This is a genomic window from Phycicoccus sp. M110.8, assembly GCF_032464895.1.
Taxonomy (GTDB): Bacteria; Actinomycetota; Actinomycetes; order Actinomycetales; family Dermatophilaceae; genus Pedococcus.
In genome coordinates this window covers 336566-449200 of record NZ_JAWDIC010000004.1, presented here as the reverse complement: position 1 = coordinate 449200, position 112635 = coordinate 336566, and the positions used below count along the sequence as shown (strand labels likewise).

Sequence of the window (112635 nt, the reverse complement as noted above, 5' to 3'; positions counted from 1 at the left end):
CACACGCGGCGCGAGCCGACCCCCGCCGCGGCGAGCAGCTTCTGCAGCCGGATGCCGTCGGGGTCGTGGACGTCGACGTCCGGCCTGGCCGCCTCGCGTGGGATGCGCGTGGGCTGGCTGCGCTTGGTCGTGCCGGAGCTGCCGCGCTGGGGGCGGTCGGACCGCTTCGGAACCGGGCCTCCCCCGGTGCCCGCACCGGCGCCGCGGGTACGACCTCCGGAGGCTCCGGGACGGCTGCCGCCCGTGCCGGGACGGCCACCGCCGGAGCCGGATCCTCCTCGGGACGGGCGCTGGGGACGGCCGCCACCGGCGCCGCCGCGGTTCTTCGGCGGGGTCATGCGCGACCCTGCTCTGCGATCTCGTCGAGCACGTCGACCTCCGGGAGGTAGGGAGCCAGGGCCGGCAGCTCATCGATCGAGCCGAGGCCGAGGCGTTGCAGGAAATAGTCGGTGGTGCCGTAGAGGACGGCACCGGAGTCGCCCTCGGCGCCGAGCTCCTCGATGAGCCCGCGGTTGAGCAGGGTGCGCACGACGCCGTCGACGTTGACTCCGCGGACCGCGCTGACCCGCGACCGGGAGATCGGCTGGCGGTAGGCGATGACGGCCAGGGTCTCCAGCGACGCCTGGGTCAGCTTGGCCTGCTGCCCGTCGAGCAGGAACTTCTCGACGACCGCGGCGTAGTCGCTGCGGCTGTAGACACGCCAGCCGCCCGCGACGCTGCGCAGCGTGAACCCACGCTGCTGCTCGGCATACTCGCGCTCGAGGCCCTCGAGGTGCTCGCGGACGTCGTCGACGGGCAGCTCGAGCGCGGAGGCCAGGGCGACCTCGGTGACCGGCTCGTCGACGACCATGAGGACGGCCTCGAGCGCCGACCGGGCGCCACCCGGGAAGTCGTTGACGTCGAACGCGAACTGCTCCTCGGCCACGGGCGCCTCGGTCGCCGGCTCCACCTCGGTCGCCGGCTCCTCGACCACGGGGTCGGTCTCGGCCTGCTGCTCACTCATGGTCGGCGCTCTCCTGCGTCGTCTGGTCGGGCTGCTCTTCCGCGTCCGGCTGGTCGCCGCCGTCGGCATCGCCCTCGTCGAACTCGTCGCTCACGTCGATGTCCCCGTCGTCCGTGCCGGTCCAGCGCACCGTCAGCTCGCCCAGGGCCTCGGCCTGCTCGAAGGCGATCGCCGCCTCGCGGAACAGCTCGAGCAGGGCCAGGAACCGCGCCACGATGACCAGCGTGCTGTCGGCGTCCGCGACGAGCGCCCGGAACGAGCACACGCGCTCCGACCGCAGCCGGCTGCCGATGATGCCCGCCTGCTCGCGCACGCTGACCTGCGGGGCGTGCAGGTGGTCCAGGCCCACCGACGGCGCCACCTTCGGCGTCATCGCCTTGGCCGCGATCATCGCCAGCTGCTCGGGGGTGATGCCCATGACGAGCTCGGGCAGCAGCTTGGCGAACTGCGGCTCGAGCCCGGCCTGGCGCGCGGTCATCCGCCCGGCGGTGGCCATCCGCTCGGCGAAGGTGAAGGCGATGTCCTTGAACGCGCGGTACTGCAGCAGCCGCGCGAACAGCAGGTCCCGCGCCTCGATCAGCGCGAGGTCCTCCTCGTCCTGCGGCCCGGTCTGCGGCAGCAGCCGCGAGGCCTTGAGGTCGAGCAGCGTCGCCGCGATGAGCAGGAACTCCGAGGCCTGCGACAGGTCCCAGTCCCTGTCCGCCTCACGAGCCGCCTTGATGTGGGCGATGAACTCGTCGGTGACCTTGGCGAGCGCGATCTCGGTGATGTCGAGCTTGTGCTTGCTGATCAGGCCCAGCAGCAGGTCGAACGGACCCGAGAAGACGTCGAGGTGCACCTCGAACGGCGTGACGGCACCCCGCCGGGTGATGACGCCTCCCGGCGTGATCTGGTCCTGCTCAGGGGTGGGGGCCTGCTCCTCGGGCGCCGCCACGGGCTCCTCGGCTGCCGCCACCGGCTCCTGGGTCACGGCGGTCAGGCGGCACCGCCCCGAGCGATGAGCTCGCGGGCGAGCTGGCGGTAGGCCGCGGCCGCGCCGTGGGTGGAGGCGTAGGACGTGATCGGCTCGGCCGCCAGCGTGGCGTCGGGGAACTTCACGGTGCGGCTGATGACGGTGTGGAACACCTGGTCGCCGAAGTGGTCGACGACGCTGCGCACGACCTCCTTGGAGTGCAGGGTCCGCGAGTCGAACATCGTCGCGAGGATGCCGTCGACCTGCAGGCGGGGGTTGAGCCGGTCGGTGATCTTGTCGATCGTCTCCACGAGCAGGGCGACGCCGCGCATGGCGAAGAACTCGCACTCGAGCGGGATCACCACGCCGTGGGCGGCGGTCAGCGCGTTGACGGTCAGCAGGCCGAGCGAGGGCTGGCAGTCGATGAGGATGACGTCGTAGTCGTCCATCACCGGCCGCAGGACCCGGGCAAGGATCTGCTCGCGGGCGACCTCGCCGACGAGCTGGACCTCGGCCGCCGACAGGTCGATGTTCGCCGGGATGACGTCGAGGTTCTCGGTGGCCGTCTCCTGGATGACGTCCCGGACGTCGTGGCCGCGCTCGATGAGCAGGTTGTAGATCGTCACGTCGAGCTCGTTGGCGCGCACGCCCAGGCCCACGGACAGCGCGCCCTGGGGGTCGAAGTCGACGAGCAGCACGCGGCGGCCGACCTCGGCCAGCGCGGCGCCCAGGTTGATGGTGGTCGTCGTCTTGCCGACGCCACCCTTCTGGTTGCACATGGCGATGATGCGGGCGGGTCCGTGGCCGTCCAGCGGCGCGGGCTCCGGGAAGTCGGGCATCGGGCGGCCGGTGGGGCCCACCTGGCCGGCAGCGGCGGCCTCGATGCCGGGGAGCCGGCCGTCGGCCGACGGGGAGGTGTGGGGGGCCGCCTCGGGTGACGGCGACGGCTGGTGGTGCGTCGTGGTCGCCTCAGGGTCCACAGGCGTTTCACTCCCGGTGAGGTTGCGTTCGTCGGTCAGCCTCTCGCTGATCGCCCCGACCCTATCAGCGGGTATGCCGGCCCTTGCGGTCATCGGGGCCCCGCACCCCGGGCGCGTCGACGGTGGCTTCGGCGTCCGATGCGGTCACCGCGCCCGCGGGTGCGACTGGGCGTACACCTCCCGCAGCCGCTGGACCGTGACGAGCGTGTAGATCTGGGTCGTCGTCACCGAGGCGTGCCCGAGCAGCTCCTGCACGACGCGCACGTCCGCACCGCCGTCGAGCAGGTGGGTCGCGAACGAGTGGCGCAGCGTGTGCGGCGACAGGTGGCCGGACAGGTCGGCCCGCTCGGCGGCGGCCCGGATCGCCGCCCACGCCGACTGCCGCGAGAGCCGGTTGCCCCGCTGGTTGAGGAACACTGCGGCAGTGCCCCTCCCCTGCGTCGCCAGGGCCGGCCGGCCCCGGACGAGGTAGGCCGCCAGGGCTGTCGCGGCATACGAGCCGAGGGGGACGATCCGCTCCTTGCGCCCCTTGCCGAAGAGCCGGACCACGCCCTCGTCGGTGTCGATGTCGTCGACGTCGAGGCCGACCGCCTCGCTGATCCGCGCGCCCGCGCCGTACAGGACCTCGAGCAGGGCCCGGTCGCGCAGCGCCACCGGGGTGTCGCCCACGCCTGCGGCAGCGAGCAGCCGCTCGACCTCCTCCACCGTGATCGCCTTCGGCAGCCGGGCGGGAGGCGTCGGCGGGCTGACGGCGGCCGTCGGGTCCGTCGCGACGTCGCCCTCGAGCGCCAGGAACCGGTGGAACCCGCGCACCGCGACCAGCGTGCGGGCGGCCGACGACGCGGCCAGCGGCGGGTGGCCCTCGCTGCCCTCGCGCAGCGAGGCGAGGAAGTCGGTGACGTGGCCCTCGCGCACATCACCCGGCTCCGTGACCCCCTTGGCCTGCAGGTATGCCGTCCAGCGGGCCAGGTCACGCCGGTAGGACGACAGGGTGTGCGGGCTCGCACCGCGCTCGACGTCGAGGTGGTCCAGCCAGCCCCGGACGGCCCGTTCGAGCGCGCTGGGAGGTGGCACGGATGGGAGTGTAGGCGGCATGAAGCTCTACGCAGACCTGCCCGGCCGTCGCACGGCGCAGATCCTCGCCGACGTCGGCATGTTCGCCTGGGTGTGCGTGTGGGCCTGGGTGGGACGGTTCGTGCACGACTCGACGATGCAGCTCGCGGCACCCGGCCACCGGCTGGAGAGCGCCGGCAGCGGCTTCCGGGAGCAGATGACCAGTGCCGGCAACACGGTGCGGGACGTGCCGCTCGTCGGGGACCGGATCGCCGCACCCTTCCGGCAGGCCAGCGGCGCCGGGACCACGATCGAGCAGGCCGGCACCGACCTGGTCGACGCGGTCACCAAGCTGGCGAACATCCTGGGGTGGGTCACCGCGCTCGTCCCGATCCTGGTCGTGGGCCTCGCGTGGGCTCTGCTGCGGGGGCGCTTCGTGCGCCGCGCGAGCGCGGCCCAGCGGTTCCTCGACAGCGCGTCCGACCTGGACCTGTTCGCGTTGCGGGCGATGGCGCGACAGCCGATGCACAAGCTCGCCGCCATCTCGGGCGACCCGAGCGGCGCCTGGCGCCGGGGCGAGGCCACCACGATCCGGGCCCTGGCCCTGCTCGAGCTCGAGGACAGTGGCCTGCGCCCGCCCGCTGTGCTGGGCGCGCGTCCTGCTTCAGTGAGCGGGGAGCCGGCCTGACGCCTCGGTGAGGTCGCGCAGGCGACGCGCGAGGTCCGGGGTCAGCGCGCCCGGCTCCATCTGCCAGCGCCACCCACCCTCGATGCCGGGCGCGTTCATCCGCGCGTCCGACCCGAGCGACAGGACGTCCTGGGCTTGCATGACCGCCAACCCGCAGGGTGCCGCGAGCGCCAGCTCGATCAGCGCCCACGACGGCTCCTCGTCGATGCCGGCGCGCGTCCCCGCCCGGTGGCAGGCGTCCCGCGCCATCCTGCGCCGCTCCTCTGGCAGGGCGGCCCACCAGCCGCACACCGTGTCGTTGTCGTGGGTGCCGGTGTAGACCACCTGGTTGGTGCCGAGCCGCTCGGGGTCGTGGACGTTGTCGGCGTAGGCGGGCTCGAACGCGAACTGGAGCACCGCCATCCCGGGGTAGCCGAGCGCCCGGCGCAGGTCGACCACCGGCTGGTCGATGTCACCGAGGTCCTCGGCCAGGACGGGCAGCGTCCCGAGCTCGGCCGTGGCAGCGTCGAAGACCGCACGGCCCGGCCCCGGTTCCCAACGGCCGTCCAGCGCGGTCTCGGCCCCCGCTGGGACGGCCCAGTAGGCCGCGAACCCGCGGAAGTGGTCGACGCGCACGACGTCGAACAGCGCGAACGTGCGGCGGATCCGCTCGACCCACCACCGGTACCCGTCCTCGCGCAGGACGTCCCACTGGTACAGCGGGTTGCCCCACAGCTGGCCGGTCGCGGCATACGCGTCCGGCGGCACCCCGGCCACGGCATCGGTGCGGAAGAACTCGGGCCACGCGCGCTCGTCGGCGCCGTCCGGGGCCACGTAGATCGGCACGTCGCCCATGAGGCGGACGCCGCGCTCGGCGGCATACGCCCGCAGCGCCGACCACTCCCGGCCGAACCGGACCTGGTCGTCGAGGTCGCCGCCGTAGTCGGTCCACGAGCGCACCCAGTACGCCTGCTGCTCGGCGAACGCCCGCGCCTCGTCGGGGTCGACGGGCGCGTCGGGGTGCTCGAGCAGCGCCGGCGAGGCGGCGAACGCCGACGGGGACTTGTACGGCGAACCGTGGCGGTCGGGCACGGAGACGGGCAGCACCTGCCACAGCGTCTGGCCCGCGTCGGCGAGCCAGTCGACGAACCGGCGAGCCTCGTCGCCGAGGCGGCCGCCCGGCAGCGAGGTGACGTGGCACTGGACCCCGCTGGACCGCGGGTCGGTGACCGGGCTGGCCGTCATTCGGCTACTCCTGGGGTGCGTCCTCGGCGCCCCGGTCGCCGGTGCGCAGGACGCGCGGGTGCAGGTCCTCCGCAGGAGGGTTCCACGCCGCGGCGTCGGCGTCGACCTGGGCTCCCGAGCGGATGTCCTTCACCTGGTCGCCGCCGCCCTCGGCCGCGCCGGCGAACCAGACGAACGGGATCCCGCGGCGCTCGGCGTACCGGATCTGCTTGCCGAACTTCGCCGGTTTCGGGGCGACCTCGCACGCGATGCCACGCGCGCGCAGCGCGGTGGCCACCGACTGGGAGGCCCCGCGGGACTCCTCGTCGGTGACGGCGACGAGCACGGCGGCCGGGGTGGAGCGGGTGGCCGTGACGAGCCCCTGCGACAGCAGCAGGCCCAGCAGGCGCGAGACGCCGATCGAGATGCCGACGCCGGGGTAGGTGGTCCTCCCGTCCGAGGCGAGCGAGTCGTACCGGCCGCCGGAGCAGAACGAGCCCCACGACTCGTACCCCTCGAGCTGGGTCTCGTAGACGGTGCCGGTGTAGTAGTCGAGCCCGCGGGCGATCTTGAGCTCGGCCACGAGCGCACCCGGCGCGTTCTGCATGCCCGTGCTGATGACCGCGGCCAGCGCCTCGAGGCCCTCGTCGAGGGTGGGGTGCTCCACCCCGAGCTCGCGCACCCGCTCGACGAACGACAGGTCCTCGGTACGGATCGAGGCCAGCGCCAGGCACTGGTCGGCCTGCTCCGGCGTGCGCCCCGCCTCGACCAGCGCGTCCTTGACGCGGGCGGGGCCGATCTTGTCGAGCTTGTCGACGATGCGCAGGGTGCCTGCGACGTCATCGATCCCGATGCCGCGGTAGAAGCCCTCGGGGATCTTGCGGTTGTTGACCTGGATGACCATGCGCCCGATCGGCAGCTTGCGGAACACCTCCGCGACGACGAGCGGCATCTCCGCCTCGAAGTGCGGCGCCAGCTCCCCCACGTCGACGACGTCGATGTCGGCCTGGGTGAACTCGCGGTAGCGGCCCTCCTGCGGCCGTTCGCCGCGCCACACCTTCTGGATCTGGTGGCGGCGGAACGGGAACGCGAGGTGTCCGGCGTTCTCGAGCACGTAGCGCGCGAACGGGACGGTGAGGTCGAAGTGCAGCCCGAGCTCGGCGTCCGCGACCGCGGCGGGGTCCTCGGCGTTCGCCAGCCGGCGGATGCCGTAGATCTCCTTGTCGGTGTCGCCGCCCTTGCCGAGCAGCCGCTCGACCGGCTCCACCGCGCGGGTCTCGATCGAGGGGAACCCGTGCAGCTCGAAGGTCTCGCGGATGACGTCGAGGAAGTGCTGCTCGACGATGCGCTGGGCCGGGAGGTACTCGGGGAATCCGCTGATCGGGGAGATCTTCACGTCACAAGCCTTGCAGATACGGGTTGGTCGCCCGCTCGCGGTCCATCGTGGTCGCGGGTCCGTGGCCTGGCAGGACGAGGGTGGTGTCGGGCAGCGGCAGCACGACCTCGCGCAGGGAGCGCTGCATGGCGGTGTCGCTGCCCCCGGGCAGGTCCGTGCGCCCGATCGACCCGGCGAAGAGCACGTCACCGCTGAGGACTGTCGAGCGGACGTCCACCTGGTCGGCCACGCCGTCCGGCACCGTCGGCACACCGAAGAGGACGGAGCCCTCCGTGTGGCCCGGCGCGTGCACGACGTCGACCGTGAGCCCGGCGAGCTCCAGCGTCTGGCCGCCCGTCACCTCGACGACCCGCTCGGGCTCACGCCACGTGGCACGTGCACCGAACTGCTGCTCCACCATGGCCAGCAGGGGTGCGCTGATGTGCGCCAGCGGGTCCTCCAGGCGGTAGCGGTCGTCGGTGTGGACGTATGCCGCCGTGTCGCCGCCGCAGACCGGCGTCACCGAGTAGACGTGGTCGAGGTGGCCGTGGGTCAGCAGCACCGCGGCCGGGCGCAGGCGGTGCTCGCGCAGGACCTCGCGCAGCGTGTCCTCGATGCCGATGCCGGGGTCGACGACGAGGCACTCCTCGCCCGGGCCGGTGGCCAGGACGTAACAGTTGGCGTCGATGACCCTGCCGGGGAAGGCGAACGTGAGCACGGCCTGCAGCCTAGCCAGAGGGCGTCCTGCCTAGACTGACGCGCGTGACCAGAGAGCAGGAGCGGGCCCGCGCACGCCGACGGGCCGAGAAGTTGGACGCCAAGATCGCCGCCAGGGAACGCGAGGCCGCCCGCAACCGCCAGGTCGCATGGGTGGTGGCTGCCGTCCTCGTCGTCGTCGCAGCCTTCGTCCTGCTGGCCGGGAAGCTGTCCGGCGACCAGCCCTCGACGCCGGCGGCAGGCTCGACCGCCGCCACGTCGGCGCCGTCCGCCTCGGCCACCACCAACGCCTCCGTCCCCGGCTGCACGCCTCCCCCGAAGGCGCCCACGAGCGTGAAGAAGGAGACGCTGCCGGACAAGAAGACGGCGGCCGGCAAGACGTTCACGGCGCTCGTCACGACGAACTGCGGCGACATCACCTTCCAGCTCGAAGGCGCCAAGGCGCCCCAGACGGTGGCCTCGTTCGTCTCGCTCGCCAAGGACGGCTACTTCGCCGACTCCCCCTGCCACCGCGTGACGACCTCCGGCATCTACGTGCTGCAGTGCGGCGACCCGCTCGGGGGCACCGGCACCGGCCCCGGGTACACGTTCGGTCTCGAGAACACGCCCAAGGACGGCAAGTACCCCAAGGGCACGCTCGCCATGGCGCGCACGAACGACCCCAACTCGAATGCCGACCAGTTCTTCATCGTCTACAAGGACACCGACCTCAGCAGCGTCCCGGCCGGCTACTCCGTCTTCGGCACGGTCACGTCCGGAATGGATATTGTCGAGAAGATCGCCGCAGCAGGTGCGGCCGGTGGCACCGGTGACGGGGCCCCGAACGCACCCATCAGCATCCTCAAGGTTGCTGTGACCGAGAAGAAGGCCTGACGTGACCGAGCAGACGCCCAAGCCCACCCCGCCGAAGCCGGGCCCGCCCTCCCCCGCGGCCGTGCGCAAGGTCGCCCACGCACCGGCTCCGGCCCTGACCCCCGCGGCCCCGAGCGGCCCGCCGGCCGAGACCTTCGGTCGCGTCGCCGAGGACGGGACCGTCTTCGTGCGGACGGCCGAGGGCGAGCGTGAGGTCGGCGCCTACCCGGGTGCCACCCCCGACGAGGCGCTGCACTACTTCGCCCGCAAGTACGACGAGCTGTTCGCCTCGGCCGACCTGCTCCACCAGCGCGTCACCACGACCGACCTGTCGGCCAAGGACGGCGCCGACGGCCTGGCCAAGCTGCGCGAGCACTGCGCCGAGGCCAACGTGGTCGGCGACCTGGCGGCGCTGGACGCGAAGATCGCCGAGATCGAGCAGGCCGTCACGGCTCGCCGCGACACCGAGGCCGCCGAGCGGTCCGCCGCCCGCGCCGCCGCGGCGACCGAGCGCGAGGCGATCGTGTCCGAGGCCGAGAAGATCGCCGCCCAGCCCGAGAACAAGGTGCAGTGGAAGGCCAGCGGGGCCCGGATGCGCGAGCTCCTCGAGGAGTGGAAGAAGCACCAGCGCTCCGGCGCCCGCCTCGACCGCGAGACCGAGGGCGCCCTGTGGCAGCGGTTCTCCGCCGCCCGCAACAGCTTCGACAAGGCCCGCCGGGTCCACTTCGCCCAGCTGGAGGGCAGCCAGGCCGAGGCCAAGGCGGCCAAGGAGGCCCTCGTCGCCGAGGCCGAGGCCATGACCACCAGCACGGACTGGGGGTCGACGGCCGGCGCGTACAAGCGGCTCATGGACCGCTGGCGCCAGGCGGGGCGCGCCTCCCGCGCCGACGACGACGCCCTGTGGGAGCGGTTCAAGGCGGCGCAGGACGCGTTCTTCGCCGCCAAGGACGCGGTCGCCGCCCAGGAGGACGAGGAGTACCGCGCCAACCTGGCCGTCAAGGAGGAGCTCCTCAAGGAGGCCGAGGCGATCCTGCCCGTCACCGACCTCGACGCCGCCAAGGCCGCCCTGCGCGCCGTCCAGGACAAGTGGGACGCCGCGGGCCGGGTCCCGCGCGCCGACGTGGACCGGATGGAGAAGGGCATGCGCCGCGTCGAGCAGGCCGTGCGCGACGCCGACGACAAGCGCTGGAACCAGACCAACCCCGAGGTCGCCGCCCGGGCGCAGAGCATGGTCGACCAGCTCGAGGCCTCCGTCGCCTCGCTCCGGGCGGACCTGGAGAAGGCCCAGGCGTCCGGCAACGAGCGCAAGGTCAAGGACGCCCAGGCCAAGCTGGAGGCGCAGGAGCAGTGGCTGGCCCAGGCGCGCGGCAACCTCGACGAGTTCTCCGGCTGACCGGGGTCCTGTGTACGCGCCGGCGTTCAACCGGGTCGACGACGAGGACGCCGCGCGCCTGATGGTCGCCCGGGCCGGTGCGGGCGAGCTCGTGACGGTCGGGGCGGACGGCTACCCGGTGGCGACGCTGCTGCCGGTGCTCTGGCGTGGCGACCGCGTCCTGGCGCACCTGGCCCGGGCGAACCCGCACTGGCAGCAGATCGGGCCGGGCTCCCCCGGCCTGCTCGTCGTGGGAGGCCCGCAGGCCTACGTGTCGCCGAGCTGGTACGCGTCGAAGTCCGAGCACGGGCGCGTCGTCCCGACGTGGAACTACACGACGGTCCACCTCACCGGGCGGGTCCGCGTGCACGAAAACGTCGAGTGGCTGCGCGACCTCGTCACCGCGCTGACCGAGGAGCACGAGGGCGGCCGGGAGGACCCCTGGGCGGTCTCCGACGCGCCCGAGGCGTACGTCGCCGGGCAGCTGCGCGGGATCGTGGGCGTCGAGCTGGTGGTTGAGCGCGTCGAGGCCAAGGCCAAGCTCAGCCAGAACCGGTCCGAGGCGGACCGGGCCGGCGTGGTCGCGGGGCTGCGCTCCGAGGGCGACCCCGGGGCGACCCAGGTGGCCGACCTCATGGCCGACCTGGACGGCTGACGACGTGGTCGACACCGCGGCCGCAGCGCTGCTCGGGGCCGCGGGACTGCACGCCGGCTTCCAGCTGACCGTCACCACGCTCGTCTACCCGGCCCTGGCCCGGGTGGACGCCTCCCGCTGGGCGGAGGCCCACGACCGGCACAGCCGCGCGATCACCCCCCTCGTCGGCGTCGTCTACCTGCTGCTCCTGGCGGCCGGGGCCTGGGCCCTGGCGACCCTTCCCCTCACGACGGGGCTCGCCACCGCGGCCGTCGGTGCCGCGCTCTCCCTGGGCACGACGGCAGCCGTGGCCGCACCCCTACACGGCCGGCTGGGGCGGGAGGGTCCCGAGCCGGCCCTCGTGCGGCGGCTGCTGGTCGCCGACCGCGTCCGCTGCGCCGGCGCCGCGCTCTGCCTCGCCGGTGCAGCCCTCGCCTGCCTGCGCCCCTGACACAACGGCAGTTGCTGACGTGAAACAGCGGTTCTGGACCGCCGTTTCACGTCAGCAACTGACGTTTTGCGGGGTGCCGGGACGCAGTATGCCGCGCGGGCAGAACGTGCGAGTGCGAGGTCAGGCCTTGGCGGCCGTCGCCTTGGTGCCGGTGATCCGGTAGACGTCGAAGACGCCGTCGATCTTGCGGACGGCCTTCATGACGTGCTCGAGGTGGCTGGGGTCGCCCATCTCGAAGGTGAACTTGCTGATCGCCACCCGGTCCCGCGAGGTCTGCACCGACGCCGACAGGATGTTGACGTGCTGGTCGGACAGCACCCGCGTCACGTCCGACAGCAGCCGGTTGCGGTCGAGGGCCTCGACCTGGAGCTGGACGAGGAACACCGAGGCCGACGACGGCGCCCACTCGACCTCGATCATCCGGTCGGGCTGGGACAGCAGCGACTCGGCGTTGGTGCAGTCGGTGCGGTGCACCGAGACACCGTTGCCGCGGGTGATGAAGCCCATGATCGGGTCGCCCGGCACCGGCGTGCAGCAACGGGCCAGCTTGACCCACACGTCGGCCGTGCCGACGACCACGACGCCCGGGTCCCCGGTGCGGCGGCGCATGGACCGGGTCGGCGTGGTGGCCTCCGCGAGGTCCTCCGAGGCGCCCTCCTCGCCGCCGAGCGACGCGACGAGCCGGCCCACCACGTGCTGGGCGGACACGTGGCCCTCGCCCACCGCGGCATACAGGGCGTCGATGTCCTGGTAGCGCAGCTCGGACGCGAGCCCGGTCAGGGTCTCGACGGTGAGCAGGCGCTGGAGCGGCAGGCCCTCCTTGCGCATCGCCTTGGCGATCGCGTCCTTGCCGGTCTCGATGGCCTCCTCGCGCCGCTCCTTGGAGAACCACTGCTTGATCTTGTTGCGGGCGCGGGGGCTCTTGACGAACGTCAGCCAGTCGCGCGAGGGGCCCGCGCCGTCGGCCTTGGAGGTGAGCACCTCGACGACGTCGCCGTTCTCGAGGGTGGACTCCAGCGGCACGAGCCGGCCGTTGACCCGGCCGCCGATGCAGTGGTGACCGACCTCGGTGTGCACGGCGTACGCGAAGTCGACAGGGGTCGACCCCGCGGGCAGCGCCACGACCTCGCCCTTGGGCGTGAAGACGTAGACCTCGCGGGCGTTGATCTCGAACCGCAGCGAGTCGAGGAACTCCCCCGGGTCGGAGGTCTCCTTCTGCCAGTCGAGCAGCTGGCGCAGCCACGCCATGTCGCTGATCGGCCCGGTCTCGCCGTCCTTGGCGGCCGCGGCGGAGGCGGTCGCGTCCTCCTTGTACTTCCAGTGCGCGGCGACGCCGTACTCGGCGCGGCGGTGCATCGTGTGGGTGCGGATCTGGATCTCGACCGGCTTGCCCTCGGGACCGATGACCGTCGTGTGCAACGACTGGTACATGTTGAACTTCGGCATCGCGATGTAGTCCTTGAACCGCCCGGGCAGGGGGTTCCACCGCGCGTGCAGCGCGCCGAGCGCCGCGTAGCAGTCGCGCACCGAGTCCACGAGCACCCGCACCGCGACGAGGTCGTAGATGTCCTCGAAGTCGCGGCCGCGCACGATCATCTTCTGGTACACGGAGTAGTAGTGCTTGGGCCGGCCGGTGACCGTCGCCTTGATCTTGGCGGCCCTGAGGTCGGCGCTGACCTGCTCGCGCACCCCGGCCAGGAACTCCTCGCGGGCGGGGGCGCGCTCGGCGACCAGACGCACGATCTCGTCGTACACCTTCGGGTAGAGCGTCGCGAACGACAGGTCCTCGAGCTCCCACTTGATGGTGTTCATGCCGAGCCGGTGCGCCAGCGGCGCATAGATCTCGAGCGTCTCGCGCGCCTTGCGCTGCGCCGACTCGACCGAGACGTACCGCCACGTGCGGGCGTTGTGCAGCCGGTCGGCCAGCTTGATGACCAGGACGCGGATGTCCTTGGCCATCGCGACGACCATCTTGCGGACCGTCTCGGCCTGGGCCGCGTCGCCGTAGGTCACCTTGTCGAGCTTGGTGACGCCGTCGACCAGCATCGCGACCTCGTGGCCGAAGTCCTTCTCCAGCTGGTCGAGCCCGTATGCCGTGTCCTCGACCGTGTCGTGCAGCAGCGCCGCGGCCAGCGTGGCCGGCGTCATGCCGAGCTCGGCAAGGATGGTCGTGACCGCGAGCGGGTGCGTGATGTACGCGTCGCCGGACTTGCGCTTCTGGCCCCGGTGGGCCTCCTCGGCGACGACGTAGGCGCGCTGGATGACGGTCAGGTCGGCCTTGGGGTGGGTGGCCCGGACCGTCTGCAGCAGCGGCTCGAGGACGGGGTTCGCGGGGGCGCCGCGAGCCCCGAAGCGGGCCAGCCTGGCCCGGACCCGGCTCGCCGAGGACGCGCCCGTGGGCACGGGCCCGGTGACGACGTCCTCAGTCATGACAAGAGCCTACGTGATGCGGCCGTGCCGCCGACGCGGGTCCGGCCGTCTCAGTCCCCCGTGACGACGACCGTCGTGTGCACCTCGCGCCCGGCCAGGCGACCGCGACCTCCGAGGAAGGTCAGCTCGACGAGCGTCTCGAACGCCACCACGGTGGCCCCGACCTGCTCGACGAGCCGGCAGGCCGCCTCGGCCGTCCCGCCGGTGGCCAGCACGTCGTCGACGACCAGCACGCGCGCCCCGGGCTCGAAGCCGTCCTCGTGCACCTCGATGGTCGCGTTGCCGTACTCGAGCGCGTAGGACAGCGACACCGTGGCACCGGGCAGCTTGCCCGCCTTGCGGACCGGGACGAACCCGAGGCCGAGCTCGTGGGCCAGGGCGGCACCGAAGATGAAGCCCCGGGCCTCCACGCCCGCGACGACGTCGACGCGCCCGGCATACCGCTGCGCCATGTCGCGCACGATGTCACCGAACAGCGCACCGTCGGCGAGCACCGGCGTGACGTCCTTGAAGACCACGCCGGGCTCGGGGAAGTCGGGGATGTCGCGCAGGGTGCGGTCCACGCGCTCGGCGAGAGTCGTGGTGGTCTCGTCGGTCGTCATCGGCGGGTCCCCGTCCGGCTCAGCGCCGCGACTTGGGTGCACGCCGCGGCTGGTTGCGCGGGCCCGAGGTGGCGTACCGGTGCGTCTCACGGGCGACCGCGGGACGGGCCCCGGCCGGGACCCCCTCGCGCTCGGCTCCCTCCTCGCCGGCCTCGTCGGCCGGCTCCGGCGCCTCGTGGGCGTGCGGGGCGACGTCGTGGGAGGTCGGCGCACCGTGGCGCTGCTGGTAGCGCAGGGCGGCCTTCTCGAGCTGCTGCACCTCCGGCTCCTTGGCACGCAGCGTCACGAGCAGCGGCGTGGCGATGAAGATCGAGGAGTACGCGCCCACCGCCATGCCGATGAACAGCACGAGCGAGAGGTCGAGCAGCGTGCCCGGGCCGATGGTCGCGAAGCCCACGACCAGCACCGCCAAGGTCGGCAGGAGCGCGACCACGGTGGTGTTGATCGAGCGGACCACGGTCTGGTTCACGGCGAGGTTCGCGGCCTGGGCGTAGGTGACCCGCTTGCCGGCGAACGCCTCGTTGGTGTTCTCGCGCACCTTGTCGAAGACGACGACCGTGTCGTAGAGCGAGTAGCCGAGGACGGTCAGGAAGCCGATCATCGTCGCCGGGGACACCTCGAAGCCGGTGAGGGCGTAGATGCCGACGGTGATGATCATGTCGTGGACCAGGGCGACCAGGGCCGACAGGGCCATCTTCCAGGTGCGGAAGTACAGCGCCATGACCAGCATCGTCAGCACGAGGAAGACGACCAGGGCACGCAGGGCCTGCTGGCTCAGCGAGGCACCCCACGACGGGCCGATGAAGCTCGCGCTCACCTTGTCGGTGGGGACGTCGAACTCCTTGGCCAGGGCGTCGCGGACGTTCGCCGACTGGGCGTCGTTGAGCTGCTCGGTCTGCACGCGCACGGTGCTGTTGCCGAGCTTGGTGACGTTGGCGTCCTGCGCCGATCCGACCGAGCGGACGGCGTCCTTGGCGCGGGTCTCGTAGCTGGACGTGCCGGCGGGCGTGGTGGAGACGCGGAACTCCGAGCCCCCCGTGAACTCCAGGCCCAGGTTGAGCCGGAACACGAGCAGGCCCACGAGCGCGATCACCATGACGACGCCGGACGCGATGTACCAGCGGCGGCGGTTCTCGATGAACCGGACCGACCGCTTGCCGGTGTAGAGGTCGTTGCCGAGCTGGGCGAAGTTGATCATCGGGCGCTCCCCTGGGTCGCGGTGGCGGCGGGTACGGCGAACCGCCCCCGTCCCACGTAGCGCGGCGTCACCTTGGCCCCGAGGCGCTCAGGGCTGAGGCCGGACCACTTGTGGCCGCCGCCGAAGAACTTCGTCTCGGCCAGGATCCCCACCACGGGGTGGGTGAACAGGAAGACGACGAGGATGTCGAGCAGCGTGGTGAGGCCGAGGGTGAACGCGAAGCCGCGCACCCCCGAGGAGGCCAGGAAGTACAGCACCACGGCCGCGAGGAAGTTGACGCCGTCGGCCACCAGGATGGTCCGGCGGGCACGCCGCCAGCCGGTCTCGACCGCTGCGCGCAGCGGACGGCCCTCGCGGACCTCGTCGCGGACGCGCTCGAAGTAGACGATGAACGAGTCGGCCGTGACACCGATCGCCACCACCAGGCCCGTCACGCCGGCCATGTCGAGGCGGTAGTTGTGGGACCAGCCGAGGATCGTGATGAGCAGGTAGGTCAGGAGCCCCGCGATCGCGATGCTGGCGACGGTCACCAGTCCGAGGGCGCGGTACTGGAACAGCGAGTAGACCGCCACGAGGAGCAGGCCGATGAGTCCGGCCGCGAGGCCCATGGTGAGCTGCTCGGAGCCGAGCGTCGGGCTGATCTGCTCGCGCGTCTGCAGCGTGAACGAGATCGGCAGCGCGCCGAACTTGAGCTGGTTGGCGAGGGCGCGGGCGCTCTCGATGGTGAAGTTGCCGGTGATACTGGCCGAGCCGTTGAGGATCGCCTCGTTGAACGACGGGGCGACGATCGACCGGTTGTCCAGCACTGCGGCCATCCGGTTGCGCGGCGACTCGAGGCCGACCATGCGCTTGCTCGCCTCGCCGTACGCCTTGGCGCCGGCGGACTTGAACGACAGCTGGATCTCGACGGTGCTCGAGGGCTGGCCGTTGGACAGCGGGCGGTAGCCGGCCGCGGCCTTGTCGATCTGGTTGCCGTCGACGATGACCGGTCCGAGGATGAACTTCTCGACGCCGTCGTCGCTGCAGGTGACCAGCGGCTTCTTCGGGTCGTTGACGATGTTGTCGAGCACGCCGGGCTTGGAGCAGTCGAGCGCCTGGAACTGCTGCTGCAGCTCCGGCGTCACCCACGCCAGGTCGTTGGGGTTGGTCGGCGTGCCGCCGGTCGCGCCGGTGGTGGCGGTGCCGGTCGGGGTCGCGGCCCCGGTGGTGGCGGTCGCCGCGCCCGTGGTCGCGGACGGGGTGGGCGGCGGCGTCGTCGCCTGGAGGAACGAGCCGGGAAGCGCGCTCTTGGCCGTCGTCGTGGCCGCGCCGGAGGCCGTCGGCACCGGTGCGGTGGCCGTGCCGGTGGCGGTGCCGGTCGGCGAGCCCGTCGCCGTGCCGGTGCCGGTGGCGGTGCCCGTGGGGGCCGGCTGGTTCGTTCCCGGGCCGGAGACCAGCACGCCGCGGAACTGCATCTGCGAGGAGCGGCGGATCGCGTCCTCGTCCTGTCGCGAGGGCTCACCCGGCATCGACACGACGATGTCGTTGCCGCGCGTGGTCACCTCGGCGCCGGAGACACCGTTGGAGTCGATGCGCTGGACGATGATGCCGCGGGCCTGCTCGAGCTGCTGGCTCGACACCTTCTGGTTGCCGACCAGCTTGGGCTGCAGCACCATCTCGGTGCCGCCCTCGAGGTCCAGGCCCAGCTTGGGGGTCCAACTGCCGGTGCCCCAGGTGTTGGCGCTGAACAGCAGCGCGCCGAGGCCCACCGCGATCGCGGCCAGCCAGGCCAGGACCTTCAGCGGCTTGCGGGTGTACGGGTTGAGTGCCACGGGCTGGTTACCCCTAGTCGGTGGTGCTGGGCGCGTCGGTGGACGAGGTGCCCTCGGTGGACGGGGTGCCGTCCGTGGAGGGCGCGGTCGTCCTGGTGCCGATCGCACGCCGGTCGAAGCGGACGGTGACCCCCGGGCTGACCTCGAGGGTGACGACGGTGTCGTCGAGGGAGGTGATGCGGCCGAAGAGGCCGGACGTCGTGCACACCTCGTCGCCCACGGACAGCCCGGCCTGCAGGTTCTGCGTCTCCCGCTGGCGGCGCCGCTGGCTGAACACCATGAAGGCGATCAGCGCGACCGGCAGGAGGAAGATGAGCAGGCTGGACGCGGACGAGCCGCCGTTCGACATGGGAAAGGTCCTTCGGGCAGGGTGCTTGGACGCGCCGGGCTGGGCGACCGCCCGAGTGTAGGTGACACCGGGCATACCGACCAACGTGGCCCGCGGGGGTCGCGTTCCAATCGTGACCTACGCGAAGGCTGCCCACCAGGGGCACCCGAGGCACGCTCAGGCGCCGAAACGGCCCTCGCCGTCGAGCGGCAGCGGCACCTGGACGTCGGCGCCGGCCGGGGGCGTGAGGCCCAGGTGCGCCCAGGCCAGCGCGGTCGCGGCCCGGCCCCGGGGCGTACGCGTCACGAGCCCCTCGCGCACGAGGAACGGTTCGGCGACGGTCTCGACGGTGTCCGCCTCCTCCCCCACGGCCACGGCCAGGGTGGACAGGCCCACGGGTCCGCCGGCGAAGCGGCGGCACAGCGCGTCGAGCACGGCGCGGTCGAGCCGGTCGAGCCCGCGGTCGTCGACGTCGAAGAGGGCCAGTGCCGCGTGGGCGGCCTCCTCGTCGACCACGTCGCGGCCGTGCACCTGCGCCCAGTCCCGCACGCGCCGGAGCAGCCGGTTGGCGATGCGGGGTGTGCCGCGGGACCGCCGGGAGATCTCGAGGATGCCGGCCTCGTCGGCGCTCACGTCGAGCAGGCGCGCCGAGCGGTGCAGGATCGTCACGAGGTCGTCGGTCGCGTAGAAGTCGAGGTGGCCGGTGAACCCGAACCGGTCGCGCAGGGGCGCCGGCAGCAGGCCCGCCCGCGTCGTCGCGCCGACGACGGTGAAGGGCGGCAGCTCGAGCGGGATGGCGGTGGCTCCGGGGCCCTTGCCGACCACGACGTCCACCCGGAAGTCCTCCATCGCGAGATAGAGCATCTCCTCGGCGGAGCGGGACATGCGGTGGATCTCGTCGAGGAAGAGCACCTCGCCCTCGGACAGCGACGAGAGCACGGAGGCGAGGTCACCCGCGTGCTGGATCGCTGGACCGCTGGTGATGCGGATCGGACGCTCGAGCTCGGTGCCGATGAGCATCGCCAGGGTGGTCTTGCCGAGCCCGGGTGGCCCGGAGAGCAGGACGTGGTCGGGGGCGCTCCCCCGGCGTCGCGCCGCCTCGAGCACGAGGGAGAGCTGGTCGCGGACCCGGGTCTGGCCCGAGAACTCGCTGAGGCGCCGGGGACGCAGGGCGTTCTCGACGGTGCGCTCGTCGGCGTCGCTGCCCGGGTCGACGACGCGGGCGGTCGCGTCGACCGACCTGTCCTCGTACATCTCGGAGGAGAAGCCGTCGGCCACGGTGCTCACCGGCCCAGCTCGCGCAGGGCGGCACGGAGCATCGCCGAGACGTCGGGGTTCGCGCCGGCAGCGGCAGCACCGTCGGCGCCGTCCGCGACCCGGGCGACGGCGTCCTCGGCCTGCCTGGCGGTCCAGCCCAGCCCGGTCAGGGCCTCGGTCACCTGCTCGCGCCAGGGGGCCACCGCCCGGGCCACGGGCCCGCTGGTCGCGGCGGCGGTCGCCGTCGGCAGCCCGATCTTGTCGCGCAGCTCCAGGACCATCCGCTCGGCGCCCTTCTTGCCGATGCCGGGCACCTTGGTCAGGGCGGCGACGTCACCGCCACCGATGGCGGCCCGCAGCCGGTCGGGGGGCATGACGGAGAGCATGGCAAGCGCCAGTCGCGGGCCGACGCCGGACACGGTCTGGACCTGCTCGAAGACGTCGCGCTCGTCGTCGGTCGCGAAGCCGTAGAGCGTGAGGCTGTCCTCGCGCACGACCAGGGTGGTGGCCAGCGTGGCCTCCTGGCCCCGGTGGACGGACGCGGCGGTGGCGGGCGCGGTGTGCAGCAGCATGCCCACGCCGCCGACCTCGACGACGACGCGGTCGAGCCCGGCGTGCAGGACCGGCCCGCGGACGGAGGCGATCACGAGGACACCGCCTTGAGGCGGGCGCGCTCGGACGCCGCGGCGAGGGCGAGCCGGCGGTCACCGGCGCCGCGCCAGTGGTGGCAGATCGCCAGGGCGAGGGCGTCGGCGGCGTCGGCCGGCTTGGGGGCGACCTCGAGGGCGAGGATGCGGGTGACCATCGTGGTGACCTGTGCCTTGTCGGCGCGGCCCTGGCCGGTGACGGCGGCCTTGACCTCGCTGGGGGTGTGGGTGACGAGCGGCAGGCCTCGGCGTGCCGCCGCCAGGAGGACCAGGCCGGATGCCTGGGCGGTGGTCATGACGGTCGGGACGTGGTCGGCGGCGAAGACGCGCTCGAGCGCGATGGCGTCCGGCTCGAACCGGTCGAGCCAGGCGTCGAGCTGGTCCTGCAGGTAGACGAGCCGCTCCCCGGTGTCGCTGCCGCCGGGCGTGCGCACGACGCCCACGGCCACCATCGACAGGCGCCCGCCGCGGCTCCCGTCGACGACGCCGAGGCCGCACCGGGTGAGCCCCGGGTCGACACCGAGCACGCGCACGTCAGTCCCTTCCGTCCGAACAGGTGTTCGGTCGAACGCTACACACGACGGCGCCCGCTCCCCCGCAGTGACACGCGAGGGGCGGGCGCCGGTGTCCGCCTGGTCGGCCGCACGGGCCGGGGCGTCCTAGTCCTCGTCCTCGAGCTGGGCCAGGACGTCGTCCGGGATGTCGCCGTTGGCGAAGACGTCCTGCACGTCGTCGGAGTCCTCCAGGGCCTCGATGACGCGGATCATCCTGCGGGCGCCCTCGAGGTCGAGCGGCACCTGGAGGTTCGGGACCCACGAGGCCTCGGCCGAGTCGTACTCCACGCCGGCGTCCTGCAGGGCGGTCCGCACGGCGACGACGTCCGTCGCCTCGCTGACGATCTCCCAGGTGTCGCCGTTGTCGTTGACCTCGTCGGCCCCGGCGTCGAGGACGATCTCGAGGATGTCGTCCTCGCCCTGGCCCTCGGTCTTCGGGACGATGACGACGCCCTTGCGGTCGAAGACGTAGGCGACCGAGCCCGGGTCGGCGAGCTGGCCGCCGTTGCGGGTCAGCGCGGTGCGGACCTCGGCGGCCGCGCGGTTGCGGTTGTCGGTGAGGCACTCGATGAGGACGGCCACGCCACCGGGCGCGTAGCCCTCGTACGTGATGTTCTCCCAGTCGGCACCGCCGGCGGTCGCGCCGCTGCCGCGCTTGACGGCGTTGTCGATGTTGTTGTTCGGGACCGAGGACTTCTTCGCCTTCTGGATGGCGTCGTACAGCGTCGGGTTGCCCGCGGGGTCACCGCCGCCCTGGCGCGCCGCGACCTCGATGTTCTTGATGAGCTTGGCGAAGAGCTTGCCGCGCTTGGCGTCGATGGCAGCCTTCTTGTGCTTCGTGGTGGCCCATTTGCTGTGGCCGCTCATGCGTTGCCTCTCACGATCTCGACGAACAACTGGTGGAACCGGTGGTCACCGGTCACTTCCGGGTGGAAGGAGGTGGCCAGCAGGGCCCCCTGACGAACGGCGACGATCCTACCTGCGGCGGGACCCTCCTCGACGTGGGCCAGCACGTCCACCGCGTCGCCGACCTGCTCGACCCAGGGCGCCCGGATGAAGACCGCCCTCATGGGCGCGCCGCCGATGGCGTGGATGTGCAGGTCCTCCTCGAACGAGTCGACCTGGCGGCCGAACGCGTTGCGCCGCACCGTCATGTCGATGCCGCCGAGGGTCTGCTGGTCGGGGCGGGCGTCGGCGATGCGGTCGGCGAGCATGATCATCCCCGCGCACGAGCCGTATGCCGGCATACCCTCCGCGATCCGTGCGCGCAGCGGCTGGTGGAGGTCGAACGCGCGGACGAGCTTGTCCATGGTCGTGGACTCGCCGCCGGGCAGCACCAGCCCGTCCACCGCCTCGAGCTCGACCGTGCGCCGGACGGGGACGGCACGGGCGCCGGCGTCCTCGAGGGCGCGCAGGTGCTCGCGGACGTCGCCCTGGACGGCCAGGACACCGATCGTGGGCTGCGTGGTCACGGCGGGAATGCTACGACCGCCCTCCTAGGCTGGACCCCGTGCCCCTCCCCGACGTGCCGCAGCCCGGCGCCGTGCGCATCCGCGAGCGCACCCCCGACGACCTCCCCGCCCTCGCCCGCGCCCTCGCGGCGCAGCAGCCGCACACGGGGTACCCGCAGCGATGGCCGCTGCCCTGGCCGGTGGAGTCGTTCCTGCAGCGGCAGGGCGAGCTCGGCGCGTGGGTGGCCACGCTCGGTGACACCGACGTCCCCGTCGGCCACGTCTCGGTGACCGCGGTGGCCGGCGACGGCCCCGAGGTCGACGGCTGGGTCGCCGGGACCGGGCGGCCGGTCGAGGAGCTGGCCGCGGTGTCGGTCCTGTTCGTCGACCACGGGGTCTCCGGGCTGGGCGTGGGACGGGCGCTGCTGGAGGCGTCCGTCGCCTTCATCCGGCGCAGCGGCCGGGTGCCGGTGCTCGACGTGGTGCAGGAGACCGAGCGCGCGGTGCGGCTCTACCAGCGGGCGGGGTGGCAGGTGGTGGGCGAGGCGCGTCCGTCGTGGCTGCCCGACACCCACCGGCCCGTCCTGCTCATGGCGCTGCCCGACGCGGCCGGCTGACGCGGCCGCAGGACGCGTCGAGGGGCCACGACGGGCCGAGCGGACCGGAGTCCATCGGCCCGTCGTGACCCCTCGAGAGGTCAGCGGGCGGCCGGCGGCGCTGCCGCCGGCCCCGGTGTCACCAGCCGCGCTCGGCCAGGCGGTGCGGCTCGGGGATCTCGTCGACGTTGATGCCGACCATGGCCTCGCCCAGGCCGCGGGAGACCTTGGCGATCACGTCGGGGTCGTCGTAGAAGGTCGTCGCCTTGACGATCGCCTCGGCGCGCTGGGCCGGGTTGCCGGACTTGAAGATGCCCGAGCCCACGAACACGCCCTCGGCGCCGAGCTGCATCATCATCGCGGCGTCGGCCGGGGTCGCGATGCCGCCGGCGGTGAACAGCACGACGGGGAGCTTGCCCGCCTCGGCGACCTCCTTGACGAGGTCGTACGGCGCCTGCAGCTCCTTGGCCGCGACGTAGAGCTCGTCCTCGGGCAGGTTCTGCAGCCAGCGGATCTGGTCGCGCATCTTGCGCATGTGGGTGGTGGCGTTCGAGACGTCACCGGTGCCGGCCTCGCCCTTGGAGCGGATCATGGCCGCGCCCTCGGTGATGCGGCGCAGGGCCTCGCCGAGGTTGGTCGCACCGCAGACGAAGGGGACGGTGAACGCCCACTTGTCGATGTGGTTGGTGTAGTCGGCCGGGGTCAGCACCTCGGACTCGTCGATGTAGTCGACGCCCAGGGACTGGAGCACCTGCGCCTCGACGAAGTGGCCGATGCGGGCCTTGGCCATCACCGGGATCGAGACGGCCTCGATGATGCCGTCGATCATGTCGGGGTCGGACATCCGGGAGACGCCGCCCTGGGCGCGGATGTCGGCGGGGACGCGCTCGAGCGCCATGACGGCGACGGCGCCGGCGTCCTCGGCGATCTTGGCCTGCTCGGCGTTGACGACGTCCATGATGACGCCGCCCTTGAGCATCTCGGCCATGCCGCGCTTGACGCGCTGGGTGCCGGTGCCGGGCGGGGTCGTGGGGGTGGTCGTGTCGGCGGACATGAAGGTGCCTACTTCCGGTCGTTCAGAGGGCGCAGCGCAGGGGGCGCGCTTCCCCTCCATGGTAGTTGGTGGCCGGGCGCCGGTATGCCGGGGAGTCACCCCTGCGGCCGGGCGCCACGAGGGCGCCCACCGGACCCGGTGACGGGCGCCCCGGCCGCACGGCATACGCTGGCCTGCGAAAGGGAGTAGTCCCCAACCGCCGCGTCGACACACTGACCCCCGGGTCCGGTGCGGTGGGCCACCCTCCGCAGGTGGCGGACGAGACTTTCGACCAGTTCGACGTACCCACGACGGGCGTCCTGGTCGAAGGGACGTCCGGTCACGGGTCTCCTCGGCCGGGTGCCGGAGGAGAGACACCCATGTACGCATTCCTGCTCAGCACTGCCGTCATCTTCGTCGCCGAGCTCGGCGACAAGAGCCAGCTGATGGCCATGACGTTCGCGACGAGGTACCGGGCCAGGCAGGTGCTGCTCGGCATCACCGTCGCCACCGCCGTCGTGCACCTGGCCTCGGTCGGGATCGGCCGGCTGGTCGGCACGGCGTTCAGCGACCACCAGTGGCTGGTCAACGTCGTGGCCGGCGTCGCGTTCCTCGGCTTCGCGGCCTGGACGCTGCGCGGCGACGAGCTCACCGAGGACGAGGCGGACAAGGCGCGGCGCAGCAGCGGCGCGGCCCTTCTCGCGGTCGGCACGGCCTTCTTCCTCGCCGAGCTCGGGGACAAGACCATGCTCGCCACCATCACGCTCGCCGCCAAGGAGGGCTGGTTCGGCACCTGGGTCGGCAGCACCCTCGGCATGGTGCTGGCCGACGCGCTCGCCATCGGGGTCGGCGCGGTGCTCGGCCGCAAGCTGCCCGAGAAGGTCATCAAGGTCGGGGCCGCGGTCGCGTTCCTCGTGTTCGGGGTGGCCCTGGTGGTGCAGGGCCTGCTGTCCCGCTGACCGGACGCCACCTCCCCCACTTCGGGCCACCCAGCCGCGGTCCGGCCTACCCGGTCACGGGTCAGGTGGCCCGAAGTGCGGGAAGCCTCCGGACTTCGGGCCACCCAACCGCGGTCCGGGCAACCCGGTCGCGGGTCAGGTGGCCCGAAGTGCGAAACCCTCCGGGGTGCCCGGGCGCTGGTGGACGTCAGCTGCTGCGGACGGCCGGCGGCAGCTCGTCGTCGAACTCGACGGTCCGGGGCAGGTCGGCATGGCCGGCGAGCCGGAAGACGCGCACGACCTGCTTGCGCCGGACCCGGCGGACGTCGGTCACCGCGTCGTTGTGGAACCGCCGGGCGAGCTGCACGCGCATCCCCGCGGCCTCGACCCGCTCGAGGGCAGCAGCCGCGGGACCTGCGGGGTCCTCGCGCAGGTGGGCGACGACGTCCGCGGACAGGGCCGCCTGCAGCGCCTCGGTGAGGCCGCTCTCGATGCCCTCGCGCGGGCCGAAGACCTGCCCCTCGAGCAGGTCGTCCTCGAGCGCGCGCTCGTTGTGCGCCTCCAGCGACTCGGAGGCCACGCTCACGAGCATGAGCGCGGAGGCGGGGTCCAGCGCCCCGGAGTTGGCGAGCTCCAGGGTCGCCTCGGCGCGGCGCACCAGCTGGGCGTCGAGGGCCGAGAGCGACCCCTCCACTCGCGTGTGCAGCCGGTCGAGCCGGGCCGCGCTGTAGGACAGGTACCAGGCGACCCCGAGCAGCAGGGCCACGGCGACGGCGCCCCACGTCAGCGCGTCCACGTCTCCTCACCTCCTCGCCGGCCGCGCAGCAGCCGGGTCCACCGCGTGTCCGAGCCCGAGTCGAAGCGCGTCTCGTCGGCACCGTGGGTCACCATCTCGTAGACGGCCATCACGTCGCGGGCCACCTCCGACCAGTCGAAGACCATCGCCCGCCGGTGCCCCTCCTCCGCGAGGCGTGCGCGCTCCCGCGGGTCCTCGAGCAGCCGGCAGAGCTTGGCGGCCAGGTCCTCGTGGTCCTCGTTGGCGAACATCACCCCGGTGCGGCCGCCGTCGAGCACGCGCAGGAACGCGGCCAGGTCGCTCGCGACGACCGGGGCGCCGGCGCTCATCGCCTCGACGAGGACGATGCCGAAGGACTCGCCACCGGTGTGCGGGGCGACGTAGGCGTCGACGGAGGACAGCAGGGCTGCCTTGTCGTCGTCGGACACCATGCCGAGGAACTCGGTGGCACGGGCCACCTCGGGCGTCATGCGCTCGCGCGCGGCGTCGACGTCGCCCGGCCCGGCCACGAGCAGCCGGGTGCCGGGGTGCGTGCGCAGGACCTGCGACATCGCTGCCGCGAGCACCGGCAGGCCCTTGCGCGGCTCGTCGATGCGCCCGAGGAACGCCAGGGTCGGGGCCTCGGGGGTGCCCTGCCACGACGGGTTCGGGGCAGCCGACGCGAAGCGGGCGACGTTGACGCCGTTGGGGATCACGACCGCGTCGCCACCGAGGTGCGTCGTCACCGTGCGCCGGGCGTCCTCGGACACCGCGATCCGCGCGCTGATCTTCTCCAGGCTCGGGCGAAGGATCGGGAATGCCGCCTGCATGGCACGCGAGCGCAGGTTGCTCGTGTGGAAGGTCCCGACGATCGGGCCCTCCCCTGCCCAGAGGGCCAGCAGCGAGACGCTGGGCGTCACCGGCTCGTGGATGTGCAGGACGTCGAAGTCGCCCTGCTCGAGCCAGCGCCCGACCCGCGCCGCCGTGACCGGGCCGAAGCTGAGCCGCGCGACGGAGCCGTTGTAGCGCACAGGGACCGCGCGCCCCACCGACTCGACGTAGTCGGGCAGCGGGGTGTCGTCGTCAGCCGGCGCGAGGACACGCGCGTGGTGCCCCTCGGCTAGGAAGTGCTCCGCGAGGTCGCGGACGTGGAACTGCACTCCCCCGGGCACGTCGAAGGAGTACGGGCAGACGAGGCCGATCCTCACCGGCGAACCTCGTCACCCTGACCCGAGCGGGGCACCCCACCGGGCGCGGTCGTGGGCGCCTCCACGGGCGTCGCGCCCGGCAGGTCCTCGAGGAAGACGCGCTGGAGCATGTGCCAGTCCTGCGTGTGCTCGCGGATGGCGCCGCCAAGGGCGTCGGCGCACTGCTGGGTCATGGAGACCGCCTTGGCACGGGTCGTCCCGCTCGACGGGACGGTCACCCGCTCGTGGAAGGTGATGACCACCCGGTGCCGCCACGACGGCTGCCCCACCGGCTCGTAGTGGATGGACACCGGGAACAGCGCGGCACCGCTGGCCAGCGACAGGGCGGCCGGACCGGCCGCCATCGAGGTGCGGTGGCCGCACAGGTCGACCTCGACCCCGCGCGCGGTGAGGTCGCGGTCGGCGAGCAGCGGCATGAGCACCGGCTGGGCCAGGTGGCCGCGCAGCTGGGCGAACACGTCGCCACCGCCGGTCAGCGGCAGGATCGTCATGCCCAGCGACTCGCGGAAGGCGAGGAACTCGGCATACACCTCCTCGGGCTTGAGCCGCTCGGCGACGGTGACGACGGGCGCGATGGCCCGGGTCCCCCACGCGCCGGCGAGGTCCCAGTTGCCCAGGTGGCCGAGGAAGCAGACGACCGGGCGACCCGCGGCGATCTCGGCCCGCACGGGCGCGTCGCCGACGACGCGCACGGACGCCTCGAGCTCTGCCTGCGTGCGGTCCGGGAGCCGGAACGCCTCGCAGTAGTACCGCATGTACGACCGCATCCCTGCCTTGACGAGGGCGTCGAGCTCGGGCTCGCCGAGCTCCGGGCGCACCTTCGCGTAGTTGGCGCGCAGGCGCTGCACGCCCTTTCCCCCGCGGGCGACGGTGAGGTCGGCCAGCTGGTCGAAGACCGTGTATGCCGTGCGCTCGGGGAGGCGGCGGACCGCTCCCCAGCCGAGCCGGTAGCCCCCGACGGCCAAGACGTCGCCGATGCCGCGCACGGGCTCAGGCGGTCTCGGCCAGCGCCTGGCGGCGCACCATCAGCATCCGCTGCACGACGGTGACCAGGCTGGCGACGGCCAGCAGGGCCAGCACGACGCCGAGGACGACCTCGGGCAGCCCGAGCCCGACCAGGCCCGTCGTCACGAGCACGGCGACGAGCCGGTCGGCCCGCTCGGCGATGCCGACGTTGGCGGTGAAGCCCAGGCCCTCTGCACGCGCCTTCGCGTAGGACACGACGCTTCCGAGGATCAGGCAGGCCAGCGCGAGCCCGGCCATGAGGAAGTTGTCGCCGCTGCCGGCGTACCAGAGCACGAGTCCGCCGAAGATCGCCGAGTCGCCGACGCGGTCGAGCGTGGAGTCGAGGTAGGCGCCCCAGTTGCCGGAGCGGCCGGACATGCGCGCCATCACGCCGTCGACGGTGTCGGAGAAGACGAACAGGGTGACGACCAGCGTGCCCCAGAAGAAGTTCGTGCCACCACGGGGGTAGAACGCCAGCGCCCCGACGCAGACGCCGATGGTGCCGACGGTCGTGACGACGTCGGGGCTGATCCCGAGCTTGAGCAGGAACCGGGCCACCGGCGTGAAGACCTTGGTGAAGAAGGCGCGCGCGTACTTGTTGAGCATGGTGGGCGCCAGCCTACTGAGCCGAGGGCCCGGCGGTGCCCGACGCGGCCGGCGCCGTGGCGGGCTGCGTCGGTGCGCACGCCGGGGTGCCGCCCGGGAGCTGGTAGCGGTGGTCCGCCACCCACGTGTAGACGCGCCCTGCGACGGCGCGGACGCCGGGGGCGGCCACCAGCCACCCGAGCGGCCGCCACAGCGGCGCGCCGTGGCGCAGTCCCTCGGCGATGGCGAGGTGGGCCGAGGCCACGCTGCCGTCGGGGCGGACGTACTGGGCCGCCTCGATGCACTGGGCCTGCGTGAGGCCGAGCGCCTCGAGGTCGAGCTCCTGCCACGGCCGCAGGTCGTAGCGACCGCGCCGGTCGACCCACCGCTTGGCGAACCGCGCACTGGTGGTGCAGAAGCCGCAGTCGCCGTCGAAGACGAGCACGCCGCGACCGGTGCCGCTGCTGGAGTCCATGGGGCCAGTGTGGCATCCCGTGCAGGGCCCTCTGGCACCATGTGCGCCATGACGGGGGCAGGGGTGCGACGGCTCGGACCGCTCGCACTGGGGTGGCGGCTCACGGTGACGGCGGCGGTGGTGGTCACGGCGGCGGCGGGGACGCTGGTCGGGAACGACGACTGGTGGCCGTTCGCGCCGATGTCCCAGTACGCGTTCTCGGTGCGCAACGACGGCGTCATCAACTCCCTCGGCATGGACGCGCTGACGGTCGACGGCGAGGTCGTGCGCGTGCCCCTGTCCAAGGAGAAGATCGGCATCGAGCGGGCCGAGGTCGAGGGCCAGGCGCCGCGGATCATCCGCGACCCCGAGATCCTGCAGGACATCGCGGTGCTGCACTCGCGCCGCCTGCCGCGCGAGCCGGCGTACCGCACGATCTGGCTGCGCAACACCCAGACCCGCATCAGGACGGGTGAGGTGGTCGTCACGACCCTGGCCACGTGGGAGGTCCGCGACCCGTTGCACCCCGAGCCGACCGGCATACCGGGTGGTGCCCCGTGAACGCGGCGCGGGCGGTGCGCGGTTTCCTCGTGCCCGCGCTGCCGCCGGCGCGGGTGGCGTGGCTGCGGCGCGTCATCTACCCCTTCGTGTGGCTCGACGTGCTGTGGATCGTCACCGACCCGATACCCCACGGCGACGTCCCGCCGAGCCTGTACCGCGGTCTCCTGGTCCGGGACCTGCTGCACCTGCCGGTGCCGTCGCACGACTACGTGCGCTGGCTGCTCGGCGTCATCCTCGTCAGCTCCGCCGTCGCTGCGACGGGGCGGCTCCCGCGTCTCGCGGGCTGGGTCTGCGCCGTCGGGATGCTCGACTGGGTGAGCAACGCCTTCGCCTACTCCAAGGTCGACCACGACCACTTCGCCCTCGTCGTGGCGCTCTTCGTCCTCCCGACGGCGGGCCGGGCGAGCACCCGCGAGGTCGACGAGCGCACCGAGCGAGCCGGCTGGGCCGTGCGGATGGTGCAGGTCGGGGCGGTGTGCATCTACGCCCTGTCGGCGTGGGCGAAGATGCGGTTCGGCGGCTGGGGGTGGGCGAACGGCGCCACGCTGATCTGGGCGCTCACGAGGCGCCCCAACGGCATCGGGCCCTGGGTCGGCTCGCACCCTGCCCTCACGCACGCGCTGCAGTGGATCGTGCTCGTCGCCGAGTTCTGCTCCCCCGTCCTGCTGTGGCTGAGGGGGCGTGCGCTGTATGCCGGCCTGCTCTTCTGGGCGGGCTTCCACCTGAGCACCTACGTGATGCTCAAGATCCACTTCCTGCCGCTGGTGGTCTGCCTGCTGGCGTTCCTGCCGCTCGAACGGGTCAGGCGCCCTCGCCGGCTCGCGGCCACGCCGCCACGAGCTGGGTCCGCACGTCCTCGAGCAACGTCGGAAGTGCCTTCGTCTGCCCGATGATGGGCAGGAAGTTGGCGTCGCCTCCCCACCGGGGCACGACGTGCTGGTGCAGGTGCGCCTGCACCCCGGCGCCGGCGACCGCGCCCTGGTTCATGCCCACGTTGTAGCCGTGCGGGGCGCTGGAGGCGTCGAGCGCGCCGATCGCGGCCTTGGTCAGCGCGGTGAACTCGGTGGTCTCCTCGTCGGTGAGGTCGACGTAGAGCGACACGTGGCGGTACGGGCAGACGAGGACGTGGCCGGGGTTGTACGGGAAGAGGTTCATGACGACGTAGCAGTGCTGCCCGCGGTGGACGATGAGGCCTTGGGCGTCGTCCTTGCCGGGTGCGGCGCAGAACGGGCAGCCGTCGCCGGCGTCCTCGCTCGGCCGCTCCCCGGTGATGTACGCCATCCGGTGCGGCGTCCAGAGGCGTTCGAAGCCGTCGTGCACCCCGGCGAAGTCGGTGTCCCGCTCGAGCTCGTCGGTCATGCGGCGATCCTAGGGGGACCGTCCCGGGGGTGGAGGCGGGCCCGGGCCCGCTCGGCCACAATGGCCGTCGTGACCGCACACCACGACGCATCCCCCCGCGCCGTCGGGACGCCTGCCAACGACGAGCAGTCCCCTGCGGGGCAGCAGCCGACGATCCGCCCCGCGACGCCCGACGACGCGAGCGACCTGGCGGAGCTGTTCTGGCTGGTCCGCACCGAGTCCGTGCCCAGCATCCCGATGATCGTGCACCCGCGCGAGAGCGTGCTCCCGTTCGTCGAGACGGTGCTGCTGCGCGAGTTCGAGGTCTGGGTCGCCCAGGAGGCCGACCGCCTCGTCGGCTTCCTCGCGCTCATGGCGCCGGACCAGCTCGGCCACCTCTACATCACCGCCGACCACACCGGCCGCGGCCTCGGGACACAGCTCCTCGGGCTGGCGAAGACGCGGTTCCCGGCGGGGCTGCAGCTCTGGGCGTTCCAGAGCAACGAGGGTGCCCTGCGGTTCTACGAGCGGCACGGGTTCGAGGCCGTCGAGTGGACCGAGGGCGACAACGAGGAGCACGCCCCCGACGTCCGGATGGTCTGGAGGCCGTCGGCCACCGGCGCCTGACACGGCAGGGGCGGTGGCCGACGGCGCCGGGTGTCAGACCTGGCGGCGCGACTCCACGGCCTCGAGGACCTCGGCCACGGCCTCGGCCACCGGGACGCCGTTCTTCTGCGAGCCGTCGCGGTACCGGAAGGACACGGCCCCCTTGGACCGGTCCTCCTCGCCCGCGATGAGCACGAACGGCACCTTGGACTTGCTGGCGTTGCGGATCTTCTTCGGGAAGCGGTCGTCGCTGTCGTCGACCTCGACGCGGATCCCCTTGGCACGCAGCTGGTCCGCGACCTCGTGGAGGTACTCGGAGTACTCCTCGGCGACGGGGATGCCGGTGACCTGGACGGGCGACAGCCAGGGCGGGAACGCACCGGCGTAGTGCTCGACCAGCACGCCGATGAACCGCTCGATCGACCCGAACTTGGCCGAGTGGATCATGACCGGCTGCTGGCGGGTGCCGTCGGCGGCCTGGTACTCGAGCTCGAACCTGGCCGGCTGGCTGAAGTCGTACTGGATGGTCGACATCTGCCAGGTCCGGCCGATCGCGTCGCGCGCCTGGACCGAGATCTTCGGCCCGTAGAAGGCCGCGCCACCCGGGTCGGGGACGAGCTCGAGCCCGCTGCCGTCGGCGACCTCCTGCAGGATCGCGGTCGCCTCGGCCCACTGCTCGTCGGACCCGATGAACTTGTCCGGCTTGCTGTCGTCACGGGTCGACAGCTCGAGGTAGTAGTCGTCGAGCCCGAAGTCGCGCAGCAGCGACAGCACGAAGTCCAGCAGGTGCCGGACCTCGTCGGGCGCGCCCTCCTTGGTGACGTAGGAGTGGCTGTCGTCCTGGGTGATCATGCGCACCCGGGTCAGGCCCGACAGCACGCCCGACTTCTCGTCGCGGTAGACGGTGCCGAACTCGAAGAACCGCAGCGGCAGCTCGCGGTAGGACCGCCCGCGCGACTTGTAGATGAGGTTGTGGATCGGGCAGTTCATCGCCTTGAGGCGGTAGTTCTGCCCGTCGACGTCCATGGGCGGGAACATGCCCTGGGAGTAGTACGGCAGGTGGCCCGAGGTGTAGAAGAGCTCCTCGCGGCTGATGTGCGGCGACCCGACGTAGCTGAAGCCCTCCTCGAGGTGCCGCCGCCGGACGTAGTCCTCCATCTCCCGCTTGATGACGCCGCCCTTGGGGTGGAACACCGGTAGGCCGGCGCCGAGCACCTCGGGGAAGGAGAACAGGTCGAGCTCGGCACCGAGCTTGCGGTGGTCGCGCTTCTCGGCCTCGGCGAGCCGGTCGAGGTAGGCCTTGAGGTCGTCCTTGGTCGGCCACGCGGTGCCGTAGATGCGCTGCAGCTGCGGGTTCTTCTCGCTGCCCCGCCAGTAGGCGCCACCACTGCGCATCAGCTTGAACGCGTTGCCGAGGACCTTGGTGGTGGGCACGTGCGGGCCGCGGCACAGGTCGCCCCACGCGCGCGAGCCGTCGCGGCGGACGTTGTCGTAGATGGTGAGCTGCGCTCCCCCGACCTCGACGGAGGCACCCTCGGCGGCCTCCTCGACGTCCCCGGAGGCGCCGCCCTTGAGGCCGATCAGCTCGATCTTGTACGGCTCGTCGGCGAGCTCGACCGCGGCGTCCTCGTCGCTGACCTCGCGGCGCACGAAGGTCTGGCCCTCGTTGACGATGCGCTGCATGACCTTCTCGAGGGCCTTGAGGTCGTCGGGGCTGAACGGCTCCTCGACGTCGAAGTCGTAGTAGAAGCCGTCGCGCACGGGCGGCCCGATGCCGAGGCGGGCCTTGGGGTTGACCTCCTGCACGGCCTGGGCCAGGACGTGGGCGGCGCTGTGCCGCAGCACGTCGAGGCCGTCCTGCTCCTGCGCGGTCACGGGCTCGACGGTGTCGCCGTCGGCGAGGACGTGCGCGAGGTCGCGCAGCTCCCCGTTGACCCGGGCGACGAGCACGGCCCGGTCTCCCTCGAAGAGCTCGGCCGCCGTCGTCTGCTCCGGCACCGATCGCTCGCTCCCGGCGACGTGGACGGTGATCTCGGCAGGCACGCTGGCTTCTCCTCGGGTGGGTGGTGCGGTTCGGTGCTTCGCGGATGCCGTGCACGCGTCTGCGTGCCCGGCATCCCGATGCTATCCGCCAGGCGGAAAAGGCCGCGCGCGAGTACCGGCGCGCGGCATACCGTCGCAGCATGGACCTCGAGATCGTCACCCTCGCGGAACGGCCGGACCTGGCCGACCGGCTGTGGGACTTCGACGACCTGTGGCCGCGGTTCATGCAGCAGGACCCGGTCGGCGACCTGTTCTACGCCCGCGCCGGCACGCGGTACGCCGAGTACACACTGCTCGCGTTCGACCGCGACGAGGCGGGTGGGCGGCCGGTGGCCCGGTCGTGCGCGATCCCGTTCGCCATGGGGGCCGACCTGGGGCGCACCGAGCTGCCGGAGGACGGCTGGGACGGCGTCATCCGGTGGGCCTGGCTCGACGACGTGGCGGGCCGGGAGCCGACGCACGTGTCGGCAATCGAGGTGGCGATCCGTCCCGACCTGCGCGGCACCGGGCTGGCGTCGGTCCTGCTCGAGGCCAAGCGGGCCAAGGCCGCGCGGCTCGGCTTCGGCGAGCTGGTCGCCCCGGTGCGCCCGAGCGGCAAGCACCTGGAGCCCCGGGTGGGGATGCGCGAGTATGCCGCGCGCACCCGGCCCGACGGGCTGCCGGAGGACCCGTGGCTGCGGTTGCACGTGCGGGTCGGCGCCGAGGTGGTCGGCGTGTGCCCGCGGGCGATGACCATCTCCGGGACCCTCGCGCAGTGGCGTGAGTGGACCGGCATGCCGTTCGACTCCACCGGCGACGTCGTCGTCCCCGGGGCGCTGAACCCCGTCCACTGCGACCTGACCCACGACCACGCCGTCTACGTCGAGCCGGGCGTCTGGGTGCGACACCGCCTCCGCTGAGCAGGGACCCCCGGCCGCTGGTAGACAGGTCGCATGCGCGTCGTCATCGCCGGTGGACACGGCCAGATCGCCCTGCTGCTCGAGAAGCGCCTCGCCGACGCGGGCCACGACCCGGTCGCGCTGGTGCGCAACCCCGACCACGAACGCGACGTGCACGCGGTCGGCGCGACGCCCGTCGTGCTGGACCTCGAGTCGGCCTCGGTCACCGACGTGACCCACGTGCTCCGGGGCGCGGACGCCGTCGTCTTCGCCGCCGGCGCGGGACCCGGCAGCACGGCGGAGCGCAAGGAGACCGTCGACCGTGCCGGCGCGGTGCTGCTCGCCGACGCCGCCTCGGCCGCCGGGGTGGCGCGGTACGTCATGGTCTCCTCGATGGGCACGGAGAAGGCCGACCCGACCTCGGACGACGTGTTCCAGGTCTACCTGCGCGCGAAGGCGGCGGCCGACGCCGACCTGCGCGGCCGCTCCGACCTGGTCTGGACGATCGTGCGTCCCGGGCGCCTCACGGACGACTCCCCCACGGGCCACGTGACCGTCGGCGCCTCCCTCCCCAGCGGGTCGATCCCCCGGGCCGATGTCGCGGACGTGCTGCTGTCGGTGCTCGAGAGCCCGGCTCCCGACCGCCGGCAGTTCGACGTCGTGGCCGGCGAGACCCCCGTGCGGGACGCCGTCGCGTCGCTCATCTCGCTCGGCTGATGCCGCCGGGAACCACGTCGGCCGAGCTGCGGCTGGACCGGGTCGACTTCCTCGACCCCCGGGTGCAGCGCCTGGTGCAGGAGGTCCAGGCGCACTACGTCGTCATCTACGGCGGTCCGGACGACTCCCCGGTCGACGCACGCGAGTTCGACCCGCCCCAGGGGTGCTTCCTGCTGGGCACGCTCGAGGGCGAACCCGTGGCCATGGGCGGCTGGCGGATGCGACCCGAGCTCGACGACGTGGTCGGCGGGCGCAGCGCCGAGGTCAAGCGGATGTACGTCGCGGACTCGGCTCGCCGACAGGGCCACGCCCGGCGCGTCCTGGGCGCCCTGGAGCGCACGGCCCGCGGTGCGGGTGCCGAGCTGCTCGTCCTGGAGACCGGCACGATGCAGCCCGAGGCGATCGCGCTCTACGAGGCCAGCGGCTACACGCCCACCGTGGCCTTCGGGCACTACGCCGACTCCGAGCTGTCGCGCTACTACGCCAAGCGCCTCTGACGCGGCACCTGGCCTGCCCCCTGAAGGTCAGGAGCGGGCGAAGGTCAGGGTGAGGTGACGGACGGCGGGGTCCTTCGCCGAGCGCAGGCCGGCCACGACCGGGTCCGAGCGGTCGTCGACGAGGAGCTCGACGGTGCTCGGCAGCAGCACCGGCTTGGCGAACCACACGTGCGACGTGCCCGGCCCCGCCGTGCCGGGGCCGTTGACACCGGGACCGAGCGCGGCGAGCGTGCGGGCAGCGGTCCACATGCCGTGGGCGATGGCCCGCGGGAACCCCATGGCACGAGCCGTCAGCGGGTGCAGGTGGATCGGGTTGACGTCGCCGGACACGGCGGCATACGCCCGACCCTGCCCCTCGGGCACGCGCAGCACCGCAGCCGGCGCGCGGTCGGGCAGCTCGGGGGCCGGCTCCGGCTCCGGCCCGGCCGGTCCGCCACCACTTCCGCGGCGCAGGTACGTGCTGCGGCCCTCCCAGGCGCGCTCGCCGGCCACGTCGACCTCGGTCACCAGGTCGACGAGGCGCCCCTTGGCGTGCGGCCGGAGGTCCTCGGCCCGCACGGCGACGTCGAGCCGGTCGTCGGCGGTGAGCCGTCGGTGCACGGTGATGGTGTTCTCGAGGTGGACCAGCCCGGGCAGCGCCAGCGGGAACCCACGATCGGCCATGAGGGCCACCTGCAGCGGGAAGCCCAGCACGTGCGGGTAGGTGTGCGGCAGGTCGTCGGACCCGCCGAACCCGCACACCCGCTGGTACGCCAGCAGGCGGTCCCGGTCGACGGTGATGCCCTCCCGGCGCAGCACCGTCGACGGGAGGTCTCCCCCGCGCCCGCGAGTCGTAAGGGCCGCCTTGACGAACAGCGGTGCGAGGGAGGGTGACTCGCGCAGGACCACGTCGGCCACGTCACGCCCCCAGGAGGCTCTGGCCGCAGACGCGGACCACGTTCCCCGTGACACCGGCGTTGGCGTCCTGGCTGAACCACGCGATCGTCTCGGCGACGTCGACGGGCAGACCGCCCTGGCTGAGCGAGTTGAGCAGCCGGCCCACCTCACGGGTCGCGAACGGCACCTTCGCCGTCATCTCGGTCTCGATGAAGCCCGGGGCGACCGCGTTCACGGTGATGCCGCGGCCGCGCAGGCCGTCGTCCGCGGCCAGCGCGTCGACGAGGCCGATCACACCGGCCTTCGACGCGGCGTAGTTGGTCTGGCCGCGGTTGCCGGCGATCCCGGCGATCGAGGACACGAGCACGACGTGGCCGCCGCTGCGGACGCCGTCGTCGCCGAGCAGGACCTCGTTCATGCGCAGGATCGAGCCGAGGTTGACGTCGAGGACGGAGGCCCAGCGCGACTCGTCCATGTTGGCCAGCAGCTTGTCCCTCGTGATGCCCGCGTTGTGCACGACGATGTCGACGCCGCCGTGGCGGCTGGTCGCGTGGTCGAGGATGCGACGACCGGCGTCCTCGCCCGTCACGTCGACCTGCAGGGCGGTGCCACCCACCCGGTTGGCGGTGCGGGCCAGCGCGTCACCGGCGGCCGGCACGTCGACGCAGACCACCGTGGCGCCGTCGCGGGCCAGGACGTCGGCGATGGACGCCCCGATCCCGCGGGCGGCGCCGGTGACGACGGCGACCTTCCCCGCCAGCGGGGCTCGCCAGTCCGCGGGTTCCGTCGGGTCGCCCGCGCCGACGCGGACCACCTGACCGTCGACGTATGCCGAGCGGCCGGACAGAAGGAAGCGGACAGTCGCGTCGGTGTTGGCGTCGGCGTCGTCGGCCACGAGGACGAGGTTCGCGGTGGCACCCGCCCGCAGCTCCTTGCCGATCGAACGCGTGATGCCCTCGAGGGCACGGCGGGCAGCGGCCTGGGCGAAGCCCTTGGCCTCCTCCGGGTCCCGCCCCACGACGACCACGCGACCACTGGGCTGGAGTCCCTTGAGTGCCGGGGCGACCAGCGCGCGCAGCGACTCGAGGTCGGCGGGGTCCTCGACGGCGGTGAGGTCCGCGACGACCGCGCCCACGCGGCGGCCCGGGGCCACCTCTTCGACCGCCTCGACGCCCTCGGCCTCGAGCAGCGACCGCACGCGGGCCGCGACCGGCGCCTCGCCGAGGCCGCCGACGAGGACGGGGCCGTCCACGAGCGGCGCGTCCACGGCATACCGGCGCAGGCGCACCGGGCGCGGCAGCCCGAGCTGGGCGGCGAGCTTCCTCCCGATCGGGTTCTGCACGAACCCCGTGTACGCACCTGTCATGACTGGTCATCTCCTCGTCGCTGCGGGCCTCGCTCGTACCTCGCTCGTGTCCTCGCGCCGTCGTCGACTCCCGACATGATCAGGCCGCCTCGAGGATCGCCATGACGCCCTGGCCGCCCGCGGCACAGATCGAGATCAGGCCGCGTGCGCCGGAACCCTTCTCGTGCAACGCCTTCGCGAGCGAGGCGACGATGCGGCCGCCGGTGGCCGCGAACGGGTGGCCGGCCGCGAGGGACGAGCCGTTGACGTTGAGGCGCGACCGGTCGAGCTCGCCGATCGGTGCGTCGAGGCCGAGCCGCTCGCGGCAGAACTGCTCGCTCTCCCACGCCGCCAGCGTGGCCAGGACGGTCGCGGCGAACGCCTCGTGGATCTCGACGAGGTCGAAGTCCTGGAGCTTCATGCCCTGGCGGGCGAGCAGCGTGGGGAGCGAGTAGGCCGGTGCCATGAGCAGGCCCTCGTGGCCCGTGACGTAGTCGACCGCGGCGGTCTGCGCGTCGACGACGTGGGCCAGGACCGGCAGCCCGCGCTCGGCAGCCCACTCGTCGCTGCCCAGCAGGACCACGGAGGCGCCGTCGGTCAGCGGCGTCGAGTTGCCCGCCGTCATGGTGGCCTCGGGGCCCTTGCCGAAGACCGGCTTGAGGCCCGCGAGCTTCTCCACCGTGGAGTCGGCCCTCAGGTTCTGGTCGCGGGTGAGCCCGTGGAACGGGGTCATCAGGTCGTCGAAGAACCCGCGCTCGTACGCCGCGGCGAGGTTGCGGTGCGAGGCCGCGGCGAGCTCGTCCTGGGCCTCGCGGGTGATGCCCCACTGCGCCGCCGTCTGGGCCATGTGCTCGCCCATCGACAGCCCGGTGCGGGGCTCGACGTTCTGCGGGATCGCCGGCACGAGGTGCCCGGGGCGCAGGCCGGCCAGGGCCTTGGCCCGCTGCGCGGGGGTCTTGGCCCGGTTGGCTGCCAGGAGCGTCTGGCGCAGGCCCTCGCTGACGGCGATCGGGGCGTCGGACGCGGTGTCCGTGCCGCCGGCGATGCCCGAGTCCACCTGCCCGAGGGCGACCTTGTTGGCGACCAGGATCGCCGCCTCGAGGCCGGTGCCGCACGCCTGCTGCACGTCGTAGGCCGGGGTGGTCGGAGCGAGGCTCGAGCCCAGCACCGACTCGCGGGTGAGGTTGAAGTCGCGGCTGTGCTTGAGCACGGCGCCCGCCGCCACCTCGCCCACCTGCTCCCCCGCCAGGCCGTGCCGGGCGACGAGCCCCTCGAGGGCGGCGGTGAGCATGTCCTGGTTCGAGGCACGCGCGTAGGCACCGTTGGCACGGGCGAACGGGATGCGGTTACCGCCGATGACGGCGGCGCGGCGCGGGCTGCTGGAGGCGGCCACGGGTACTCCTCGGAGGTCGGCGAGCGGCGCCGGGACCGGCGCCAGTTAACTGATACCGACAGTAGCAGGTACGCGCAGTACCTGCTACCGTTCCCGGAATGAGCACCTCCACGGACGGCCGCAGCACCCGCTGGGACGCCCACCGCGCCGCTCGCCGGCGTGAGCTCGTCGAGGCGACGCTGAGGGCGATCCGGGCGCACGGCGCGGGGGTGGGCATGGACGAGATCGCCGCCACGGCCGGCACGTCCAAGACCGTCGTCTACCGCCACTTCACCGACCGCCAGGGCCTGTACGCCGCGGTGTGCGAGAGCGTCGACGCCCTGATCCTTCGCGACCTCGAGCGAGTCCTCGGCGCCTCGAGCGGCGAGGACCTGGCCGACGTCGAGGCCTCGCCGCGGGCTCTCATCGCCGCCGCGATCGACTCCTACCTGCGGCTCGTCGAGCGCGACCCTGAGGTCTACCGCTTCGTCGTCACCGCTCCCCTGCTCGACGTCCCCGCGGGCGGCGACCCGGCCGGCCCCGTGACCAGCCACATCGCCGCCCGGCTGGCGACCGTGGTCGCCGGGGCGCTGCGGGCCGCCGGTCGCGACGACCGGGCGGCGGCGGTGTGGGCCGCCGGGCTCGTCGGCATGGTCAGGGCTGCGGCCGACCAGTGGCTGACGAGCCCGGGGTCGATGCCGCGGGACGAGCTCACCGACCACCTGACCGACCTCGCCTGGAGCGGACTGGCGTCCGCCTGGACCTCGCAGGAGCCACGATGACCGACCTCACGACCGAGCTGCGCCGCGTCCTCGACGGGCGGTGGGCAGCGATCAAGCAGGAGCTGCGCGACGACCCCGACCCCGAGCGGTTCGCCCCGCCGCGCGAGGAGCTCACGATGGAGCAGTACCGCGCCCGGGTCGCCGAGCAGGTGCAGCACATCGCGGCGACCGGTCACCCCGCCCGCGGCTTCCCCAAGGAGGCCGGGGGCAACGGCGACCTGGGCGGCTCGGTCACCGCGTTCGAGATGCTCGGCCACGCCGACCTGTCGACGATGGTGAAGGCCGGCGTCCACTGGGGCCTGTTCGGTGGCGCGGTGGCGAACCTCGGCACCGAGCGGCACCACGCGGCATACCTGCCCTCGATCATCGACGGCACCCTGCCCGGCTGCTTCGCGATGACGGAGACGGGCCACGGTTCGGACGTGCAGTCGCTCGGGACGACGGCGACCTACGACCCCGACACCGACGAGCTCGTCGTGCACACGCCCAGCCCGGCGGCGCGCAAGGACTACATCGGCGGGGCGGCGCGGGACGGCCGCATGGCCGCGGTCTTCGCGCAGCTGGTCACCGGCGAGCAGACCCACGGGGTGCACTGCGTGCTCGTGCCGATCCGCGACGAGTCGGGTGCGCCGATGCCGGGGGTCACGATCGGCGACTGCGGCGCCAAGGCGGGCCTGCCCGGCGTCGACAACGGGCGGCTCACGTTCGACCACGTGCGCGTGCCCCGGACCAACCTGCTCGACCGCTACGGCGACATCGACGAGCACGGCACCTACTCCTCCCCCATCACCAACCCGACTCGCCGCTTCTTCACGATGCTCGGCACCCTCGTGCGCGGCCGCATCAGCGTCGCCGGTGCGGCGGGCGCCGCCACCCGCACGGCCCTGGCCCTCGCCGTGACGTATGCCGGGCACCGGCGCCAGTTCGGCCCGCCGCAGACGCAGGAGGAGGTCCTGCTGCTGGACTACCGGACGCACCAGCGCAAGCTGCTGCCGGCGCTGGCGAAGTCCTACGCACTGCAGCTGGCCCAGAACCAGCTCGTGTCGTTCATGCACGACGTGCAGACCGCGGGCGAGGCCGTGGATGAGCACGACCAGCGCCAGCTCGAGGCGCGCGCCGCCGGGCTCAAGGCCGTCTCGACGGCGCACGCCACCGCCACCATCCAGGCCTGCCGCGAGGCGTGCGGCGGCGCGGGCTACCTCGCCGTCAACCGGCTTCCGGCCCTCAAGGCGGACACGGACGTGTTCACGACCTTCGAGGGCGACAACACGGTCCTGCTGCAGCTCGTCGCCAAGGGACTGCTCACCGACTACCGCGACGCGTTCGGCGACCTCGACACCCTCGGCATGGTCCGGTTCGGGGCACGCCAGTTCGCCGGCGTCGTCCTCGAGCGGACCGCCGCGCGTGGGCTGGTCCAGCGCCTGGTGGCAGCCGCACCGGGGCGCGACAGCGAGAACGGCCCGACCGACCGCGGCTGGCAGCTCGCCCTCGTCGAGGACCGTGAGCGCCACCTGCTGGAGACCCTGGCGCTGCGGCTGCGCAAGGCCGGCAAGCCCGGTGCGGACCTGTTCGCCGTCTTCAACGACTGCCAGGACCACGTCGTGGAGGCGGCACGGGCGCACGTCGACCGGCTGGTGCTGGAGTCGTTCGTCGCCGCCATCGACGGCTGCGAGGACACCGCCGCTGCCTCCATGCTCGGCTCGGTGTGCGACCTCTACGCGCTGTCGATGATCGAGGCGGACAAGGGCTGGTACCTCGAGCACGGCCGGATCACCCCGGCCCGCAGCAAGCAGGTCACGGCCGCGGTCAACGACCTCTGCGCCCAGCTGCGGCCGCACGCCCAGACCCTCGTCGACGCGTTCGGCATCCCCGGGACCTGGCTGGCCACCGAGCTGACACAGACAGCCTGACCGGCGGACAGGGACCGCTCGGGGCCTGCCGGGGCCCGACGACACGGATCCTGCGCAGGTCCACCCCGGGACTCGTCCGCCTGCGGGAGGCAGCCAGCTCGTCGCAGGTCCATCCTTGGGCGGTGGACGTCGGCATCATCGGCGCCGGGCCGACCGGCCTCTTCCTGGGCGTCGCACTCGCCCGGCGGGGCCACCGCGTCACCGCCGTTGATCGCGACCCCGGACCCGCCGTGGACGGCACCTGGCCGCGACGGGGCGTCATGCAGTTCCACCACGCGCACGGTTTCCGGCCGCCGGTCACGGCGGCCCTGCTCGCCGAGGTGCCCGAGGCGTATGCCGCCTGGCTGAGCCTGGGCGCCGAGCCGGTGACCCTGCCCTCCGACAGCACCGAGCCGGTCCTCATCGGCACCAAGTCACGCCGGATGACGTTCGAGCGCGCGCTGCGCTCGGTCGCCGTGCGGGAGCCGGGGCTCGATGTGAGGCGGGGCCACGTGGACGGCGTGGTCACCACGGACGGTCGGGCGACCGGCCTGGTCGTGGACGGGGCGACCCTCCCGTGCGATCTCGTCCTCGACGCCTCCGGCCGGTCGGGACGGGTCACCCGCGACCTGCGGGAGACGCCGACCACCGGCGGAAGCTGCGGGATCGCCTACGTGGACCGGCAGTACCAGCTCCTTCCGGGTGCGGAGCCCGGCCCCCTGCTCAACCCGATCGTCTGGGCCGCGGACCCGGACGGGTACCAGGTGCTGCTGTTCACCCACGAGCACGGCATCTTCTCGGTCCTGCTCATCCGCCCCACCCACACTCGTGAGCTGGTCGGCCTGGCCCACGACCGCGCGTTCGACGCCGCCGCGGCCGCGATCCCGGGACTCGCAGCCTGGACCGATCCTGAGCGGTCCAGGCCGATCACGTCCGTCCTGCCGGGCGGCAACCTCGTGAACTGGTACCGCAGCCAGCGCGGTCCCCACGGCCGTCTCGCCCTGCCGGGCCTCGTGTTCGTCGGCGACAGCGTCTGCACGACCACGCCCATCTTCGGGCGCGGCATCACGACCAGCCTGATGCAGGCGCGGGCGCTCCTCGCCCTCGTCGACGACGGTGTCGAGGACCCGGTGGAGCTCGGCGAGCAGTTCGACGCCTGGTGCGAGACGTCGATGCGTCCCTGGGTCGAGGACCACGTGGCGATGGACCGCTCGACGCGGGACCGGTGGTCCGGCCGCGACGTCGACCTCGGTGGACGGCTGTCGTCCGACGTGCTCCTCGCAGCGGTGGACGGGCCCTTGCGCGACCTGCGCGCGACGGCCCTGCCCTACCTCTCGATGGCAGAGGGCCCGGCAAGCCTGGACCCCCTGCAGGAGCCCGTGCGGCGACTGCTGGCGACCGGTTGGCGGCCACCTGTCGACGAGGGCCCCTCCCGTGCCGAGCTCGCGGCGATCGTCGCAGCGGCGGCCTGACCCGGGCCGGCCGCGCGTCAGCCCTCGGGGCGCAGGAGGGTCCGGCCGTCGTCGGTGACGGTCCAGAACGGGTTGTGCGCGACCTCCCACGGGTGCCCGTCGGGGTCGACGAACACACCCGAGTAGCCACCCCAGAAGGTCTCTGCGCCCGCGCGCCCGATGGTGCCGCCCGCGGCGGCAGCCTCGGCGAGGGTGTCGTCCACCTCCTGCGGGGAGCGGAGGTTGAGCGCGAGCGTCACGCCGCCCCAGCCACCGCCGTCCTCGACGGTCGAGTCGGCCGCGAGCTCTGCCCGCGACCACAGGGCCACCACCAGGCCGCCGCACTGGAAGAACACGACGTCGTCGTTGTCGTCGCCGCGGCGCCAACCGAGCGCCTCGTAGAACGCGCGGGCGCGCCCGAGGTCCCGGACGCCGAGCGTCACCAGCGAGACGCGTTGCTCCACGGCGGACGCCCTCTCTTCAGGCCTGCGGTGCCGGCCTCAGGCCTGCCACCACGGGCGCAGTGGGAGGCCCGCGTCGCCCTTGTCGCCGAGCTTGACCGCCAGCACCTGGTGCAGCTGGACGACGTTGCGGTCGAACCCGAGCCGCGACCCGGCCATGTACAGGCCCCACACGCGAGCGGTGGCCTCGCCGACCTCGGCGACGCACTCGTCCCAGTTCTGCTCCAGGTAGGCGCACCAGCCCGCGAGGGTCTTCGCGTAGTGCTCGCGCAGGTTCTCCTCGTGCCTGACCTCCATCCCGATGTCCTGGATCGAGGCGATGATCGTGCCCGACCCGGTGAGCTCGCCGTCGGGGAAGACGTACCGGTCGATGAACGCGCCGGTCGACGTCCGCTTGTTGTCGGGCCGGGTGATGCAGTGGTTGAGCAGCAGCCCGCCGGGACGCAGCCGGGACTTGATGAAGCGGAAGTACGACGGGTAGTTCTTCACGCCGATGTGCTCGGTCAGGCCGATCGAGGACACCGCGTCGAAGCCCGTCTCCGGGATGTCGCGGTAGTCGCTGAACCGCACCTCGGCCAGGTCCTGCAGGCCCTCGCGGCGGATGGCCTCCTGCGCCCACTGCGCCTGCTCGCGCGACAGGGTGGCGCCGATGACGCGCACGCCTCGCCGCGCGGCATACCGGACCATCCCGCCCCAGCCGCACCCGATGTCGAGGAGGCGGTCGCCCTCCTTGAGGTGCAGCTTGTCGAAGACGAGGCGGTACTTGTTCTCCTGCGCCTCCTCCAGCGTCGCGTCCTCGGTCGGGAAGCAGGCGCAGGTGTAGGTCATCGACGGCCCGAGGACCATCTCGTAGAACCGGTTGGAGACGTCGTAGTGGTGGTGGATCGCCTCGGCGTCGCGGGTCTTGCTGTGCCGCAGGCCCTCTGCGACCCGGCGCCACCGCGGCAGGGCCTCCTGCGGCGGGGGCGGCGGCGGCTTGAGCAGGTCGACGCCGAGGGAGCGGGCGATCGCGGCCGCCGTGCGCGGGGACGGCAGCGCGAAGTGCAGGTCGCCCATGGCGGCGAGCAGCGGGTACGGGTCACCGGGGTGGACGCCGTGCAGGTCGAGGTCGCCCGCGACGTACGCGCGCGCCATGCCGAGGTCGCCGGGGGCCGTGGCGATGTAGCTCGCGCCGCGCGGGTTCTTGAGGTGCAGCCCGTAGGGCGCGTCCTCGGGGCCCGTGGCCGAGCCGTCGTATGCCGTGAACCGCAGCGGGACCTCGCCGCGGGTGACCGCGTCGAGGATCTGCGCCATGGAGAGGCGCTCCGCCGTCGCGGTGTCGTGCCGGTTGGTCTTGAGGATCGTCACTTGCGTCGCACCGCCTTGGAGTAGAGGTCGAGGAGCCGGGAGTCGGGGTCGTAGCGCTGCTTCACGCCCCCGTAGTCGTCACCGCCGTAGAGCCGCCAGAAGGTCTCCTCGTCGTAGTACGCGTCGGAGTAGAGCGACTTGTGCCCGTCGAGGCGGGTGACCTCGTCCTCGACCAGGCGGTTGGTGTGTCCGGGGTCGGACGGGTCGCGCGGGACGCTGGACCAGAAGCCGACGTTGACGTAGAGCTCGCCGGGCTGCAGCGGGTACAGCGGCCAGCTGCCGCGGGTCTGTACGGGGCACAACCAGATCGGCTCGATCGGGACCTCGCGCAGGAACCAGTGCAGGAACTCGGCCGTGCGGCCCAGCGGCACCTCGACGTCCTGGACCACGCGCTCGCGCGGCGGACGGCCCTTGCGCGCCTCGAGCCGGTCGGCGATGTCGTAGCGGTGGTCGAGGGCGATCAGCTTCCAGTAGAACGAGCTCCGGCGGTAGCGGCGGGGCCAGAGCCTGCGGATCCGCGGGTCCTGGGCGCCGAACGCGCGGCTGCACCAGAACCAGTCGGTGTCCCAGCGCCAGAGGTAGTCGTAGGTGGTGAGCCGGTCCACCTTCGGCACCGGGGAGTCGTGCTGGATCGAGCGGTAGTAGACCTGCTGGCCGGTGTAGTCGCTCACCGGACCGGGGGCGGCCGTGCGCCGGCCGAGGGTGAGGTAGGCCTCGGTGGCGGAGAAGACGACGCCGTCGAGGTAGTCCACGACCACCCCGTCGTGCTCACCGCTCGCGGCGATGTCGCCGATCACCGCCACCAGCGACTCCAGGTCGTGGAAGCGCACGTGCCGCAGCTCGACCCACGGCTCGACCGGCTCGAGCTCGATCCGCAGCCGGGTGGCGTAGCCGAGGGTGCCGTAGGAGTTCGGGAAGGCGTGGAACAGGTCTGCGTGCTCGCCCTCGGGACGGGCGGTGACGACCTCGCCGGCACCGGTGAGCACGTCCATCTCGAGGACCGACTCGTGCGGCAGGCCGGAGCGGAACGACGTCGACTCGATGCCGAGGCCCGTGACGGCCCCGCCGAGGGTGATCGTCTTGAGCTGCGGCACGACGAGCGGGACGAGCCCGTGCGGCACGGTGGCGTCGACGAGGTCCTCGTAGGTGCACATGCCCTGGACATCGGCCGTGCGCGCGACGGGGTCGATGCCGATGACGCCGCCGAGTCCGCTCACGTCCAGGCCGGGGGCCGACGTGGCCGCCCTGGCGCGGAAAAGGTTGGAGGTCTTCTTGGCCAGCCGCACGGGAGCACCCGCAGGGATGGCGTGGTAGCTGGCGACCAGCCGCTGGACCGCGCGGTCGTGGGCTGTGCGGGGGTCGCCCGCGTCCCGGGCGCGCTGCCCCTGCCCCACCTCGACGTCCGAACCCACGCGCCGACCCTATGCCGTCCCCTCGGCGGCCGTCACGCGGGTTCCCCTGTGCCACTGGACACGTCGGCCGTGTCGGCGGCCCCCGCCACCCGCTCCACCACGACCGCCGGGTCGCCCACCGAGACCGTGCCGGGGCGGCGCACCGCGGCATACACACCGGGGCAGCTGCCGGCGGGGCCGGTGACCTCGAGCTCCACGCTCCCCACGCGCAGGACTCCCCCGACCGCGGCCGAGAGCGCCTGCGGCGGCAGGGTCACCACGAGGTTCGCCCGGGCGCCGGTCGTGTCGTCGGCGGAGAGCACCATGACGGCCGCCTTCTTGGGCCGGTCGCCGTGCAGTCCCTCGGGCCCGACCTCGACCCTCGACAGCTCCAGCCCCGGCTCCCCCTTGGTGGGGTGGACGTGGATCGTGGTGACGGTCGCGCCGGTTGCCTGCTCCACGGCTCGATCGTATGCCGGGAGGTCGGCCGGCGCGGGTTCACCGCGGCTCCGCGTGCCGCAGGCTCAGCCCGTCGCCGGCACCCTGCACGAGCAGGCGCGGGGCCGGCAGCGGGGGGACGGCTCCGAGCGTCGGAGGCGCCGTGGCGCGGGGCGGGTGGACGATGCTGCGGTGGTCGCGGTGCTGGGTCATGGTCGTTCCCCTCCTGCTCCCACGGCACCACGGGGGCACGTCACGCGGGACCCCAGAAACGCGCAGACCCACCTCCGTCGGGAGATGGGTCCGGGTGTCGTGCGGGTGGTGGACGTGAAGGGACTCGAACCCCTGGCCTCTCGCGTGTGAAGCGAACGCTCTAACCAACTGAGCTACACGTCCAGCGCCCTTGCGGGCTCGCCGAAGAATAGCCGCACCCCCGCCCCGGCGTGAAATCCGGGGCCGGCAGCGCGGTCAGCCGAGGCCGGGCAGGCGGGTCAGGCGCTCCTCGATGAGGTCGGGGAAGAAGCCGGGCACACCGGAGAGCAGGAACAGCCCGTAGAAGATCGCGAGCACCAGCACGAGCGTGGCGAGGCCGACGAGACCCTTGAACCACCACGGCTTCGGCGCCAGCCAGGCGTTCCAGTCGTCCAGCCGGGCGCGTCCCCAGTGCAGCAGGCGCTGGGCCCACTCGAACTCCGAGGCGAGGATCCCGACGCCGACGAAGACGATCAGCCAGCCCGGCCCCGGCGCCGGCACCGCGACGAGCCCACCGAGCGTGACGAGCGTGCCGACGATGCCGACCACCCAGCGGTAGATGCGGTAGCTGTGCGGGTTCGAGCGGATGCGACGGCGCCACGCCCAGTCGTCGTCCTCCTCCTGCTCCGTGCTCTCGCGCTCGCCCGGCTGGAGCTGCGACGGCGGCTGCTGGCCGGTCACGGGTCGACCCGCTCCGCGGAGAGACGGGCGAAGACGGCTGCCGCACGCGCCGTCACCGGGCCCGGCTCGAGGGCGCGCTCGTCGACGGCGTGGACGGCCAGGACGTCCTTGGTGGAGCTGGTGATGAACACCTCGTCGGCGTCGCGCAGCACCTCCAGCGGGAGGGTCTGCTCCCGGACGTCCATGCCGTCCTCCCGGCACCACTCGATGGTGACCTCGCGCGTGATGCCGGCCAGGCAGCCCGACTCCAGCGGCGGGGTGATGACGACCCCGTCGACGACGACGAAGACGTTGGAGCCGGTGCACTCGCACAGCTCACCCCGGGTGTTGCCGAAGACCGCCTCGATCGCGCCGCGCTCCTTGGCGTACGCGAGCGCGACGACGTTCTCGGCATACGAGGTCGTCTTGAGGCCGGCGACAGCGGACCGCTCGTTGCGGACCCACGGGACCACCGCGACCGAGGCGCTGGCCGGTGGCCGGGGCTGCGCGCCGGCGGTGACGATGTAGGTCAGGGGGCTGGAGTCGCGGTCGGAGCCCAGCGGCCCCGCTCCCCCGGTGACCGAGTAGCGCAGGCGCCCGAACTCGATCTGCGGACCGGAGCCGAGGACCGCCTTCACCCCCTCGGCGATGTAGTCGTGGTCGGCCGGCGGCAGCCCCAGCCCCGCCAGCGTCCGGTCGAGCCGGCGCGCGTGACGGGTCGCCGCGAACACCTGCCCGCGGTCGACCTTCGCCGTCTCGAACGCCCCGTCCCCCACCGTCACCCCGTGGTCGAGCGCCGCGATCGACGGTTCGTCGACGCCGGTCAGCCTGCCGTTGACCCACACCCTCGGCTCGTTGCTCATGCCTCCACCCTTCCAGACGCCAGACCCACCAGCCGTCGGGACTTCACCTGGGTCTCCACCCATTCCTGCTCGGGGTCCGACCCCCACGTGATGCCCGCACCGGCCCCGAACCGCAGCCACCGGCGACCGTCCTCGTCCCGGTCTGCCCAGAACGACCGGATGCCGACCGCGAGTTCCGCCCGTCCGGCGTCGCCGTCGACCCAGCCGACCGCGCCGCAGTACGGGCCACGCGTCGCGGGCTCGAGGTCGGCGATGGCCTGCAGGGCGGTGTGCTTCGGGGCACCGGACACCGAGCCCGGCGGGAAGGTCGCGGCCAGGACGTCGTCCCACCCGAGGCCCGGGCGCAGCTCGCCGGTCACGGCCGAGACGAGGTGCACCAGTCCGGGGTGCTCCTCGGCCCGGCAGAGCGCGTCGACCCGGACGGTGCCCTCGCGGCAGACGTGCGACAGGTCGTTGCGCACGAGGTCGACGATCATGACGTTCTCGGCGAAGTCCTTGGGGAGCATGGCCTCGAGCGTGACGGCCGTGCCCTTGATGGGGCGCGACTCGAGCCGGTCGCCGTCGCGCAGGAGGTACGCCTCGGGGCTGGCACAGACGACGTCGAGCCCCGCGTCCGGCACGTGCACCCGCCCGGCGTGCGGGGCCGGGTTGCCGCGCGAGAGCAGCTGCGCGAGCCCGTCGAGGTCGGCGTCCTCGGGCAGCACGTGGGACAGCACGCGGCAGAGGTTGACCTGGTACACCGTCCCGGCGGCGATCCGCTCGCGCACCTCCCGCACGCCGGCGAGGTATGCCGCGTGGTCCAGGCTCGTGCCCCACTCCCGGTCCAGCGGAGCCCACGGCACCGGGGCGGGCGGAGCGGCGTCACGGTCGACGTCGGCGAAGCGCACCGCCGTGACCTCGCCCTCGAAGGTGACGACGAGCGCCCAGAAGCCCCGGTCGAGGCGGGAGACCTCCCGCCGGACCTCGACGGGCCGGGTGGCCAGCAGCGACCCGAACCGGGCGTGCCCCGACGCTGGCGCCTCCACGTCGGCGATCCTAGGCTCGACCTACACTCGGCGCCCATGCGCCCCTTGCTGCCCGGCACGGCGACCGCCCTGTGCCTGCTCCTCGCCGCGGGGTGCTCGACGGCCGCCGACGGGCAGGGCCCGGCAGCGGGCGGGCCGACCGCCACGCCCGGCACCGCCACGGCGCGCCCGAGGGCCACCACGACACCCGGCATCCCCGGCGCGTCCGGGACCTCCACGGCCGCCCGGGGTGCCACGACCCCCGCTGCCCGGGGCGCGGCGTCCGACCCGGGGACGCTCACCCTGGCGTTCGCCGGGGACATCCACTTCGAGGACCACCTCGCGCCCCTCGCCCGCGACCCCGAGGGGCTCGCCGAGCTGCGGTCGTCGCTGGGCGCAGCCGACCTCGCCGTCGCGAACCTCGAGACCGCGATCACCGAGCGGGGCACGAAGATCGGCAAGGAGTTCCACTTCCGCGCACCGGCCTCGGCCCTGGAGACGGTGGCGGGTGCGGGCATCGACGCCGTGAGCATGGCCAACAACCACGGCGTCGACTACGGACCGGTCGGGCTGCAGGACACCCTCGCCGCCAGGCGGACGAGCCCGATCCCCGTGGTGGGCATCGGCAGGGACGAGGACGAGGCCTTCGCCCCGGCCGTCCTGCGCGCCAAGGGCCTGACGGTCGCGGTGTTCGGGGTCTCGCAGGTCTACGAGATGACCCTCGCCCGGTACTCCGCCGGCCCTGGCAAAGCCGGCATCGCCTCGAGCATGCCGACGACCCGGATCCGGCAGGCGGTCGAGCGGGCGTCGCGACGGTACGACCTCGTGGTCGTCTTCCTGCACTGGGGCACCGACTACCAGCAGTGCCCCGACCGGCTCTCCACCGACACGGCCCGCGTGCTCGAGCAGGCCGGTGCGGACATCGTCGTGGGCGGCCACTCCCACCGGGTCAACGGCGCGGGCTGGCTCGGCCGGTCCTACGTCGACTTCGGCCTGGGCAACTTCGTCTGGTGGCGCAGCCGCGAGCCCGACTCGCGCTCGGGCGTGCTCACGCTCTCGGTCGACGTCGCCGCGGCGAAGGGCACGCGGCGCACCGACACCAGTGCCGTGCGCAGGGCCGTCTGGACGCCCATGCTCATCGGCACCGACGGCATACCCCGGGTGCCGGCAACGGCGGACAGCAGGCGCCTGCAGTCCCTGTGGACGCAGGCCCGGGCGTGCACCGGCCTGGCAGCCGCCCCGGCGGAATAGGCCGTCCCACCCCTCCGTTAAGGTAGTTGAAATCGCAACTACCTAGCGAGAACCAGTCAGGAGCGCGAGCACCATGCAGTTCGGCATCTTCACCGTCGGGGACGTCACCCAGGACCCCACGACCGGTCGCACGCTGAGCGAGAACGAGCGGATCAAAAACACCGTCGAGCTCGCCGTCCGCGCCGAGCAGGTGGGCCTCGACGTCTTCGCCACGGGTGAGCACCACAACCCGCCTTTCGCCGCCCCGGCCAACCCGCCGGTGTTGCTGGCGAACATCGCCGCCCGCACCTCGCGGATCGTCCTGTCGACCGCGACGACCCTCATCACGACCAACGACCCGGTGCGCCTCGCCGAGGACTACGCCTACCTGCAGCACCTCGCCGACGGCCGCGTCGACCTCATGATGGGCCGCGGCAACACCGGCCCGGTCTACCCGTGGTTCGGCAAGGACATCCGCGACGGCATCCCGCTGGCCGTGGAGAACTACGCGCTGCTGCGCCGGCTGTGGACCGAGGAGAACGTCACCTGGTCCGGCAAGTACCGCACGCCGCTGCAGTCCTTCACCTCCACGCCGCGCCCGCTCGACGGCGTCGCGCCGTTCGTCTGGCACGGCTCGATCCGCTCCCCCGAGATCGCGGAGCAGGCCGCCTACTACGGCGACGGCTTCTTCCACAACAACATCTTCTGGCCGATGAGCCACACGAAGCAGATGGTCGCGCTGTACCGCCGCCGGTTCGAGCACTACGGGCACGGGCAGGCCGACCAGGCGATCGTCGGCCTCGGTGGGCAGGTGTTCATGCGCCCCAACAGCCAGGACGCCGTCCGCGAGTTCCGGCCGTACTTCGACAACGCCCCGGTCTACGGGCACGGGCCGTCGCTGGAGGAGTTCAGCCGGGAGACGCCGCTCACCGTGGGTTCGCCGCAGCAGGTCATCGAGCGGTATGCCGCGATGGCCGACGAGGTGGGCGACTACCAGCGCCAGCTGTTCCTCATCGACCACGCCGGGCTCCCCCACGAGACCGTGCTGGAGCAGGTGGAGATCCTCGGCACCCAGGTCGTGCCCGAGCTGCGGCGGATCGCCGCGGCCCGCAAGCCGGCCCACGTGCCCGACGCCCCCACCCACGCCTCTCGCGTGGCGGCCGCCGGTGGCGCCCGTGACCTCACGGTCCACGGCGTCGATGAGGTCACCGGGCTCACCGCCGAGGAGGTGGCCTGATGACCACGTCCACCACCCCCCGTCGGGTCGTGGTCATCCAGGCCGGTCTCGGGCAGCCGTCCTCGACGCGCCTGCTCGGCGACCGGCTCGCCGAGGCCACCCGGGACGCGCTGCTCGAGCGCGGGGTCGAGTCGCAGGTCGAGGTCGTCGAGCTGCGCGACCACGCCCAGGCGCTGGCCTCGACGCTGCTCACCGGGTTCGCCACCGGCGACCTTCGGGCCGCGCTGGACTCCGTCGCGGCGGCTGACGCCGTCATCGCGGTGACGCCGGTCTACCAGGGCTCGTTCAGCGGGCTGTTCAAGACCTTCGTCGACGTGCTCGACGACGGCTCGCTGCGCGGGACCCCCGTGCTGCTCGCCGCGACCGCGGGCACGGCTCGGCACTCCCTGGTGCTCGAGCACGCGATGCGGCCGGTGTTCACCTACCTCAAGGCCGTCACCGTGCCGACTGCGGTGTTCGCGGCGTCGGAGGACTGGGGCTCCAGCGGCACCGTCGACGGCGGACTGGCGCGCCGGGTCCAGGTGGCTGCGGGCGAACTCGCCGACCTGGTCTCCGGGCAGGGCCGGCACCGCGAGCGGCCGGACGAGTTCGCCGACCCGGTCCCGTTCGAGGAGCTGCTCCGCGGCAGCTGACGCGGCCCGGCACGCGGCATACACGGGTCTTTGAAGGGTTTGGCGCCTCCCGGGGCGTCAAACCCTTCGAACACTCCCGGGGGCGGACGCTCCGCTCCCCGCGTGCAGTCAGGTGGCCAGGCCGAGGGCCCGCGCCTCCTCCCACAGCTCGTCGCGCACCCGTGGGTGGGCGGTGTGCTCGATCAGGGCCCTGGCCTGCGCCTGCTGGTCGCACCCGAACAGCGGCGCCACCCCGTGCTCGGTGAGCACCGCGCTCGGCTGGAACGACGTCACCGGCTCGTCGAGCAGCGGCACGATCGTCGACACGTCGGCACGCGGGTGCCAGCTGCGCAGCGCGATCAACGCCTGGCCTCCGGGCGAGTGCAGGGCCCCGACGATGAAGTCGGTCTGACCGCCGTACCCGGAGTGGATCCGGCCGCCGACCCGGGAGGCGTTGACCTGCCCGTAGAGGTCGACCTCCAACGCGGTGTTGATGCTGACCATGGCCGGGTTCGCGGCGATCCTCGCCGGGTCGTTGGTGCGCTCGGTGCGCAGCATCCTGATGGCCCGGTTGTGGTCCACGTGGTCGTAGAGCTCGGGCGAGCCGAAGCAGAACGACGCGGTGACCTCGCGGTCGGGGTCGAGGGCCCCGGAGGCGTGCAGCGACAGCAGCCCGTCGGAGAACATCTCGGTCCAGACCCCGAGCCGCCGGCGCGCCGTCAGCCCCGCGACCACGCAGTCCGGCACGGCACCGATGCCCATCTGCACCGTGGCGCCGTCCTCCACCCGCGCAGAGACCCGCTCTGCCACGAGCCGGCTCGCCTCGTCGGGCACGGCCCGCACGGGCGTCGGCAGCGGGGCGTCGACCTCCACCGCGAGGTCGACCGCCTCCACGTCCAGCTCGGCGTCGCCGTACGTGAACGGCATGTACCGGTTCACCACCGCCACGACGAGCCCCCCGCGGGCACGGCAGGCCTCCACGGCGGCAGGCAGGACGTTCACCTCGGTGCCGAGGCTGAGCCGGCCGGCCTCCGGCGGCGCGCAGTGCACCACGACGACGTCGGGAGGCGTCACCGACCGCAGCAGGAGCGGTGCCATGGACAGCCGGCACGGCAGGTAGGACAGGGCCGGGTGGTGGCGCATCCCCGGCCCGACGAAGGCGGTCTCCGCGACGACCCCGTCGCGCACCGGCACCCCGGCGCCGGCGTTGAGCATCCAGAGCCGGTATGCCGGGACGGCCCGGTCGAGCGCGTCGACCACCGTCCACGGGGTGGCGGCGTTGCCGCTGACGACGACCCGGGGGCGGCCGGGCAGCGCGGCGAGGCGGCGCTCTAGGGCCGCGAGGTCGACGGCCCTCACTCGGTCGGCCGGGCCGGCCCGGTCGTGGCGCGGTAGCCGCCCCGCACCGGGAACCTGCGACCGCTCACCGAGTCGGGCTCGATGCGGACCAGCCGTGGCTTGGGTCCCGCGTGCCACGGCAGCAGCGGCAGGGTCAGCACGTCGAGGATGTCGTCGACGTCGTGGACCTCCCGCGCGCGGCCACGCACGACGACGCTCCAGGCCCTGCCCTCCTCGGCGGCATACCCGTCGACCTCGAACGCCACCCACGACCCCGCGGCGCTGGCGAAGAGGGTGCCCGACCCGGTGCGGAAGACCAGGCTGCCGTGGTCGACCACGAAGTTGACGGGGAAGATGTCCGGCCGGCCGTCGTGCAGGACGGCCAGCCTCCCGACCGGCTGCTCGCGCAGCAGCGCCCAGCACTCGGGCACCTCGAGAACCTCGAGCGGCACGGCACCGGCGACGGGTTGGTTGGCGTCCATGGCTCCACGGTGCCCTGTCCGCTTCCAGCGCTTCAAGGCCCAAAGTCCCTGTCCCCCAGCCACCGCCGACCAGACCCTTCAAGGGCTGGGGCGACCGCCCCCCACCGTCCCGCTCCCCACAGGAGGAACCATGTCGACCACCCCCACCACGTCGCACCCCATCGTCGTGGGTGTCGACGAGAGCGCGCAGAGCCGGCTGGCCCTGGACTGGGCGATCGACGAGGCCCGGCGACGTGACCTGCCCCTCGAGCTCGTCCACGCACGCCCGATGCCGTTGCGGGGACCCGCGGTCGAGACCGCGTTCACCCGGCCCGGCGTCGACGGCGTCCTCGAGGACGCCGTGGCGCGCGTGCACTCCCTGGCGCCCTACACGTCCGTGACGACGTCCGGCGCACACGGCGCAGCGGCGCCGATGCTGGTCGACGCCTCCCGCGACGCCACGATGCTCGTCGTGGGAGCGCGCGGCCGCGGTGCCCTGCGCAGCGCGATGCTCGGGTCCACCTCACTCGACGTCGCCGCCCACGCGCACAGCCCCGTGGTCGTCGTCCGCGAGCTCTCGCAGGCCCTTCCGGACCGCCCCGGTGTCGTGGTCGGCATCGACGGCTCACCCATCAGCGAGGGCGCGCTCGGGGAGGCGTTCCACCAGGCCGACGCCCGCGGGCTGCCGCTCACGGTGGTCCACGCCTGGTTCCTCGACTACGCGGGCACCGGCCTGGCCGTGCTCGCCACCGACGCCCAGATCGCCGAACTCGCACAGGAGGAGCGGTCGCTGGCCCACGACGCCGTGGCGCGGTGGTCCGCGAGGTACCCCGGTGTCAGCGTCCGTGAGCACGTCCTCAACGCCCACCCCGTGCAGGCCCTCGTCGACCACTCCAAGGGCGCCGAGCTCCTCGTCGTGGGCACCCGCGGTCGTGGCGGCTTCGGTGGGCTGGTCCTGGGCTCGGTGAGCCAGGGCGTCCTGCACCACGCGCACTGCCCGGTGATGGTGGTGCGGTCCCAGCCCGAGACCGTGCCGTCGCAGGCCCCCGTCGTGTCCGCCGCAGGATCGCAGGCGGTGACGCCATGACGACCGACCAGGCCCGACCGGCCGGCGCCCACCGGACCGGCGCCGACGTCCCCACCGACCACACCGGACTGCGGGTGCTCGACCTCGACGAGTGCCTCGAGCTGGTGGCCTCGGTGCCGGTGGGGCGGATTGCGTTCGAGCTCGACGGCGAGATCACGGTGCTGCCGGTGGCGCACCTGGTCGACGGCGTGGACGTCTGCTTCCGGACCGCCGGCAGCTCCAAGATCCAGGCGGCGGTGGACCGCGAACGGGTCGGCTACGAGGCCGACGCCTTCGACGCTTCGACACGCACCGGCTGGAGCGTGCTCGTGCAGGGCGTCGCCACCATCGTCGAGGAGGAGGCCGAGGTGCGCCGGCTCGACCAGCACGCGCCGGCCCTGTGGGTGCCCGTCGAGCCCGACTCGATGACCTGGGTGAGGGTACGGGCCCAGTCCGTCAGCGGGCGCTCCGTCGGCTGACCTCAGGACGTTGCCGAGCTGGGGTCACCCGGGTCGGCCGACCCGGGCCCGGGCGAGGGTGGTGTCAGCCGTGCGGTCCCGGGCTCGTGGACCCGTTGTGGTTGAGCCCCTGCCCGGCGACGTAGACCGCGGCCTGGGTCCGGCGCTCCATGCCGAGTTTGCCCAGGACCGACGTGACGTAGTTCTTGACCGTCTTCTCCGCCAGGGACAGGCGCTCGCCGATCTGCCGGTTCGTCAGGCCCTCGCCGACGCACTCGAGGATGCGCCGCTCCTGCGGGGTGAGGCTGGCCAGCCGGGGGTCGGTGGGCTGTTGGTGGCCCCACTGGGCCCGGAGCCGCTCGACCACAGCCGCGTCGAGCAGCGTCTCGCCGGCCGCGACCCGGCGGATCGAGGTGACCAGGTCGCTGCCGTGGATGTCCTTGAGGACGTACCCGGCCGCTCCCGCGGTGACGGCGGCGGTCAGGGCCTCCTCGTCGTCGTAGGACGTGAGGATCAGGCCGGCGATCGACGGGTCGACCGAGCGCACGTCGCGGCACACGTCGATGCCGGAGCCGTCGGGCAGCCTGGCGTCGAGCACCATGACCGAGGGCCTCAGCGCCGGGATGCGCCGGGCCGCCTCCTGGGCGCTCCCCGACTCGCCCACGACGAGGAGGTCCTCCTCGACCTCCAGCAGCTCCCGCAGCCCGCGACGGACGACCTCGTGGTCGTCGAGCAGGTACACGCCGATCTTCACAGCACCACCTCCGGTCGACCCCAGCCTAGGACGTCGGCCGCGTCCCCGGGGCGGTTCACCACCAACCCTGGCGTACGACCGCGACAGGGACCCTGGCCGAGCGCACGACCGCGTGGCTCACCGAGCCCAGCGCGAGCCCCGCGAAACCGCCGTGCCCGCGGCTGCCGACCACGAGCAGCCCAGCGTCGCGCGCACTCGCGACGAGGACGTCGACGGCGTGGCCGCGGACCGCCGTACCGGTCACCTCCAGGGCCGGGTGCCTGCGCTGCACCTGTTCCACCACAGCGGCCAGGTCCTCGCGCGCGATGTCCTGCCGCACGGCATCCTGCTGCCTGCGGACCGCGCCGGCCGTCGTGGCGCTCGGCACGGGCGCAGGCAGCCAGGCGGTGACGACCCGCAGGCGGCGGTTCCGGGCCAGGGCGAGCTGAGCGGCCAGCTCGACGGCGGTGCGCGAGGCCCGGGAGCCGTCCGCGCCCACGACCACGTCACCGACGTCGTGACGGTGGCTCAGCTCGGTGCCCTCCGGGACCAGGACGACGGGGCAGCGGGCGTGCAGCGTCACGCCGAAGGACACCGAGCCCAGGGCGGCCACGCCGCGCAGCCGTGGTGCCCCCACCACCAGGAGTGCCGCGGAGGCGGACCTGGCGACGAGCTCTCCGGCCGCTCCGCCGATCGCACCGACGACACGTGCGGGTATGCCGTCCGGCGCTGCCCGGTGCGCCACGTCGGCCCCGCGCCGGGCGAGCTCCCGGCCCACCCGTGCCAGCTCCGGTTGTGGCGTGTGGGCACCGTCCACCGAGCCCGGGTCCACGGCGCACACCACCGTGAGGGCCGAGCGCAGCCGCGCCGCCTCCAGCGCGGCCCACCGGACGGCGGCGTCGGCGGCTGGTGTCGCGTCGTAGCCGACGACGACCTCACGGCCGACGAGGTCCGGGAGGTCGTCCACGGCGGTGGCCTGATGTCCTCGAGCGGCCGCGGGGGTGCGATCCATGCGGCTCACGGTGACCGTCGCCACGCCGGGGCGGACAGGGGCGAAAGTCCCCTGCTCGGCAGAACGGGGGAGGCCCGGATCAGCGCTCGAGGAGCGGCACCGACCAGACGAGCTCGGTGCCGCCCTCGTCGGGGGCCGCGATCACGAGCTGTCCCCCACGGGTGGTGGCGCGGCGGGCGAGGTTGTCCAGGCCCGAGCGCCGTGTCCCGGGTTGGACGCCCCGGCCGTTGTCGCGGACCTCCACGCGCAAGGCCTCGTCCGCCTCCACGACGACCGAGACGACGCTGGCGCCGGCGTGCCGGGCGGCGTTGCTCAGGGCCTCACGGACGACGGCGAGCAGGTCGGCCGCCAGCTGGTCCGGCACGTCCACGAGGGTTCCCCGCACCGTGAGGGTCGGCGCGAAGCCGAGGGTGACGACGGCGTTCTCGCACAGGGTCGTGATCTCGGCGGCCAGGCTTCGCGAGTCCGGCGAACGGTGCAGCGCGAAGATGGTGTGGCGGATGTCCTTGATGACGGCGTCGACCTCGTCGACGGCTGCCTCGACCCGCTCGCGGGCTGCCGGATCGGTGAGCTGCCGGCCCACCGACTGCAGGGACAGGCCGGTGGCGAAGAGCCGTTGGATGACGTGGTCGTGCATGTCCCGGGCGATGCGGTCGCGGTCCTCGAGCATCTCCATCCGCCCGCGCTCGTGCTGGGCCTGGGCGGCGGTGAGCCCGACGCCCAGCCGCTGGGCGAAGTCCATCAACGCCGCCGAGTACCCGTTGACGGTGCTGACGTCCTGGACCGCCAGCACCCCGAGGGGTTCCGCACCGGCGCCCAGGGAGAGCAGCACCAGCCCAGCGCCCGCCTCACGGACGCCTTGCGAGGGCGACGCGAGCTCGGCGCGCCAGTCGGCGTCCTCGACGACGGTGCCGACGGGCGGCGCACCCTCCCCGGCAGTGGCTGCGACGACGAGGTCGGTGCCGCGGGGCACGGCGATCGCGCAGCTCGTGGCGTCGGTCAGCTCCAGGACGTACCGGCTCGCGGCCGCAAGGACGTCCTCCTGCGCCCGGCCCTGCAGCAGCGCCGACACGAGGTCGCGTGTCGCCCCGCCCCAGCGGTGCTGCATCACGCTGCGGTTGTAGAGCCGGGCGTTGTCGATGGCGACGCCGGCCGCCGCGGCCAGCGCGGTGAGGATGACCTCGTCGTCGGCCGAGAACTCCTCGCCGGTCCGCTTGTCCGTCATGTACAGGTTGCCGAACACCTCGTTGCGGATGCGGATGGGTGTCCCGAGGAAGCTCGTCATCACGGGGTGGTTCTCCGGGAAGCCGTAGGACTCCGGGTGCTCGCTGATCCGCGCCACCCGTTGCGGGTGCGGGCTGTGGATCAGCAGCCCCAGCAAGCCGCGGCCGTGCGGCAGGGGCCCGATCCGCTCCCGGTCCTCGTCGCTGATCCCGTGCGTCACGAACTCGATGAGCTCGTCACCCTCGGGGCCGAGGACACCCAGGGCGCCGTACCGGGCCCCGACGAGGTGGCAGGCCGACTCCACGATGCGGCGCAGAACCGTGGCGAGCTCGAGGTCCGAGCTCACCGCCACCACGGCGTCGAGCAGCGCCGAGAGCCGCTCCTGGGCAGCCCGGGCGCTGCCCGCGCGGGCCCGCAGCTCGTCGAGCAGGTCGTCCAGCTCGAGGGTCGAGAGCCGGAACATGCTGCCCGGGCCGCCCCCGTCGGTCGTCTCGTCCGCTGCCACGGGCCCCATGGTAGGAGGCCGGGGGCTCGGTCAGGCGTCGCTCCGGACATCGCGGGGTGTCCGGTCCACCACCACCGAGCGCACGCCGGGGGCGGTCGAGGCGATGGCCGAGGCCACCCGTGCCGCGCTCTCGGACCCCAGGCCGGACAGCGTGACGACGCCCCGGTGGACCTCCACGGTGCAGCCCTCCCCGGCCACACCGGCGATGTCGTGCACGACCTGCGACCAGATCTCGGCGTCCGCACGCCCCAGGACGCGGATGACGTCGCTGCGGCTGACGATGCCGCACAGGGCGCCGTGCTCGTCCACGACCGGCATGCTCTTCCAGCCGGTGTCCGCCATGACGGCTGCCACCTCGGCCACGTCCGCCCCGCGGTGGACCGTCACCGGGTCCGGTGTCATGACCGCGTCGACGTACCGGGGCCACGCGGCGTCCTCGGGCGCTGTGGGGGCCAGCGGCCGCAGGTGCGCCCGGGTGTCCGCCGCGAGGTGCAGGCGCAGGACGTCGGCCTCGCTGAGGATCCCCACCACGAGGCCGCTCCGGTCGACGACCGGCAGCGCCGAGACGCCACGGTCCGCCAGCAGCCGCACCGCGGCGTCCAGCGGGCACTCGGTGTCGACGGCGACGACGTTGGTGGTCATGAGCTCACTGACGAGCACGGCTCCTCCTCGCGCGGCACCGGGCGGGCGTCCGGCTGCACCCCGATGCTCGCCACGACGCCGGTGCGGGCACAGGGTCGAAGGTCCCTGCAGCCGTTGCACGGGAACGACGAGCGCCTAGATTTGAGGCGCAGGCGCGGGACGACCCGCGCCGGTCCCCAGCGAAGGAGCAGAGCATGGCCACCACCCGCACCGCCGCCGCCCACTGGGAGGGGTCCCTCATGGAGGGCTCCGGCGAGGTCACCCTCACGTCCTCCGGCATCGGGACGTATGCCGTGTCGTGGCCGTCGCGCGCGGAGAAGGCGAACGGGAAGACCAGCCCCGAGGAGCTCATCGCCGCGGCGCACTCGACCTGCTACTCGATGGCGCTGTCGCACGGCTTGGCCCAGGCCGGCACCCCGCCCACCACGATCGACACGACGGCGGAGGTGACGTTCCAGCCCGGCACCGGGATCACCGGCATCGCGCTGTCCGTCGTGGGCGCCGTCCCCGGCATCACCGCCGAGGAATTCGAGAAGGCGGCCCAGGACGCCAAGGAGAACTGCCCGGTCAGTGCCGCGCTGAAGGCGGTGCCGATCACGCTGGAGACGTCCTTCTCCTCCTGACCCTCCCTGCCCGACCCGCACGGTCCCAGCCGGTCCCGGCTGCACGAGGGGCCGCCCGACACCACGTCGGGCGGCCCCTCTCGCGTGCACCGCCGCCAGTGCCCGGTGCGCCCCTCCGTACGATGCGGCCATGCGCCGCGTGGTCCGTCTCGCCCCGGCGGCGCTGCTGGCGGCCGCCGTCGCGCTCACGGGCTGCAGCACCGGCACCCACGCGCCCCCGGGCGGGGGCGCCGGCGCGTCGGGCACCAGGGCATACCCGCGCCTGTCACCCCGCTGCCCGCCGCCTGCCGCGCGCCCCCCGGCGGTGACGGTCGCCCAGCTCAACCGCGTCGTCGCCGGCCTGGACCTCCCGTTGTGGCAGGCCGGTGACATCGGCGCGAGCGCACGGCTGCCCGACGGGCGACTCGTGTGGGTCTTCGGCGACACGGTGCGCGCGCCGGACGTCCAGCCGCGCATCGTGGCCAACTCGATGCTCGTCACCGCCGGCCTGTGCACCTCCCAGGTCGAGGTCGCCGGTCGCGGCCCGGTCATCCCGGACCGCTCCGACGGCGTCGTCCACTGGCCGATGTCGGTGGCCGTGGTGCCTCGCGGCGGGGAGGCGTCCCTCGTCGTCATCTCCGCGCGGATCCGCCGCGGCGTCGGCGGGCTGGACTTCACCTACCTGGGCAGCACCGCGACCGTCTTCCGCCTGCCCGACGGGGGCGCCCCCACGCCGGTCCGCCAGCTCGACATCACCCCCGACTCCCCCGACACGACCCAGGTCAACTGGGGCTCGGCGATGACCGTCCACGACGGTTGGATCTACGTCTACGGCACCCGGTTGCCCAGCAGAACCGCCTTCGGCCGCGCGCTCTACGTCGCGCGGGCCCCGGCCGCCGACGCCCGCGACCGCGGCACCTGGCGGTTCTGGGACGGTCGCGCCTGGGTCGCCGACGCCGGCCGCGCGGCCGTGGTGCTCCCCGCGGAGGGCGGGGTGTCGCAGACGCTGTCGGTCGACGTCGTCGGGTCGCGGTTCGTGCTCGTGAGCAAGCGCGACGGCGACCTGGGGTCCACCGTCTACGCCTGGGACTCGGGCGCGCCGACAGGCCCGTGGGAGGCCACGCGCGGCGTGCGCGCCGACTTCCAGGACCCGGACGGCAACCTCGCCTACGCGCCCCTGGCCCACCCCGGCATCCGGCTCACGGACGGCCGCCTGCTCATCTCGATCTCCCGGAACACCAGCGACTTCGCCCGCCTGCTCGCGCAGCCCCGGCTGGGCCGCCCGGTGTTCGCCGAGATCGACCGCCCCTGACCTCTCGGGCGGACCTGACCTCTCGGGCGGACCTGCCTCAGCCGAACGGCTCGGACCGGCGCGCGCCCGTCGGCACACCGCCGGCGCCCCGGCATACTCCTGCGTGCGCACTTCCCCCCAGTCGCAGGAGGATCGGCACGTGGCCGTCGGCACCGCTGGCGTCGTCGGGTGGTACCGCGGACTGCCCCCACGGGCGAGGTACGCGCTCACCGCCGGCACCGCCCTGGCCCTGGTCCTCGTCCTCATGACCACGTCGGTGGGGCTCGCCCCCGCCGGGTCGCGGGTGGCCGCCTGGTGGCCCGCCGCCGGCCTGTCGGTCGCGCTCGTCCTGTGGGCCCGGTCGTGGTGGCGCTGGGTCGTCGTGGCCCTGCTGACACTGGTCTCGCTGGCGGCCAACGTCCTCGGCGGCCGGCCGCTGCCGGTGGCCTCCGGGTTCGCGCTCGCGAACTCCGCGGAGGCGGTCACCGTCGCGCTGCTGCTCCTCCGCTCCGGCGACCCGCGCCGCGCCCTGGCGTCGATGGTGGGGCTGTTCCACCTCGTGCGGGCCGTGGCCGCCGGGGCGCTGGTCCTCGGCGTGGGCGCCGGGGTCACGGTGACCCTCACCGAGACCGGCGACCCCTTCGCGGCCGGCCGGGCCGCCGCCGCGTCGCACGGGGCGGCCGTCCTCATCGTGCTGCCGTGGTTCCTCGGGATCGCCGAGGGCGCGCGACGCTCGAGGCTGGAGCGGGTCGCCCAGTGGTCGGCGGTGCTGCTGGTGCCGGCGCTGGTGTTCGCTCCCCCGCAGAGCCTGCCACTGGCGTTCGTGCCGTTCGTGCCGCTGATGTGGGGCGCCGTGCGGATGGACCAGAGGACCGTGTTCGTCCAGCTGCTCACGACCGGGCTCCTGGCCACCCTGCTGACCTCGGCCGGTGGGGGCGCGTTCGGGCACCTGGGGCAGTCGCGCTCGCCCGAGGTCGTCACCGCGCTGGTGCAGGCGTTCCTGGTGTGCAGTGCGCTGCTGGTGCTGCCGTTGTCGGTCGCCGTCGTGCAGCGGCAGGAGACCCTGGCTGCGCTCACCCGCAGCGAGGCGCTCTACCGGCACGGGTTCAACAGCGCCCTGCTGGGCATGCTGCTGCTGCGCCGGCACGGCGACGTCCTCGTCGTCGAGGAGGTCAACGCCGTCGCCCTGCGGCTGCTCACCGGTGGCGACGGCCGCGGCGAGGACGACGTCGTCGGCTCGCGCTGGGGCGAGTTCTTCCTCGGCGGGGTCCCCGCCGAGGGACCGCGCGACGACTCGGGCCAGGCGCAGGCCTGGCACGGCGAGGCACGGGTGGCAGCCGGTCCGCGCCCGTGGGTGCAGGTCAGCCTGTCGCCGCTCGTCGAGCACTCCGAGGACCTGTTCACCGCCCAGCTCGTCGACGTGACGGGGCGCCGCGAGGCGGAGGACCACCTGCGGGCAGCGCTGGACGCCGAGCGCGTGGCGAACGAGCAGCTCACCGAGCTCGACCGCGCCAAGAGCGACTTCGTCACCAACATCAGCCATGAGCTGAGGACGCCCATCACCAGCGTGATCGGGTATGCCGAGATGCTCGCCTCCGGCGAGGCCGGTGACCTCGACCGCCTTCAGCTGTCGATGGTGGAGAAGGTGCAGCGCAACGCCACCCGTCTGCTCGCCCTCATCGAGGACGTGCTCGCCGTGTCCCGCGTGGACGCCGGCAGCTTCACCCTCACCCTCGAGGAGGTGAACCTGCGGGCGGTGGTCTGGCAGGCCTGCGAGGTGCTCGACACGCAGGCCCGCGACGCGGGCGTGACGGTGCGCGTGGCCCTGCCGCACGGCCCCGTCCAGGTCGTGGGCGACAAGGCCCAGCTCGAGCGCGCCCTCATCAACCTCGTGTCCAACGCCGTGAAGTTCACGCCCCCCGGTGGCGAGGTGACCGTGCGCGTCCGCCGGGCGCCCGACGCCGTGACCGTCGCCGTGGAGGACACCGGCATGGGGGTGCCCGAGGACGAGGCGCACCGGCTGTTCGAGCGGTTCTTCCGGTCCAGCACGGCCCAGGTCAACGCCGTCCAGGGCACCGGCATCGGCCTCACCCTGGTCGCCTCGATCGCGCACGCCCACCACGGCGAGGTCGGGTACGAACCGCGTCCCGGCGGTGGCTCGGTCTTCTCGATGACCATCCCCCAGGGCACCCTGCCGCGCGAGCGGGAGGCGGAGGCTGAGCCCGCGGTGACCGCCGGCTGGTGACCCGCGGACCGGAGCGCACCACGCCCGGAAACCCGGGGCGCTCGCCCCGCGCCTCGGCATACGGTGGCGCCATGGACGCTGCCGACCGCCACGACGTCATCAGGGTGCACGGCGCCCGCGAGAACAACCTCAAGGACGTCGACGTCGAGCTGCCCAAGAGGCGGCTGACGGTCTTCACCGGGGTGTCCGGCTCCGGCAAGAGCTCGCTGGTGTTCGGCACCATCGCCGCGGAGTCCCAGCGGCTCATCAACGAGACCTACAGCGCGTTCGTCCAGGGCTTCATGCCGACGCTGTCCCGCCCCGACGTCGACCGCCTGGAGGGCCTCACGACGGCGATCATCGTCGACCAGGAGCGCATGGGAGCCAACCCGCGCTCGACGGTGGGCACCGCCACCGACGCCAACGCCATGCTGCGGATCCTGTTCTCACGCATCGGCAAGCCGCACATCGGGCCGCCGACCGCGTTCGCCTTCAACGTGCCGACCCGGACGGCCAGCGGCGTGCTGCGCACCGACCGGGGCCACGGCGAGACGAGCGTGGTGCGCGACGTGGTCTACCAGGGCGGCATGTGCGCCCGGTGCGAGGGCATGGGCTCGGTCAGCGACTTCGACCTCACCGCCGTCTACGACGCCGACAGGTCCCTCTCCGAGGGCGCCCTGCTCGTCCCGGGCTACAGCATGGACGGCTGGTACGGCCGCATCTTCGCCGGGGCCGGCCTGCCGATGGACAAGCCGGTCGGGAAGTTCACCGACAGGCAGCTGCACAAGCTGCTGTACGGCCAGCCCGAGAAGATCAAGGTCGAGGGGGTCAACCTCACCTACGAGGGCGTCCTCACCAAGGTCCAGAAGTCGATGCTGTCCAAGGACGTCGAGGCCATGCAGCCGCACGTCCGCCGGTTCGTCGAGCGCGCCGTCACGTTCACCACCTGCCCCGACTGCGACGGCACGCGCCTGTCGCCGGAGGCGCGCTCGGCGAAGATCAACGGCAGGAACATCGCCGAGCTGTGCTCCATGCAGATCACGGACCTCGCGGACTGGCTGCGCGACCTGCGCGAGCCGACCGTGGCACCCCTGCTCGCCGGGCTGCAGGACCTGCTCGACGCCTTCGCCGAGATCGGCCTCGGGTACCTCTCCCTCGACCGCCCGGCCGGGACCCTCTCCGGCGGCGAGGCCCAGCGCACCAAGATGATCCGGCACCTCGGGTCATCGCTCACGGACGTGACGTACGTCTTCGACGAGCCGACGATCGGGCTGCACCCCCACGACATCGAGCGGATGAACACCCTGCTCGTCCAGCTGCGCGACAAGGGCAACACCGTGCTGGTCGTGGAGCACAAGCCGGAGACCATCGTGATCGCCGACCACGTCGTCGACCTCGGCCCCGGTGCCGGGACCGCCGGCGGCAGCGTGTGCTTCGAGGGCACCGTCGAGGGTCTGCGGGCCTCGGACACCGTCACCGGCCGCCACCTGGACGACCGTGCCGCGCTCAAGGAGACGGTGCGGCCCGCCAAGGGTGCCCTGGAGGTGCGGGGCGCCTCGACCCACAACCTGCGCGACGTCTCGGTCGACATCCCGCTCGGGGTGCTCTGCGTGCTGACCGGCGTGGCCGGGTCGGGCAAGAGCTCTCTGGTGCAGGGCTCGGTCGCCGGGCGCGACGGCGTCGTCGTGGTCGACCAGGGCGCGATCAAGGGGTCCCGGCGCAGCAACCCTGCGACCTACACCGGCCTGCTCGAGCCCGTCCGCAAGGCGTTCGCCAAGGCCAACGGCGTCAAGCCGGCGCTGTTCAGCTCCAACTCCGAGGGCGCCTGCCCCGCCTGCAACGGCGCGGGCGTCATCTTCACCGACCTCGGGGTCATGGCGACGGTCGAGTCGGTCTGCGAGGAGTGCGAGGGCCGGCGCTTCCAGGCCGCCGTGCTGGAGTACACGCTGGGTGGGAAGAACATCGCCGAGGTGCTGGCGATGCCGGTCTCGGAGGCGGAGCAGTTCTTCGCCGACGGGCCGGCCCGCACCCCGGCCGCCCACGCCGTGCTCGACCGGCTCACCGACGTCGGGCTGGGCTACCTCACCCTCGGCCAGCCCCTCACCACCCTCTCCGGTGGCGAGCGGCAGCGGCTGAAGCTGGCCACGCAGATGGGCGACAAGGGCGACGTCTACGTCCTCGACGAGCCCACGACCGGGCTCCACCTCGCCGACGTCGAGCAGCTCCTCGGCCTGCTCGACCGCCTCGTCGACGCCGGCCGCTCGGTGCTGGTCATCGAGCACCACCAAGCCGTGATGGCGCACGCCGACTGGATCATCGACCTCGGGCCGGGGGCCGGGCACGACGGGGGCCGGGTCGTGTTCGAGGGGACGCCCGCCGACCTGGTCGCCTCCCGGGAGACGCTCACCGGCAAGCACCTCGCGGCATACGTGGGCGCTTGACCGCGCCTGACCACGCCCGGCGGGACCTCCGGCCCTGTCGGGGCCCTGCGCCGCGCGCCCACGCTGGAGCCTCCGACGAGGAAGGACATCCGGACATGAACAGCTACGGCTTGGGCGGCAGGGTGGCCGTCGTCACCGGCGGCGCCTCGGGCATCGGCCGCGCCTGCGCCCACGTGTTGGCCCGCTCGGGCGCCGACGTCTCGATCTGGGACCGCGACCGTGCAGCCATCGACCTCGTGCTCAAGGAGCTCGAGGCGTACGACTTCCGCAGCCACGGTGCCGTCGTGGACGTGGGCGACGCCGCCGCGGTCGACGCGGCCATGGACGAGGTGCGTGAGGCCCTCGGCCACGTCGACATCGCCGTGTGCAACGCCGGCATCGGCGGGGCTGCCGCGACGAGCGGCGACTACACCGACGAGGAGTGGCACGAGGTCATCCGGGTCAACCTCGACGGCGTGTTCTACACCCAGCGGGCGGCGATCAGGGCGATGAAGGCCTCGGGCCGCGGTGGCTCGATCATCAACATGGCCTCGATCCTCGGCGCCGTCGGGTTCCCCACCGCGAGCGCGTACACCGCCGCCAAGCACGGGGTCGTCGGGCTCACCCAGGTCGCCGCGTGGGAGCACGCCGCCGACCACATCCGCGTCAACGCCGTCGGCCCCGGCTTCATCCGGACGCCGCTGGTCGAGACCCACCTCGACGCCGCGGCGCTGGAGTCACTGGCCGCCCAGCACGCGCTGCAGCGGATCGGCGAGCCCGAGGAGGTCGCCGAGCTGGTGGCCTGGCTCGCCAGCGACGGCGCCTCCTTCGCGACCGGCACGTACTACCCCATCGACGGCGGGTTCCTCGCCCGCTGACACCCAGGCTCCCGGGGCCCGTGCCGGTGCTGGAACCCACGGGCCCCGGAGAAGCGTGTCCGCTCGGTCGGGACGTCGGGACGTTGGCACGCAACGACATTCGCACGCGACGTCCGCCATGCGCCATGCCGCCCCCGTGCGGCACGCGCGCTGCCTTGCCGGCGCTGCAAGGGACCTTCGCCCCTTTCAGCGCAGGCGCCGGAGCCGGAGGCTTGAGCCAGGAAGGGAGTTCCGATGACCACCCACGTCACCCCCCAGCTCGCCCCCGTCGTCGTCCTCGCGCCCGTCGTCGTCGGCGTCGACTCCGACGACCCCGTGCAGGCCGTCCTCGACACCGCGGCCGACCTCGCGACGGCGACGGCCCACCCGCTCCACGTCGTCAACGCGACCGGTGTCGGCATCGTCCCCTGGACCCCCGAGATGGTCGGCCGCCAGGAGGCCCGGACGGAGGCCGTCCGGGCGAGCCTCGAGGCCCGCAGCCGTGTCGAGGTCACCGCCGAGACGGTGTTCACCAGCCCGGCCAAGGCACTCGTCGACGCCAGCCACGGCGCCGCGCTCGTCGTCCTGGGCGCGGGCCGCTTCGGCGCCGTGTCCGCGGCAGTGCTCGGAGCGACGACCTCGCAGGTCGCAGCGCACGCCGAGTGCCCCGTCCTCGTGGTGCCCCACGACGGGCTCCTGCGGCACGACGGACCCGTCGTGGTGGGCGTGGACATCGACCCGCACAGCGAGCCGGCCCTCGAGTACGCCTTCGCCGAGGCCGCCCGGCGCTCGGTCCCGCTGGTGGCCGTCCACTCCTGGTGGTGGGAGTCGCCCGACGCCTTCATGTCGGGGCACGAGTGGGAGGACGACTTCGGCGCGGTGGCCGACACCCAGCACCGGCAGCTCGCCGAGATGCTGGCCGGGTGGCAGGACAAGTACCCCGACGTGCAGGTGCGCACCGAGGTCGTCCGTGGCCAGGCCGTCTCGACCCTGTGCGACGAGGCGCAGGGTGCCCAGCTGCTCGTCGTCGGCAGCCGCGGCCGTGGGGGCTTCCGCGGCCTGCTGCTCGGGTCGGTGAGCACACGGTTGCTGCACCAGAGCCCGTGCCCGGTGGCCGTGGTGCCCTCGTTCCCACGCCCGGCCCGGGAGCGGAGGGGGCGGTCATGACCTCCACGGCCCACCGCCCGTCCGCGGCAGCGGCAGCGGCAGCCTCGACGACCGGCGCCGAGGTCGTCGTGGCCCTCACCAACGACGAGTCCGCGCGGCGCGTCGCCGAGGAGGGCGTACGCCTCGCGCACGAGCTCGGCGCGTCCGTCCGGTTCGTGCACGTGCTGCCCGAGAGGCTCGACGTCCAGGAGCGCACAGACGCCGCAGAGCCGACGTTCGCCGCAGCCATGGCAGCGCTGCGCCGGACGGGACCGCACGCCCGGGCCACGTTCGAGTCCACGACCGGCGACCCCGTGGAGCTGCTCGTCGCCCGCTGCGCGGACGCCCGGATGCTCGTCATCGGCGCGGACTCCGAGGGCGGGGTCGTCGGGGCGCTCTGCCGCGAGCGCGTCACCTGCCCGGTCCACGAGGTGGCGCCGTGAACGCCGCGCCGGCCCCGGTCCTGGTCGGACTGGACCTCTCCGCCACCAGCGAGCTGGCGGTCGACTGGGGTGCTGCCGAGGCGGTCCTGCGCGGCTGCGCCCTCGAGCTGGTCCACGTCGCCCCGCCGACACCGCTGCCCGCCGTGGTCGTGACCGACGCCGACCACCCCGCGGCATACGGCGACATCCCGCCACCGACCCTCCCGCACGCGCGCTGCGAGGCGGTGGGCACCAGGGTGCGCCACGCTCACCCGTCGTTGGACGTGGTGGTGCGGGTGGTCCCCGGGTCCGACCCCGCCCGGACCCTCGTCGAGGAGTCCCGCCACGCCTGTGTCGCCGCGCTCGGCGCGCGCGGGCTTGGAGCCCTGCGCGGCATGGTGCTCGGCTCGGTCTCGAAGGCCGTCACCGAGCACGCCCACGCCCCGGTCGTCGTGGTCCGCCACGCGGCCTCGACGACGATCCCCGACCAGCGGGTGGTCGTGGGCGTCGACGGCAGCGAGGTCTCCGCGCCGGCTCTGCGGTTCGCCTTCGAGGAGGCCCGGCGCCGGCGGGTCGGCATCACGGCCGTGCACACCTGGCAGCCCGACATCAGGACTCCGTCCGCCGAGTGGTGGCCGGAGGACCCCATCCGGGGCGAGATGGACGAGCGCGCGGTGGCGTCCGAGTCGCTGGCCGGGTTCCGTGAGGAGTTCCCGGACGTCGACGTCCGCGTCCACGTGGCCCAGCGGGACGCCATCGCCGAGCTGGTCAAGCTCAGCTCGGGCGCCGGCCTGCTCGTCGTGGGCTCCCGTGGCCGTGGACCCGTGGCCAGCGCCGTCCTCGGCTCGGTGTCGGCGGCCGTGCTGCGCAAGGCGCACTGCCCCGTCGCCGTCGTCCACCCCGACGGCACGGCGCCCACGGGCGACTCGGCAGGGACTGCGACGCGGGCAGGGTCGGCCTGACAGCCACCAAACGACCACGACCCCGCTCTCGTCGAGCGTAGGCTGCTCCCCTACTCAGGGGGGACATCGTGAGACGCACCGTTGCCGTCGCCTGCGGGGTCATCGTCGGTGCGGCGTTGGGCTTCGTGGTCGGCACGGTCGCGGCCGACATGGTCAATGACGCCCGGACCCGCATGGACGAGGCCGAGTACATCTTCGTCGGCCTCCTGGGCGCCGTCGTGGCACCGTTCGTCGGCGCGCTGGTCGGCGGAGTGGTGGGGGCTCGGGTGGAGCGGCGCCTCTAGGTGCCACCAGCAGCACGCCGGCAGTCCCGTCGAGGCGGCGGTGCGTCCGATACGGCGCGGTGGGTCCGCTACGCGGGTGCGTCAGCCGGCAGAGGCGTGGGAGCGGGTCGGGACCGCCAGTACCGAGGGGGGCACCACGAGGACGTCGCACGGCGGGTCGTCGAGGACGCTGCGCGCCACCGAGCCGCGGACGAGCCCGGCCAGCGTGCCGCCACCGCGGGTCCCGACCACGAGGAGGTCGGTCTCCCGGGGCTCGCCGTGCAGCAGGTCCTCGGGCGGCTCCCGGACAACCTCCACCTCGGCCGCCACGTCGGCACAGGTCGCGTCGGCCCTGATGGCCTCCCACACGGCGTGCTGCACCTCGGCGACGTCACCCCGACCCGGCACGCTCGTCAGCACCCGCAGCACCACCCCCCGAACGACGGCCTCCTCGGCGGCCAGGGTGAGCAGGTGGGTGGGATCGATCGAGGGCCGGAAGCCGACGAGCACCTTGGGGACGGCGCCGGCGCTGGACGACGCGCGCAGCCTCCGGGAGCTGCGGCTGGTCGCGGTGACGAGCACGGGCCGTGGGATCTGCCGCATGAGCGCCTCGCTCACCGACCCGAGCGAGAAGGCCGACTGCCCACCCGCGCCGTGGCCGCCGACAACCAGGCGCGACGCCCGGGCGGCGACCGACTTCAGGACGGGGTCCTCGAGGTCGGTCAGCACCACGGCCTCGACGTGCACCGTCGAGTCGGTCTCGTGCGCGAGCTCGACGGCGCGGGTGGCCGTGGCCACTCCCCTGCCCCGGGCGGCGTCCTGCGCCGACCGGTGACCCGTGAGGCTGGTGTCCACCGGCCGCGAGACGGCCAGCACGACGAGCGACTCCCCGTGCAGGGCAGCGAGCCGGGTCGCCGCGCGGACGGCGGCGTGGGACTCCCAGGAGCCGTCGGTCCCGACGACCACCGCTGGCTGCTGCATGCCTGTCATGTCCTACCCGCTGTCGGTCGGAGGAACTGTGGGGGCGAAGGGACCCGTCCACCCGGTGCGGGCCAGAACCCCTTCGGCTCCAACGGTGGCCGACATCGGAGCCGGGCGGTCAGGGCCCAAGGTCCCTGTCGAGGCCCACCGGCCGCCGGGACGATCGCGGCATGACCACACCCCTGCTCGTCCCCTTCAGCCACGGCGAACGCGGCATGGCCGACCTCCTCGGAGGCAAGGGCGCCAACCTCGCCGAGATGACGCGGCTGGGCCTGCCGGTCCCGCACGGCTTCACCATCACGACCGAGGCGTGCCGCGAGTACCTGCGCACCGGGCACCGCCCCGAGGAGCTCGACGGCCTGGTCCGAGGAGCCGTCGTCGCCCTCGAGCGCTCCACCGGCCGCACCTTCGGCGAGGGCGACCAGCCCCTGCTGGTGTCGGTTCGCTCCGGGGCGCGGTTCTCGATGCCCGGCATGATGGAGACCGTCCTCGACGTCGGGCTCACCGACGCGCTGGCCGAGCGGCTCGCCCAGCGCCAGGACCCGCGGTTCGTGTGGGACTGCTACCGGCGACTGGTCGAGATGTACGGGCGAACGGTCCTCGGGGCACCTGCGACGGTCTTCGACACCATGCGCTCGGAGGTGCTCGCCGCCCACGACGTCGCCTCGGCCGCCGAGCTCGACGCGACCGGCCTGCGCGCCCTCGTCCGCCGGTACCGCCGTGCCCTCGTGGCGGAGACGGGCGAGGACCTGCCGCAGGACCCGTGGGCGCAGCTCACGAGCTCGATCGACGCCGTCTTCAGCTCGTGGAACAGCCCGCGGGCGCGCCTGTACCGCAGCCATGAGGGCATCCCGGACACCCTCGGCACGGCGGTCACCGTGATGCAGATGGTCTACGGCAACACCGGCCCGCACTCCGGGTCCGGGGTGTGCTTCAGCCGCAACCCCGCCACGGGTGACGCCGCCCCATACGGCGACTACCTGACCGACGCGCAGGGCGAGGACGTCGTCAACGGCAGCCGCGCCACCGTACCTCTCGCCCGGCTCGCCGACCTCGAGCCGACGGCCCACCGCGAGCTGCTGTCGCACCTGTCCACGCTGGAGAAGCACTACCGCGACCTGTGCGACGTCGAGTTCACCGTCGAGGACAGCCGGCTGTGGATGCTGCAGACCCGAGTCGGCAAGCGCAGCCCGGCCGCCGCGTTCGTCATGGCCGCGGACATGGCCGAGGAGGGGCTCATCACCGAGGACGAGGCGCTGGTCCGCGTCGACGGCAACCAGCTCGAGTCGCTCCTGCACGCCCGGTTCGACGTCCCCGAAGGCACGTCGCCCCTGGTCACCGGGCTGCCGGCCAGCCCGGGAGCCGGGGCCGGGACGGCGGTGTTCGACTCGGCCACCGCCGTGGCCCGGCGCGCGGCCGGCGAGGACGTCGTCCTGTTCCGCACCGAGACCAGCGCCGAGGACCTCCCCGGCATCCTCGCCGCGATCGCGGTCGTGACCGCCCGCGGCGGACTGGCCTCGCACGCCGCCGTCGTCGCGCGCGGGTTCGGGCGCACCTGCGTCACAGGAGTCTCCGACCTCGTAGTGGACGAGGACGCGCGTGAGGCCCGCACCACGTCCGGGCAGGTCGTCCGCGAGGGCGACCTCGTCTCCGTGGACGGCACCGCCGGGGCCGTGTATGCCGGGGCGCTCGCCGTGCGGCCGAGCCCGGTGGCCGGTGGCCTCCCCACCAGCGACACCACGAGCCCAGCCCTGTCGACGACAGGGACGGCGCCGGTGGGCGACGAGGGTGCCGGCACCACCTCGCAGGCCACGACGCACGACGGTGTCGTGCTGCGGGCGGTACGACGCCTGCTCGCGCACGCCGACCAGCGGGCCGCCGTGAAGGTCCGCGTCAACGCCGAGACCGCCCCCGAGGCTGCCGAGGCCCGGGCCGCCGGCGCGACGGGGATCGGGCTGTGCCGCACCGAGCACATGCTCCTCGGCGAACGGCGCGAGCTCGTCGAACGCGTCGTCCTCGACAGCCATGCCGACGACGCGCTGGCCCGGATCGAGGCGCTCGCGCTCGACGACTTCGTCGACCTGCTGCGAGCCATGGACGGCCTGCCGGTCGTGGTGCGCCTCCTCGACCCGCCGCTGCACGAGTTCCTGCCGGACCCGACCGACCTGGCCGTCGAGGTGGCTCGGCTGGAGGCGACGGGCGCCGTGGTGCCCGACGCCCTGCCCTCGCGGCTGGAGGCCACCCGGCGCTGGGCCGAGGCGAACCCGATGCTCGGCCTGCGCGGCGTGCGCCTGCTGACAGTCCACCCCGAGCTCGTCGACGCGCACGTGCGGGCGCTCGTCACCGCCGCCACGCGCCTGGCCGCCGAGGGCCTCGACCCCCGGCCCGAGGTGATGGTGCCGCTCGTCAGCGACGTCGCCGAGCTGGCCGCTGCCCGGGAGCACATCCTCGAGGTCGCCGAGCAGACGTCCCGCGACCTCGGCTCGGACCGTCCCGCCCCGCGTGTCGGGGTCATGATCGAGCTGCCCCGGGCGGCCCTCACCGCGGACGACCTGGCCGGCCTGGCCGAGTTCTTCTCCTTCGGCACGAACGACCTCACGCAGACCACCTGGGGCATGTCCCGCGACGACGCCCAGGCGAGCTTCCTCACCAGCTACGCCACCAGCGGCCTGCTGCCCGAGGACCCGTTCGTCACCCTCGACCAGCGCGGGGTCGGCGAGCTGGTGCGCATCGCCGTCGACCGGGGTCGGGCGGCGCGGCCCGGGCTCGAGCTCGGCGTCTGTGGAGAGCACGCCGGCGACCCGGCGTCGATCCGCTTCCTCACCGGCTGCGGCGTCGACTACGTGTCGTGCTCGCCGCCACGGGTCCCGGTGGCGCGGCTCGAGGTGGGCAGGGCGACCGTGCTGCAGGAGGGCGTCTCGGCGAGCGACAGCCGGTAGCCCGCCCTCAGCGGTCGAGCTGGCGCAGGGCCGCGTCCAGCGTGGCCGCCTTGGTCGTCTCCCCCGTCGGCACCACGACGGCCTCCGGCCACGGGGCCGCCTGGGCGGCGAGCCGTCGCCCTATGGCCAGGTCCGCGTCGCCGTGCCGGTCCGGCACGTCCGCGCGCCGAAGCAGCCGCGCCTCCAGCACCTCGCGTGGCGCGGTGCACGCCAGCTCAGCGACCGGCGCGTGCGCCGTGACGCCCACCTGCCGGAACGCCGCCCGCTCGGCGGCGTCGGAGAACGACGCGTCCACGACCACCGTCTCCCCGAGCCCGAGCAGGGCCGCGGCGCGGTCCGCCAGCGAGGCATACGTCCTCGCCGTGGCCTCGCGCGTGTAGATCCCCTGCCCGAAGGCCGCCGGCGCGTGCGACGTGGGGTCCAGGCCCATCAACGCCTTCCGCTCGGGATCGCTCGCCATGAGCACCGCACCGAGCCGGTCCGCGAGCCCGGAGGACAGCGTCGACTTGCCCGAGCCGGGTCCACCGCCGACGAGCACCAGGCGCACGCGACCCTGCAGCAGGTGGGCGAGGCCGATGTCGAGCAGCTGCCGCACCTCGTCCGCGTCGGGCCCGGAGGGCAGGCCGTGGGCACCGGCCCTGATCGCCGCCACCTTCGCCCGCATGACGGCGCGGTATGCCGTGTAGTGGTGCCGCAGCGCGGGCGGCTGCCGCCGGCCGGAGAACTCCTCGTAGTCGTGGAGGAACCGCTCCCCCGCGCGCGGGTCCCCGAGCCGCTCGAGGTCGGTGGCGAGGCAGGCGGCGTCGTCGAGCACGTCCATCCAGCGCAGCTCGTCGGCGAAGTCGAGGCAGTCCAGGGCCCGCGGCCCGTCCTCGAGGCAGAACACGTCGTCGGCGAGCAGGTCGCCGTGGCCGTCCCGCACCAGGCCGGCGTCGATCCTGCTCTGCAGCAACGGAGCCCGCCCCTCCACGAACTCGAGCGCCAGCTGCTCCACCTGGTCCAGCAGCTGGGGCGGCACCGTGTCGACGGGGTGCTGGCGCAGCCCCCGCAGGTTGTCCACCCAGCGACCGCGCAGGGCCTCCGGCGAGCCGCAGGCGTCGACCGCGGCGCCGGTGCGCGCCGTCGAGTGGAAGGCCGCCAGGTCCCTGGCGAGCTGCCGGAGCGGGACCGTGACGTCGACGCCGGCCCGCACCAGGGTGGCCAGCCGCCGGTCCTCGGGCATGCGGCGCATCACCAGGAGGTGGTCGCAGACCGTGCCGCCCGCGTCCCGGACCTCGAGGGTGCCCAGGTAGACGTCGGGGGCCGTCCTGCGGTTGAGCCGCAGCTCACGGGAGATCGCCGCCGTGCGGGACTCCAGGGTCGTGAAGTCGAGGAACCCGAGGTCGACCGGCTTCTTCACCTTGTAGGCGCGGTCGCCCAGCAGCACCACGACAGCCGAGTGCGTCTCCCGCACGTCCGCCCCCCAGCCGCCACGCCCGGAGGTGCCGGCCGCAGACACCTGCCCGGTCCCCACGGGTCCACCTCCTGCCGGTGCGGGCGACGCCGGCCCACCGGTCCGTGTCGTCGGCCGCCACCTCCAGCCTCGCGGGGCGGCTCGTCCGGGTACCGGGCCGAAGGTCCCTGTTCGGGAGCCTCGACGGCCGTCACCCTTCGGGAGGGCGCCGCCGCGCACCGCGTCCGCATGTCCCCTCGCGCGACGCTCCCGACTTTGGTAGGACGAACATGACACACCTTCCGACAGGCCCAGCACTCGACGGCAGAGCTCACGAGGGGACGGCACCGATGCCACCGAACTCGCGCACGGGGACGCGGATGCTCGTGCTCGCCACGGTGGGCTTCGCGATCAACTTCTGGGCCTGGGCCCTGCTCAGCCCGCTCGGACCGCGCTTCAAGGACGTCCTGGCCCTCAGCTCTGGTCAGCAGGCGCTGCTGGTGGCCGTGCCGGTCATCGTCGGGTCACTGGGCCGGATCCCGGTCGGGGCGCTCACCGACAAGTTCGGCGGACGGGTGATGTTCCCGGTCGTGTCGGTCGCGACCATCGTCCCGGTCCTGTACATCGGCCTCCTCGGCCAGCACTCGTTCGCCGGCCTGCTCGTCGGCGGCTTCTTCCTCGGCATCGGCGGCACCGCCTTCGCCATCGGGGTGCCCTTCGTCAACGCGTGGTTCCCGCCCGAGCGCCGCGGCTTCGCCATCGGGGTGTTCGGCGCCGGCATGGGCGGCACCGCGATCAGCGCCCTGACCACGGTCAAGCTGGTGAAGGGGGTGGGCGAGACCGCCCCCTTCCTCATCACCGCCGCAGCCCTCGCGGTGTATGCCGTGGCGGCCTGGCTGCTGCTGCGCGACGCCCCGGGACGCGTGGTCCCCACGACGAGCGTGGCCACCCGGCTCGTCGCCGCCGCCCGGTTGCCCATCGCGTGGCAGGCCTGCATCCTGTACGCCGTCGCGTTCGGCGGGTACGTCGCGTTCTCGGTGTACCTGCCCGCGTACCTCAAGACGGCCTACGGCCTCGAGCAGGCGGACGCGGCCAACCGCATGGCGGGCTTCGTCCTCGTCGCCGTCGTCATGCGGCCGGTCGGCGGCTGGCTCGCCGACCGGTTCGGCCCTGTCCCGGTCCTGGCGGCCGTCTTCGGCGTCGTCGCGGGGGGCGCGGCGGTGCAGGCGGCCACGCCGGGCCTCATGCCGCTCGGCACGGCCGCGTTCCTCATCATGGCGGCCGCCCTCGGCGCAGGCAGCGGCGCCACCTTCGCGCTCGTCGCCAGGGCCGCCCCGGCGGCCCAGGTCGGGTCGGTGACCGGGCTGGTGGGAGCCGCAGGTGGTCTCGGTGGGTTCGTGCCCCCGCTCGTCATGAGCAGCGTCTACAGCAGCACCGGCTCCTACGGCTGGGGGCTCGTGCTGCTCGCCCTCGTGGCGGTCGGGTGTCTCCTGCTCACGCTCAGCGTCGTGCGGGGCACCGCCAGGGCGCAGGAGGTGCAGACCGCTCGTGTGTGAGTACTGCGGCTGCCAGGACATCGCCTCCATCGCCGAGCTCACCCGCGAGCACGACGCCGTCGTCGCCGAGATCGCCCGCGTGCGGGTGTGCGTGCGCGAGGGCGACGTCGCGGGCGCCGCGGAGGTCGCGCGGCGGATCGCCCGCATCCTCACGCCCCACACGGCCGTGGAGGAGCACGGGCTGTTCCCACACCTCGCCCACGAGTTCCCCGACCACGTCGCCGTCCTCGAGCGCGAGCACCGGGAGATCGAGGCGGTCCTGTCGCGCGCCGCGGCCGGGACGCCGAACGACCCCGCCTGGCCGGCCGAGCTGCTGACCGCGATGGAGCGCCTGCGCGACCACATCCTCAAGGAGCAGGACGGCCTCTTTCCCGCGTCCCTGTCGATCCTCGACGAGGACGCCTGGGCCTCGGTGGAGACCGCCCGGCTCGTCGCCGGCTCGGCCCTCGCGCAGCCCGCCGGACACCACGACCACGACCACCCGCACGACAACGACCACCCGCACGACCAGGACCACCCGCACGACCACACCCACGACCACCAGCACGCCTGACGAGCCCAGCAGGAGGCCCGCCCGTGACCACCACCGACGACGCGACACCCGCGGGCCTCGACGGGCCCCTCGCCGAGGCCCTCGTGGGCACCCGGCGGTTCTTCACCCGGGCGGAGGTGTCGGCCGACCGGCGCACCATCCACGCCAGGGGCGGCCGGGCGGGCGACGCGTTCTACCGCGATCGCTGGAGCCACGACAAGGTCGTCCGCTCCACGCACGGGGTCAACTGCACGGGCTCGTGCTCGTGGAAGGTGTACGTCAAGGACGGCATCATCACCTGGGAGGCGCAGCAGACGGACTACCCGTCGACCGGGCCGGACCGGCCGGAGTACGAGCCCCGCGGCTGCCCGCGGGGCGCCGCCTTCTCCTGGTACACCTACTCCCCCACCCGGGTCCGCTACCCCTACGTCCGGGGTGTCCTGCTCGAGATGTACCGCGAGGCCAAGGCGCGGCTCGGCGACCCGGTCCTGGCGTGGGCGGACGTCGTCGGCGACCCGGAGAAGGCCAGGCGCTACAAGGCCGCCCGCGGCAAGGGCGGCCTCGTCCGCGCGAGCTGGGGCGAGGCCGCCGAGATCGTCGCGGCGGCCAACGTCCACACCATCAAGCAGTGGGGACCCGACCGCATCGCCGGCTTCTCCCCGATCCCCGCGATGTCGATGGTGTCGCACGCCTCGGGTGCCCGGTTCGTGTCGCTGATCGGCGGCTCGATGCTCTCGTTCTACGACTGGTACGCCGACCTGCCCGTGGCCTCGCCGCAGATCTGGGGCGACCAGACCGACGTCCCCGAGTCCGGCGACTGGTGGGACGCCGGCTACCTCGTCATGTGGGGCTCGAACGTCCCCGTGACCCGCACCCCCGACGCCCACTGGATGGCCGAGGCGCGCTACCGCGGCCAGAAGGTCGTCGTCGTCTCCCCCGACTACGCCGACAACGTCAAGTTCGCCGACGAGTGGCTGCCGGCAGCGCCGGGCACCGACGGCGCCCTGGCCATGGCGATGGGCCACGTGGTGCTCAAGGAGTTCTTCGTCGACAAGCAGGTCGAGTACTTCGAGGAGTACACCCGCCGGTACACCGACCTGCCGTTCCTCGTGTGCCTCGAGGAGTATGCCGTCCGGCCCGCCGCCGACCCGGACGGCGCCGACGGCGGGCACCCGGCATACCGGCCGGGGAAGTTCCTCACCGCGGCCGACCTGGGCGGCGCGGAGGCGCAGGCCGAGAACGCTGCGTTCCGGACGGTGCTGGTCGACTCGGTGACCGGGCAGCACGTCGTCCCCAACGGCACGCTCGGCGACCGGTTCGGCGAGCAGGGCGAAGGCCGCTGGAACCTCGACCTCGGCGACGTCGTGCCCGCACTCAGCCTGCAGGACACCAGTGAGGGCACCGCCCTGGTCGACCTGCCGCGCTTCGACCTACCCCGCGGGCAGTCGGAGGTCGTGCGCCGGGGCGTGCCCGTGCGTCGCGTCGGCGGGCACCTCGTGACGACCGTCTTCGACCTCCTGCTGGCGCAGTACGGCGTTGCGCGAGAGGAGCTACCGGGCAGCTGGCCGTCGGGGTACGACGACCCGGACGGCCACTACACCCCGGCCTGGCAGGAGGCGATCACGGGTGTGCCCGCGCAGGCCGTCGCGCGGATCGCCCGTGAGTTCGCGCAGAACGCCGCCGACACCGGCGGCCGCTCGATGATCCTCGTCGGCGCCGGCACCAACCACTGGTTCCACTCCGACGAGACCTACCGCTGCATGCTGCTGCTGACGACCATCACCGGCTGCCAGGGGCGCAACGGCGGCGGCTGGGCCCACTACGTCGGCCAGGAGAAGGCGCGCCCCATCACCGGCTGGGCCCAGATGGCCTTCGCCCTGGACTGGGTGCGGCCGCCGCGGCAGATGATCCAGACGGCGTACTGGTACCTGCACACCGACCAGCACCACTACGACCACTACGAGGCCGGCTCGCTCGCCGGGGCGACCAGCACCGGGCAGCTCGACGGCCGGAGCACCCACGAGCTGCTGCAGCAGTCCGCCCGGCTCGGCTGGATGCCGTCGTACCCGACGTTCGACCGCAACCCGCTCGACCTCGTCGACGAGGCCGAGGGGTCCGGCCGGTCACCCGCCGACCACGTCGTCGCGGGCCTCACCGACGGGAGCCTGCGGTTCGCGTGCGAGGACCCCGACGCCCCCGAGAACTGGCCGCGGGTGCTGATGATGTGGCGCGCCAACCTCCTCGGGTCGTCGGCGAAGGGCAACGAGTACTTCCTGCGCCACCTGCTCGGGACCGACAGCTCGGTCTCCGCCCGACCGGACCGCGACGACCTGCCGGAGGGCAAGCTCGACCTGCTCTGCACGCTCGACTTCCGGATGACGAGCTCGACGATCTTCAGCGACGTCGTCCTGCCTGCGGCCACGTGGTACGAGAAGCACGACATCAACACGACGGACATGCACCCGTTCATCCACTCGTTCAACCCGGCGATCAGCCCGCCGTGGCAGACGAGGACGGACTGGGACATCTTCCTGGCGATCGCCGAGGCGTTCCAGCCCCTGGGCGCCAAGCACCTCGGCGTGCGCAAGGACCTCGTGGCCGCTCCCCTGCTGCACGACAGCCCCGACGCCATGGCCACGCCGCACGGCCGCGTGCGCGACTGGGCCCGGGGCGAGTGCGACCCCGTGCCCGGGAAGACCATGCCGAAGCTCGTCGTCGTCGAGCGCGACTACGGCGCCGTGCACGACCAGATGGTCTCGCTCGGCCCGCTCATGGACACCCTGGGCACGGCCCAGAAGGGCGTCGCGTACGACGTGAAGCGCGAGGTCGAGTACCTGCGCCACAAGAACGGCGTCGTCCGTGGCGGCGCGGGTGACGGCAGACCGTCACTGAAGGACGCCCGCCACGTCGCCGAGACGATCATGGCGTTGTCCGGCACCACCAACGGGCACCTCGCCACCCAGGGCTTCAAGACCCTCGAGAAGCGCACCGGCCACCTCCTGCACGACCTGGCGGCCGAGCACGAGGGCAAGCAGATCACCTTCGCCGACACCCAGGCCGCGCCCGTGCCGGTCATCACCAGCCCGGAGTGGTCGGGCTCGGAGACCGGCGGGCGGCGCTACTCCCCCTTCACCATCAACGTCGAGCGGCTCAAGCCGTGGCACACGCTCACCGGCCGCCAGCACTTCTACCTCGACCACGACTGGATGCAGGAGCTCGGCGAGGGACTGCCCGTCTACAAGCCACCGCTGGACATGACCCAGGTGTTCGGCGAGCCGGAGATCGGCAGCACGAGCGAGCTCGGCGTCACCGTCCGCTACCTCACGCCGCACAACAAGTGGTCGATCCACAGCGAGTACCAGGACAACCTGTTCATGCTCTCGCTGTCCCGTGGTGGCCAGGCGATCTGGATCTCCGACAAGGACGCCGCCAAGGTCGGCATCCGCGACAACGACTGGGTCGAGGCGGTCAACCGCAACGGTGTCGTCAACGCCCGCGCGGTCGTCAGCCACCGGATGCCCGAGGGCACGGTCTACATGCACCACGCGCAGGACCGGCTCATCGACGTCCCGCTCACCGAGAAGACCGGCCGGCGTGGCGGCATCCACAACTCGCTCACGCGCATCCTGGTCAAGCCGAGCCACCTCATCGGCGGCTACGCGCAGCTGTCCTTCGCGTTCAACTACCTCGGCCCCACGGGCAACCAGCGCGACGAGGTGACGGTCATCCGCCGCCGCTCCCAGGAGGTGACCTACTGATGCGGGTCATGGCGCAGATGGCCATGGTGATGAACCTCGACAAGTGCATCGGGTGCCACACCTGCTCGGTGACGTGCAAGCAGGCGTGGACCAACCGCGCCGGCACCGAGTACGTCTGGTTCAACAACGTCGAGACGCGGCCGGGCCTTGGCTACCCGCGCACCTACGAGGACCAGGACACCTGGCAGGGCGGCTGGGCGCTGACCAGCCGCGGCCGGCTGACGCTGCGCTCGGGCAGCCGGTGGCGCAAGCTCGCGAGCATCTTCTCCAACCCCAAGCTGCCCTCGATCGAGGACTACTACGAGCCCTGGACCTACGACTACGAGACGCTGCTCAGCGCCCCGGCGCAGCAGCACTTCCCCGTCGCCCGGCCGATCTCGCTCATCACCGGCAAGCCGGTCAACGTGTCGTGGTCGGCCAACTGGGACGACAACCTCGGCGGCAGCGGCGAGAACGCCGCCCGCGACGTGATGCTCCGGAACATCACCGACAAGGTGAAGCTCGAGTTCGAGCGGACGTTCATGTTCTACCTGCCGCGGATCTGCGAGCACTGCCTCAACCCCTCGTGCGCGGCGTCGTGCCCGAGCGGGGCGATCTACAAGCGCTCCGAGGACGGCATCGTCCTCGTCGACCAGGACCGGTGCCGCGGTTGGCGGATGTGTGTGTCCGGCTGCCCGTACAAGAAGGTCTACTTCAACCACCGCACGGGCAAGGCCGAGAAGTGCACGTTCTGCTACCCCCGGGTCGAGGTCGGCATCCCGACCGTGTGCTCCGAGACGTGCGTGGGCCGGCTGCGGTACATCGGGCTTGTCCTCTACGACGCCGACAAGGTGCTCGAGGCGGCCTCCGTGGAGGACGAGCACGAGCTGTATGCCGCGCAGCGTTCGGTCTTTCTCGACCCCGAGGACCCGGAGGTGCAGCGCGAGGCCGAGCTGGCCGGCATACCCCGCGACTGGGTGGAGGCCGCACGGCGGTCCCCGGTGCACGCCCTCATCTCCCGCTACGAGGTCGCGCTGCCTCTGCACCCGGAGTACCGCACCATGCCGATGGTCTGGTACATCCCGCCGCTGTCGCCGGTCGTGGACGTCGTCCGCGACACGGGCCACGACGCCGAGGACCGCGGCAACCTTTTCGCCGCGATCGACACCCTGCGGATCCCGGTGGAGTACCTGGCAAACCTGTTCACGGCCGGGGACACCGCGCCCGTCGAGGCGGTGCTGAAGAAGCTGGCGGCGATGCGGTCGTACATGCGCGACATCAACCTCGGGCGGGACCCCGACGAGTCCATCCCCCAGGCCGTCGGCATGGACGGCGAGTCGATGTACGACATGTTCCGACTGCTGGCGCTGGCCAAGTACGACGAGCGCTACGTCATCCCGACCGCCCACGCCGAGCAGGCGCACGCCCTGGAGGAGCTGGCCACCGAGTGCTCGCTCGACTACGAGGGCGGCCCCGGGATGATGGGGCAGTCCGGACCGTTCGGCGAGGGCTCGGGAGAGCTCACGCCGGTGGCGGTGGAAAACTTCCAGATGCTGCGCCAGCGGCAGACCGCCGACGACCTCAGCGGTGGGGACGCACCGGAGCCACCCGGCCGCCTGCGCGGTCGCGTCAACCTGCTCAACTGGGACGGCAAGGGCTCGCCGCGGGGCCTGTTCCCGAAGAAGCGGCCGGAGGACGACCGGTGATGCTCGGACGCAGCCGACGGACACGGGCCGCAGCGGGGCGCCTCGACGACCGGACGCTCGCCACGGCCTGGCAGGTCGTGTCGCTGCTGCTCGACTACCCGACCGAGGAGCTCGTGTCCCGCCGGCCCCTGCTGGAGTCCGCCGTCGCGCAGCTGCCAGCGTCGGTCGCCGAGCCGCTGCGCCGGTTCCTGGCCGACGTGGGCGCCTGCCCGCTCGGGCAGCTGCAGCGCGACTACGTCGAGACCTTCGACGTCACCCGCCGGTGCTCGCTCTACCTGACCTACTTCGCCCACGGCGACACCCGCAAGCGCGGGCTGGCCCTCGTGCAGTTCAAGCAGGCGTACCGGCGTGCCGGCGCCGAGCTCGACACCGACGAGCTGCCCGACCACCTCGGCGTCGTGCTCGAGTTCGGCGCCACGACGGACCTCGACGTGGCCTGGCGCCTCCTCCTCGACCACCGCGCCGGGCTCGAGGTGCTGCGGATCGCGTTGGCCGACAAGGGATCCCCGTGGCACGACGTGGTGCTCGCCCTCGTCGCCACGCTGCCGGAGCTCCAGGGCGACGACGAGGAGCAGCTCGCCGCGCTGGTCGCCGCGGGTCCCCCGTCGGAGGACGTCGGCCTCGACACCCAGCCCTACGCCCTGGACCCGCGCCTCAACCCCCGCCCCACCGAGCCGACCGAGCTCGGCCCGACCATCCCGGTAGGAGCGCCCTGATGGACACCTTTCTCTGGGTGATCGTCCCGTACACCTGCCTCGCGGTCTTCGTCGTGGGGCACTACTGGCGATGGACGTACGACAAGTTCGGCTGGACGACGCGCAGCAGCCAGCTCTACGAGAACCGGCTGCTGCGCTGGGGCAGCCCGCTCTTCCACTTCGGGCTGCTCGGCGTCGTCGGCGGCCACGTCGTCGGCCTGGTCATCCCGAAGTCGTGGACCGAGGCCGTGGGCGTGCACGAGGGGCTCTACCACTTCCTCGCCGTCACCCTCGGCGGCCTCGCCGGCCTGGCCACGCTGGCCGGGCTGGTGATCCTCGTCTACCGCCGGCGCACGGTCGGGCCCGTCTTCATGGCGACGACGCGGATGGACAAGCTCATGTACGTCTTCCTCGCCGGCGTGATCGTCCTGGGCATGTGGAACACCGTGGCCAGCAGCATCTTTGGCCACTACGACTACCGCGAGGGCGTCTCGCCCTACTGGCGCAGCATCTTCCTGTTCCGGCCGGACGCCTCGCTCATCGCAGACGCACCGGTCGGGTTCCAGCTGCACGCCCTCGTGGCGTTCGTCCTGTTCGCGCTCTGGCCGTTCACGCGGCTGGTCCACGTGTTCAGCGCCCCGGTGGGCTACCTCACCCGCCCGTACATCGTCTACCGCAGCCGCGACGAGGCACGCGAGGGCACGCGGGCACCGGCTCGCGGCTGGGAGAAGGCAGGGAGGTCACGATGAGCGCGCCACACCCCGCGGACCACGAGCCGCTCGACCTGCGCACGGCCGGCGCCGAGCTGCTGGACCAGGCGCGCAGCCAGTCCAACGGCCATGCCTCACGCCTGCTCGTCGGCGGCACGGCCCAGCGCGCCGTCCTCATGGCGCTCACGGAGGGTGCCGAGCTCGGCGAGCACGAGTCCCCTGCCGCCGCCACCTTCCAGGTCGTCATCGGCAGTGCGCGCCTGTATGCCGCCGCCGGCACGTCGTGGACCGTGCGCGCGGGCGAGCTGGTCGCCATCCCCGAGGACCGGCACGGCGCCCGGGCGCTGGAGGACTGCGTCATCCTCCTCACCGTCGCCCTGCGCTGACGCGCTCCCGCGTCCAGCCGCGCCGGCCCGCGCCGGCACGCGCTGAGCCGGGGCGACCCCTGCCGACCCGGGGCACCCGGCATACCCCCTAGGTGCGTGGGTTGGGCCACACGGGACCTAGGTCTCTCCTGCCCCGCGCCGGCGCACGGTGGAGTGGTTCGTGGGACCTGCACGGTGCAGGCCGCGAGAGGAGCTCACCATGCACGCCGTCGTCTACCACGGACCGGGCCGCAAGTCGTGGGAGGAGGTCCCCACGCCCTCGATCCAGGACGACACCGACGCCATCGTCCGGGTCGACGCGGTCACCATCTGCGGCACCGACCTGCACATCCTCAAGGGCGACGTCCCGGCGGTGACCGATGGTCGCATCCTCGGCCACGAGGCGGTCGGCACGGTCGAGTCGATCGGTGCCGGGGTCAAGAACCTCTCCCCCGGCGACCGCGTCCTCGTCTCGTGCATCACCTCGTGCGGGTCGTGCCGGTACTGCCGCGAGGGCCGGTACGGGCAGTGCCTCGGCGGCGGCGGCTGGATCCTCGGCCACCTCATCGACGGCACGCAGGCCGAGTACGTGCGGGTGCCGTTCGCCGACACCTCCACCTTCGCCATCCCCGCCGGCGTCACCGACGAGGAGGTCCTCATGTTGGCCGACATCGGCCCCACCGGGTACGAGGTCGGCGTCCTCAACGGGCACGTGCGCCCCGGTGACGTCGTCGCCGTCGTCGGCGCCGGCCCCATCGGGCTCTCCTCGATCATGGGCGCCAAGCTCTTCAGCCCCTCGCACGTCGTCGCCATCGACGTGGCCGGCTCGCGACTCGACGCGGCCAAGCGGGTCGGCGCCGACGTCGTCGTCGACGCCTCGCGGGACGACGCGCTCGAGGTGGTCCGCGGGCTCACCGACGGGCTCGGCGCCGACGTCGCGATCGAGGCCGTGGGCATCCCCGGCACCTTCGAGCAGTGTGCGGCGCTCGTGCGCCCCGGCGGCACCGTCGCCAACGTCGGCGTCCACGGCAAGCCGGCCACCCTGCACCTCGAGGACCTGTGGATCAAGGACGTCACCATCACGACCGGCCTCGTCGACACGTACTCGACGCCGACCCTGCTGCGGCTGCTCGCCAGCCGGCAGCTCGACCTCGGCCAGCTCGTGACCCACCACTTCCACCTCGACGAGTTCATGGACGCCTACGAGGTCTTCGCCAACGCGGCGGACACCCAGGCCCTCAAGGTCGTCCTCACGGCTCGGTCCTGAGAGGGGACGAAGGCCATGAAGCGCCTCGTGGTGCTCGGCGGCGGGACCGCCGGCACGATGGTCGTGAACAAGCTGCGACGCCGGCTGGACCGCCGGTCGTGGCAGATCACCGTCGTCGACCGCGACGACGACCACCTCTACCAGCCCGGGTTCCTCTTCCTGCCGTTCGGGACGTATGCCGCCGAGCAGGTCGTGCGCAAGCGGCACCGGTTCATCCCCGACGGGGTCGACCTGGTGCTCGCCGAGATCGACCGGGTCGCCCCGGAGGAGCAGGTCGTGCACCTGCAGGACGGGCGCACCCTCGCGTACGACTATCTCGTCATCGCGACGGGCACGTCGCCGCGGCCTGACCAGACGCCCGGGATGCTGGGCGAGCAGTGGCGCCGCAGCATCTTCGACTTCTACACCTTCGACGGGTCCAGGGCCCTGGCCGACGCGCTGCGCCACTTCGACCACGGCCGGCTCGTCGTCCACGTCACGGAGATGCCGATCAAGTGCCCGGTGGCGCCGCTGGAGTTTACCTTCCTCGCGGACGCCCACCTGCGCGAGCGGGGCGTGCGCGACCGCGTCGAGCTCGTCTTCGTCACGCCGCTGTCGGGGGCCTTCACCCAGCCGATCGCGTCCGCCCACCTGGGGTCGATGCTCGAGGAGCGCAAGATCCTCGTCGAGCCCGACTTCATGGTCGAGCGGGTCGACGACGAGCACAAGGCACTCGTCTCCTACGACGAGCGCGAGGTGCCGTTCGACCTGCTGGTCACGGTCCCGCTCAACATGGGCGCCGACTACGTGGCCCGGTCGGGCCTGGGCGACGAGCTGAACTACGTCCCGGTGGACAAGCACACGCTGCTCTCGACGAAGTACGACACGATCTTCGCGGTCGGCGACGCCTCCGACATCCCCGCCTCCAAGGCCGGGTCCGTCGCGCACTTCGCCGTCGACCTGTTCGTGGAGAACTTCGTGGCCCACGCCGCCGGTCGCCCGATGCCGCATTCCTTCGACGGGCACGCCAACTGCTTCGTCGAGTCCGGTGACGGCAAGGGCCTGCTCATCGACTTCAACTACGACACCCAGCCGCTGCCGGGGAAGTTCCCGCTGCCGGGGGTCGGGCCGCTGAGCCTGCTCAAGGAGACCCGCGCCAACCACCTCGGGAAGCTCGCGTTCCGCTGGATCTACTGGAACGTCCTGCTCCCCGGCCGCTACCTGCCGCTGCCCGACCACATGTCGATGACGGGCAAGCAGGTCCCGGCGGACGCACCCACGGCCGACGCATCCACGCCCGTCGTCCACATGTGACCACCAGAGAAGGAGAAGTCCGATGCCCGTCACGACCATCGCAGGCCACACGGTCCAGGTCGACCCCGAGGGCTTCCTCACGGAGTACGCCGAGTGGGACGAGGACCTCGCCAAGGCCCTCGCCGCCCAGATCGGCATCGACCTGACCGACGAGCACTGGCGCGCGATCCGGTTCCTGCGCCAGGACTTCGCCGACCAGGGCGAGACGGCGACGCTGCGGCGCATCAGCACCGTGGGCGGCATACCGGTCAAGGAGCTCTTCGCCCTCTTCCCGCAGAAGCCGGCGAAGAAGCTCGCCTACGTCGCGGGCCTGCCCAAGCCCCACGGCTGCGTCTGACCGACCGCTGCCGACCCCGACACCGTTGCACACCAAGGAGAACGCACGATGACCACCGACACAGCCCCCGCCATCATCCCCGACTTCGGCACCGAGGCGACGGCGGGCCGCAAGCTCGCCATCATCTGCTCCAAGGGGAACCTCGACATGGCCTACCCCGGCCTCATCCTGGCCAACGCCGCCCTGGGCGAGGGGGTGGAGACGCACCTGTTCTTCACCTTCTGGGGCTTCGACATGATCAACAAGAAGACGATGGGCGAGCTCAAGTTCAGCCCGCTGGGTAACACGGCGACGCACATGCCGCAGGGCCTCGGCGGCCTGCCCGGCATCACGCACATGGCGACGTCGCGGCTGCGCAAGTCGATCGCCGAGGTCGACGTCCCCGAGGTGCCGGAGTTCCTCCAGCAGATCGTCGACTCCGGCGGCCACCTGTGGGCGTGCCGCCTGTCGGCCGACATGAACCACCTCACGGAGGAGGACCTCTACGAGGAGGTGGAGGGCATCATCAGCGCCGCCGACTTCATCGAGAAGACCGACGGGGCCCAGCTGCTCTTCATCTGAGCCTGCCCCAGCCGCCCCACGGCCCCCAGCCGCCTCTCGGGTGCCTGCCCCGTGCGGCAGCGGTCCGGGTCCGCTGGGTCGTCCCCGGTGCGCCTGACGCACCCGGGACGACCCAGCCCCTCCGGGCAGGGCGCGTGCCAGCGCTCCCTGGGTGCCAACCGCACCACCGGCCCAGCGCCCTGTGCCGACGCTAGGCCGCCGTGCTCCGTCCGATACAGGACCTTGGTCCCGGTGCGTGTCCGCGAGGTGCGGCGTGTCCCTGCGGTTGCAGGGTCGTTGCGGCTGGAGGGTCGTCGGGGCGCCCGGGTCACCGCCGTCGTCGGCCCCCGCGGGGGCCGGGCGCCGGCAGGAGCCCCTCACAGTCCTCGACGCGCCCGGCACGACCAGCCACCGACAGGGCACGCAGGGCCCTGGCGTCGTCGGCGAAGCTGGGGACGTCGCTGCGCAGCGGGTGCCCGTGCGCGTCGAGCAGGCCTCCGTCGACCAGCAGGAGCGCCACGCCCGGGTGCGACTCGTGCACCAGGCCGACGACCCGGTCGAGCTCCCTGCGGCGCAGCCGCGGCGTCGGCGCCACGTCCACCACGACCGCGTCCACGCCCGGCTCCTCGCAGAGGCTGTCGAGCACTGCCGCCAGCGGACCCGCCGCGACGTCGCGCTCGAGGGCCACGACCGCCCCGCGCACCCGGGTGCCGGGGACCAGCGCCTTGACCCGTCGCTCGACGTACTGCGTGAGGTCGGGCAGCGACAGGCCGAGTGCCGGGAGACGCTTGTTGGCGCCGGCGTGCTCGCTCCACGGGTCGTTGGTCAGCAGCACCACCCGTGCGGCCGGGGAGCCGGTCCCCGTGGCGCAGAGCCGCCCGGTCGACACCAGCTCGTGCACGTCGGCGGCAGCGACGTACCACGGGGAGCCGCCGCTGGTCGGGGGTGCCTGGCCCAGCCGCGCCACGACAGGGGCACCGTGCGGCGCCTGGTGCGCCAGGGCCCGGGCGAGGGCACGGCCGCTCGTCGTGTCCGACGAGACCAGCACGACACCCACACCGGGCTCGCCCGCGAGCCACGCCGCGGCGTCCGGGACACCGACACCGACCGCGGCACCGAGGTCGACGGCGGCCGCGATGCCGACGTGGTGCCGGGCCAGTCGCGTGACCAGCTCGGTCGCGCGCCCCCGGTCGCCGACGACCGCCACGGTCCCAGGCCGCAGGTGCGCGGCCGCGGTCCCGACCCACAGGGCACCCGGCTCCCGCGTGCCGGCGACGAGGCGAGCCCCCGGACCGATGACCCGGGCGCCGATGGCGGCCGCCACGCGGGCGGCCTCGAGGACCGTCGTTGTGACCTCCTGGGCCGGACGGCCGGAACCGAGCACCACGGCCCGGGCCCCGGCACCGACGACCTCGCGGACCACGCGGGCCGGGTCGGAGACGTCCCCGACGACGGCCAGGTCGAGCAGGAGCGGCAGCTCGCCGCGGGGTCCACGGTCCAGCGGGACAGTGAGGTGCCGCACCGGCGCGCTGCTGCGGACGCGGAGCGCGCCCGCTGTTCCGGTCCACCGCTCGGGCCCGTCCTCGTGCACGACCACCACCGACTCGGGGTGGAACAACGGGTCGAGGTACTCGTGCCAGGCGATGTCGGTGCGGGCCCCCATGGCCCGGCGCAGGTCCTCCACCCGGTCCAGGTCGATCCAGACGTCGGCGACCCCCTCCTGCGCGTCGACCCGCACGTCGGGGCCCAGGTGTCGCAGGACGTCGAGCATCTGGCCGTTGGTGCTGAGCACCTGCCCGCTGAGGGTGTGCAGTCCCCGCGCGATCGACCGGTCCACGAGCCCCTCGAGCACCAGGGTGCCCACGCCGTGGCCCTGGACCCGGTCGGCGACGGCGACCGCGAACTCCGCGCTGTCCGCGTCGAGCCGGTGCGTCGACCCCACCGCGACCACGGCGTCCCCCATCGTGGCGACCAGGGCGTCCAGCGTCCGGTGCCGGTCCAGCAGGACCGCCGTGTACTCCTCCGACAGCGGGGACGCGGACAGGAAGCGCTGGTAGCTGGAGCGGGCGGACAGCCCGTCGAGCAGGCGCTGGACACGGTCCAGGTCGTCCAGCCGCGGCACCCGCAGCACCACGGGCGCACCGTCTCGCGTCAAGGTCCTCCCCGGCACCGCGCTCGCCCTCCTCCCACCCCTGCGCCAACTCTCCAGTCGGGCGAGGGAGCGTGCCCGGGTCCAAGGTCCCTGTGGTCCGGCGCCCGCCGCGCCGACGATGGGCGTAGTCCGCGGTGGCCGCCCCGCCGGACGAGAGCCCGGGACCAGCCAGCGGCGGCCGGAGGGAGCCACCGTGTCCGTCATCCTCAGCTTCGCCGGGGCGGCCGGCACCGTGACCGGCAGCAAGTTCGTCGTGGAGCACGAGGGCTCACGGACGCTGGTCGACGCGGGGCTGTACCAGGGTGAGCGGTCCTGGCGCCGGCTCAACTGGGAGCACACCATCGGGCACCCGGAGACCCTCGAGGACGTCGTCCTCACGCACACGCACCTGGACCACTGCGGGTACCTGCCGGCCCTCGTGCGCCAGGGCTTCCACGGCCCGGTGTGGGCGAGTGCCGGCACCGCGGGGCTGCTCCCCATCGTGCTGCGGGACAGCGCGCACCTGCTCGAGGAGGAGGCGGCATACGCCCAGGCGGCGGGGTACTCCAAGCACGACCCGGCGCTGCCCCTGTACACCGCGGCCGACGTCGAGCGCGTCCTCGCCCTCGTGCGGCCGGTGCCGTTCGCGGCGGCGCAGCAGACGGCGGGCGGCGCGACGGTGACGCTCCACCGGGCCGGGCACGTCCTGGGATCCGCCTCGGTGCACGTGACGGCCGGCGGGCGCTCGGTGCTCTTCTCCGGCGACCTCGGACGCCCCACCCACCCGCTCCTGCTGCCGCGCGAGGACCCACCCGCCGCTGATGCCGTCGTGCTGGAGTCGACGTACGGCGACCGGCTGCACCCGCACTCCGCGGGGTCGGACCAGCACGAGCCCCTCGCGGCCGCCATCCGCAGGACCATCGGCCGCGGCGGGTCCGTCCTCATCCCGGCGTTCGCGGTGGACCGCACCGAGCTCGTGCTGCTCGCGCTCGCCCGGTTGCGGGCCCAGGGGCGGATCCCGTCGGTGCCCGTGCACGTGGACAGCCCGATGGCCCTCGCGGCGCTCGACGTCTACCAGCGCCCCGACCTCGCCGCCGAGATGCGGCCGGAGGCGATCGCCGAGCTGCTGGCGATGACCGACGTGCACGAGGCCCGGTCGGCCGACGAGTCGCGGCGGCTCAACACCCCCGGTATGCCGTGCATCATCGTCTCCGCCTCCGGGATGGCCACCGGTGGCCGGGTCGTGCACCACCTCGCCAGCCTGCTGCCGCACGCGAGGAACACGGTGGTGCTCACCGGCTACCAGGCCGTCGGGACGCGCGGTCGCTCCCTGCAGGAGGGGGCCCGCGAGCTCAAGGTGCTCGGCCAGTACGTGCGCGTCCGCGCCGAGGTGGTCCTCGACGACACCTTCTCGGTCCACGCCGACGCCGACGAGCTCGTGTCGTGGCTGGACCGGCTGCCCCGGCCGCCGGAGGTCGTCTACCTCGTCCACGGTGAGCCCGCCTCGCGGGACGCGCTGGCCCAGCGGGTCCGCGAGCACCTCGACTGTGCCGTCGCGCTCCCGCGCCTCGGCGAGCGGGTCGTCGTGTGACGGCCCCCAACCGCACCGCCCGCCCCCGGGTGGTCCCGACCCCGCGAAGGAGAGCCCCATGACCGGTTCGGCATCGACCCCACCGCGCATCCGCCAGTGGCAGGTCCAGCTCACCCTGTTCGAGCACGAGGGCGCCACCCACGCCCGCGCCGTCCTGCACGGCGACTCCCCCACGCCGATCGAGGCAGCCGGCGACAGCACCCGGGGGCCGAACGACAGCGACGTCCCGGAGATCGGCGACGAGGTCGCCGTCGCCCGCGCGCTGCGCCGGCTCGCCGACCGGCTGCTCGACACGGCCGCCGGGGACATCGAGGAGGTCACCGGCGAGCACGACGTCACCCTCCGGCCGCTCTGAGCCGTCCGGGCCGCCATGACCGACATGCAGTCCCCGGCGGCCCTCGCGACCCGCAGCGAGCCGGACCCGCGGGAGTCGGCGGAACGGCTGCTGCGCGATCTGCGCACGAGCCGGCGGGGCCTCGCCGGTCGTGAGGCCGCCCGGCGCCTGGCCGTCACCGGCGAGAACGTGCTCGTGCGCTCCGGACGGCGTCTCTGGGTGCGCGAGCTGCTCCGACAGCTGACCCACCCGCTCGCGGCCCTGCTGTGGCTCGCCGCCCTGCTCGCGCTCGCCAGCGGCACGGTCGCCCTGGCCGTCGCCATCGTCGTGGTGGTCCTGCTCAACGCGCTGTTCGCGTTCGCCCAGGAGCGGCACGCGGTCCGCGCGGTCGAGGCGCTCGAGGCGTACCTGCCGCAGCAGGTGCGGGTCCGGCGCGACGACGAGCTCGTGACCCTCGAGGCACGCCTGCTCGTCCCCGGGGACGTGGTGGCGGTCGGCGAGGGCGAGCGCGTGTCGGCCGACGCGCGCATCCTCACGGGCTCCGTCGAGGTCGACCTGTCGACCCTGACCGGCGAGTCGCTCCCGGTCGCCCGGGGCGTCGAGGGCCGGGTCGACGCCCCGCTGCTCGAGGCCACCGACCTGCTCTTCAGCGGCACCTCCTGCGTGAGGGGCGAGGCGGAGGCGGTCGTGTACGCCACGGGCATGCACACCGAGCTCGGTCGCATCGCGGCGCTGGCCCAGCGGACCGAGCCCGACCCCAGCCCCCTCGAGCGGCAGGTCACCCGGGTCGCCAGGCTCATCGCCGTCGTCGCCGTGGGGACCGGGCTGGCGTTCATCCCGGTCGGCACCCTCGTCGCCGGGATGTCGGTGGCGGACACGGTCCAGTTCGCCATCGGGCTGCTCGTGGCCAACGTCCCGGAGGGGCTGCTCCCGACCATCACCCTGGCCCTCGCCCTCGGGGTCCGGCTGCTCGCCCGCAGCGGCGCCCTGGTCAAGCGGATCTCCGCGGTGGAGACGCTCGGGTCGACCAGCGTCATCTGCACCGACAAGACCGGCACCCTCACGCTCAACCGCATGCGCGTCGTCCGCTGCTGGACCCCGTCGGGCACCATCACCGTCGACCCCGCGGCCTCCACCCCCCTGGAGGGGGCGCGACGGCTCGTCCGCGCGGCTGCGACCTGCACCAGCGCCGGCTGGGACCCATCCGAGCCGTCGGTCGAGCACGGCGACCCGACGGAGGTGGCCCTCCTGCGGGCCGCGCCGCTGGCAGGGCTGCCCGTGCCCGACCACGCCGACCGGGTGCAGGTGTTCCACTTCGACCCCGCGCTCAAGCGGATGTCGGCGGTGCACACCGGCGGAGGGGACAGGGTCGTGCTGACCAAGGGCGCCCCCGAGTCGCTCGTGGGGCTGTGCCGCTTCGTCGGCGCCGAGGACGGCACCGACCTGCTGCTGGGGGACGAGCAGCGCAGGGCCGTCCTCGCGCTCGTCGACGCCTGGGCGCGGGAGGGGCTGCGGGTCCTGGGTGTCGCGTCCCGCCGGGTCTCCCCGGCGGAGCCCGGCCGGCTCGAGCGGGCCTCGGCCGAGCGCGACCTCACCCTGCTCGGCCTCGTCGCGATGGTGGACCCGCCACGGACCGAGATCGCACCGGCGGTGCGCGCCTGCCACACCGCCGGCATCCGGCTGGTCATCGTGACCGGCGACCACGGCCTCACCGCCAGGGGGATCGCCCAGCAGGTCGGCATCGGTGACGCCGGCACCCCGGTGGTCACCGGTCGCGACCTCGACGCGATGGGCGACGCCGAGCTGGACACGCTGCTCGAGGCGCACGAGGAGCTGATCTTCGCCCGCAGCTCACCGGAGGCCAAGCTGCGGATCGCCGACGCCCTGCGCGCGCTCGGCCACGTGGTGGCGATGACCGGCGACGGCGTCAACGACGCACCGGCGCTGCGCCGCGCCGACATCGGGGTGGCCATGGGGCGCACGGGAACCGACGTCGCCCGGGAGGCGGCCACCATGGTGCTCACCGACGACAACTTCGCCACGATCGTCGCCGCCGTCCGGTCCGGGCGACAGGTCTACGACAACGTGCGCAAGTTCATCGTCTACATCTTCGCCCACGCCACCCCGGAGGTCGTGCCGTTCATCGCCTACGCCCTCTCCGGAGGTCGGATCCCGTTGCCGCTCACGGTGATGCAGATCCTCGCGATCGACCTGGGCACGGAGACGCTGCCGGCGCTGGCGCTCGGGCGGGAGCCTGCCGAACCGGGGATCATGGAGGCACCGCCCCGGCGTCGGGGCCAGAACGTGGTCGACCGCACCATGCTCGGCCGGGCGTGGGGGCTGCTCGGCGGGCTTTCCGCGGTGCTGGTGCTCACGGCATACCTGGTCACGCTGCGGGCGGGCGGCTGGCGTCCCGGCGCCCATGTCGCGACCGGGCCCCTGCACCACACGTGGCAGCAGGCGACCACCATGTCCTTCCTCGCGATCGTGGCCTGCCAGGTCGGCACCGCCGTCGCGGCCCGGACCCAGCGGGCCTCCCTGCGCCGCACCGGGCTGCTGACCAACCCGTTGCTCGGCTGGGGCATCGCCTTCGAGCTCGCGTTCGCGGCCGCGGTGGTGCTCGTGCCCGCCGCCCAGCGTGTCTTCTCGACCGCCGCACCCGAGCCGTGGCAGCTCGCCCTGCTGGTGCCCATGCCGGTGCTGGTGTGGGGTGCGGACGAGCTGTGGCGCTGGCGCCGGCGCCGGTGGCGGCCGACCGCCGCGGCGGGACCAACGGCCCGTCCCTGAGGCCGTCGCGCAGCCGATGCTGGGGATCGGGAAGGAGATGGTCCGGATGTCAGACCACGTGCGCACACCTGTGGGTCAGGACACGACGGAGGAGACCGAGCTCAGGGAGCGGGCCCTCAAGCGGCTCAAGGACAAGCGCGGGCTGATGGCCCACGTCCTGTCCTACGTCATGGTCAACGCCCTGCTCATCACCATCTGGTTCGTCACCGGCGCGGGCTTCTTCTGGCCGGTGTTCATCCTGCTCGGGTGGGGAATCGGCCTGGTGCTCAACGCCTGGGACGTCCTGTGGCCCGAGCCCGGTCCGGAGCGCGTCGAAGCCGAGATGGAGCGCCTGCGCCGACGTCAGCACCCCTCGTGAGCGGTCGGCCGACCAGCACGCGGCGTATGCCGTGGAACCAGCAGCGTGGCAGCTGCAGCGAGCACCGAAGGAGGACCCCATGACGACAGCCACCGGCCGCCCCATCGTGGTCGGCGTCGACGGAGCCACGTACACGCGCAGCGCCCTCGACTGGGCGCTCGAGGAGGCCGTCCGGGAGGGCTGCGGGATCATGCTCGTCCACGGGCGGCAGGTCCCGGTGCAGGGCCCCCACATCGAGCCGCTCATGGAGGCGTCCGACGCGGTGGCCCAGCGCGTCCTGCACGCCGCGAAGCAGCGCATCCACGGCGTCTCCCCCGGGACGCAGGTCACGACCGCCACCGGGATCGGCAGCCCGGCGATGCTCCTCGTCGACGCGTCCGAGGACGCGTGGCTCGTCGTGGTCGGGGCCCGGGGTCGTGGCACCGTCGCGAGCGCCTTCCTCGGGTCGACGTCGATCGACGTGGCCGCCCGCGCCCACTGCCCGGCGATCGTCGTGCGCGAGCTCCCCGCCACCAGCTCGGCCCCGTCGGGCGTCGTCGTCGGGTCGGACGGCTCCGACCGCAGCGCCGCCGCCGTCGGCGAGGCCTTCCGTGAGGCCGACTCGCGCGGTGCGCCCCTGACGGTGGTGCACACCTGGTCGATCGAGCTCGCCGACACCGGCATGACGATGATCGAGTCAGACGAGGCGCGGGAACGGATCGCCGAGTCGGAGTCGCGACTCGCGCACCAGGCCGTCGCCGCCTGGGCCGAGAAGTACCCGGACGTGCCGGTGCGGACCCTGGTCCTCAACGCCCACCCCGTCGAGGCGCTCGCCGACGCCTCGCGTGACGCCGAGCTCGTCGTCGTCGGCAGCCGCGGGCGCGGCGGCTTCCGTGGGCTGCTCCTGGGGTCGGTCAGCCAGGGCGTGCTGCACCATGCGCACTGCCCCGTGATGGTCGTGCGACCGGAGGAGGGAACATGACCCGCGACACCAGGGCCGCCACGGGCACCTCGGCGACCGGGTCACCCAGCACCGACGGCAGCCCCCCGGCCACCATGCGTTATTGGCTCGTGCGGCTGGCCATCTCCGAGCGCGGGGACAGCACCTGGGCGCGCGCTGTGCTGCGGACCAACCCCGGGCGGGAGCTCGACGCGACAGGTCGCGCGGTGTGCCGCGCCGGCGAGCTGCCGGACCGCGAGATCGGCGACGAGGTGGCCGTGGCCCGCGCGCTGCGGGCACTGGCCGACCGGCTGCTCGAGCGGGCCACCGCCGACATCACCCAGGTCACCGGCGAGCACGAGGTGTCGTTGCGGCACCACTGAGGGCGGGAGACTCAGCGCCACTAGTGGGCGCCGGGCGCTCGATCTGGGGGTGTTCCCGGTAGCCCCAGGGCGCCCGCACCGTTTACCGGATCTGCCGATGACAGCGCAATTGGCTATGTCCTCGGTACGGTGGCGGCATGAGATCGAGGAGGCGCCTGGCGGACGGGATGGAGCTCGATCGTCTGTTGAAGGGTCGCCCCAACTTCCGGGTCTACACGTCTCAGAGTCAGGTCGCCGCGGCGCTTTGGGACTACGGGGAAGATGAGTTGGCGGCACGAGCCATCCAGATGAACGATGACGATCTTCGCGCCATCGAGCGGATCAGCTCTTGGTACGAGGACCCGAACTATTCGCTTCCGATGACCGGTCAACGAGTCACACATAACCATGTCAACGCCTTCGCTGCGATCACGTTCTTTGAAGGCAAGGTCCGGGCGCTCGCCCGTACTCGTCGACGTGCCGAGAAGGATCGTCCCGGCGCCTACACGCCCCTGCCGCCAACGCCCTCAAGGAATGACTAGAACCGCACTCTCGTGCCGCGATTAGCGCGGGCTCGGGCTGATGGGCCGCCAGGTCAGCGGGAGGTCCGGCAGGCTGTGACCGTGCATCCCTACGAGCCTTTGCGCTTCCACGGATCGATGGTCTGGCTGAACGAGGAGCAAGGCGGACGACCCTCGGATCCACCTACGCCCTCACCCGAACGCGACTACGCAGCCAACGGCTTCGTTCCACCCTTGACCGTAGACACCGGCCTCGCCTCGTTGGTGGTGCGTCCCGCGACGCCAGGCTCATGGCGATCCGTCGCAGACGTTGGATGGCTCGTCGGTGACTACCGATACCCGCACGACGTCACCGCCGGAGACGTGATCGTGGTGACCGAGGGACCGACGATCGTCGGCTACTTCCACGTCGAGTCGGTGAACTAAGCGCAACGCACTCTAATGCCGCGTTTCGCGTACTGTTCCTGCGTGCCGGACGCTCTGCGTTAGTCACCCTTAGGGGCGAGGCATGCCATCTGGCCAACCGCCGAGGGCGCCCAGATTCTTGGGTGCATCGAACCTGCAACCGGTCAGCCCGATTCGGAAGCTCACCGACCCACCGGACGTGGTGAACCAGACCTGGACGAAGGAGCCGTCATCCATGGGGCAGCTGATCGCCCCTGCCGGTGGATCCGGAAGCGCCTTCAGGGCGGTGACCAGTGCGCGAGCTTGCGGCTTCCCGAGCCTGGTGTGGAAAGTCCGACAGCCGTGGGGGTCACCCTCGGCACCTTCATTGAGTCCTGGAAACCAAACAAGATCGGCGAAGGACGCATCCGATGGCAGATCGTCTCTGCTCGTGGTCGACGGCCGGGGCGCGCTCACCAGGCAGGTCGCCGCGTCGGAGTCTGCGACCTGCGTCGGTGAGGCCGCTGGCCAAGTCGCTGGCAATGGGGCCGGAGTCGGACCAGCGCTGCAGGCTGTCAGTGCCAGCGCGCCGGCGCACACCCAGACAACCAGAGGACCTCTCACCTTCGTGAGACCGGCAGAGGGCTGCCGTGGTTCCACGGCGAACCCGCACGCTCATGCCGCTTAGTGGGCGTTTCGCGGAGGCGATCCAGGTCAGGCTGCGAGCGAGACTGAGCGCCGGCGAGCGTTCCCGTGACAGGTGGCGCAGCGTCGTGGCAGGGCAGGCGCGCCGGAGACCCAGCGCCACCACTGGGCGCCGGACGATCAGCCGCGCGCCAGGCGTTCGCGGGTCAGCCGTGCGTGGTTCGACCAACCCGTCAGGACGCCGACGCCGGTGAGCTGCCCGGTGGCGAGGTCGTCCAGCGCCCGGTCGGCCTGCTCGAACGGGTAGCTCGTCACCTGCGCCCGCACCTGCAGCCGTCCCGCGAGCCGCAGGAACTCCTCGCCGTCCGCCCTGGTGTTGGCCGTGACGGTCGTGAGCCGCTTCTCCAGGAACAGGTGCCGCTGGTAGTCCAGGACCGGCACGTCGCTCAGTTGGATGCCGGCCAGCACGAGGCAGCCGCCGCGGTCCAGCGCCTCGAGGGCCACCGGCACGAGCTCGCCCACGGGGGCGAAGACGATCGCCGCGTCCAGCGGCACCGGCGGCGGGTCGTATGCGTCGCCCGCCGACGCGGCCCCGAGCTCGAGCGCCATGAGCCGGGCCCTCGCCCCGCGCGTGAGGACGTGCACCTCCGCCCCCTGCGCCAGCGCCACCTGCGCCGTCAGGTGTGCGCTCGCCCCGAACCCGTACAGCCCGAGACGGCCCCCTGCGGGCAGGGCCGCCCGCCGCAGCGCCCGGTACCCGATGATGCCGGCGCACAGCAGCGGAGCCGCCTGCTCGGCCGGCAGGGAGTCCGGCACGCGGTAGGCGTACGCGGCCGGCGCGACGACGTACTCGGCATACCCGCCGTCGTGGTCCCACCCCGTGAACTCCGCCCGCGGGCAGAGGTTCTCGGCGCCGCTGCGGCACCAGCGGCACTCGCCACAGGTGTGCCGCAGCCACGCGACACCGACGCGGTCGCCGGCGGTGAAGCGCCCGCCCGCCTCGGCCGCGACGACGGTCCCCACCACCTCGTGCCCGGGGACGACGTGGGGCCGGTGCGGCGCGAGGTCGCCGTCGGCGACGTGCAGGTCGGTGCGGCAGACCCCGCACGCCTCGACGCGCACGAGCACCTCGCCGGGCCCGGGCTCGGGCACCGGACGGTCCACCGGCCTCAGCCGCCCCGGGGCGCCTCCCCGTCCGGTGACCTCCCAGGCCCTCATCCGCAGCACCTTCCTGTCCCCGGGACCGCGGCGCCGCGAGCCCGGACCCACTCCAGCACGACGGGCCGCGGCGGTGCCAGGACCCAGGTCCCGCAGCCTGCCGGCAGCCGGGCTCGGTGCTCGTGGGTGCCGCGCCCCGAGTGCCCGTCGGCGCTCCCGCCCCGCGTGCCCGTCGGCGCTCCCGCCCCGAGTGCTCGTCGGGTCCGCCGCCGCGAGTGCTCGTCGGCGCTTCCCGACTCAGTGCTCGTCGAGGTCCGACCAGTCGAGCGCGTCACCGCCCAGGCGTGACCAGCCGCCACTGAGGAGGATCTCGAGCAGCTCCTCCATCTCGGCGTGCGTGAGCCGGCGCTCCTCCGGCCGCCACTCGTCCGCCACGTGCTCCCGCCCTCCCGGCGCAAGGTCTCGGGTCGTCCGCACGCCCGTGCTCCCAACGTCAGGCAGCCCGGGCGGGGCGGCAACCGGGCGCCGGTGCCGAGCGGCGTGTCGCGCGGTGATACCAGCCGAACGGCTGACTTCCCGCCCCGGCCCGGGACCAAGGGCCCTGAGCGCGGCCCCGGGATGCGGGTTGACTCGATCTCGGGTGCGGACCGCCCGCACCGGATCGAGGGAGCAGGTATGCCGCAGACGTCGAGGACCACGCGCACCCCCACGGACGACCCCGCCGGGGACGCCCTGACCCACCTGTCGGTGCGCGAGCTGCTGCAGCGACTGGCCGCGTGCGAGGAGGCGCTGCGGGCCCCGCTGCCCGAACGGTTGTCATCGCCGGGTTCGGCGGGTTCGCCGGGTTCGTCACCCGGTTCGCCTGCGTCGGGGCGCGGGTCCGTTCGTCGCGTGGCCGGCCACCCGGTCCCCGGCGCGGGACTGCCGATGCCCGGCCAGCAGGCACCAGCCGAGCGGCAGGCGATCCTGCGCGACGAGGCCGCCATCTCCCGCGAGCTGCAGCGGCGCCGGCACCTGCGCCACCCCCGCCAGCACGCGGCCGACCGTCGCCCGTCGGCGGCGTGGCCGCCCCCACCGTGGTGACAGGAGATGCCATGACCGGTGACACGACGTCCGGCTACGAGGTCGAGACGGTCACGCTGCACGACGAGCCCACCCTGGTGCTGCACGGCACCGTGGCGGGAGGCCAGGTGGCCACCTTCATGCAGGAGGCGTTCGCCCGCGTGGCGCGCGTGGCCGGCGGCGACGGGATGCACATCGCCGGGCCGCCCTTCGCGCGGGTGCACCCCGACGACGACGGCACCCTGGAGGTCGAGGCCGGGTTCCCCGTCAGCGGCGTGGCCCTGGGCCAGGGCGACGTCAAGGTCTCGCACCTGCCCGGTGGCACGGCCCTGCGCACGACGCACCGCGGCGCGTACGCCCAGAGCCGCCTGGCCCACGAGGCGTTGCACGCGTATGCCGCGGAGCACCACCTCACGCCCGCCGGCGACGCGTGGGAGGTCTACCTCGACACCCCGGACGTCCCCCAGCCGCGGACGGTCGTGGTGCTGCCGACCCTCGCCGCCGGGGACGCGGCCCTCGCCGTGTCGCGCTGAAGCCTCGCGCTGACCTCGCACCGGCGGCCGCGCGCAGGCCCTAGGTCCCTGTGCCGCCGGCGGGGAGCCCGGCAGCCTTCCGACATGGGTACACCGCACGGCGAGCAGATCCCCGTCCTCGCGCTCGAGCGCCACCTCGAGGGGTGGGTCCGGCTGGAGCTCATCACCCCGCGCCAGGCCAGCCGGATCCTCGCGCACGAGTTCGGCCGCGACCACCCCGCCGGCTCCGGCCACCGGCTGCGCGCCTCGTAGCCCGCCCTCACCACGTCCGCGGGGCGACGACCCGCGCGATGACGTACGAGCTGAGCGCCACGACCCCGACCACCAGCCAGTGGCCGGGACCGAGGTGACGGGTGTCGAGCAGCTCGCGCAGCGGCGGCACGAGGACCGAGGCCGCCATCAGGACGGCCGCGGCGACGAGGCCGGCCGCGAGCGTCCCGAGCTCGTCCCGCCACCGGGCCACCCAGCCGTCCCCGGTGCGCCCGGCCCGGGCCGCCCAGGCTACGGCGAGCTGTCCCATCCCCAGGCACAGCAGCGCGACCGAGCGCGCCTCGCCACCCCCGACGACGAGCGACGCGGCGAGGCTCGCCAGCCCCAGCCAGGTCGCCAGCAGGACCACGCGCCACCACAGCCCCGCCCCGAGCACCGCCTGCCCCGGCGGTCGCGGCGGCCGGTCCATCGTGCCGGGTTCGACGGGCTGGGTGCCGAGCCCGGCACCGGCGAAGGAGTGGGTGAGCAGGTTGACCCACAGGATCTGGGCCGGCAGCAGCGGCACGGGCACGCCGGCGAGCGGTCCGGCGAGCATGAGGACGAGCTCCGAGCCGCCCCCCGACAGCCCGTAGAGCAGGAACCGGCGGATGTTGGTGAAGACGCGTCGCCCCTCGCGGACGGCGGTCACCACGGTCTCGAGGTGGTCGTCGGTCAGGACGAGGTCCGCGGCCTGCCGGGCGACATCGGTCCCACGACCGCCCATCGCGACGCCGATGTCGGCGCGGCGCAGGGCGGGTGCGTCGTTGACTCCGTCGCCGGTCATGGCGACGACCTCGCCGCCGGCCTGCCAGAGCTCCACGAGAGTGCTCTTGTCCTCCGGTCGCGCCCGCGCCACCACCGAGGCCCGCGCGTGCGCCTCCTGCACCGGACCGCCGTCCATGGCGACCACGTCCCCTGTGGCGGTGGGCTCGCGCAGGCCCACCTCGGTCGCGACCGCGGTGGCGGTCCCGGGGTGGTCCCCCGTGACCAGCACGAGGCGTATGCCGGCGGCGCGGCACTGCTCCACGGTGCGCCGGGAGGCGTCGCGGACGCGGTCGGCGAGGGCCAGCAGGCCGGCCACCACCGGCGGGCCACCGTCCACCGAGACGGTCACGGCGAGGACCCGGCTCCCGGCCGCGGCCCACTCCCCCGCAACGGCCAGCGCCTCGGCCCGCTCGCCGTCCCCGCCCACGGAGGCGACCTCGCCGTCGTCGTCGTCCGGCGCCGGCACACCGGCTCCGGGTCCGGAGGCGGAGTCGGGCCCGAGGAGCACCTCCGGCGCTCCCTTGCGCACCGTGAGCTCGCGCCCGTCGGGGCCGCGGTGGTGCGTCGTCATGTGCTTGCGGGTGCTGTCGAACGGCGTCTCGCCGACCCGTACCCAGCCCTCCGCGGGCGTGGTCGGGCGTCCCTGCTCGGCGGCCCAGCTGAGCAGCGCGGCGTCGACGGGGTTGCCGACCGTGGTCCCGTCCCTGGGGTCGAGCGAGGCGTCGTTGCACAGCACCGCCAGGTCGGCCAGGTGCTCGAGCGTGCCCGATGCCGGGACCCAGCCCCTCGTCACGCTGAGCCGTCCGTGGGTGAGGGTGCCCGTCTTGTCGGTGGCCAGGAGGGTCACCGCTCCGAGCGTCTCCACAGCGTCCAGCGAGCGCGCCACCGCCTGGTGGCGGGCCATGCGGCGCGCGGCGAGGGCGAGGGTGACGGTGACGACGAGGGGCAGCGACTCGGGGACCGCCGCGACGACGAGGGCGACCGCGGCGAGGACCACCAGCTCCAGCGGCTGCCCCATGGAGACCCCGACGACCAGGTAGACGGCGCTGAGCGCCACCGCGACGACCGCGAGCTGGCGCGACAGGCCCGCCATGCGTCGTTGCAGGGGCGAGGCCTGCGCCGGACCCGCGGCGAGCGCGGCGATCCGCCCGACCGTGCTGCGCGGACCCGTGGCGACCACGCGCGCCGTGCCGCGGCCGTGCACCACGACGGTGCCGGACCGCAGCAGCGCCTCCTCGGGCGGTGCCCCCGGCTCCTCCACCGGTCCGGGGTCGGGTGCCGGGTGCCGGCCGACGTCCAGGGACTCCCCGGTGACGACGGACTCGTCGACCCGCAGGCCGACCCCCTCGACCAGGACGGCGTCCGCCGGCACGAGGTCGCCGGCGCGCAGCCGGACGAGGTCACCGGGGACCAGCTCCGCGGCCGGCACAACCCGCTCCGCACCGGAGCGCACGACCGAGGCGTGCACCGGGACCAGCGAGCGCAGGGCCTCCACGTCGGCGGCGGCCCGCAGCTGCTCGCGGATGCCGATGCCGCTGTTCACGATGACGACCAGCACAATGACCAGGGTGTCGGTGACGTCCCGGCTCAGGGTCGTCAGGACCATCGCCGCGAGCAGCACCAGGACCAGCGGCTCGCGCAGCGAGGTCAGCGCCAGCCGGCCGACGGACGGGCGGCGTGGGGGCGGCAGGGCGTTGGGCCCGACCCGGCCCAGCCGGGCGGTGGCCTCGCCCTCGTCCAGCCCACCCGACAGCGGGTGGGGCGCCACCCCGGCGCCCCACCCTGACCCGCCTGCGGCCGGTTGCACGGTCGGCCGTCAGTCCGCGGGCTTGTCGGCCCGTTGCACCGGGATCGACACCGGTTGGTGGTCGGCGTGGTGCGTCGGCACGCGCACCTCGAGCACGCCGTCCGCGTAGGTGGCGGTGACCTCACGGGGGTCGACGTCCCCGGGCAGCCTGATGCTGCGCGTGAAGGCGCCGTAGTGGAACTCGTGGTGGCTCTTGTCCTTCTGCTCCTCGCGGCGCTCGCCGCGGATGGTGAGGACGTCCTCGTCGATGCTCAACGTCACGTCCTTGTCGGGGTCGATGCCCGGCATCTCGGCACGCAGCACGTACGTGTCGTCCTCGGTGTAGTCCTCCACCCGGACGTAGGGCGCCAGCCCCAGACCCCGCACCCCTGACGGGGAGCCCTGGTCCAGCCAGTCCAGCAGCTCGGACATCATCGAGCCGGTCGAACGGCGGGCAACTGTTGTCATGGCGGTTCTTCCTTCCCGGCACGCGGGTCGTGCCGTCCCCTCCACCGTTGTCGGGCCGCCCGACCGCGGGCAGGGGCCAAGGTCCCCACCGGGGGTCAGCCGACCGGCACCTGCGCGAGGTGGATGTCCATGACGTTGCCGAGCAGGTGGAGCGCCTCGTCGTGCGGTCGCTGGAAGGAGTTGCGGCCCATGATCGTCCCGAACCCGCCGCCCATCGCGGTCTGCCGGTTCTCCTCGAGCACGGCCGCCGTCTCCTTCGCGGCACCACCGGAGAAGATGACGATCCGGTGGCCGTCGAAGGCCGACTGCACGACGTGCCGCACGCGGTCCGCGAGCGTCCCGAGCGGCACCCCCGCCTTCTCCAGCGCGGCCCGCGCCGCCTCGGACTCGATGTGCTCGGTCGGCGGCTTGACCTTGACGACGTGGGCGCCGAGCTGGCAAGCCAGGTGCGCGGCGTATGCCACGACGTCCACCGCCGTGCGCCCCTCCTGGCTCACACCGCTGCCGCGCGGGTAGGACCAGACGACGAGGGGCAGCCCGGCCGCCTCGGCGTCCCTCGCGAGGGCGCGCAGCTGCTGGTACATCTCGTTCCTGCGCGCCGAGCCCGGGTAGATCGTGAAGCCGACCGCGGCGCACCGCAGGGCCAGGGCCTCCTCGACCCCGGCGACGACCGCGGGTTCGGGGTCGTCGCCGACGTACAGGCCGTCGGCGTTGTTGCACTTGAGGATCAGGGGCAGGTCCTCGGCATACTCCGGCGCCACCAGGCGCGCGGCACCCAGGGGCAGGGCGTGGGCGCTGCACCCGGCGTCGAGGGCGAGCCGGGCGTGGTAGCGCGGGTCGTAGCCGGCCGGGTTCGCGGCGAAGCTGCGGCCGGGGCCGTGCTCGAAGCCCTGGTCGACCGGCAGGACGACGAGCTTCCCGGACCCGCCCGTGCGGCCCTGCATGAGGATGCGGCGCAGGTGCGCGAGGGTCGCGGGGTCGTCGGCCGGGTACCACGACAGGATCTCGTCGACACGGTGGGACATGGCTGGACTCCTCTGGTCAGGCGGCGACGTCGATGTAGATGTGGCCCGGCAGCTCGCCCACGCGGTAGCCCACGACGTCGTCGAGCCCCAGCGCGATCGTCAGGACGCCCTCGAAGTCACCGGCCACGACGTACCCCTTGAGCATCGGGAAGCCCAGGTCGTGCCGGCCGGTCAGGGCGTGCTCGCCCTCGTCGTCGTGCCCCTGGGCCGGCCGCAGGACGACCTGCAGGTAGCGGCGGCCCGGCATGGCCAGGCGCTTGCCCGACCCGTCCGCCACGACGACCGGGACGTACCGGATCTCGTAGCCCGGCAGCCGTCCCTCGACGTCGAACACGATCCGGTCGAACCCCTCCGAGGAGTGCGCCGCCGCGCGGATGCGCACGACCCGTGGCACGGGCGGCACGGCCAGGTTCCGGGTGACGACGGTCGGGCCGGAGGTCCAGCCGGTCCCCGGGGTCGGCCGCGACGAGGTCGTCGAGGAGCTCGACGAACCGGACGACGAGGAGCTCGAGGACGCCGTCGTCGACGAGGACGACGTGCTGCTCGAGGAGCTGCTCGGCGAGGCCGAGGCTGACGTCGAGGCGGAGCCGGAGGTGGGAGCAGGAGAGGTCGTGCTGGTCCCCCCACCGCCCGAGGAACCGCTGCACCCCGTCAGCGCCCAGGCGACCAGCACGACCGCAGCCACGACGCACCGTCCCCGTGTCCTGGTCATGGCCTGCTCCCTCCTGCCTGCGGCGAGCATCCGTCCGGTGGCACCGGCCCCGGCAGGGCCGTTGGTCCCCACCTGCGCCCGGCGTGAACGCACCTGTCGGCACGGGAGTCCATGGCCTTGCGTGACCATCGACACCGTGGTGCCCACGGCGTATACAGGAAGAACGCGACAGACCACCTCTTCATACCGCCCGGACCGTGCGGCATGACCTCCAGAGGTCTGCCGACACCAGGGACAGGCGGCGCCGGGCCGCCGGTTGGGACGGGCAATGTTCACCTCCTCCGAGGAGTTCCACATCACCATCACGCACTCCCCCGCGTCGGACGGCTGGGGGTTCGTGGGGAGCGTCAAGATCGCCGAGCACGAGTGCTACCGCACGCTGCGCGTCTTCCCCACGCCCACCGAGGCGCTCGAGGCCACCCAGGTCGTCATGGGCGACGTGCTGGGGGCGCTGCTCGCGGGCCAGGAGTGGCGCACGCTGAGCGACGAGGTGGGCCGCACCCCCACCCGGGCCGACCTGCGGCTCGGGCTCACCAACGCCTTCGCGCAACAGGACGGGGACCCAGGGCGAGGGTGACGAGGGCGCCGCGATGTCCTGCCGCACGGGACCTTCGGCCCTGGTGGCAGGCGTCGCGGTGACCCAGGCTCGGGGCAGGCTGCAGGGCCCCGACCGACCGGTGGTGAGCAAGGAATGACGATCGGCGACGCGCCCGTGGTCGTCGTGGGCTGCGACGGCTCCTGGGCCTCGGGCATCGCGACCCGGACGGCCTCGCTCGAGGCCGGGCGCCGAGGTGAGGACCTGGTCGTCGTGCGGGTGGCCGAGCACCTCTCGGCCCGCGCAGCGGCCGGCCACCCCCCGGGTCGCGGCGAGGTCCGCGACCACGAGCTCGTCCAGCGGGCCGCCACCGAGGCGGAGGAGGCGGACCCCACCGTCCGCGTGGAGACCGTCGTCGCCCAGAGCCTGGAGGACCCGCTGCTGTCGGAGCTGGCCGACCGCTCGACCCTGCTGGTCCTCGGCCGGCGGACCCGGGGACACCACCCCTTCCGCCCGGGGTCGACCAGTGACGTGCTCGCCCGCCGGTTCGGCCGGCCCGTCCTGGTGCCGGGGCACGACGACCCGCGACCCGTGCGCCCCATGGACTACGGCCTCGGGTCGGTGGTCCTGCGCCCGCCGCGGGTGACCGTCGGCTTCCGCCCAGGCGTGGACTCCCCCAGGCTGCTCGCCGTGGCGGCCGACGCCGCCCTGCGCCGCGGCCTGGCCCTGCGGGTCGTCTCCTGCGTGCCGGCGGTCGGGCGCGACGTCGACCACGTCCAGCGCTCGGTCTGGGACTCGGTCCGCGCCGAGCCGTGGAACAGCGTCGACGGGTGCGACGTGCGCGTCGTACGGGGTGCGCCCGAGGTCCACCTGCTCAGCGACCTCGGCCCTGCCGACCTGCTGGTCGTGGGGGCCGGGCCGGCCGTGCGCCGGGGTGGACTGGCCCGCGGCTCGGTCCTGCACCGGTTGCTGGACGACCCGCCCTGCGACGTGCTCGTGGTGCAGCCCCTCGCCGACCCCCTCGCGCGACCGCTCGTCGTCCCGGCGGCCTACCCGGCCGTCGCGCACGCCGGCTGAGCCGGTCAGGCGCTGAGCCGGTCAGGCAGCGCCGGCTGAGCCGGTCAGGCAGCCGGGACTCCGGACCCGTTCCCGGCCTGGACCCCCGAGCCTCCGGCCTGGCCCCCCGACCCGTTGCCGGCCTGGACCGCCTCTGCGGCCGGCACGGCCCCCTGGGTCGTGGCGGTGGCGACGGTGGCGGCGGCCCTGCGCCCTTCGCGGTCGAGGAACGAGCTCAGCTCCTCGATCGTGCTCATCAGCGGCGCCGGGAACACCACGGTCGTGTTCTTGTCGACGCCGATCTCCACCAGGCTCTGCAGGTTGCGCAGCTGCAGCGCCAGCGGGTGCGCCATCATCACGTCCGATGCCTGGCCCAGCGCGGTGGCGGCCAGCGACTCGCCCTCCGCGTTGATGATCTTGGCCCTCTTCTCGCGCTCGGCCTCCGCCTGCTTGGCCATGGCGCGCTTCATGCTCTCGGGGAGCTGGATGTCCTTGAGCTCGACCAGCGTCACCTCCACGCCCCACTCGGTCGTGGTGACGTCGAGGATCTGCCGGATGTCGAGGTTGATCCGGTCGGTCTCCGACAGCGTCTCGTCGAGGGTGTGCTGCCCGACGACCTTGCGCAGGGTCGTCTGCGCGATCTGGTCGATCGCGGCATACACGTTCTCGATGGCCACCACCGACTTCACGGCGTCGACGACCCGGAAGTACGCGACGGCTGAGACGTCCACGCTCACGTTGTCGCGCGTGATGATGCCCTGCGACTGGATCGGCATCGTGACGATGCGCAGCGAGACCCTGCGCAGCACGTCGATGACGGGCACGATGACGCGCAGCCCCGGCTCGCGGACCCCGATGACGCGACCCAGCCGGAAGAGCACGCCCAGCTCGTACTGCTTGACGATCCTCAGCGAGAGCACGAGCAGCAGGACGACGACGATCCCGATGACGGACAGCACCACAGCCATGGGTCCACCATGCGTCCGCGCCGGACCCCGGGAGCGGGCCCTAGGTCCCGACCTTCGGGCCGTGCGCTGCGGTATGCCGCGGCCGCGCCGGGCCCCGCGCGCGCCCGCGACACGCACGAAACGGCGGTTGCCCGGCATACCTCGGGTTGGTGTCCCGCGGGAAGCCGAGCAACCGCCGTCTCGCAGAAGGCGGTGAGACGCGCTAGGGCAGGTCGACGCGCTCGTTGTCGCCCTCGTAGCGCTTCCCGGTCGCCTTGGCCTTGACCAGGTTGAGCACCTGGACGACCTTGCCTCCCGGGCTGTCCCAGTACTCGGCGCTGGTGGCGTCGACCTCGATGACGATGTTGTTCGGGTTCTCCGGGCCGCCCTCGAGCCAGGCGTCGGTGAAGGTGTCCCAGTACTTCGCCAGGAGGGCCGGGTCGGAGATGATCCGCGCCGTGCCGGACAGCGAGACCCAGCTGCCGGAGCTCGAGTAGGCGACGTTCACCTGCGGGTTGGCCTCGATGTGCGCCACCTTGTGCGACGCGCGCTCGGAGACGAACCGCACGGTGCCGTCGAAGTCGACGTCCTGGGTGGCCATCGGGTGGCTCATGAGCCGGCCGTCGGGGGCGACGGTGGTCAGCATCGCGATCCTGACGTCGCGGACCAGCTCGGTGACCTTCGCTGCGCCCTCGTCGTCGGGACGGTGGTCGGTGTCGTGGTCGGGCACGAGGGCTCCTTCGGTGGTGGGCTGTCGGGTCCCTCCTGCCTACCCCACCCAGCAGAAAGCCACACCTCGGGCAGCAACCCCGGTGTGGCTTCGTGGGCCGGGACCTCGTCCCCGTGGGACTCGTCCCTCCACTCTCAACGTATAGCGGACCGGGGGGCTTGCGGCAAGGCCCCCGTCGTGGCGGACACTTCCGGCCGGACACCGCACCGGACAGACGGAGGACCCGCGTGACCAGTCCCACCACGAGCGCGTTCGCGCTCCCGGAACGCTTTGCCGCCAAAGGCGATCCGACCCTCATCGCCGACGACGAGCGGCACTTCCGCGACATCGGCCTGACCCTGGAGGAGACGCTGGCGTCCCTCTCGCGGCGCCTCGAGGAGCAGCGCCGGGCACCTGTGCGCGCGGGACAGGAGGCCCTCGAGCGCGACCTCGAGGTCCACCGGCTCGGCGGACGCCTGCGCGCGCTGCGCCGCTTCGGCCTCGACCTGTGCCTGGGGCACGTGGTCCGCGCCGGCGACCCCGAACCCGTCTACGTCGGCCGGCTCGGCCTGCGCGACGACGACGGGCGCCAGCTGCTGCACGACTGGCGCTCCCCCGCCGCCGAGGCGTTCTTCGGCGCGACCCACTCCAACCCCATGGGGCTGGTGAGCCGGCGGCGCTACCGGTGGACGGGCGGGCGCGTCAGCGACTACTGGGACGAGGTCTTCACCGCCGAGGGGCTGCAGGGCCACGCCGCGTCGCTGGACGACCAGTCCGCCTTCGTCGCGAGTCTCGGCAGCACCCGCTCGCCCCGCATGCGCGACGTCCTCGGCACCATCCAGGCCGACCAGGACGCCATCATCCGGGCGGGGTCGCGGGGCGCGCTGGTCGTCGACGGCGGCCCGGGCACGGGCAAGACGGTCGTGGCGCTGCACCGCACGGCATACCTGCTCTACTCCGACCCCCGGCTCGGCCACCGGCGCGGCGGGGTCCTGTTCGTCGGCCCGCACGAGCCGTACCTCGCCTACGTCGCCGACGTCCTGCCGAGCCTCGGCGAGGAGGGCGTCCAGACGTGCACCCTGCGCGACCTGGTCCCCGAGGGTGCGACGGCTCTGCCAGAGACCGATGCCGAGGTGGCGCGGCTCAAGGCCTCGGCGCGGCTGGTCACGGCGGTCGAGGCGGCGGTGCGGTTCTACGAGGAGGCGCCGACGGAGCCGCTCGACGTGTCGACCCCGTGGGGCGAGGTCCGGCTCGACGCCGAGGACTGGGCGACCGTGCTCGACGCGCCCGCGCCCGGCACGCCGCACAACGAGGCCCGCGACGACCTCTGGGACGAGCTCGCGACCGTGGTGGCCGAGCGCCTGGAGGCGGACACAGGTGGCGCCGGCGACGGCGACGAGGTCGACGAGGTCGACGAGCGGCTGCTCGCGCGGACCCTGCGCTCGGACGAGCAGCTGCGCGCCGCGGTCGAGCGGGCCTGGCCGCTGCTCGAGCCGACCGACCTCGTGGGCGACCTCTGGACCGTCCCGGCGTTCCTGCGCCTGTGCGCCCCGTGGCTGACGAGCGAGGAGGTGCGCTCCCTTCAGCGGGCGGTGCCCGACGCCTGGACCGACGCGGACCTGCCCTTCCTCGACGCCGCGCGCCGCCGCCTGGGTGACCCGCGGGCCTCGCGTGAGCGGCGCCGGCGGGAGGCGGTGCAGGCCGCCGAGCGCGAGGAGATGTCGCGCGTGGTCGACGACCTCATCGCGAGCGACGACTCCGAGATGCACGTGATGTCGATGCTGCGCGGGCAGGACCTGCAGACCGCCCTGGTGGACGAGGCGAGCGTGCCCACGGCCGACCCCGACCTGCTGGCCGGGCCGTTCGCCCACGTCGTCGTCGACGAGGCCCAGGAGCTCACCGACGCCCAGTGGCAGATGCTGCTCGGGCGCTGCCCGTCGCGCAGCCTCACCGTGGTCGGCGACCGCGCCCAGGCCCGGCACGGCTTCCACGAGTCGTGGCAGGAGCGGCTCGGCCGGATCGGCCTCGACGGCGCCAGGCTGGCGCACCTCGGGGTCAACTACCGCACGCCGCAGGAGGTCATGGCCGAGGCGGAGCCGGTGATCCGCGCCGCCCTGCCGGACGCCAACGTCCCGACCTCCGTCCGCGCGAGCGGGCGACCCGTGGTGCACGGCCGCGTCGCCGACCTGCCGGGCGTCGTGGACGCCTGGCTCGTTGAGCACGCCGAGGGCGAGGGCGTCGCGTGCGTCATCGGCGACCCGTCGTTCGCCGGGACGGCGCGGGTGCGCTCGCTGACGCCCCAGCTGGCCAAGGGGCTCGAGTTCGACCTCGTCGTGCTCGTCGAGCCCGAGTCGTTCGGCGACGGCATCGAGGGAGCCGTGGACCGCTACGTCGCGATGACCCGCGCCACCCAGCAGCTGGTCGTCCTCGCGGGCTGACGGGCCCGGTCCGCCGGTGGGGACCTTGGGCCCTTCGCGGGTATGCCGTCACGCAGGTTTGCTCGACGCATGCGGTCCGTGCCACGCCCGCTCGACCGCGCGGTGCCGCGATGACGACCGTGCGGCCGCGGGCGCGCACCGCCGGCCCGGCGCCCTCGCGGGAGGCGGCGCCGCCGCGCTCGGCCGTTGCCCGGGCCGCGGCCCGGCCTGCGGACGAGGTCGCCTCCGGTCTGCACGTCGTGCCGGAGCGGGGCCTCTCGGACGCCGAGGCCGACGCGCGCCGGCGCACCGCGGGCGCCAACGCGATCGCGTCGCACCGGGCCAGCGCGCTGGCCGTCCTGTGGCGCCAGCTGCGCTCGCCCCTGCTGGTCCTGCTGGTGGTGGCGGCCTCGGTGTCCTTCGCCCTGGGCCAGCGCCCGGACGCGGTCATCATCGGTGTCATCGTGGCGCTCTCGGTCTGCCTGGGGTTCGGGAACGAGTACCGCGCCGAGCGTGCGGCCGCCGCCCTGCACAGCCAGGTGCGCCACCGGACCGAGGTGCTGCGGGACGGGACCTACCGCCGCGTCGACGTCCTCGACCTCGTCCCCGGCGACGTGGTCGCGTTGCGGGCCGGCGACGTGGTCCCCTGCGACCTGCGGCTCCTGCAGGCCGTCGAGCTCGAGTGCGACGAGTCCATCCTCACCGGGGAGTCGCTCCCGGTGGAGAAGAGCACCTCACCGGTCGCGGAGGGGTCGGCCGTGGGCGACCTCACGAGCGCCGCCCTCATGGGCACGGTCGTCCACGCCGGGTCCGGGGTCGGACTCGCCGTCGCGACCGGGATGTCGACCGAGTTCGGGACGGTCGCCGCCGGACTGGAGTCCCGCGAGCTGGAGACCCGGTTCCAGGCCGGCCTGCGGCAGTTCTCCATGATCCTGGTCTGGGTCAGCGGTGCGCTGACCGCGTCGATCTTCGTGGTCAACGTCGCCCTGCAGCGGCCGCTGCTCGACGCGCTGCTCTTCTCCCTCGCGATCGCGGTCGGGATCACCCCGCAGCTGCTCCCCGCCGTGGTGTCCACCAGCCTGGCCGCCGGGTCGCGCCGCATGACCCGGCACAAGGTGCTGGTCAAGCGGCTCGTGTGCATCGAGGAAATCGGGGACGTCGACGTCCTCTTCACCGACAAGACCGGCACCCTGACCGACGGGCGCGTGGGCTTCGCCCGGGCCATCCCCACCGCCCCGGGGCGCGCCGTGGAGGTCCTGCGCTGGGGGTTGCTGTGCAGTGAGGACCCCCAGGGACCGGCCGGTGCCGTGGGCGGCAGCGCCCTCGACGCGGCGCTGTGGTCGACGCCGGAGGCTGCACGCGCCGCGGCATGGCTCGCCCGGTGGCGACGGGTGTCGTCGGTGCCCTTCAGCCACGAGACGAGGACGGCGTCGGTGCGCTGCGAGAGCCCGGTCGACGGCGTCG

Annotated in this window: 112 protein-coding genes and 1 tRNA gene (2 of these 113 only partly in view); 58 read left to right on the top strand and 55 right to left on the bottom strand. The window is 73.3% G+C overall.

All coding sequences use genetic code 11. The features are described 5' to 3' along the window. The 5 genes in view from RKE38_RS17585 to xerD are tightly spaced (at most 51 nt apart) and all read right to left on the bottom strand, a layout consistent with a single transcriptional unit that may run on beyond the window. Window positions 1–338, bottom strand: partial view of a pseudouridine synthase gene (locus tag RKE38_RS17585; protein WP_316008767.1) — the start only. The gene continues 661 nt to the left of window position 1, outside the view; only the first 338 of its 999 coding nucleotides appear in the window; it begins with the start codon at window positions 336–338; the stop codon falls past the left edge of the window. Next, complete coding sequence (gene scpB / locus RKE38_RS17580) at window positions 335–1003, bottom strand: SMC-Scp complex subunit ScpB (RefSeq protein WP_316008766.1); 669 nt, start codon at window positions 1001–1003, stop codon at window positions 335–337. Before scpB ends, RKE38_RS17585 begins: the two co-directional genes overlap by 4 nt. Next, complete coding sequence (locus RKE38_RS17575; RefSeq protein ID WP_410055480.1) at window positions 996–1937, bottom strand: segregation and condensation protein A; 942 nt, start codon at window positions 1935–1937, stop codon at window positions 996–998. The genes scpB and RKE38_RS17575 overlap by 8 nt, the downstream gene beginning before the upstream one ends. 41 nt (window positions 1938–1978) lie before the next feature. Next, complete coding sequence (locus RKE38_RS17570; RefSeq protein ID WP_316008765.1) at window positions 1979–3028, bottom strand: AAA family ATPase; 1050 nt, start codon at window positions 3026–3028, stop codon at window positions 1979–1981. Between the two features lie 51 nt (window positions 3029–3079). Then, a complete protein-coding gene (gene xerD, locus RKE38_RS17565; protein WP_316008764.1) occupies window positions 3080–4030 on the bottom strand; it encodes a site-specific tyrosine recombinase XerD in 951 nt (316 codons plus the stop codon). Here xerD and RKE38_RS17560 point away from each other — a divergent pair. Continuing rightward, entirely contained in the window at window positions 4029–4676 is a 648-nt protein-coding gene (locus RKE38_RS17560; RefSeq protein WP_316008763.1) for a hypothetical protein, read from the top strand. The two genes, xerD and RKE38_RS17560, sit on opposite strands and share 2 nt — an antisense overlap. Here the strand turns inward: RKE38_RS17560 and RKE38_RS17555 are convergent. From RKE38_RS17555 to RKE38_RS17545, 3 genes are read right to left on the bottom strand one after another with little or no spacing between them, the layout of a single operon-like run. Further along, on the bottom strand, window positions 4653–5900 hold the full coding sequence (locus tag RKE38_RS17555) for a 4-alpha-glucanotransferase (RefSeq protein WP_316008762.1): 1248 nt from the start codon (window positions 5898–5900) through the stop codon (window positions 4653–4655). The two genes, RKE38_RS17560 and RKE38_RS17555, sit on opposite strands and share 24 nt — an antisense overlap. 4 nt (window positions 5901–5904) lie before the next feature. Beyond that, window positions 5905–7275, bottom strand: a complete 1371-nt coding sequence (gene hisS / locus RKE38_RS17550; protein WP_316008761.1) for a histidine--tRNA ligase — start codon at window positions 7273–7275, stop codon at window positions 5905–5907. 1 nt (window position 7276) lies between these two features. After that, entirely contained in the window at window positions 7277–7972 is a 696-nt protein-coding gene (locus tag RKE38_RS17545) for an MBL fold metallo-hydrolase (protein WP_316008760.1), read from the bottom strand. 44 nt (window positions 7973–8016) lie between these two features. Here RKE38_RS17545 and RKE38_RS17540 point away from each other — a divergent pair, with 44 nt between their 5' ends. Genes RKE38_RS17540 through RKE38_RS17525 form a run of 4 tightly spaced genes read left to right on the top strand, consistent with a single transcriptional unit; the run spans window position 8017 to window position 11280 of the window. Further along, window positions 8017–8844: a peptidylprolyl isomerase gene (locus RKE38_RS17540; protein WP_316008759.1), complete on the top strand. Its 828-nt coding sequence runs from the start codon at window positions 8017–8019 to the stop codon at window positions 8842–8844. 1 nt (window position 8845) lies between these two features. Next, window positions 8846–10216, top strand: a complete 1371-nt coding sequence (locus RKE38_RS17535) for a DUF349 domain-containing protein (protein WP_316008758.1) — start codon at window positions 8846–8848, stop codon at window positions 10214–10216. A gap of 10 nt (window positions 10217–10226) precedes the next feature. Next, entirely contained in the window at window positions 10227–10850 is a 624-nt protein-coding gene (locus RKE38_RS17530) for an FMN-binding negative transcriptional regulator (RefSeq protein ID WP_316008757.1), read from the top strand. 4 nt (window positions 10851–10854) lie between these two features. After that, the gene (locus RKE38_RS17525) at window positions 10855–11280 is read left to right on the top strand and encodes a hypothetical protein (RefSeq protein WP_316008756.1); all 426 of its coding nucleotides are present in this window, start codon (window positions 10855–10857) and stop codon (window positions 11278–11280) included. A gap of 120 nt (window positions 11281–11400) precedes the next feature. On the opposite strand, the gene RKE38_RS17520 is transcribed toward RKE38_RS17525, so the two are convergent. The 10 genes from RKE38_RS17520 to pdxT form a co-directional block, all read right to left on the bottom strand. Continuing rightward, a complete protein-coding gene (locus tag RKE38_RS17520) occupies window positions 11401–13710 on the bottom strand; it encodes a bifunctional (p)ppGpp synthetase/guanosine-3',5'-bis(diphosphate) 3'-pyrophosphohydrolase (RefSeq protein WP_316008755.1) in 2310 nt (769 codons plus the stop codon). Between the two features lie 50 nt (window positions 13711–13760). Then, entirely contained in the window at window positions 13761–14312 is a 552-nt protein-coding gene (locus tag RKE38_RS17515) for an adenine phosphoribosyltransferase (protein WP_316008754.1), read from the bottom strand. A 19-nt stretch (window positions 14313–14331) separates the two neighbouring features. Then, the gene (gene secF / locus RKE38_RS17510; RefSeq protein ID WP_316008753.1) at window positions 14332–15510 is read right to left on the bottom strand and encodes a protein translocase subunit SecF; all 1179 of its coding nucleotides are present in this window, start codon (window positions 15508–15510) and stop codon (window positions 14332–14334) included. Next, the gene (secD, locus tag RKE38_RS17505) at window positions 15507–17321 is read right to left on the bottom strand and encodes a protein translocase subunit SecD (RefSeq protein ID WP_316008752.1); all 1815 of its coding nucleotides are present in this window, start codon (window positions 17319–17321) and stop codon (window positions 15507–15509) included. The genes secF and secD overlap by 4 nt, the downstream gene beginning before the upstream one ends. Before the next feature lie 13 nt (window positions 17322–17334). After that, window positions 17335–17670 (bottom strand): preprotein translocase subunit YajC, encoded by a 336-nt coding sequence (gene yajC, locus RKE38_RS17500; RefSeq protein ID WP_316008751.1) that lies wholly within the window; start codon window positions 17668–17670, stop codon window positions 17335–17337. 156 nt (window positions 17671–17826) lie between these two features. Beyond that, window positions 17827–18903: a Holliday junction branch migration DNA helicase RuvB gene (gene ruvB / locus RKE38_RS17495; protein WP_316008913.1), complete on the bottom strand. Its 1077-nt coding sequence runs from the start codon at window positions 18901–18903 to the stop codon at window positions 17827–17829. A 29-nt stretch (window positions 18904–18932) separates the two neighbouring features. Beyond that, window positions 18933–19553: a Holliday junction branch migration protein RuvA gene (gene ruvA, locus RKE38_RS17490; protein ID WP_316008750.1), complete on the bottom strand. Its 621-nt coding sequence runs from the start codon at window positions 19551–19553 to the stop codon at window positions 18933–18935. Next, the gene (ruvC, locus tag RKE38_RS17485; RefSeq protein ID WP_316008749.1) at window positions 19550–20086 is read right to left on the bottom strand and encodes a crossover junction endodeoxyribonuclease RuvC; all 537 of its coding nucleotides are present in this window, start codon (window positions 20084–20086) and stop codon (window positions 19550–19552) included. Before ruvC ends, ruvA begins: the two co-directional genes overlap by 4 nt. Before the next feature lie 126 nt (window positions 20087–20212). Next, complete coding sequence (locus tag RKE38_RS17480; protein WP_316008748.1) at window positions 20213–20974, bottom strand: YebC/PmpR family DNA-binding transcriptional regulator; 762 nt, start codon at window positions 20972–20974, stop codon at window positions 20213–20215. Next, complete coding sequence (gene pdxT, locus RKE38_RS17475) at window positions 20971–21579, bottom strand: pyridoxal 5'-phosphate synthase glutaminase subunit PdxT (protein WP_316008747.1); 609 nt, start codon at window positions 21577–21579, stop codon at window positions 20971–20973. The genes RKE38_RS17480 and pdxT overlap by 4 nt, the downstream gene beginning before the upstream one ends. A gap of 38 nt (window positions 21580–21617) precedes the next feature. On the opposite strand from pdxT, the gene RKE38_RS17470 reads away from it, so the two are divergent. Beyond that, entirely contained in the window at window positions 21618–22175 is a 558-nt protein-coding gene (locus RKE38_RS17470; protein WP_316008746.1) for a GNAT family N-acetyltransferase, read from the top strand. A gap of 118 nt (window positions 22176–22293) precedes the next feature. Here RKE38_RS17470 and pdxS read toward each other — a convergent pair whose 3' ends face one another. After that, window positions 22294–23208, bottom strand: coding sequence for a pyridoxal 5'-phosphate synthase lyase subunit PdxS (pdxS, locus tag RKE38_RS17465; protein ID WP_316008745.1), 915 nt, complete (start codon window positions 23206–23208; stop codon window positions 22294–22296). Between the two features lie 359 nt (window positions 23209–23567). Between pdxS and RKE38_RS17460 the strand changes: the two genes are divergently transcribed. Continuing rightward, on the top strand, window positions 23568–24146 hold the full coding sequence (locus RKE38_RS17460; RefSeq protein WP_316008744.1) for a TMEM165/GDT1 family protein: 579 nt from the start codon (window positions 23568–23570) through the stop codon (window positions 24144–24146). Window positions 24147–24333: 187 nt separating this feature from the next. On the opposite strand, the gene RKE38_RS17455 is transcribed toward RKE38_RS17460, so the two are convergent. The 5 genes from RKE38_RS17455 to RKE38_RS17435 are packed head-to-tail and all read right to left on the bottom strand — an operon-like array spanning window position 24334 to window position 28173. Further along, entirely contained in the window at window positions 24334–24921 is a 588-nt protein-coding gene (locus RKE38_RS17455; protein ID WP_316008743.1) for a hypothetical protein, read from the bottom strand. Next, window positions 24909–26108 carry a glycosyltransferase family 4 protein gene (locus RKE38_RS17450; RefSeq protein WP_316008742.1) on the bottom strand — a complete coding sequence of 400 codons (1200 nt, stop codon included), beginning with the start codon at window positions 26106–26108 and terminating at the stop codon, window positions 24909–24911. The genes RKE38_RS17455 and RKE38_RS17450 overlap by 13 nt, the downstream gene beginning before the upstream one ends. Beyond that, complete coding sequence (locus tag RKE38_RS17445; protein ID WP_316008741.1) at window positions 26105–27094, bottom strand: phosphatidylinositol mannoside acyltransferase; 990 nt, start codon at window positions 27092–27094, stop codon at window positions 26105–26107. The genes RKE38_RS17450 and RKE38_RS17445 overlap by 4 nt, the downstream gene beginning before the upstream one ends. Window positions 27095–27098: 4 nt before the next feature. Then, window positions 27099–27719 (bottom strand): phosphatidylinositol phosphate synthase, encoded by a 621-nt coding sequence (pgsA, locus tag RKE38_RS17440; RefSeq protein WP_310156770.1) that lies wholly within the window; start codon window positions 27717–27719, stop codon window positions 27099–27101. Window positions 27720–27732: 13 nt separating this feature from the next. Beyond that, a complete protein-coding gene (locus RKE38_RS17435; protein ID WP_316008740.1) occupies window positions 27733–28173 on the bottom strand; it encodes a DUF393 domain-containing protein in 441 nt (146 codons plus the stop codon). A 48-nt stretch (window positions 28174–28221) separates the two neighbouring features. Between RKE38_RS17435 and RKE38_RS17430 the strand changes: the two genes are divergently transcribed. Beyond that, entirely contained in the window at window positions 28222–28713 is a 492-nt protein-coding gene (locus RKE38_RS17430) for a hypothetical protein (protein WP_316008739.1), read from the top strand. Beyond that, a complete protein-coding gene (locus RKE38_RS17425) occupies window positions 28710–29606 on the top strand; it encodes a hypothetical protein (RefSeq protein WP_316008738.1) in 897 nt (298 codons plus the stop codon). Before RKE38_RS17430 ends, RKE38_RS17425 begins: the two co-directional genes overlap by 4 nt. Here the strand turns inward: RKE38_RS17425 and RKE38_RS17420 are convergent. Next, a complete protein-coding gene (locus RKE38_RS17420) occupies window positions 29515–30072 on the bottom strand; it encodes an HIT domain-containing protein (protein ID WP_316008737.1) in 558 nt (185 codons plus the stop codon). The two genes, RKE38_RS17425 and RKE38_RS17420, sit on opposite strands and share 92 nt — an antisense overlap. Window positions 30073–30141: 69 nt before the next feature. Between RKE38_RS17420 and RKE38_RS17415 the strand changes: the two genes are divergently transcribed. Next, the gene (locus tag RKE38_RS17415; RefSeq protein ID WP_316008736.1) at window positions 30142–30678 is read left to right on the top strand and encodes a GNAT family N-acetyltransferase; all 537 of its coding nucleotides are present in this window, start codon (window positions 30142–30144) and stop codon (window positions 30676–30678) included. Window positions 30679–30711: 33 nt separating this feature from the next. Here the strand turns inward: RKE38_RS17415 and thrS are convergent, their stop codons facing one another. Then, complete coding sequence (gene thrS / locus RKE38_RS17410) at window positions 30712–32700, bottom strand: threonine--tRNA ligase (protein WP_316008735.1); 1989 nt, start codon at window positions 32698–32700, stop codon at window positions 30712–30714. 140 nt (window positions 32701–32840) lie between these two features. Here thrS and RKE38_RS17405 point away from each other — a divergent pair, with 140 nt between their 5' ends. Genes RKE38_RS17405 through RKE38_RS17395 form a run of 3 tightly spaced genes read left to right on the top strand, consistent with a single transcriptional unit; the run spans window position 32841 to window position 34792 of the window. Beyond that, entirely contained in the window at window positions 32841–33599 is a 759-nt protein-coding gene (locus RKE38_RS17405; RefSeq protein WP_316008734.1) for an N-acetyltransferase, read from the top strand. 33 nt (window positions 33600–33632) lie between these two features. Further along, a complete protein-coding gene (locus RKE38_RS17400) occupies window positions 33633–34295 on the top strand; it encodes an SDR family oxidoreductase (protein ID WP_316008733.1) in 663 nt (220 codons plus the stop codon). Next, window positions 34295–34792: a GNAT family N-acetyltransferase gene (locus tag RKE38_RS17395; protein WP_316008732.1), complete on the top strand. Its 498-nt coding sequence runs from the start codon at window positions 34295–34297 to the stop codon at window positions 34790–34792. Before RKE38_RS17400 ends, RKE38_RS17395 begins: the two co-directional genes overlap by 1 nt. A gap of 27 nt (window positions 34793–34819) precedes the next feature. Here the strand turns inward: RKE38_RS17395 and RKE38_RS17390 are convergent, their stop codons facing one another. From RKE38_RS17390 to RKE38_RS17380, 3 genes are all read right to left on the bottom strand, one after another. Continuing rightward, window positions 34820–35689, bottom strand: a complete 870-nt coding sequence (locus RKE38_RS17390; protein ID WP_316008731.1) for a MaoC/PaaZ C-terminal domain-containing protein — start codon at window positions 35687–35689, stop codon at window positions 34820–34822. Between the two features lies 1 nt (window position 35690). Next, window positions 35691–37034: a 3-oxoacyl-ACP reductase gene (locus tag RKE38_RS17385; RefSeq protein ID WP_316008730.1), complete on the bottom strand. Its 1344-nt coding sequence runs from the start codon at window positions 37032–37034 to the stop codon at window positions 35691–35693. A gap of 79 nt (window positions 37035–37113) precedes the next feature. Then, entirely contained in the window at window positions 37114–38406 is a 1293-nt protein-coding gene (locus RKE38_RS17380) for an acetyl-CoA C-acetyltransferase (protein ID WP_316008729.1), read from the bottom strand. Between the two features lie 98 nt (window positions 38407–38504). Between RKE38_RS17380 and RKE38_RS17375 the strand changes: the two genes are divergently transcribed. The 3 genes from RKE38_RS17375 to RKE38_RS17365 all read left to right on the top strand — a co-directional run bounded on the left by RKE38_RS17375 (window position 38505) and on the right by RKE38_RS17365 (window position 42528). Continuing rightward, the gene (locus RKE38_RS17375) at window positions 38505–39167 is read left to right on the top strand and encodes a TetR family transcriptional regulator (protein ID WP_316008728.1); all 663 of its coding nucleotides are present in this window, start codon (window positions 38505–38507) and stop codon (window positions 39165–39167) included. Continuing rightward, window positions 39164–41077, top strand: coding sequence for an acyl-CoA dehydrogenase (locus tag RKE38_RS17370; protein ID WP_316008727.1), 1914 nt, complete (start codon window positions 39164–39166; stop codon window positions 41075–41077). The genes RKE38_RS17375 and RKE38_RS17370 overlap by 4 nt, the downstream gene beginning before the upstream one ends. Before the next feature lie 122 nt (window positions 41078–41199). Further along, window positions 41200–42528, top strand: coding sequence for an NAD(P)/FAD-dependent oxidoreductase (locus RKE38_RS17365; RefSeq protein ID WP_316008726.1), 1329 nt, complete (start codon window positions 41200–41202; stop codon window positions 42526–42528). A 17-nt stretch (window positions 42529–42545) separates the two neighbouring features. On the opposite strand, the gene RKE38_RS17360 is transcribed toward RKE38_RS17365, so the two are convergent. The 9 genes from RKE38_RS17360 to RKE38_RS17320 all read right to left on the bottom strand — a co-directional run bounded on the left by RKE38_RS17360 (window position 42546) and on the right by RKE38_RS17320 (window position 48944). After that, window positions 42546–42971 carry a VOC family protein gene (locus RKE38_RS17360; RefSeq protein ID WP_316008725.1) on the bottom strand — a complete coding sequence of 142 codons (426 nt, stop codon included), beginning with the start codon at window positions 42969–42971 and terminating at the stop codon, window positions 42546–42548. Window positions 42972–43007: 36 nt separating this feature from the next. Further along, window positions 43008–44315 carry a class I SAM-dependent methyltransferase gene (locus tag RKE38_RS17355; RefSeq protein ID WP_316008724.1) on the bottom strand — a complete coding sequence of 436 codons (1308 nt, stop codon included), beginning with the start codon at window positions 44313–44315 and terminating at the stop codon, window positions 43008–43010. Then, entirely contained in the window at window positions 44312–45727 is a 1416-nt protein-coding gene (locus RKE38_RS17350; protein WP_316008723.1) for an FAD-binding oxidoreductase, read from the bottom strand. Before RKE38_RS17350 ends, RKE38_RS17355 begins: the two co-directional genes overlap by 4 nt. A gap of 32 nt (window positions 45728–45759) precedes the next feature. Beyond that, window positions 45760–46167, bottom strand: a complete 408-nt coding sequence (locus RKE38_RS17345) for a hypothetical protein (protein ID WP_316008722.1) — start codon at window positions 46165–46167, stop codon at window positions 45760–45762. A 37-nt stretch (window positions 46168–46204) separates the two neighbouring features. After that, window positions 46205–46357 carry a hypothetical protein gene (locus RKE38_RS17340; RefSeq protein WP_316008721.1) on the bottom strand — a complete coding sequence of 51 codons (153 nt, stop codon included), beginning with the start codon at window positions 46355–46357 and terminating at the stop codon, window positions 46205–46207. A 106-nt stretch (window positions 46358–46463) separates the two neighbouring features. Next, a tRNA-Val gene (locus RKE38_RS17335) sits at window positions 46464–46540 on the bottom strand. Between the two features lie 72 nt (window positions 46541–46612). Beyond that, window positions 46613–47077 carry a TIGR02611 family protein gene (locus tag RKE38_RS17330; protein WP_316008720.1) on the bottom strand — a complete coding sequence of 155 codons (465 nt, stop codon included), beginning with the start codon at window positions 47075–47077 and terminating at the stop codon, window positions 46613–46615. Further along, window positions 47074–47919, bottom strand: coding sequence for an aminotransferase class IV (locus RKE38_RS17325; RefSeq protein ID WP_316008719.1), 846 nt, complete (start codon window positions 47917–47919; stop codon window positions 47074–47076). The genes RKE38_RS17330 and RKE38_RS17325 overlap by 4 nt, the downstream gene beginning before the upstream one ends. Further along, window positions 47916–48944, bottom strand: coding sequence for a chorismate-binding protein (locus RKE38_RS17320; protein WP_316008718.1), 1029 nt, complete (start codon window positions 48942–48944; stop codon window positions 47916–47918). The genes RKE38_RS17325 and RKE38_RS17320 overlap by 4 nt, the downstream gene beginning before the upstream one ends. A gap of 36 nt (window positions 48945–48980) precedes the next feature. Here RKE38_RS17320 and RKE38_RS17315 point away from each other — a divergent pair, with 36 nt between their 5' ends. The 3 genes from RKE38_RS17315 to RKE38_RS17305 all read left to right on the top strand — a co-directional run bounded on the left by RKE38_RS17315 (window position 48981) and on the right by RKE38_RS17305 (window position 52022). Further along, window positions 48981–50174, top strand: a complete 1194-nt coding sequence (locus tag RKE38_RS17315) for a CapA family protein (RefSeq protein WP_316008717.1) — start codon at window positions 48981–48983, stop codon at window positions 50172–50174. A 73-nt stretch (window positions 50175–50247) separates the two neighbouring features. Beyond that, window positions 50248–51390, top strand: a complete 1143-nt coding sequence (locus RKE38_RS17310) for an LLM class flavin-dependent oxidoreductase (RefSeq protein WP_316008716.1) — start codon at window positions 50248–50250, stop codon at window positions 51388–51390. Continuing rightward, window positions 51390–52022, top strand: coding sequence for an FMN reductase (locus RKE38_RS17305; RefSeq protein ID WP_316008715.1), 633 nt, complete (start codon window positions 51390–51392; stop codon window positions 52020–52022). The genes RKE38_RS17310 and RKE38_RS17305 overlap by 1 nt, the downstream gene beginning before the upstream one ends. 108 nt (window positions 52023–52130) lie before the next feature. Here the strand turns inward: RKE38_RS17305 and RKE38_RS17300 are convergent, their stop codons facing one another. Continuing rightward, the gene (locus tag RKE38_RS17300; RefSeq protein WP_316008714.1) at window positions 52131–53360 is read right to left on the bottom strand and encodes an acetyl-CoA hydrolase/transferase family protein; all 1230 of its coding nucleotides are present in this window, start codon (window positions 53358–53360) and stop codon (window positions 52131–52133) included. Further along, a complete protein-coding gene (locus RKE38_RS17295) occupies window positions 53357–53821 on the bottom strand; it encodes a pyridoxamine 5'-phosphate oxidase family protein (RefSeq protein WP_316008713.1) in 465 nt (154 codons plus the stop codon). Before RKE38_RS17295 ends, RKE38_RS17300 begins: the two co-directional genes overlap by 4 nt. A 130-nt stretch (window positions 53822–53951) precedes the next feature. Here RKE38_RS17295 and RKE38_RS17290 point away from each other — a divergent pair, with 130 nt between their 5' ends. Both RKE38_RS17290 and RKE38_RS17285 read left to right on the top strand, forming a co-directional pair. After that, entirely contained in the window at window positions 53952–54887 is a 936-nt protein-coding gene (locus RKE38_RS17290) for a universal stress protein (RefSeq protein WP_316008712.1), read from the top strand. Continuing rightward, the gene (locus tag RKE38_RS17285; RefSeq protein WP_316008711.1) at window positions 54884–55345 is read left to right on the top strand and encodes a pyridoxamine 5'-phosphate oxidase family protein; all 462 of its coding nucleotides are present in this window, start codon (window positions 54884–54886) and stop codon (window positions 55343–55345) included. The genes RKE38_RS17290 and RKE38_RS17285 overlap by 4 nt, the downstream gene beginning before the upstream one ends. A 64-nt stretch (window positions 55346–55409) precedes the next feature. Here the strand turns inward: RKE38_RS17285 and RKE38_RS17280 are convergent, their stop codons facing one another. The 4 genes from RKE38_RS17280 to RKE38_RS17265 all read right to left on the bottom strand — a co-directional run bounded on the left by RKE38_RS17280 (window position 55410) and on the right by RKE38_RS17265 (window position 59458). Next, window positions 55410–56078 (bottom strand): response regulator transcription factor, encoded by a 669-nt coding sequence (locus RKE38_RS17280; protein ID WP_316008710.1) that lies wholly within the window; start codon window positions 56076–56078, stop codon window positions 55410–55412. 55 nt (window positions 56079–56133) lie between these two features. Continuing rightward, on the bottom strand, window positions 56134–57069 hold the full coding sequence (locus RKE38_RS17275; protein ID WP_316008709.1) for a universal stress protein: 936 nt from the start codon (window positions 57067–57069) through the stop codon (window positions 56134–56136). Between the two features lie 79 nt (window positions 57070–57148). After that, on the bottom strand, window positions 57149–58798 hold the full coding sequence (locus tag RKE38_RS17270) for a GAF domain-containing protein (RefSeq protein WP_316008708.1): 1650 nt from the start codon (window positions 58796–58798) through the stop codon (window positions 57149–57151). A 30-nt stretch (window positions 58799–58828) separates the two neighbouring features. After that, window positions 58829–59458: a CBS domain-containing protein gene (locus RKE38_RS17265; protein WP_316008707.1), complete on the bottom strand. Its 630-nt coding sequence runs from the start codon at window positions 59456–59458 to the stop codon at window positions 58829–58831. Between the two features lie 176 nt (window positions 59459–59634). Between RKE38_RS17265 and RKE38_RS17260 the strand changes: the two genes are divergently transcribed. The 9 genes from RKE38_RS17260 to RKE38_RS17220 all read left to right on the top strand — a co-directional run bounded on the left by RKE38_RS17260 (window position 59635) and on the right by RKE38_RS17220 (window position 69648). Then, complete coding sequence (locus tag RKE38_RS17260) at window positions 59635–60063, top strand: OsmC family protein (RefSeq protein WP_316008706.1); 429 nt, start codon at window positions 59635–59637, stop codon at window positions 60061–60063. A 130-nt stretch (window positions 60064–60193) separates the two neighbouring features. Beyond that, window positions 60194–61354 (top strand): DUF4185 domain-containing protein, encoded by a 1161-nt coding sequence (locus tag RKE38_RS17255; RefSeq protein WP_316008705.1) that lies wholly within the window; start codon window positions 60194–60196, stop codon window positions 61352–61354. A 139-nt stretch (window positions 61355–61493) separates the two neighbouring features. Next, window positions 61494–63578 carry an ATP-binding protein gene (locus RKE38_RS17250; protein ID WP_316008704.1) on the top strand — a complete coding sequence of 695 codons (2085 nt, stop codon included), beginning with the start codon at window positions 61494–61496 and terminating at the stop codon, window positions 63576–63578. A gap of 71 nt (window positions 63579–63649) precedes the next feature. Then, a complete protein-coding gene (locus RKE38_RS17245) occupies window positions 63650–65998 on the top strand; it encodes an excinuclease ABC subunit UvrA (protein ID WP_316008703.1) in 2349 nt (782 codons plus the stop codon). Between the two features lie 95 nt (window positions 65999–66093). Next, window positions 66094–66855 (top strand): SDR family NAD(P)-dependent oxidoreductase, encoded by a 762-nt coding sequence (locus RKE38_RS17240; protein ID WP_316008702.1) that lies wholly within the window; start codon window positions 66094–66096, stop codon window positions 66853–66855. 234 nt (window positions 66856–67089) lie between these two features. Next, window positions 67090–68001 carry a universal stress protein gene (locus tag RKE38_RS17235; protein WP_316008701.1) on the top strand — a complete coding sequence of 304 codons (912 nt, stop codon included), beginning with the start codon at window positions 67090–67092 and terminating at the stop codon, window positions 67999–68001. Beyond that, on the top strand, window positions 67998–68423 hold the full coding sequence (locus RKE38_RS17230; protein WP_316008700.1) for a universal stress protein: 426 nt from the start codon (window positions 67998–68000) through the stop codon (window positions 68421–68423). Before RKE38_RS17235 ends, RKE38_RS17230 begins: the two co-directional genes overlap by 4 nt. Further along, the gene (locus RKE38_RS17225) at window positions 68420–69364 is read left to right on the top strand and encodes a universal stress protein (RefSeq protein WP_316008699.1); all 945 of its coding nucleotides are present in this window, start codon (window positions 68420–68422) and stop codon (window positions 69362–69364) included. The genes RKE38_RS17230 and RKE38_RS17225 overlap by 4 nt, the downstream gene beginning before the upstream one ends. A gap of 68 nt (window positions 69365–69432) precedes the next feature. Next, a complete protein-coding gene (locus RKE38_RS17220) occupies window positions 69433–69648 on the top strand; it encodes a hypothetical protein (RefSeq protein ID WP_316008698.1) in 216 nt (71 codons plus the stop codon). Window positions 69649–69729: 81 nt separating this feature from the next. Here the strand turns inward: RKE38_RS17220 and RKE38_RS17215 are convergent, their stop codons facing one another. Next, window positions 69730–70608, bottom strand: coding sequence for a universal stress protein (locus tag RKE38_RS17215; protein ID WP_316008697.1), 879 nt, complete (start codon window positions 70606–70608; stop codon window positions 69730–69732). 170 nt (window positions 70609–70778) lie between these two features. On the opposite strand from RKE38_RS17215, the gene ppdK reads away from it, so the two are divergent. Beyond that, window positions 70779–73547: a pyruvate, phosphate dikinase gene (gene ppdK / locus RKE38_RS17210; RefSeq protein ID WP_316008696.1), complete on the top strand. Its 2769-nt coding sequence runs from the start codon at window positions 70779–70781 to the stop codon at window positions 73545–73547. A 7-nt stretch (window positions 73548–73554) separates the two neighbouring features. Here the strand turns inward: ppdK and RKE38_RS17205 are convergent, their stop codons facing one another. Continuing rightward, window positions 73555–75060, bottom strand: coding sequence for an AAA family ATPase (locus tag RKE38_RS17205; protein ID WP_316008695.1), 1506 nt, complete (start codon window positions 75058–75060; stop codon window positions 73555–73557). 269 nt (window positions 75061–75329) lie between these two features. Between RKE38_RS17205 and RKE38_RS17200 the strand changes: the two genes are divergently transcribed. The 11 genes from RKE38_RS17200 to RKE38_RS17150 all read left to right on the top strand — a co-directional run bounded on the left by RKE38_RS17200 (window position 75330) and on the right by RKE38_RS17150 (window position 87738). Further along, a complete protein-coding gene (locus RKE38_RS17200; RefSeq protein WP_316008694.1) occupies window positions 75330–76535 on the top strand; it encodes an MFS transporter in 1206 nt (401 codons plus the stop codon). Next, complete coding sequence (locus RKE38_RS17195; RefSeq protein ID WP_316008693.1) at window positions 76528–77088, top strand: hemerythrin domain-containing protein; 561 nt, start codon at window positions 76528–76530, stop codon at window positions 77086–77088. The genes RKE38_RS17200 and RKE38_RS17195 overlap by 8 nt, the downstream gene beginning before the upstream one ends. A 23-nt stretch (window positions 77089–77111) precedes the next feature. Then, the gene (locus RKE38_RS17190; protein WP_316008692.1) at window positions 77112–80825 is read left to right on the top strand and encodes a nitrate reductase subunit alpha; all 3714 of its coding nucleotides are present in this window, start codon (window positions 77112–77114) and stop codon (window positions 80823–80825) included. Beyond that, complete coding sequence (gene narH, locus RKE38_RS17185) at window positions 80825–82510, top strand: nitrate reductase subunit beta (protein ID WP_316008691.1); 1686 nt, start codon at window positions 80825–80827, stop codon at window positions 82508–82510. Before RKE38_RS17190 ends, narH begins: the two co-directional genes overlap by 1 nt. After that, window positions 82510–83226: a nitrate reductase molybdenum cofactor assembly chaperone gene (gene narJ / locus RKE38_RS17180; protein ID WP_316008690.1), complete on the top strand. Its 717-nt coding sequence runs from the start codon at window positions 82510–82512 to the stop codon at window positions 83224–83226. Before narH ends, narJ begins: the two co-directional genes overlap by 1 nt. Beyond that, window positions 83226–83954, top strand: coding sequence for a respiratory nitrate reductase subunit gamma (gene narI, locus RKE38_RS17175; protein ID WP_316008689.1), 729 nt, complete (start codon window positions 83226–83228; stop codon window positions 83952–83954). Before narJ ends, narI begins: the two co-directional genes overlap by 1 nt. Then, window positions 83951–84301, top strand: coding sequence for a hypothetical protein (locus RKE38_RS17170; RefSeq protein ID WP_316008688.1), 351 nt, complete (start codon window positions 83951–83953; stop codon window positions 84299–84301). The genes narI and RKE38_RS17170 overlap by 4 nt, the downstream gene beginning before the upstream one ends. A 199-nt stretch (window positions 84302–84500) precedes the next feature. Next, a complete protein-coding gene (locus tag RKE38_RS17165; RefSeq protein WP_316008687.1) occupies window positions 84501–85547 on the top strand; it encodes a zinc-dependent alcohol dehydrogenase family protein in 1047 nt (348 codons plus the stop codon). Between the two features lie 15 nt (window positions 85548–85562). Next, on the top strand, window positions 85563–86840 hold the full coding sequence (locus RKE38_RS17160) for an FAD/NAD(P)-binding oxidoreductase (protein WP_316008686.1): 1278 nt from the start codon (window positions 85563–85565) through the stop codon (window positions 86838–86840). Window positions 86841–86862: 22 nt separating this feature from the next. After that, on the top strand, window positions 86863–87177 hold the full coding sequence (locus RKE38_RS17155; RefSeq protein ID WP_316008685.1) for a TusE/DsrC/DsvC family sulfur relay protein: 315 nt from the start codon (window positions 86863–86865) through the stop codon (window positions 87175–87177). Window positions 87178–87225: 48 nt separating this feature from the next. Then, window positions 87226–87738: a DsrE/DsrF/DrsH-like family protein gene (locus RKE38_RS17150; RefSeq protein WP_316008684.1), complete on the top strand. Its 513-nt coding sequence runs from the start codon at window positions 87226–87228 to the stop codon at window positions 87736–87738. Between the two features lie 307 nt (window positions 87739–88045). Here RKE38_RS17150 and RKE38_RS17145 read toward each other — a convergent pair whose 3' ends face one another. Beyond that, a complete protein-coding gene (locus RKE38_RS17145) occupies window positions 88046–89851 on the bottom strand; it encodes a GNAT family N-acetyltransferase (protein WP_316008683.1) in 1806 nt (601 codons plus the stop codon). Window positions 89852–90062: 211 nt separating this feature from the next. On the opposite strand from RKE38_RS17145, the gene RKE38_RS17140 reads away from it, so the two are divergent. The 8 genes from RKE38_RS17140 to RKE38_RS17105 all read left to right on the top strand — a co-directional run bounded on the left by RKE38_RS17140 (window position 90063) and on the right by RKE38_RS17105 (window position 97146). Continuing rightward, window positions 90063–91439: an MBL fold metallo-hydrolase gene (locus RKE38_RS17140; RefSeq protein ID WP_316008682.1), complete on the top strand. Its 1377-nt coding sequence runs from the start codon at window positions 90063–90065 to the stop codon at window positions 91437–91439. A gap of 58 nt (window positions 91440–91497) precedes the next feature. Continuing rightward, a complete protein-coding gene (locus tag RKE38_RS17135) occupies window positions 91498–91794 on the top strand; it encodes a DUF1876 domain-containing protein (protein WP_316008681.1) in 297 nt (98 codons plus the stop codon). Window positions 91795–91809: 15 nt separating this feature from the next. Further along, entirely contained in the window at window positions 91810–94560 is a 2751-nt protein-coding gene (locus tag RKE38_RS17130) for a cation-transporting P-type ATPase (protein WP_316008680.1), read from the top strand. 46 nt (window positions 94561–94606) lie between these two features. After that, the gene (locus RKE38_RS17125; protein ID WP_316008679.1) at window positions 94607–94918 is read left to right on the top strand and encodes a 2TM domain-containing protein; all 312 of its coding nucleotides are present in this window, start codon (window positions 94607–94609) and stop codon (window positions 94916–94918) included. A 79-nt stretch (window positions 94919–94997) separates the two neighbouring features. Next, window positions 94998–95879, top strand: a complete 882-nt coding sequence (locus RKE38_RS17120) for a universal stress protein (protein WP_316008678.1) — start codon at window positions 94998–95000, stop codon at window positions 95877–95879. Continuing rightward, the gene (locus tag RKE38_RS17115) at window positions 95876–96220 is read left to right on the top strand and encodes a dsRBD fold-containing protein (protein WP_316008677.1); all 345 of its coding nucleotides are present in this window, start codon (window positions 95876–95878) and stop codon (window positions 96218–96220) included. The genes RKE38_RS17120 and RKE38_RS17115 overlap by 4 nt, the downstream gene beginning before the upstream one ends. Before the next feature lie 137 nt (window positions 96221–96357). Then, entirely contained in the window at window positions 96358–96741 is a 384-nt protein-coding gene (locus RKE38_RS17110; protein ID WP_316008676.1) for a hypothetical protein, read from the top strand. Window positions 96742–96822: 81 nt separating this feature from the next. Next, window positions 96823–97146, top strand: a complete 324-nt coding sequence (locus RKE38_RS17105) for a hypothetical protein (RefSeq protein ID WP_316008675.1) — start codon at window positions 96823–96825, stop codon at window positions 97144–97146. Between the two features lie 783 nt (window positions 97147–97929). Here the strand turns inward: RKE38_RS17105 and RKE38_RS17100 are convergent. Together RKE38_RS17100 and RKE38_RS17095 are read right to left on the bottom strand one after the other, a co-directional pair. After that, window positions 97930–98967, bottom strand: coding sequence for a zinc-dependent alcohol dehydrogenase family protein (locus tag RKE38_RS17100; RefSeq protein WP_316008674.1), 1038 nt, complete (start codon window positions 98965–98967; stop codon window positions 97930–97932). Between the two features lie 237 nt (window positions 98968–99204). Beyond that, entirely contained in the window at window positions 99205–99384 is a 180-nt protein-coding gene (locus tag RKE38_RS17095; protein WP_316008673.1) for a hypothetical protein, read from the bottom strand. 198 nt (window positions 99385–99582) lie between these two features. Here RKE38_RS17095 and RKE38_RS17090 point away from each other — a divergent pair, with 198 nt between their 5' ends. The 3 genes from RKE38_RS17090 to RKE38_RS17080 all read left to right on the top strand — a co-directional run bounded on the left by RKE38_RS17090 (window position 99583) and on the right by RKE38_RS17080 (window position 100754). Further along, window positions 99583–99990 carry a hypothetical protein gene (locus RKE38_RS17090; RefSeq protein WP_316008672.1) on the top strand — a complete coding sequence of 136 codons (408 nt, stop codon included), beginning with the start codon at window positions 99583–99585 and terminating at the stop codon, window positions 99988–99990. 11 nt (window positions 99991–100001) lie between these two features. Beyond that, the gene (locus tag RKE38_RS17085; RefSeq protein WP_316008671.1) at window positions 100002–100502 is read left to right on the top strand and encodes a GyrI-like domain-containing protein; all 501 of its coding nucleotides are present in this window, start codon (window positions 100002–100004) and stop codon (window positions 100500–100502) included. An 84-nt stretch (window positions 100503–100586) separates the two neighbouring features. Further along, complete coding sequence (locus RKE38_RS17080) at window positions 100587–100754, top strand: hypothetical protein (protein ID WP_316008670.1); 168 nt, start codon at window positions 100587–100589, stop codon at window positions 100752–100754. A 7-nt stretch (window positions 100755–100761) separates the two neighbouring features. On the opposite strand, the gene RKE38_RS17075 is transcribed toward RKE38_RS17080, so the two are convergent. The 4 genes from RKE38_RS17075 to RKE38_RS17060 form a co-directional block, all read right to left on the bottom strand. Next, entirely contained in the window at window positions 100762–103284 is a 2523-nt protein-coding gene (locus RKE38_RS17075) for a cation-transporting P-type ATPase (RefSeq protein WP_316008669.1), read from the bottom strand. Window positions 103285–103332: 48 nt separating this feature from the next. Beyond that, complete coding sequence (locus tag RKE38_RS17070; protein WP_316008668.1) at window positions 103333–103770, bottom strand: Hsp20/alpha crystallin family protein; 438 nt, start codon at window positions 103768–103770, stop codon at window positions 103333–103335. Window positions 103771–103865: 95 nt separating this feature from the next. After that, complete coding sequence (locus tag RKE38_RS17065; RefSeq protein WP_316008667.1) at window positions 103866–104795, bottom strand: class I fructose-bisphosphate aldolase; 930 nt, start codon at window positions 104793–104795, stop codon at window positions 103866–103868. A gap of 16 nt (window positions 104796–104811) precedes the next feature. Further along, window positions 104812–105198, bottom strand: a complete 387-nt coding sequence (locus RKE38_RS17060; protein ID WP_316008666.1) for a hypothetical protein — start codon at window positions 105196–105198, stop codon at window positions 104812–104814. Window positions 105199–105211: 13 nt separating this feature from the next. Here RKE38_RS17060 and RKE38_RS17055 point away from each other — a divergent pair, with 13 nt between their 5' ends. From RKE38_RS17055 to RKE38_RS17045, 3 genes are all read left to right on the top strand, one after another. Beyond that, on the top strand, window positions 105212–105715 hold the full coding sequence (locus RKE38_RS17055; protein ID WP_316008665.1) for a hypothetical protein: 504 nt from the start codon (window positions 105212–105214) through the stop codon (window positions 105713–105715). A gap of 60 nt (window positions 105716–105775) precedes the next feature. Further along, window positions 105776–106084, top strand: coding sequence for a DUF3806 domain-containing protein (locus tag RKE38_RS17050; protein ID WP_316008664.1), 309 nt, complete (start codon window positions 105776–105778; stop codon window positions 106082–106084). 114 nt (window positions 106085–106198) lie between these two features. Next, window positions 106199–107119: a universal stress protein gene (locus RKE38_RS17045; RefSeq protein WP_316008663.1), complete on the top strand. Its 921-nt coding sequence runs from the start codon at window positions 106199–106201 to the stop codon at window positions 107117–107119. Between the two features lie 44 nt (window positions 107120–107163). Here the strand turns inward: RKE38_RS17045 and RKE38_RS17040 are convergent, their stop codons facing one another. Together RKE38_RS17040 and RKE38_RS17035 are read right to left on the bottom strand one after the other, a co-directional pair. After that, the gene (locus RKE38_RS17040; RefSeq protein ID WP_316008662.1) at window positions 107164–108066 is read right to left on the bottom strand and encodes a slipin family protein; all 903 of its coding nucleotides are present in this window, start codon (window positions 108064–108066) and stop codon (window positions 107164–107166) included. Window positions 108067–108268: 202 nt separating this feature from the next. Further along, window positions 108269–108775 (bottom strand): pyridoxamine 5'-phosphate oxidase family protein, encoded by a 507-nt coding sequence (locus RKE38_RS17035; RefSeq protein WP_316008661.1) that lies wholly within the window; start codon window positions 108773–108775, stop codon window positions 108269–108271. 227 nt (window positions 108776–109002) lie between these two features. On the opposite strand from RKE38_RS17035, the gene helR reads away from it, so the two are divergent. Then, window positions 109003–111192 carry an RNA polymerase recycling motor ATPase HelR gene (gene helR / locus RKE38_RS17030; RefSeq protein WP_316008660.1) on the top strand — a complete coding sequence of 730 codons (2190 nt, stop codon included), beginning with the start codon at window positions 109003–109005 and terminating at the stop codon, window positions 111190–111192. A 110-nt stretch (window positions 111193–111302) separates the two neighbouring features. Continuing rightward, window positions 111303–112635 carry the beginning of a magnesium-translocating P-type ATPase gene (gene mgtA, locus RKE38_RS17025; protein WP_316008659.1) on the top strand. Its footprint extends 1355 nt past the window's final position, so only the first 1333 of its 2688 coding nucleotides appear in the window; it begins with the start codon at window positions 111303–111305; the stop codon falls past the right edge of the window.

What these genes read in the sequence shown, in the direction of transcription:
- scpB (WP_316008766.1), bottom strand. Translation starts at nt 1,003, where the DNA reads ATGAGTGAGCAGCAGGCCGAGACCGACCCCGTGGTCGAGGAGCCGGCG.
- RKE38_RS17570 (WP_316008765.1), bottom strand. Translation starts at nt 3,028, where the DNA reads ATGACCGCAAGGGCCGGCATACCCGCTGATAGGGTCGGGGCGATCAGC.
- RKE38_RS17560 (WP_316008763.1), top strand. Translation starts at nt 4,029, where the DNA reads ATGAAGCTCTACGCAGACCTGCCCGGCCGTCGCACGGCGCAGATCCTC.
- xerD (WP_316008764.1), bottom strand. Translation starts at nt 4,030, where the DNA reads ATGCCGCCTACACTCCCATCCGTGCCACCTCCCAGCGCGCTCGAACGG.
- RKE38_RS17555 (WP_316008762.1), bottom strand. Translation starts at nt 5,900, where the DNA reads ATGACGGCCAGCCCGGTCACCGACCCGCGGTCCAGCGGGGTCCAGTGC.
- RKE38_RS17520 (WP_316008755.1), bottom strand. Translation starts at nt 13,710, where the DNA reads ATGACTGAGGACGTCGTCACCGGGCCCGTGCCCACGGGCGCGTCCTCG.
- RKE38_RS17515 (WP_316008754.1), bottom strand. Translation starts at nt 14,312, where the DNA reads ATGACGACCGACGAGACCACCACGACTCTCGCCGAGCGCGTGGACCGC.
- secF (WP_316008753.1), bottom strand. Translation starts at nt 15,510, where the DNA reads ATGATCAACTTCGCCCAGCTCGGCAACGACCTCTACACCGGCAAGCGG.
- yajC (WP_316008751.1), bottom strand. Translation starts at nt 17,670, where the DNA reads ATGTCGAACGGCGGCTCGTCCGCGTCCAGCCTGCTCATCTTCCTCCTG.
- ruvB (WP_316008913.1), bottom strand. Translation starts at nt 18,903, where the DNA reads ATGTACGAGGACAGGTCGGTCGACGCGACCGCCCGCGTCGTCGACCCG.
- RKE38_RS17480 (WP_316008748.1), bottom strand. Translation starts at nt 20,974, where the DNA reads ATGAGCGGCCACAGCAAATGGGCCACCACGAAGCACAAGAAGGCTGCC.
- pdxS (WP_316008745.1), bottom strand. Translation starts at nt 23,208, where the DNA reads ATGTCCGCCGACACGACCACCCCCACGACCCCGCCCGGCACCGGCACC.
- RKE38_RS17460 (WP_316008744.1), top strand. Translation starts at nt 23,568, where the DNA reads ATGTACGCATTCCTGCTCAGCACTGCCGTCATCTTCGTCGCCGAGCTC.
- pgsA (WP_310156770.1), bottom strand. Translation starts at nt 27,719, where the DNA reads ATGCTCAACAAGTACGCGCGCGCCTTCTTCACCAAGGTCTTCACGCCG.
- RKE38_RS17435 (WP_316008740.1), bottom strand. Translation starts at nt 28,173, where the DNA reads ATGGACTCCAGCAGCGGCACCGGTCGCGGCGTGCTCGTCTTCGACGGC.
- RKE38_RS17430 (WP_316008739.1), top strand. Translation starts at nt 28,222, where the DNA reads ATGACGGGGGCAGGGGTGCGACGGCTCGGACCGCTCGCACTGGGGTGG.
- RKE38_RS17420 (WP_316008737.1), bottom strand. Translation starts at nt 30,072, where the DNA reads ATGACCGACGAGCTCGAGCGGGACACCGACTTCGCCGGGGTGCACGAC.
- RKE38_RS17405 (WP_316008734.1), top strand. Translation starts at nt 32,841, where the DNA reads ATGGACCTCGAGATCGTCACCCTCGCGGAACGGCCGGACCTGGCCGAC.
- RKE38_RS17400 (WP_316008733.1), top strand. Translation starts at nt 33,633, where the DNA reads ATGCGCGTCGTCATCGCCGGTGGACACGGCCAGATCGCCCTGCTGCTC.
- RKE38_RS17395 (WP_316008732.1), top strand. Translation starts at nt 34,295, where the DNA reads ATGCCGCCGGGAACCACGTCGGCCGAGCTGCGGCTGGACCGGGTCGAC.
- RKE38_RS17385 (WP_316008730.1), bottom strand. Translation starts at nt 37,034, where the DNA reads ATGACAGGTGCGTACACGGGGTTCGTGCAGAACCCGATCGGGAGGAAG.
- RKE38_RS17375 (WP_316008728.1), top strand. Translation starts at nt 38,505, where the DNA reads ATGAGCACCTCCACGGACGGCCGCAGCACCCGCTGGGACGCCCACCGC.
- RKE38_RS17370 (WP_316008727.1), top strand. Translation starts at nt 39,164, where the DNA reads ATGACCGACCTCACGACCGAGCTGCGCCGCGTCCTCGACGGGCGGTGG.
- RKE38_RS17340 (WP_316008721.1), bottom strand. Translation starts at nt 46,357, where the DNA reads ATGACCCAGCACCGCGACCACCGCAGCATCGTCCACCCGCCCCGCGCC.
- RKE38_RS17325 (WP_316008719.1), bottom strand. Translation starts at nt 47,919, where the DNA reads ATGAGCAACGAGCCGAGGGTGTGGGTCAACGGCAGGCTGACCGGCGTC.
- RKE38_RS17315 (WP_316008717.1), top strand. Translation starts at nt 48,981, where the DNA reads ATGCGCCCCTTGCTGCCCGGCACGGCGACCGCCCTGTGCCTGCTCCTC.
- RKE38_RS17310 (WP_316008716.1), top strand. Translation starts at nt 50,248, where the DNA reads ATGCAGTTCGGCATCTTCACCGTCGGGGACGTCACCCAGGACCCCACG.
- RKE38_RS17305 (WP_316008715.1), top strand. Translation starts at nt 51,390, where the DNA reads ATGACCACGTCCACCACCCCCCGTCGGGTCGTGGTCATCCAGGCCGGT.
- RKE38_RS17295 (WP_316008713.1), bottom strand. Translation starts at nt 53,821, where the DNA reads ATGGACGCCAACCAACCCGTCGCCGGTGCCGTGCCGCTCGAGGTTCTC.
- RKE38_RS17290 (WP_316008712.1), top strand. Translation starts at nt 53,952, where the DNA reads ATGTCGACCACCCCCACCACGTCGCACCCCATCGTCGTGGGTGTCGAC.
- RKE38_RS17285 (WP_316008711.1), top strand. Translation starts at nt 54,884, where the DNA reads ATGACGACCGACCAGGCCCGACCGGCCGGCGCCCACCGGACCGGCGCC.
- RKE38_RS17275 (WP_316008709.1), bottom strand. Translation starts at nt 57,069, where the DNA reads ATGGATCGCACCCCCGCGGCCGCTCGAGGACATCAGGCCACCGCCGTG.
- RKE38_RS17260 (WP_316008706.1), top strand. Translation starts at nt 59,635, where the DNA reads ATGGCCACCACCCGCACCGCCGCCGCCCACTGGGAGGGGTCCCTCATG.
- RKE38_RS17255 (WP_316008705.1), top strand. Translation starts at nt 60,194, where the DNA reads ATGCGCCGCGTGGTCCGTCTCGCCCCGGCGGCGCTGCTGGCGGCCGCC.
- RKE38_RS17245 (WP_316008703.1), top strand. Translation starts at nt 63,650, where the DNA reads ATGGACGCTGCCGACCGCCACGACGTCATCAGGGTGCACGGCGCCCGC.
- RKE38_RS17240 (WP_316008702.1), top strand. Translation starts at nt 66,094, where the DNA reads ATGAACAGCTACGGCTTGGGCGGCAGGGTGGCCGTCGTCACCGGCGGC.
- RKE38_RS17235 (WP_316008701.1), top strand. Translation starts at nt 67,090, where the DNA reads ATGACCACCCACGTCACCCCCCAGCTCGCCCCCGTCGTCGTCCTCGCG.
- RKE38_RS17230 (WP_316008700.1), top strand. Translation starts at nt 67,998, where the DNA reads ATGACCTCCACGGCCCACCGCCCGTCCGCGGCAGCGGCAGCGGCAGCC.
- RKE38_RS17215 (WP_316008697.1), bottom strand. Translation starts at nt 70,608, where the DNA reads ATGCAGCAGCCAGCGGTGGTCGTCGGGACCGACGGCTCCTGGGAGTCC.
- ppdK (WP_316008696.1), top strand. Translation starts at nt 70,779, where the DNA reads ATGACCACACCCCTGCTCGTCCCCTTCAGCCACGGCGAACGCGGCATG.
- RKE38_RS17200 (WP_316008694.1), top strand. Translation starts at nt 75,330, where the DNA reads ATGCCACCGAACTCGCGCACGGGGACGCGGATGCTCGTGCTCGCCACG.
- narH (WP_316008691.1), top strand. Translation starts at nt 80,825, where the DNA reads ATGCGGGTCATGGCGCAGATGGCCATGGTGATGAACCTCGACAAGTGC.
- narJ (WP_316008690.1), top strand. Translation starts at nt 82,510, where the DNA reads ATGCTCGGACGCAGCCGACGGACACGGGCCGCAGCGGGGCGCCTCGAC.
- narI (WP_316008689.1), top strand. Translation starts at nt 83,226, where the DNA reads ATGGACACCTTTCTCTGGGTGATCGTCCCGTACACCTGCCTCGCGGTC.
- RKE38_RS17170 (WP_316008688.1), top strand. Translation starts at nt 83,951, where the DNA reads ATGAGCGCGCCACACCCCGCGGACCACGAGCCGCTCGACCTGCGCACG.
- RKE38_RS17165 (WP_316008687.1), top strand. Translation starts at nt 84,501, where the DNA reads ATGCACGCCGTCGTCTACCACGGACCGGGCCGCAAGTCGTGGGAGGAG.
- RKE38_RS17160 (WP_316008686.1), top strand. Translation starts at nt 85,563, where the DNA reads ATGAAGCGCCTCGTGGTGCTCGGCGGCGGGACCGCCGGCACGATGGTC.
- RKE38_RS17155 (WP_316008685.1), top strand. Translation starts at nt 86,863, where the DNA reads ATGCCCGTCACGACCATCGCAGGCCACACGGTCCAGGTCGACCCCGAG.
- RKE38_RS17150 (WP_316008684.1), top strand. Translation starts at nt 87,226, where the DNA reads ATGACCACCGACACAGCCCCCGCCATCATCCCCGACTTCGGCACCGAG.
- RKE38_RS17135 (WP_316008681.1), top strand. Translation starts at nt 91,498, where the DNA reads ATGACCGGTTCGGCATCGACCCCACCGCGCATCCGCCAGTGGCAGGTC.
- RKE38_RS17130 (WP_316008680.1), top strand. Translation starts at nt 91,810, where the DNA reads ATGACCGACATGCAGTCCCCGGCGGCCCTCGCGACCCGCAGCGAGCCG.
- RKE38_RS17125 (WP_316008679.1), top strand. Translation starts at nt 94,607, where the DNA reads ATGTCAGACCACGTGCGCACACCTGTGGGTCAGGACACGACGGAGGAG.
- RKE38_RS17120 (WP_316008678.1), top strand. Translation starts at nt 94,998, where the DNA reads ATGACGACAGCCACCGGCCGCCCCATCGTGGTCGGCGTCGACGGAGCC.
- RKE38_RS17115 (WP_316008677.1), top strand. Translation starts at nt 95,876, where the DNA reads ATGACCCGCGACACCAGGGCCGCCACGGGCACCTCGGCGACCGGGTCA.
- RKE38_RS17110 (WP_316008676.1), top strand. Translation starts at nt 96,358, where the DNA reads ATGAGATCGAGGAGGCGCCTGGCGGACGGGATGGAGCTCGATCGTCTG.
- RKE38_RS17100 (WP_316008674.1), bottom strand. Translation starts at nt 98,967, where the DNA reads ATGAGGGCCTGGGAGGTCACCGGACGGGGAGGCGCCCCGGGGCGGCTG.
- RKE38_RS17090 (WP_316008672.1), top strand. Translation starts at nt 99,583, where the DNA reads ATGCCGCAGACGTCGAGGACCACGCGCACCCCCACGGACGACCCCGCC.
- RKE38_RS17085 (WP_316008671.1), top strand. Translation starts at nt 100,002, where the DNA reads ATGACCGGTGACACGACGTCCGGCTACGAGGTCGAGACGGTCACGCTG.
- RKE38_RS17080 (WP_316008670.1), top strand. Translation starts at nt 100,587, where the DNA reads ATGGGTACACCGCACGGCGAGCAGATCCCCGTCCTCGCGCTCGAGCGC.
- RKE38_RS17070 (WP_316008668.1), bottom strand. Translation starts at nt 103,770, where the DNA reads ATGACAACAGTTGCCCGCCGTTCGACCGGCTCGATGATGTCCGAGCTG.
- RKE38_RS17065 (WP_316008667.1), bottom strand. Translation starts at nt 104,795, where the DNA reads ATGTCCCACCGTGTCGACGAGATCCTGTCGTGGTACCCGGCCGACGAC.
- RKE38_RS17050 (WP_316008664.1), top strand. Translation starts at nt 105,776, where the DNA reads ATGTTCACCTCCTCCGAGGAGTTCCACATCACCATCACGCACTCCCCC.
- RKE38_RS17045 (WP_316008663.1), top strand. Translation starts at nt 106,199, where the DNA reads ATGACGATCGGCGACGCGCCCGTGGTCGTCGTGGGCTGCGACGGCTCC.
- RKE38_RS17040 (WP_316008662.1), bottom strand. Translation starts at nt 108,066, where the DNA reads ATGGCTGTGGTGCTGTCCGTCATCGGGATCGTCGTCGTCCTGCTGCTC.